Origin of the sequence: Corynebacterium sp. BF-R-2, from assembly GCF_024586525.1 — a bacterium.
In the GTDB taxonomy this organism is placed as follows: domain Bacteria; phylum Actinomycetota; class Actinomycetes; order Mycobacteriales; family Mycobacteriaceae; genus Corynebacterium; species Corynebacterium singulare.
Window position 1 is genome coordinate 1 of sequence record NZ_JAMFTP010000005.1, and the last position, 115,343, is coordinate 115,343.

At 60.7% G+C, this 115,343-nt stretch carries 90 protein-coding genes and 1 tRNA gene (1 of these 91 running past the window's edge); 34 read left to right on the plus strand and 57 right to left on the minus strand.

The window, feature by feature from the left end:
- Positions 1 to 649 (plus strand): ISL3 family transposase (locus M5J09_RS04240; protein ID WP_257157058.1); only part of this gene is annotated, 649 nt, incomplete at its 5' end.
- A gap of 421 nt (positions 650 to 1,070) precedes the next feature.
- Here the strand turns inward: M5J09_RS04240 and M5J09_RS04245 are convergent.
- Positions 1,071 to 2,363, minus strand: a complete 1,293-nt coding sequence (locus M5J09_RS04245) for an adenylosuccinate synthase (RefSeq protein WP_257157059.1) — start codon at positions 2,361 to 2,363, stop codon at positions 1,071 to 1,073.
- A 149-nt stretch (positions 2,364 to 2,512) separates the two neighbouring features.
- Positions 2,513 to 3,589, minus strand: a complete 1,077-nt coding sequence (locus M5J09_RS04250; RefSeq protein ID WP_257157060.1) for a hypothetical protein — start codon at positions 3,587 to 3,589, stop codon at positions 2,513 to 2,515.
- A gap of 202 nt (positions 3,590 to 3,791) precedes the next feature.
- Here M5J09_RS04250 and M5J09_RS04255 point away from each other — a divergent pair, with 202 nt between their 5' ends.
- Positions 3,792 to 4,676: a hypothetical protein gene (locus M5J09_RS04255; protein WP_374982099.1), complete on the plus strand. Its 885-nt coding sequence runs from the start codon at positions 3,792 to 3,794 to the stop codon at positions 4,674 to 4,676.
- A gap of 249 nt (positions 4,677 to 4,925) precedes the next feature.
- On the plus strand, positions 4,926 to 6,017 hold the full coding sequence (locus tag M5J09_RS04260; protein ID WP_257157061.1) for an Abi family protein: 1,092 nt from the start codon (positions 4,926 to 4,928) through the stop codon (positions 6,015 to 6,017).
- A 50-nt stretch (positions 6,018 to 6,067) separates the two neighbouring features.
- Here M5J09_RS04260 and M5J09_RS04265 read toward each other — a convergent pair whose 3' ends face one another.
- From M5J09_RS04265 to M5J09_RS04310, 10 genes are all read right to left on the minus strand, one after another.
- Complete coding sequence (locus M5J09_RS04265; protein ID WP_257157062.1) at positions 6,068 to 7,291, minus strand: aromatic acid exporter family protein; 1,224 nt, start codon at positions 7,289 to 7,291, stop codon at positions 6,068 to 6,070.
- A gap of 188 nt (positions 7,292 to 7,479) precedes the next feature.
- The gene (gene fbaA, locus M5J09_RS04270; protein WP_257157063.1) at positions 7,480 to 8,514 is read right to left on the minus strand and encodes a class II fructose-bisphosphate aldolase; all 1,035 of its coding nucleotides are present in this window, start codon (positions 8,512 to 8,514) and stop codon (positions 7,480 to 7,482) included.
- Positions 8,515 to 8,700: 186 nt separating this feature from the next.
- Positions 8,701 to 9,897, minus strand: a complete 1,197-nt coding sequence (locus M5J09_RS04275) for a glycoside hydrolase family 76 protein (RefSeq protein WP_257157064.1) — start codon at positions 9,895 to 9,897, stop codon at positions 8,701 to 8,703.
- A gap of 63 nt (positions 9,898 to 9,960) precedes the next feature.
- Positions 9,961 to 10,548 (minus strand): TrmH family RNA methyltransferase, encoded by a 588-nt coding sequence (locus M5J09_RS04280; RefSeq protein WP_236684075.1) that lies wholly within the window; start codon positions 10,546 to 10,548, stop codon positions 9,961 to 9,963.
- A gap of 124 nt (positions 10,549 to 10,672) precedes the next feature.
- Positions 10,673 to 11,218, minus strand: coding sequence for an orotate phosphoribosyltransferase (pyrE, locus tag M5J09_RS04285; RefSeq protein ID WP_257157065.1), 546 nt, complete (start codon positions 11,216 to 11,218; stop codon positions 10,673 to 10,675).
- Between the two features lie 143 nt (positions 11,219 to 11,361).
- Positions 11,362 to 12,564 (minus strand): hypothetical protein, encoded by a 1,203-nt coding sequence (locus tag M5J09_RS04290; RefSeq protein WP_257157176.1) that lies wholly within the window; start codon positions 12,562 to 12,564, stop codon positions 11,362 to 11,364.
- A 137-nt stretch (positions 12,565 to 12,701) separates the two neighbouring features.
- Positions 12,702 to 13,553, minus strand: a complete 852-nt coding sequence (locus M5J09_RS04295) for a sulfurtransferase (protein ID WP_070538171.1) — start codon at positions 13,551 to 13,553, stop codon at positions 12,702 to 12,704.
- A 46-nt stretch (positions 13,554 to 13,599) separates the two neighbouring features.
- Positions 13,600 to 16,158 carry an ATP-dependent chaperone ClpB gene (clpB, locus tag M5J09_RS04300; protein ID WP_070538173.1) on the minus strand — a complete coding sequence of 853 codons (2,559 nt, stop codon included), beginning with the start codon at positions 16,156 to 16,158 and terminating at the stop codon, positions 13,600 to 13,602.
- A gap of 291 nt (positions 16,159 to 16,449) precedes the next feature.
- Positions 16,450 to 17,826 carry a TetR/AcrR family transcriptional regulator gene (locus M5J09_RS04305; RefSeq protein WP_257157066.1) on the minus strand — a complete coding sequence of 459 codons (1,377 nt, stop codon included), beginning with the start codon at positions 17,824 to 17,826 and terminating at the stop codon, positions 16,450 to 16,452.
- A 357-nt stretch (positions 17,827 to 18,183) separates the two neighbouring features.
- A complete protein-coding gene (locus M5J09_RS04310) occupies positions 18,184 to 19,554 on the minus strand; it encodes a sodium/glutamate symporter (protein WP_257157067.1) in 1,371 nt (456 codons plus the stop codon).
- A gap of 167 nt (positions 19,555 to 19,721) precedes the next feature.
- Between M5J09_RS04310 and M5J09_RS04315 the strand changes: the two genes are divergently transcribed.
- The gene (locus tag M5J09_RS04315; protein WP_257157068.1) at positions 19,722 to 20,918 is read left to right on the plus strand and encodes an FAD-binding oxidoreductase; all 1,197 of its coding nucleotides are present in this window, start codon (positions 19,722 to 19,724) and stop codon (positions 20,916 to 20,918) included.
- Positions 20,919 to 20,965: 47 nt separating this feature from the next.
- Here M5J09_RS04315 and M5J09_RS04320 read toward each other — a convergent pair whose 3' ends face one another.
- Positions 20,966 to 21,775, minus strand: a complete 810-nt coding sequence (locus M5J09_RS04320) for a carbon-nitrogen hydrolase family protein (RefSeq protein ID WP_257157069.1) — start codon at positions 21,773 to 21,775, stop codon at positions 20,966 to 20,968.
- Positions 21,776 to 21,876: 101 nt separating this feature from the next.
- On the opposite strand from M5J09_RS04320, the gene M5J09_RS04325 reads away from it, so the two are divergent.
- Both M5J09_RS04325 and M5J09_RS04330 read left to right on the plus strand, forming a co-directional pair.
- A complete protein-coding gene (locus tag M5J09_RS04325) occupies positions 21,877 to 22,137 on the plus strand; it encodes a hypothetical protein (protein WP_239181002.1) in 261 nt (86 codons plus the stop codon).
- Entirely contained in the window at positions 22,134 to 23,282 is a 1,149-nt protein-coding gene (locus tag M5J09_RS04330) for an alpha/beta hydrolase family protein (RefSeq protein ID WP_257157070.1), read from the plus strand. The genes M5J09_RS04325 and M5J09_RS04330 overlap by 4 nt, the downstream gene beginning before the upstream one ends.
- A 28-nt stretch (positions 23,283 to 23,310) precedes the next feature.
- Here M5J09_RS04330 and M5J09_RS04335 read toward each other — a convergent pair whose 3' ends face one another.
- The 10 genes from M5J09_RS04335 to M5J09_RS04380 form a co-directional block, all read right to left on the minus strand.
- Complete coding sequence (locus tag M5J09_RS04335) at positions 23,311 to 24,831, minus strand: aldehyde dehydrogenase family protein (protein ID WP_257157071.1); 1,521 nt, start codon at positions 24,829 to 24,831, stop codon at positions 23,311 to 23,313.
- Between the two features lie 369 nt (positions 24,832 to 25,200).
- A complete protein-coding gene (locus tag M5J09_RS04340) occupies positions 25,201 to 25,617 on the minus strand; it encodes a heat shock protein transcriptional repressor HspR (RefSeq protein ID WP_257157072.1) in 417 nt (138 codons plus the stop codon).
- 13 nt (positions 25,618 to 25,630) lie between these two features.
- Positions 25,631 to 26,836 (minus strand): molecular chaperone DnaJ, encoded by a 1,206-nt coding sequence (gene dnaJ / locus M5J09_RS04345; RefSeq protein WP_257157073.1) that lies wholly within the window; start codon positions 26,834 to 26,836, stop codon positions 25,631 to 25,633.
- Between the two features lie 119 nt (positions 26,837 to 26,955).
- A complete protein-coding gene (grpE, locus tag M5J09_RS04350; RefSeq protein WP_257157074.1) occupies positions 26,956 to 27,663 on the minus strand; it encodes a nucleotide exchange factor GrpE in 708 nt (235 codons plus the stop codon).
- A 3-nt stretch (positions 27,664 to 27,666) separates the two neighbouring features.
- On the minus strand, positions 27,667 to 29,511 hold the full coding sequence (gene dnaK, locus M5J09_RS04355) for a molecular chaperone DnaK (RefSeq protein WP_257157075.1): 1,845 nt from the start codon (positions 29,509 to 29,511) through the stop codon (positions 27,667 to 27,669).
- A 499-nt stretch (positions 29,512 to 30,010) separates the two neighbouring features.
- Positions 30,011 to 30,679 (minus strand): hypothetical protein, encoded by a 669-nt coding sequence (locus M5J09_RS04360; RefSeq protein ID WP_042532510.1) that lies wholly within the window; start codon positions 30,677 to 30,679, stop codon positions 30,011 to 30,013.
- A 63-nt stretch (positions 30,680 to 30,742) separates the two neighbouring features.
- Positions 30,743 to 31,783 (minus strand): hypothetical protein, encoded by a 1,041-nt coding sequence (locus M5J09_RS04365; protein WP_257157076.1) that lies wholly within the window; start codon positions 31,781 to 31,783, stop codon positions 30,743 to 30,745.
- A gap of 10 nt (positions 31,784 to 31,793) precedes the next feature.
- Positions 31,794 to 32,843, minus strand: coding sequence for a hypothetical protein (locus tag M5J09_RS04370; protein WP_257157077.1), 1,050 nt, complete (start codon positions 32,841 to 32,843; stop codon positions 31,794 to 31,796).
- Positions 32,840 to 33,583 (minus strand): hypothetical protein, encoded by a 744-nt coding sequence (locus tag M5J09_RS04375; RefSeq protein WP_257157078.1) that lies wholly within the window; start codon positions 33,581 to 33,583, stop codon positions 32,840 to 32,842. The genes M5J09_RS04370 and M5J09_RS04375 overlap by 4 nt, the downstream gene beginning before the upstream one ends.
- Positions 33,584 to 33,612: 29 nt before the next feature.
- Complete coding sequence (locus M5J09_RS04380) at positions 33,613 to 34,338, minus strand: hypothetical protein (RefSeq protein ID WP_257157079.1); 726 nt, start codon at positions 34,336 to 34,338, stop codon at positions 33,613 to 33,615.
- An 848-nt stretch (positions 34,339 to 35,186) separates the two neighbouring features.
- On the opposite strand from M5J09_RS04380, the gene M5J09_RS04385 reads away from it, so the two are divergent.
- A complete protein-coding gene (locus tag M5J09_RS04385) occupies positions 35,187 to 38,630 on the plus strand; it encodes a bifunctional proline dehydrogenase/L-glutamate gamma-semialdehyde dehydrogenase (RefSeq protein WP_257157080.1) in 3,444 nt (1,147 codons plus the stop codon).
- A gap of 51 nt (positions 38,631 to 38,681) precedes the next feature.
- Positions 38,682 to 39,977, plus strand: a complete 1,296-nt coding sequence (locus M5J09_RS04390; protein ID WP_257157081.1) for an AI-2E family transporter — start codon at positions 38,682 to 38,684, stop codon at positions 39,975 to 39,977.
- A gap of 126 nt (positions 39,978 to 40,103) precedes the next feature.
- On the opposite strand, the gene M5J09_RS04395 is transcribed toward M5J09_RS04390, so the two are convergent.
- Complete coding sequence (locus tag M5J09_RS04395) at positions 40,104 to 40,670, minus strand: nucleosidase (RefSeq protein WP_257157082.1); 567 nt, start codon at positions 40,668 to 40,670, stop codon at positions 40,104 to 40,106.
- A 111-nt stretch (positions 40,671 to 40,781) separates the two neighbouring features.
- On the opposite strand from M5J09_RS04395, the gene M5J09_RS04400 reads away from it, so the two are divergent.
- On the plus strand, positions 40,782 to 41,279 hold the full coding sequence (locus tag M5J09_RS04400; RefSeq protein WP_257157083.1) for an LppP/LprE family lipoprotein: 498 nt from the start codon (positions 40,782 to 40,784) through the stop codon (positions 41,277 to 41,279).
- A 59-nt stretch (positions 41,280 to 41,338) separates the two neighbouring features.
- Positions 41,339 to 41,974 carry an LppP/LprE family lipoprotein gene (locus tag M5J09_RS04405; protein WP_257157084.1) on the plus strand — a complete coding sequence of 212 codons (636 nt, stop codon included), beginning with the start codon at positions 41,339 to 41,341 and terminating at the stop codon, positions 41,972 to 41,974.
- Between the two features lie 31 nt (positions 41,975 to 42,005).
- On the opposite strand, the gene M5J09_RS04410 is transcribed toward M5J09_RS04405, so the two are convergent.
- Genes M5J09_RS04410 through M5J09_RS04420 form a run of 3 tightly spaced genes read right to left on the minus strand, consistent with a single transcriptional unit; the run spans position 42,006 to position 44,961 of the window.
- On the minus strand, positions 42,006 to 43,283 hold the full coding sequence (locus M5J09_RS04410) for a sulfate adenylyltransferase subunit 1 (RefSeq protein WP_257157085.1): 1,278 nt from the start codon (positions 43,281 to 43,283) through the stop codon (positions 42,006 to 42,008).
- Positions 43,283 to 44,179 (minus strand): sulfate adenylyltransferase subunit CysD, encoded by an 897-nt coding sequence (gene cysD, locus M5J09_RS04415; protein ID WP_257157086.1) that lies wholly within the window; start codon positions 44,177 to 44,179, stop codon positions 43,283 to 43,285. The genes M5J09_RS04410 and cysD overlap by 1 nt, the downstream gene beginning before the upstream one ends.
- Positions 44,179 to 44,961: a phosphoadenylyl-sulfate reductase gene (locus M5J09_RS04420; protein WP_257157087.1), complete on the minus strand. Its 783-nt coding sequence runs from the start codon at positions 44,959 to 44,961 to the stop codon at positions 44,179 to 44,181. Before M5J09_RS04420 ends, cysD begins: the two co-directional genes overlap by 1 nt.
- A 162-nt stretch (positions 44,962 to 45,123) precedes the next feature.
- On the opposite strand from M5J09_RS04420, the gene M5J09_RS04425 reads away from it, so the two are divergent.
- A complete protein-coding gene (locus M5J09_RS04425; protein WP_257157088.1) occupies positions 45,124 to 45,540 on the plus strand; it encodes a methylenetetrahydrofolate--tRNA-(uracil-5-)-methyltransferase in 417 nt (138 codons plus the stop codon).
- On the opposite strand, the gene M5J09_RS04430 is transcribed toward M5J09_RS04425, so the two are convergent.
- The 3 genes from M5J09_RS04430 to M5J09_RS04440 are packed head-to-tail and all read right to left on the minus strand — an operon-like array spanning position 45,537 to position 48,100.
- Complete coding sequence (locus tag M5J09_RS04430; RefSeq protein ID WP_257157089.1) at positions 45,537 to 46,232, minus strand: hypothetical protein; 696 nt, start codon at positions 46,230 to 46,232, stop codon at positions 45,537 to 45,539. The two genes, M5J09_RS04425 and M5J09_RS04430, sit on opposite strands and share 4 nt — an antisense overlap.
- A gap of 9 nt (positions 46,233 to 46,241) precedes the next feature.
- Positions 46,242 to 47,741: a molybdopterin-dependent oxidoreductase gene (locus tag M5J09_RS04435; protein WP_257157090.1), complete on the minus strand. Its 1,500-nt coding sequence runs from the start codon at positions 47,739 to 47,741 to the stop codon at positions 46,242 to 46,244.
- A 2-nt stretch (positions 47,742 to 47,743) separates the two neighbouring features.
- A complete protein-coding gene (locus M5J09_RS04440; protein ID WP_257157091.1) occupies positions 47,744 to 48,100 on the minus strand; it encodes a hypothetical protein in 357 nt (118 codons plus the stop codon).
- A gap of 588 nt (positions 48,101 to 48,688) precedes the next feature.
- Here M5J09_RS04440 and M5J09_RS04445 point away from each other — a divergent pair.
- From M5J09_RS04445 to M5J09_RS04465, 5 genes are all read left to right on the plus strand, one after another.
- Positions 48,689 to 48,949, plus strand: a complete 261-nt coding sequence (locus M5J09_RS04445) for a transporter (protein WP_144792960.1) — start codon at positions 48,689 to 48,691, stop codon at positions 48,947 to 48,949.
- A gap of 45 nt (positions 48,950 to 48,994) precedes the next feature.
- Positions 48,995 to 49,252 (plus strand): transporter, encoded by a 258-nt coding sequence (locus tag M5J09_RS04450; protein ID WP_144792957.1) that lies wholly within the window; start codon positions 48,995 to 48,997, stop codon positions 49,250 to 49,252.
- 136 nt (positions 49,253 to 49,388) lie between these two features.
- Positions 49,389 to 49,955, plus strand: coding sequence for a TetR/AcrR family transcriptional regulator (locus M5J09_RS04455; protein WP_257157092.1), 567 nt, complete (start codon positions 49,389 to 49,391; stop codon positions 49,953 to 49,955).
- 76 nt (positions 49,956 to 50,031) lie between these two features.
- A complete protein-coding gene (locus M5J09_RS04460; protein ID WP_257157093.1) occupies positions 50,032 to 51,750 on the plus strand; it encodes an ABC transporter ATP-binding protein in 1,719 nt (572 codons plus the stop codon).
- On the plus strand, positions 51,751 to 53,676 hold the full coding sequence (locus M5J09_RS04465) for an ABC transporter ATP-binding protein (RefSeq protein ID WP_257157094.1): 1,926 nt from the start codon (positions 51,751 to 51,753) through the stop codon (positions 53,674 to 53,676).
- Positions 53,677 to 53,756: 80 nt separating this feature from the next.
- On the opposite strand, the gene M5J09_RS04470 is transcribed toward M5J09_RS04465, so the two are convergent.
- Genes M5J09_RS04470 through M5J09_RS04480 form a run of 3 tightly spaced genes read right to left on the minus strand, consistent with a single transcriptional unit; the run spans position 53,757 to position 55,339 of the window.
- Positions 53,757 to 54,365, minus strand: a complete 609-nt coding sequence (locus M5J09_RS04470; protein WP_257157095.1) for a hypothetical protein — start codon at positions 54,363 to 54,365, stop codon at positions 53,757 to 53,759.
- Positions 54,358 to 54,777 (minus strand): DUF6114 domain-containing protein, encoded by a 420-nt coding sequence (locus M5J09_RS04475; protein ID WP_257157096.1) that lies wholly within the window; start codon positions 54,775 to 54,777, stop codon positions 54,358 to 54,360. Before M5J09_RS04475 ends, M5J09_RS04470 begins: the two co-directional genes overlap by 8 nt.
- Entirely contained in the window at positions 54,767 to 55,339 is a 573-nt protein-coding gene (locus tag M5J09_RS04480) for a DUF6230 family protein (protein ID WP_257157097.1), read from the minus strand. The genes M5J09_RS04475 and M5J09_RS04480 overlap by 11 nt, the downstream gene beginning before the upstream one ends.
- Before the next feature lie 115 nt (positions 55,340 to 55,454).
- On the opposite strand from M5J09_RS04480, the gene M5J09_RS04485 reads away from it, so the two are divergent.
- From M5J09_RS04485 to M5J09_RS04500, 4 genes are all read left to right on the plus strand, one after another.
- Positions 55,455 to 58,220 (plus strand): (Fe-S)-binding protein, encoded by a 2,766-nt coding sequence (locus M5J09_RS04485; RefSeq protein ID WP_257157098.1) that lies wholly within the window; start codon positions 55,455 to 55,457, stop codon positions 58,218 to 58,220.
- Positions 58,221 to 58,298: 78 nt separating this feature from the next.
- Entirely contained in the window at positions 58,299 to 59,528 is a 1,230-nt protein-coding gene (locus M5J09_RS04490; RefSeq protein WP_070538217.1) for a cation:proton antiporter, read from the plus strand.
- An 18-nt stretch (positions 59,529 to 59,546) separates the two neighbouring features.
- Positions 59,547 to 60,158, plus strand: a complete 612-nt coding sequence (locus tag M5J09_RS04495) for a DUF1707 domain-containing protein (protein WP_257157099.1) — start codon at positions 59,547 to 59,549, stop codon at positions 60,156 to 60,158.
- 10 nt (positions 60,159 to 60,168) lie between these two features.
- Positions 60,169 to 61,392 carry a pyridoxal phosphate-dependent aminotransferase gene (locus M5J09_RS04500; RefSeq protein WP_257157100.1) on the plus strand — a complete coding sequence of 408 codons (1,224 nt, stop codon included), beginning with the start codon at positions 60,169 to 60,171 and terminating at the stop codon, positions 61,390 to 61,392.
- A gap of 53 nt (positions 61,393 to 61,445) precedes the next feature.
- Here the strand turns inward: M5J09_RS04500 and M5J09_RS04505 are convergent, their stop codons facing one another.
- Entirely contained in the window at positions 61,446 to 62,693 is a 1,248-nt protein-coding gene (locus M5J09_RS04505; protein ID WP_257157101.1) for an HNH endonuclease signature motif containing protein, read from the minus strand.
- Positions 62,694 to 62,814: 121 nt separating this feature from the next.
- Between M5J09_RS04505 and M5J09_RS04510 the strand changes: the two genes are divergently transcribed.
- Positions 62,815 to 64,041 (plus strand): YibE/F family protein, encoded by a 1,227-nt coding sequence (locus M5J09_RS04510; protein ID WP_257157102.1) that lies wholly within the window; start codon positions 62,815 to 62,817, stop codon positions 64,039 to 64,041.
- Here the strand turns inward: M5J09_RS04510 and M5J09_RS04515 are convergent.
- Positions 63,971 to 65,302 (minus strand): UDP-glucose/GDP-mannose dehydrogenase family protein, encoded by a 1,332-nt coding sequence (locus tag M5J09_RS04515; RefSeq protein WP_257157103.1) that lies wholly within the window; start codon positions 65,300 to 65,302, stop codon positions 63,971 to 63,973. The two genes, M5J09_RS04510 and M5J09_RS04515, sit on opposite strands and share 71 nt — an antisense overlap.
- A 53-nt stretch (positions 65,303 to 65,355) precedes the next feature.
- Complete coding sequence (dcd, locus tag M5J09_RS04520) at positions 65,356 to 65,928, minus strand: dCTP deaminase (RefSeq protein ID WP_257157104.1); 573 nt, start codon at positions 65,926 to 65,928, stop codon at positions 65,356 to 65,358.
- A gap of 105 nt (positions 65,929 to 66,033) precedes the next feature.
- On the opposite strand from dcd, the gene M5J09_RS04525 reads away from it, so the two are divergent.
- Positions 66,034 to 66,107: transfer RNA gene (locus M5J09_RS04525), tRNA-Gly, on the plus strand.
- 263 nt (positions 66,108 to 66,370) lie between these two features.
- On the opposite strand, the gene M5J09_RS04530 is transcribed toward M5J09_RS04525, so the two are convergent.
- From M5J09_RS04530 to M5J09_RS04545, 4 genes are all read right to left on the minus strand, one after another.
- Complete coding sequence (locus M5J09_RS04530; protein ID WP_257157105.1) at positions 66,371 to 70,183, minus strand: SpaA isopeptide-forming pilin-related protein; 3,813 nt, start codon at positions 70,181 to 70,183, stop codon at positions 66,371 to 66,373.
- On the minus strand, positions 70,183 to 71,151 hold the full coding sequence (locus tag M5J09_RS04535) for a SpaA isopeptide-forming pilin-related protein (RefSeq protein WP_257157106.1): 969 nt from the start codon (positions 71,149 to 71,151) through the stop codon (positions 70,183 to 70,185). The genes M5J09_RS04530 and M5J09_RS04535 overlap by 1 nt, the downstream gene beginning before the upstream one ends.
- Before the next feature lie 486 nt (positions 71,152 to 71,637).
- The gene (locus M5J09_RS04540; protein ID WP_257157107.1) at positions 71,638 to 75,816 is read right to left on the minus strand and encodes a SpaA isopeptide-forming pilin-related protein; all 4,179 of its coding nucleotides are present in this window, start codon (positions 75,814 to 75,816) and stop codon (positions 71,638 to 71,640) included.
- A 68-nt stretch (positions 75,817 to 75,884) separates the two neighbouring features.
- Positions 75,885 to 76,853, minus strand: coding sequence for a hypothetical protein (locus tag M5J09_RS04545; RefSeq protein ID WP_257157108.1), 969 nt, complete (start codon positions 76,851 to 76,853; stop codon positions 75,885 to 75,887).
- 170 nt (positions 76,854 to 77,023) lie between these two features.
- On the opposite strand from M5J09_RS04545, the gene M5J09_RS04550 reads away from it, so the two are divergent.
- A complete protein-coding gene (locus tag M5J09_RS04550) occupies positions 77,024 to 77,377 on the plus strand; it encodes a hypothetical protein (RefSeq protein ID WP_257157109.1) in 354 nt (117 codons plus the stop codon).
- A 201-nt stretch (positions 77,378 to 77,578) separates the two neighbouring features.
- Here the strand turns inward: M5J09_RS04550 and M5J09_RS04555 are convergent, their stop codons facing one another.
- The 5 genes from M5J09_RS04555 to M5J09_RS04575 form a co-directional block, all read right to left on the minus strand.
- Positions 77,579 to 78,520 carry a class C sortase gene (locus M5J09_RS04555; RefSeq protein ID WP_257157110.1) on the minus strand — a complete coding sequence of 314 codons (942 nt, stop codon included), beginning with the start codon at positions 78,518 to 78,520 and terminating at the stop codon, positions 77,579 to 77,581.
- A gap of 245 nt (positions 78,521 to 78,765) precedes the next feature.
- The gene (locus tag M5J09_RS04560) at positions 78,766 to 80,334 is read right to left on the minus strand and encodes a SpaH/EbpB family LPXTG-anchored major pilin (protein ID WP_144792496.1); all 1,569 of its coding nucleotides are present in this window, start codon (positions 80,332 to 80,334) and stop codon (positions 78,766 to 78,768) included.
- 555 nt (positions 80,335 to 80,889) lie between these two features.
- Positions 80,890 to 82,677 carry an ABC transporter ATP-binding protein gene (locus M5J09_RS04565; RefSeq protein WP_257157111.1) on the minus strand — a complete coding sequence of 596 codons (1,788 nt, stop codon included), beginning with the start codon at positions 82,675 to 82,677 and terminating at the stop codon, positions 80,890 to 80,892.
- 3 nt (positions 82,678 to 82,680) lie between these two features.
- Positions 82,681 to 84,384, minus strand: coding sequence for a VanW family protein (locus M5J09_RS04570; RefSeq protein ID WP_257157112.1), 1,704 nt, complete (start codon positions 84,382 to 84,384; stop codon positions 82,681 to 82,683).
- A gap of 34 nt (positions 84,385 to 84,418) precedes the next feature.
- The gene (locus M5J09_RS04575) at positions 84,419 to 85,516 is read right to left on the minus strand and encodes a glycoside hydrolase family 3 N-terminal domain-containing protein (RefSeq protein WP_257157113.1); all 1,098 of its coding nucleotides are present in this window, start codon (positions 85,514 to 85,516) and stop codon (positions 84,419 to 84,421) included.
- A 59-nt stretch (positions 85,517 to 85,575) separates the two neighbouring features.
- On the opposite strand from M5J09_RS04575, the gene M5J09_RS04580 reads away from it, so the two are divergent.
- From M5J09_RS04580 to M5J09_RS04590, 3 genes are read left to right on the plus strand one after another with little or no spacing between them, the layout of a single operon-like run.
- Complete coding sequence (locus M5J09_RS04580) at positions 85,576 to 86,088, plus strand: universal stress protein (protein ID WP_144792490.1); 513 nt, start codon at positions 85,576 to 85,578, stop codon at positions 86,086 to 86,088.
- Positions 86,089 to 86,131: 43 nt separating this feature from the next.
- Positions 86,132 to 86,329: a DUF2613 domain-containing protein gene (locus tag M5J09_RS04585; protein ID WP_042532598.1), complete on the plus strand. Its 198-nt coding sequence runs from the start codon at positions 86,132 to 86,134 to the stop codon at positions 86,327 to 86,329.
- Positions 86,330 to 86,331: 2 nt separating this feature from the next.
- Positions 86,332 to 89,433 (plus strand): DUF3367 domain-containing protein, encoded by a 3,102-nt coding sequence (locus tag M5J09_RS04590; RefSeq protein WP_257157114.1) that lies wholly within the window; start codon positions 86,332 to 86,334, stop codon positions 89,431 to 89,433.
- Here M5J09_RS04590 and M5J09_RS04595 read toward each other — a convergent pair.
- Entirely contained in the window at positions 89,396 to 90,535 is a 1,140-nt protein-coding gene (locus tag M5J09_RS04595; protein WP_257157115.1) for an acyltransferase, read from the minus strand. The genes M5J09_RS04590 and M5J09_RS04595 overlap by 38 nt on opposite strands.
- Positions 90,536 to 90,589: 54 nt before the next feature.
- On the opposite strand from M5J09_RS04595, the gene M5J09_RS04600 reads away from it, so the two are divergent.
- Complete coding sequence (locus M5J09_RS04600; protein ID WP_257157116.1) at positions 90,590 to 91,561, plus strand: DUF3068 domain-containing protein; 972 nt, start codon at positions 90,590 to 90,592, stop codon at positions 91,559 to 91,561.
- A gap of 13 nt (positions 91,562 to 91,574) precedes the next feature.
- Positions 91,575 to 93,059, plus strand: coding sequence for a hypothetical protein (locus M5J09_RS04605; protein WP_257157117.1), 1,485 nt, complete (start codon positions 91,575 to 91,577; stop codon positions 93,057 to 93,059).
- On the opposite strand, the gene M5J09_RS04610 is transcribed toward M5J09_RS04605, so the two are convergent.
- On the minus strand, positions 92,983 to 94,074 hold the full coding sequence (locus M5J09_RS04610) for a glycosyltransferase family 4 protein (protein ID WP_257157118.1): 1,092 nt from the start codon (positions 94,072 to 94,074) through the stop codon (positions 92,983 to 92,985). The two genes, M5J09_RS04605 and M5J09_RS04610, sit on opposite strands and share 77 nt — an antisense overlap.
- Positions 94,075 to 94,098: 24 nt before the next feature.
- Between M5J09_RS04610 and M5J09_RS04615 the strand changes: the two genes are divergently transcribed.
- The gene (locus tag M5J09_RS04615) at positions 94,099 to 94,854 is read left to right on the plus strand and encodes a class I SAM-dependent methyltransferase (protein ID WP_257157119.1); all 756 of its coding nucleotides are present in this window, start codon (positions 94,099 to 94,101) and stop codon (positions 94,852 to 94,854) included.
- 14 nt (positions 94,855 to 94,868) lie between these two features.
- Here M5J09_RS04615 and M5J09_RS04620 read toward each other — a convergent pair whose 3' ends face one another.
- The 5 genes from M5J09_RS04620 to M5J09_RS04640 form a co-directional block, all read right to left on the minus strand.
- Positions 94,869 to 95,543: a hypothetical protein gene (locus tag M5J09_RS04620; protein ID WP_257157120.1), complete on the minus strand. Its 675-nt coding sequence runs from the start codon at positions 95,541 to 95,543 to the stop codon at positions 94,869 to 94,871.
- 83 nt (positions 95,544 to 95,626) lie between these two features.
- Positions 95,627 to 96,364 (minus strand): ATP-binding cassette domain-containing protein, encoded by a 738-nt coding sequence (locus tag M5J09_RS04625; protein ID WP_257157121.1) that lies wholly within the window; start codon positions 96,362 to 96,364, stop codon positions 95,627 to 95,629.
- 9 nt (positions 96,365 to 96,373) lie between these two features.
- On the minus strand, positions 96,374 to 97,189 hold the full coding sequence (locus M5J09_RS04630; RefSeq protein ID WP_257157122.1) for a hypothetical protein: 816 nt from the start codon (positions 97,187 to 97,189) through the stop codon (positions 96,374 to 96,376).
- A complete protein-coding gene (locus M5J09_RS04635) occupies positions 97,186 to 97,998 on the minus strand; it encodes a class I SAM-dependent methyltransferase (RefSeq protein ID WP_257157123.1) in 813 nt (270 codons plus the stop codon). The genes M5J09_RS04630 and M5J09_RS04635 overlap by 4 nt, the downstream gene beginning before the upstream one ends.
- Before the next feature lie 140 nt (positions 97,999 to 98,138).
- On the minus strand, positions 98,139 to 99,959 hold the full coding sequence (locus M5J09_RS04640; RefSeq protein WP_257157124.1) for a phosphoenolpyruvate carboxykinase (GTP): 1,821 nt from the start codon (positions 99,957 to 99,959) through the stop codon (positions 98,139 to 98,141).
- A 353-nt stretch (positions 99,960 to 100,312) separates the two neighbouring features.
- Between M5J09_RS04640 and trmB the strand changes: the two genes are divergently transcribed.
- From trmB to M5J09_RS04665, 5 genes are read left to right on the plus strand one after another with little or no spacing between them, the layout of a single operon-like run.
- Entirely contained in the window at positions 100,313 to 101,086 is a 774-nt protein-coding gene (gene trmB / locus M5J09_RS04645) for a tRNA (guanosine(46)-N7)-methyltransferase TrmB (protein WP_374982100.1), read from the plus strand.
- Complete coding sequence (locus tag M5J09_RS04650; RefSeq protein WP_257157125.1) at positions 101,086 to 101,694, plus strand: NYN domain-containing protein; 609 nt, start codon at positions 101,086 to 101,088, stop codon at positions 101,692 to 101,694. Before trmB ends, M5J09_RS04650 begins: the two co-directional genes overlap by 1 nt.
- 8 nt (positions 101,695 to 101,702) lie before the next feature.
- Positions 101,703 to 104,042 carry an MMPL family transporter gene (locus M5J09_RS04655; protein WP_257157126.1) on the plus strand — a complete coding sequence of 780 codons (2,340 nt, stop codon included), beginning with the start codon at positions 101,703 to 101,705 and terminating at the stop codon, positions 104,040 to 104,042.
- Positions 104,039 to 105,049, plus strand: coding sequence for a YbhN family protein (locus M5J09_RS04660; RefSeq protein WP_257157127.1), 1,011 nt, complete (start codon positions 104,039 to 104,041; stop codon positions 105,047 to 105,049). Before M5J09_RS04655 ends, M5J09_RS04660 begins: the two co-directional genes overlap by 4 nt.
- Positions 105,050 to 105,397 (plus strand): DUF3054 domain-containing protein, encoded by a 348-nt coding sequence (locus M5J09_RS04665; RefSeq protein ID WP_257157128.1) that lies wholly within the window; start codon positions 105,050 to 105,052, stop codon positions 105,395 to 105,397. It begins immediately after the preceding gene.
- On the opposite strand, the gene M5J09_RS04670 is transcribed toward M5J09_RS04665, so the two are convergent.
- The 5 genes from M5J09_RS04670 to pks13 all read right to left on the minus strand — a co-directional run.
- The gene (locus M5J09_RS04670; RefSeq protein ID WP_257157129.1) at positions 105,394 to 106,521 is read right to left on the minus strand and encodes an ATP-grasp domain-containing protein; all 1,128 of its coding nucleotides are present in this window, start codon (positions 106,519 to 106,521) and stop codon (positions 105,394 to 105,396) included. The two genes, M5J09_RS04665 and M5J09_RS04670, sit on opposite strands and share 4 nt — an antisense overlap.
- On the minus strand, positions 106,514 to 108,874 hold the full coding sequence (locus tag M5J09_RS04675; protein WP_257157130.1) for an ATP-grasp domain-containing protein: 2,361 nt from the start codon (positions 108,872 to 108,874) through the stop codon (positions 106,514 to 106,516). The genes M5J09_RS04670 and M5J09_RS04675 overlap by 8 nt, the downstream gene beginning before the upstream one ends.
- A gap of 57 nt (positions 108,875 to 108,931) precedes the next feature.
- Positions 108,932 to 110,122, minus strand: coding sequence for an MFS transporter (locus M5J09_RS04680; RefSeq protein ID WP_257157131.1), 1,191 nt, complete (start codon positions 110,120 to 110,122; stop codon positions 108,932 to 108,934).
- Positions 110,123 to 110,735: 613 nt separating this feature from the next.
- Positions 110,736 to 112,283 (minus strand): acyl-CoA carboxylase subunit beta, encoded by a 1,548-nt coding sequence (locus tag M5J09_RS04685; protein ID WP_042532625.1) that lies wholly within the window; start codon positions 112,281 to 112,283, stop codon positions 110,736 to 110,738.
- Positions 112,280 to 115,343 carry the 3' portion of a polyketide synthase Pks13 gene (pks13, locus tag M5J09_RS04690; protein ID WP_257157132.1) on the minus strand. It continues 1,772 nt past the right edge of the window, so only the last 3,064 of its 4,836 coding nucleotides appear in the window; its start codon lies beyond the right edge, outside the window; the stop codon is at positions 112,280 to 112,282. The genes M5J09_RS04685 and pks13 overlap by 4 nt, the downstream gene beginning before the upstream one ends.

Genomic DNA, 115,343 nt, shown 5'->3' on the forward strand with positions numbered 1-115,343 from the left:
CCCCAGCTTCCGGGAACAGATACAGGTGGTGACCATGGATGGGTTCACCGGATATGCCACTGCAGTCGAAGAGCAACTACCACAGGCGGACAAAGTCATGGACCCTTTCCATGTGGTGCATCTAGCAGCCGACAAGCTCACTACATGCCGACAACGACTCCAACGTGAGACCACCGGGCGCCGCGGACGCAAAGAGGACCCACTGTACAAGCACCGGCGCACCCTGTTGACCAGGACGAACTATCTCACCGAGCGGCAAAAGCACCGCTTAGAAATGTTGTGGGCCACCGATGACGACTACGTGGCCCTAGAAGTAACGTGGTTGCTCTACCAAGACATGATCGCAGCGTACGCGCATCCGAAGAAATCGGAAGGCAAAAAGCTCATGGAACGCATCATCCACACCCTGCGAAAGGGGTTACCGAAAGGCTTAGAAGAGCTCGCCCAACTGGGACGCACCCTGTGGCGAAGACGCAAAGATGTGCTCGCCTACTTTAATATCGGTGCCTCCAACGGCCCCGTCGAAGCAATCAACGGCAGACTCGAACACCTACGCGGCATCGCCCTAGGATTCAAAAACCTCAACCACTACATCTTGCGATGCCTAATCCACTCCGGACAACTACAGGACAAAATCAACGCACTCTAAAACCGGAAGGGCCAGTTAACTCCCTTAAGATGTTATCGGCTTTTAGACATTTGGAAAACCGCACAGCAACCTTAAAATCCCATAGAAGAAATAGTTTCATAGTTATCGTCATGTAAACACCCGCAACCTGCAGGTATAGCCCCCGCGCATAACACGCCGTCACCTAAGTGTAATATGTCACACTTTCACACCCGTAACATCAGCCACAGAAATTTAACTCAGCTGGGGGTGTTTTGTACGGGACGGGGTAAGGGGGGACGCCGACAAGCAGGGCATTTTCACTGCACACGACTGGACCAATTCATAAGAAAACCGCCCCAGCTCCGGGACATAGCTTCAGCGCTCGAGCACTGACAGCGCTACATCCAGGAAACGGGGCGGTAAATAAATAAGTAGCACTTATGCGGACCACATGTCCGGACTACTGATCCTCCATAACATCATGGCGAACAATGGTCTGGTCACGGCCAGGCCCCACACCGATGTAGGAGATCCGGCAGCCGGAAAGCTCCTCCAGGCGTAGGACGTAATCCTGGGCCTTCTGCGGGAGCTCCTCGAAGGTCTGGCAGCCGGTGATGTCCTCGTCCCACGCGGGCATGGTCTCAAAGATGGGCTCAGCGTGGTGAAACTCCGACTGGGTCAGCGGCATCTCATCGTAGCGCTTGCCGTCGACGTCGTAAGCCACGCAAATCGGAATCTCACCGATACCGGTCAGCACATCCAGCTTGGTGAGGAAGTAATCCGTGAAACCGTTGACACGGGTGGCGTAGCGGGCCACCACGGAGTCATACCAGCCACATCGACGCTTACGGCCGGTGTTCACGCCGATTTCGCCGCCGGTGGTCTGCAGGTACTCGCCCCACTTATCGAAAAGCTCGGTTGGGAAGGGACCTGCACCCACGCGGGTGGTGTAGGCCTTGATAATGCCCAAAGAGGTCGTGATGCGAGTCGGGCCAATGCCGGAACCGACAGAGGCACCGCCGGCGGTGGGGTTCGAGGAGGTCACGAACGGGTAGGTGCCGTGGTCCACGTCCAGCATGGTGGCCTGGCCACCCTCCATGAGGACGTGCTTACCGTTATCGAGGGCTTGATTGAGCTCCAGCTCAGCTTCAATGACCATGGGGCGAAGACGCTCGCGGTAGCCCAGGAAGTAATCCACGATCTGCTCTGGGTCAATGGCCTTGCGGTTGTACATCTTCACCAGCATCTGGTTCTTGATGTCGAGGGCGGACTCGACCTTCTGACGCAGAATGGACTCATCAAAGATGTCCTGCACGCGGATGCTGATGCGGGCTACCTTATCCGCATAGGTCGGGCCGATGCCGCGACCGGTGGTGCCGATGGCGCGCTTGCCTAGGAAGCGCTCCTGAACACGATCCAGCGTCTGGTGATAGGGAGCTACGAGGTGCGCGTTGGCGGAAATGCGCAGACGCGAGGCGTTAGCGCCACGGGCCTCCAAGCCATCAATCTCATCAAAGAGAGCCTCAAGGTTAATCACCACGCCGTTGCCAAGCACCGGGGTGGCGTTTTCGGAGAGAATACCGGCCGGAAGGAGCTTAAGCTCATACTTCTCACCGCCGACCACGACGGTGTGGCCGGCGTTATTGCCGCCGTTGGGCTTGACTACATAATCGACCTTACCGCCGAGAATATCGGTGGCCTTGCCCTTGCCTTCGTCGCCCCACTGGGCGCCGACGATGACGATCGCTGCCATTTTTGGTGTCACTTCCTAGTTATTGAAGTCAAATACGCACCTACTTTACCTGCCTTGCTGGTGTGGTGGTGAGTTTGTGACAAGGTCATCAAGAATTAGCGTGCTTGCAGCACGAAGCACGATCCGCAGCAACTTCAGCAAAGATCCGACTAGACGCTTTCGGTATTTGTCTCGTCACCGTCTGAGTCCTCGTTATCGAAATAGATAGTGTCGTTGGTGAACGTCAGCCTCGACTTGTCTGGGGTACTGACGATGATGCTGTCATCAACAACGGCAATTTGAGCCTCGATGTCACCGATGCCAATTCGGTAGAGTCCGTTGCCCTCAATTTTCTTGCCATTGGCTGGGATTTCGTCGTCATACTGGCTGAACTGGGTGCTGTGCTCCAGTGGAAGGAAGGTCACTAAGTTAAATTCCATACCTTCTGGCATTGGGCTCTTACCGCCCTGAACGCCCCAACCCCCGCCATCGCCATGTGCACAGTCGATAGCGTTATTCTCCTCAGCGATTCCGCAGACCATATTCCAGCCATCGGCAACGAGAGTGAAGAGCTCTTCGCCGCGGAGGTCTTCTTCATCCTTAGCCAAGTCCGCAGACTCGGTGGGCTCAGACTTCACGTCAAGGTAGAAGATGTCAGAGTTCACACCGTCAAAAGAGTCATCCATCATAGGTGCTTCGGTGCCTGGACGCTTATAAACTTTGCCTTCAACACCAACAATGTCACCGTCGGTCTCGGACTCATAGGTGTAGCCCTCGCCATCCTCGCTGACCTCGAACGAGGAGGATGTGATGTAAAGAGCATCCTCGCTATAGATTTTGCCATTGACGAAGAAAGCAGGGACTTTAACGGATTCTCCACCGAACTTGCCCTCCAGCACCACGTAGCTGAGGAACTTGCAGGGGTCATACTCGTCCTCACCGACGCTTACGTCCTCAAATTTCTCGGTGGAGCCCTTCACGTAAGCTTCCTTGTTCTCCAACACGTTGCCGAGTACGGTGTCCTCCAGCTTCGTGCCTTCCCCACAGTTGGCGCTTGTGGTGGATGAAGCCGAACTGCTGGAGGATGCGGTACTCGAGGTCGTGGGTGCTTCCGAACTCGACTCTGCCAGGGTCATCGCCGCCGCGGTGGTAAAAGCGGGTTCTTCGGCTTTGTCACCAGAGCCTCCGCCAAAGGTACAGGCGCTCAGCGCCAGACCCGTAGCGGAGAGGAGTGCGAGAGTAGTCATGCGAGCAGACACAGTGAGAAACCTCCAAGGGGTAGATAGGACTCTGTTAGAACTCTTCGATGTAGGAAACCTTGTGGGGTGTGACTGCCAGACTACCCAGCCCTTGTGATGTGCACTACAACATTGGGCAAGGCTCCCCGTTTCTCGGTTGGCGAACTGCCTGTCATTACAGGTTTGTAGATGGGGCTTCTATGATCCTTATATGTTCTGTGCGCTTTTAGACTGCGGCGGCCAGTTCGCAGTCACCGCTTCCGCTCCCATTGCCCACGTTGAAGAGCAAGGACTTAAGGTGCGGCGACTGCCCGTGAGCAAGATCCCGACACGCGCCGAGCTCAAAGAGCTTGATGCGCTAGCAAAGGAGATTCTGCCGGAGGACCCGACTCCAACGCTCGATGAGATTGCCGCGCAGCCGGATGTAAGCCACCTTGGCCAGCCAAGCTCGGCGCCGCAAGCGCGGTTCCTGCGAGAGCCGTTGCGTGTGGTGGTCGTCGGCAGTGACGCGGCACTCAGTGCGGTACTGACCCGTATGATGCGGGCGGACTATTTATGGACTGAGGTGGGCTTCGTGCCAACGGATGAGACATCGACGGCAGCGATGAATTGGGGACTGCCTACGTCCGCTGAGGACGCGCTCTCGTTTGCGTTGAGTGCACCGGTTAAACCTGTACCTCTCATTCGCAATGACGCAGGGCTTGCCGTAGCGGGTTCGGCCACCATTGCGGAGTGGACAGATGAGGAGATTACGGGCGAGATTATCGTTGATGATGACGTGCTGCTGCGCGCAGACCGCGAGAAGAATGTCTTCGGTGCGCGCCTCGTGCCAATGACTGATGCTCCGGGCATCGTGGCGGCGAGGGCGGTATCGAGCTTTGCGGCAGATGCCTCGCCACGACGAGGGGTGTTCGGCCGGCTGCGCAAGCACGTGCAGCCAGGGCAGCTCGACCCAGCCAGCGTAGTCAGAGGAAGGGCGGTGCAGGCAGGGGGGCCGTCGCTAAGCATCAGCGTCGATGGAGTCCGCGCACCGCGCCCAGTCAAGCGCGTGACGTTCTACCGACACCTGCGCGACCTGCAGATAGTGCGGCCTTAATTATCCTGCTAAATAATCCGATCAATCTGGCTCAGTACTGGGGCCACTAATTTGGGAGGCCAGCACGAAATGTCGTTTAAGCTCAATTCTCGAGCCCGAGTTTGAGGGTAAAACGAAAAGAGGATCCGGCCAGCATTACCTTTACGGTACTAGGCTCGAAACCGAATCCTCACCGCATGCGCATTGTGCAATGCGCCTAGGCGGTATGCGGAAGACTTTACCACTCTCGACTGCCGAAGGAACAAGCCCATGCCACTAACGCGAAAAGTTTCTTGGGTATCCGAGGCCAGATTCGCTCCATACCTCGAAGAATGTGGCACACCGGAGGAAGCATGGAAGCTATATGAACTCAACGCACAAATCGCAGCTGCATTGTCTGAAGTCATTCATCACACTGAGGTCTTGCTGCGGAATGCCATGAGCGATTCACTTGCCGAAGCTCACCCTTTTGACTTCGGCTGGAGCCAAGATTCTTTCGATATTTCCGCACTCTCTACGAAGCTAGCCAAGAAATACAAGCGTCCTGTCACAAAGGACGACATCATCGCGCATCTGAACATGGGGTACTGGGCTTCACTACTTTCCACGAAGTCCGATGCCAATGAGGAAATCTGGAGAAAATACCTTCGAAATGCATTTCCGGGCCAAGGTAGCAGGAAAATAGTTGCAACCCTGTTGACAGACCTCAATGTCCTACGAAATCGGTGTGCTCATCAGGACTCACTTCTCAACGTGGACCCAACGGTAGAGCTAAAGAAAATTTTAAGACTTGCCAGTTGGATAGACCAAGATGCAAGACTATGGTTAGAAAACCTCGAACGCGTCACGGAGCTAGCCACGAATCGCACGCCAAAGCTCAATACCGCGATCTTGGGGCACGCGGACGACTCCCTTTTCACCTTCTATCAAAGGGTAGGTGCCGTGGTTCTGGAAGCCTCCACGCCACTTGCACAAGTAGATTACATAGGTTTCTATTTCAGCCAGAAAATCATCGGAATCTTTCCAAGGGTTTTAGACATCGAAATCGCTTCTAACTGGAACAAGAAGACCTCCAACGAGCTTAAGAACTCATCCAACCCCGAGGATATTCGTCTCGGGAAGATTATGAGCTACGCCCTCTCAGATCAATTCGTTAGAAGCTATCCTCCAGAGAAAACCTATAAGGTTTATCACCTTAGTGAACCCGAGCATCCCTCGACCCTCACTACCGCTGGTGGGCAGGAAATCATGCATGAGGAAAGTGGACGCGGCTCAGCTTTTGTGAAGAGGCATCGGTACTTTCAGAGTAGTTCTCTGTTGGCTGCCAAAGTCACATCTGATTTGCCTTCACCGACCAAGTAGTCCGAATGATTTCCGAATTCGCACTGCTAAAGTTGCGGCCCTAGTCATCCTTAATCTTCGTCCTCCAGCACCTCCGGCGGGTAGGCCGGGTGATTCGACGTGGGCACAAGCTGGGCCACAGCGGACTCGCGGGACATGCCGCAAATCATGAGCAAGTCCACAATGATGGAGCGCGTCTGGGCCAAGACCGAGTACGCGGAGAGCACTGGGTTCTCCCCCGCGATATCCATTGAGGAACGCGCAGCGAGCTGGCGTAGGCGGTGAACGATGTCCGGGATGGCATGGGCCTCATCCACGCGGCGCTCACGTGCGGATTGGTGACTGTAGAGGCCGGACAGTTCCATCATGATGTCCGAGAGGGCGTCGATAAGCTCAATCTGCTCAGTAGTGGCTTTGTCACCGTCCTCAGACAGAACAAGCGCGCGACGCGACAGCACACGGGTGCCACGGACAACGTTATCGACGGGCGTGAGGACGCGCTCGAGAGAGCGGACGTTGCGCTGCGAGCCCCACAGGAAGGGCGAAAGGCGGGCGGTTTCGGCACCGCCCTTTGTGGCGCTCAGCATATTGTTGATATCGCCCTGCGTGCCGCGGACAGCATCACGTGCTTCAAGAATGCGATCCGGATCGTCATCTTCCAAGCCTTTGGACACATCGTTGAGGACCGACGACGTGATGCCCAAGACCTTGGACACCTCCGAGCGGCCCGCGCGAAGGGGTGAGGTAGGGATCAACATAATCATCGTCAAACCAATGACCGCGCCGATGATGGCGTCAATAGCGCGGGAAACGCCACCCATTTCTTCCGGGGGAAGGATGGTCGCGATAAGGATGGCGGCAATGACGATCTGATTGGACACCAGCTGCGAGCCGGTGACGAAAGAGCCAATGATGAGCGCCAGCCCGATAATGATGGTCATGTGAATCGGGCCGGTGCCAAGCGCATCCACGAGCAATGTGCCCACGAGAACGCCGATGACGCCACCGATGGCCATGTCCACCGCGCGATTAATGCGATCACTTCCGGAAAGCCCCAAAATGATGATGACGGCCATCGGTGCGAAGAAGGGCTGCTCGTGACCAAAGAAATCATGCGCGACGTAGAAGGCCAAGCCAGCCCCCAGGGTGCTCTGCAGCATGAAGACTAGACGGTTGCGCACACGCGTGAAGCGCGATTTGAGAGACTTGTCCACTAGCCGCAGCTGCTCGCGGGTAGTCCTGCGAACGCGCGTGACGGTACTCGACGTATTCGACGATGACTCTTGCGTTCCCATGGTTCCCGTATTTTACGCGACCTAGATAAAGGAGTGGCATGGGTGAAGAAAGCGGAATGCAAAAAATAAGCACGATAGCCATTCGAACCTCAAGGGTTCGGCAGCTATCGTGCTCAATTCTTGCGAGGGCGTGAGTGTAGGGCGTGCTCCCTCAACGGGATTCTGCCAGGCACCGAGCCCTTAGGCCGTTACTTGGACACGGTCTTGCCCACAGAGTGCAGGTCGGTGCAGGCCTCAACCACGCGGTCAGCCATAGCCTGCTCGGCCTTCTTCATGTAGGAGCGCGGGTCGTAGACCTTCTTGTTGCCCACCTCGCCGTCGATCTTGAAGACGCCATCGTAGTTGGAGAACATGTGGCGAGCGACCGGGTTAGTGAAGGCGTACTGGGTATCGGTGTCAACGTTCATCTTGACCACGCCGTAGCCCAGAGCTTGCTCAATCTTCTCCTTCTCGGAGCCGGAGCCGCCGTGGAAGACGAAGTCGAACGGCTTAGCGCCGTCCTCAAGGCCGAGCTTCTTGATGGCAACCTTCTGGCCCTCATCCAGAACCTCCGGGCGCAGCTTCACGTTGCCCGGCTTGTACACGCCATGGACGTTGCCGAAGGTGGCGGCCAGCAGGTAGCGACCCTTCTCACCGGTGCCCAGGGCATCGATGGTCTTCTCAAAGTCCTCCGGGGAGGTGTAGAGGTTAGCGCCGGCCTTAGCCTGGACACCGTCCTCCTCGCCGCCGACGACACCAATCTCAACCTCAAGGATGATGTTGGCCTTGTTTGCCTTCTCTAGGAGCTCCTGGGCGATTTCCAGGTTCTCATCGATCGGGATAGCGGAACCATCCCACATGTGGGATTGGAAGAGCGGAAGCTCGCCGCGGTCGACGCGCTCCTGGGAGATGGCCATCAGCGGGCGCACGTAGTCATCCAGAACTTCTTTCTGGCAGTGGTCGGTGTGCAGAGCGATGTTGACGCCGTAGTGCTTAGCCGCCTCGTTAGCGAAGGCAGCGAGGGCCTGAGCACCAGCAACCTTGTTCTTCACGGACAGGCCGGAACCGAACTCGGCGCCGCCGGTGGAGAACTGGATGATGCCGTCGGACTCAGCCTCGGCGAAGCCTCGGAGTGCTGCGTTGATGGTTTCGGAGGAGGTGCAGTTGATGGCCGGGAATGCGAAGCCGCCCTTCTTGGCGGTATCAAGCATCTGGTTATAGACCTCAGGGGTTGCGATTGGCATGTAGATCCATCCTTTGGAGTTGCTGTGCAGTAAGCCGTGTTGCTCCATTGTCGAGCGAAACAACACGTTCCAACACCCAAGTATGCCTACTATTGTTGATTTGCGCCGTGAGATGCACTGTGATCTCACTTAAAGGGGGTGGCGCACGCAGATGAATGTACGCCACAGCCAGGTAGTTTTTCGGACCTACTTGGATTCTGACTTGTGCTTCACAATCCGGGTGCAGGCCTCCAGGAGCATCCACCCGGACAACTGAACGGACAAGTCCCGCTCGGCCACGCGGATAATCCCGACCTTCTGTCCCAAGCTCGACGGCCCGAAACCATAGTTGTGGGGCAGCTTGGCATCAGCGGTCCAGTCGGAGCCGAAAATGGGCAGCCCGTCTACTTCGAGTCGGTGCTCCCACACGGACTCCGCGGAGCACATGACTAGGCGAGCAGCCAGCTTCTTCGTCGCACGGTTGGCAGGTGAATCACCGGGCAGGCGCACGGCAACATCAGCGAGATAGCGCGCGAGGATGCCCTTGAAAAGCCCACCGTCGCCATCGCCAGTATTCCAATCGATGACACCAGTGTGGGTGGCCATACCCGTGGCCACCGCCTGTACGAGGCTGCGGATACGGGTGGTGTAGTCCATCATGTCTTTGGCCAGCTCCGCCTCGTGGATGGTGTCGATGGTCTCCAGGGAGGTCAGCCCAGACTTCTTGCGCAAGGCGAGGACGATTTCCAGGCATGCGCCAAGAACCACACCCTGGCAATAAGGGTGGATGGCACGAACGATCTCGCGGCCATCCATGCGCATGCGGATGCCATCCATGACGAAGCCGTCATCATCAATGAGATGGTCATAGATCCAGTCCACGATATGGCGGGCTTCCTCCAAGCGGCCCATGCGGGCCAACATGATGGCGCCGGGGCCATTGGAGGGCACGTTGAGGAAGGTTTCGCCCTCACGCCACGGCAGCACGCCCTCCTGGGCGTCAAGGCCCGCGTGGATATTGCCCTGCAGAGTGCCGAGCTTTTTGTGCGGACGCAGCTTCTTCAGCTCGCCGGCGCGGGCCATAGCCAGGGCCATCCAGGCCTTGTCATCGTAGTAGCGGTTCTTCGTCAACGCGCGCAGGTTTCGCACATGGATGCCACGAATGGTGTTCGCGATGAGTGTGCGGCGCATCTTGGTGTTCTTGCGCAGTGCGGCGTCGACTTGGCAGTCCAAGTAGTGAGCCTGCCACCAGTAGTGCCAATGGACGAAGAGCGATTCCTTGGTGGTGGGCGGCCAGCTCACCACGGCAAGGTTGGTACGCGGCAGGCCCCATACGGCGTGCGCGTGGCGCTCATTGATGGCTGTCTCCGCGAGGTCAGCGCGGTGGGCCCATTTTTCTAACACGTTTGTCTCATCATCCTAGCGTGTGAATGTGTTACCTCTCATGTAAACATAGTGGGCGGGGTCTCACCATGCTTTTGACAAGTCTGCATGCTGGCGGATCCAGGCATGCATGGCAATCCCCGCGGCCACACCCGCGTTGATGGAGCGTGTAGATCCAAATTGGGCGATTGAACAGGTCATGAGTGCGGCGTCTTGGGCTTCGGGGCTGACCCCGGGGCCTTCCTGCCCGAAGAGGAGAAGGCAGCGCTCCGGAAGCTCTGCGGTTTCCAAGGGCACACACCCGGGGGTGTTATCGATGGCCACGACCGTGAGTTCCTGCTCGGCTGCCCACGCCATGAGCTTGCCGACGTCCCCGTGGTGCATCAGATGCTGGTACCTATCGGTCACCATGGCGCCACGGCGGTTCCAGCGACGGCGGCCAACGATGTGCACCGTGTCGACCGCGAAGGCATTCGCCGTGCGAACCACCGTGCCGATATTGGCATCGTTTTCAAAGTTCTCGATAGCGATGTGCAGCGCATGACGGCGGGTGTCGATATCCTCACGGATGGCCTCGCGCGTCCAGTAACGGTAGGCGTCAACGACGTTGCGGCGGTCACCTTCAGCAAGCAGCTCTGGGTCATACTTCTCTGCTTCGGGACCTTCAGGCAGCGGACCCTCCCAGGGGCCGACACCATGGCGACCTTCGTTCCACTCGGTGGGGCCTTTAGCGTCCGTGACATCGGCCGGGTCTGCCTGGTGCGCAGCCTCGCTGGGATTCGCGGCGTCGCCGGGATTAGGCAAGGTCGAGGTCCTCAAGGCCCAGCAGGTAGCGGTACTCCAGTCCCTCGGCGGCAATCGCGGCACCGGCGTCGGTGTTACGATCCACCACGGTGGCCACGCCGACGACCTCAGCACCGGCAGTGCGCAGAGCCTTAACCGCGGTGAGCGGAGAGTTACCAGTGGTGGTGGTGTCCTCAACGACGAGAACCTTCTGGCCCTCCACGTTGAAACCCTCAATCTGGCGTTGCATGCCGTGCTTCTTGGCTTCCTTGCGCACGACGAAAGCATCGATGTCGCGGCCATCTGCATGCATGATGGACAGCGCAACCGGGTCCGCGCCCATGGTCAGGCCGCCGGCAGCGGCAAAGTCCCAATCGGCGGTGAGCTCGCGCAGCAGGGAGCCAATGAGACGCGAAGCCTCATGCTGCAGAGTGGCGCGGCGCAGGTCAACGTAGTAGTCGGCCTCCTTGCCAGAGGACAGCGTGACCTTGCCGTGAACAACGGCCAGCTCCTTTACCAGTTCTGCTAGGCGTTGCTTCTTCTGCTGATCCAGGCTCATCGCGCGCTCCTTTGGTCCGTGGCTGTCTCTAGCCTTTAAAATCCGCCCTGTAGTCTACCCTCTCCCGCACGCGAGGCCCTCACCAGCCGAGGTAGGCAATCAAAGCTGGCCGCCAGTGCCGGCAGCCGCTGCTGGAGATGCGTCTAGTCAAAAATAGAGGAGCCGCCGTCAAGGCGGCGCGGCAGTCGCGCTTGATTGTGTTCGTGGGTGGGGTGTTCGTGACCATCGGCAATAGCATCGACCTCGTCTGCGCCCAAGCTGGTGTGGTCGATGGTGCCGCGAGCTTCACTTGCCGTGCGGCTTGGCATCACCACAGGCTCGGTAGGGCGCTGGATATTAGGGGCACCAAGGGAAGCATCACGGTCCGGGACCGCCGTGGGGCCGGTGGGCTCAGGTTGCGGGGGTTCCGGGATGTCGCGGCTTGGGTCGAGCTCCTCCACACGCAGGACCTGGGTCGCCTCAGAGCGCGGTGGGAGTACCCGGGCGGAATCCGCGAGGAGGGCGAGCGGTTCAAGAAGCTCCTCCCACTCAGAGCTGCGCGCCTGCTTGGTGGTTTGGGCGAGGACCCACTCCCCTTCCATCCACACGGCCGTCACTGCGGCGGGCAGGGTCTGCAGGGCGTGGATCACGCGGTCATCAATAAGCCGTTGGCCCACGCCGGCCTCGGATGCATAGATATCGAAGCCTTCCTCGGTGCACACGTGCACCAAATCCTCGGAGGGGTTGTCCACGGTCTCCCCAACCCGGCGCATATCCACCACGATGTCGGAAGCCGCGCCGGTGCGCATGGCCATGACCGGAATAGCTCCCATGTCAAAGAGCAGTGTTTCATGGCCGCGGACGGTTCCGGCGACGATGTCCCTGGGCTCCTGGCCACGAGCGGCGGCGCCGCGCGTCCATTCATCAGCCAGGTAGGAATCATGCTTGGCATAGTCCCAGCCGCGCTGCTGACCAAAGGCCTTGCGCTCACGGCGAGCGCTACCAGGCACCAAGTGCTTGGCTCGCTCCGCACGCTCAGCAAAGCGGGGTGCCGGGAGTGGCTCTTCAGTGGCGTCGTCGGTGGCCTCCTCAGCCGGATCTGAGTCCGGGGTGACCGGGGCTGGCTCTGGCGCTAGCTCCGGTTCCGCCTCCAGAGTCGAGACTGGCTCGGGAGCTGCTTCCGGTTCCGGGGTTGGTTCGCACTCGGGCTCTGGCAGAGGTTCCGGCTGGGGCTCTAGCTCGGGCTCGATGGTGGAGTCAGCGGCGTCGACCGTGGGGTGTGTGGTGCGCTGGCGCTGGTCCCACCAGAGCAGCGCTACGCCCGCCGCAAGTGCGGCGATGGCGAGGATTAAGAGTACGAAAGGCATCACTGACCGACTCTAATAGCCCGGCGCGCCCGATCCGTGCTGGCACGCTGGTCACGTGCTGGTTTGGCAGCGCGGAATCGCTGAGGCGAGGGGCCGAGCGGGGCACTGTGGTGGGCGCGGGGCTGAGGGTAGTGCGATTAAACGTGGTCGCGGTCGCCGCGCTCGACGGGGTTCTTCGGGTTCGCAGACCACTGGGACCAGCCGCCCACGAAGTGGCGCAGACCGGTAAAGCCCACGTACTCGAGGAGGGCAATGGCCAGGGAGGAGTGGTTACCGGAGCCGGAATAGATGATGGCTCCGTCGGTGTTCTCCTTGGTCACGCCGTGCTGCCCCAGGATATCGAGGATCTCCTCCGGCGAGCGCCACACGGTCACACCATCCGTGTGGAAGAGGCGCTCCGGCAGGTTCACTGCGCCCGGGATATGGCCGGCCTTAAGGTCGAGGTTCTCGCGGCGGCCGGCGAAGCGGTTGCGCGTGCGGGCGTCGAGAAGCAGGCCCGTATGTTCCTTAACCTCATCGATGGTGACCGTGGGCATGGAGCCTGGCTGAACCGTGATGGTGGAGGTCATGCCGAGGTTGCCCGGGCCGGTCATCGTGGGCAGCCCCTGGGCACGCCAGTTGGACAGGCCGCCGTCAAGGATGCGGACGTTCTGCACGCCCGCCCACCGCAGCGTCCACCAAGCGCGGCCAGCGAAGAGGCCACGGCCCTCGTCGTAGACCACGACTTCGTAATCCTCACGCAAACCCCAGTGGTTAATCCACTCCTGCATCTTTTCCGGCTTCGGGAGGGGGTTGCGTCCCGCCGTGGAGCCGGGCAGGCCCACGAAGGCGGAAGCGGCGTCCGCGTACTGGGCGGTGGGCACGTGGAGGGAGGAGAACTGGTTGAAGGCCTCGCCTTCACCAGGGGCCCAGAGGGAAGAAAGGATAGTTGTCTTGTCGCCGCGGTAAATCTTGTCACGAAGCTCGTGTGGGGAGACCAAAATGCTCATGCCCCTGATGATAAGGGCATGAGCTCAATGGCGCGCGGCGGCGGGTTTAGCGGCGCGCAGCCAGGTCGAGGCGCTCGCCACCATCGGCCACGTCGACGTGCACGGTGTCACCATCCACGATGTCCCCGGCCAGCAACTTCTTCGCCAACTGATCACCGATGGCCTGCTGGATGAGGCGGCGCAGCGGGCGGGCACCGTAAGCAGGGTCATAGCCGCGCTCAGCCAACCACAGCTTGGCGGCATCAGACACCTGAAGCGTCAGGCGGCGACCAGACAAGCGGTCCGTGAGGCCCTTGAGCTGGATGTCCACGATGCCAGAGAGCAGGTCCGCGGTGAGCGGCTCAAACATGACAACATCATCGAGGCGGTTGATGAACTCCGGCTTGAAGTTGCGCTTGACCGCCTCCATGACCTCCTCCTTGGTGCCGCCGGCACCCAGGTTCGAGGTGAGGATGATGACGGTATTGCGGAAGTCCACAGTTCGACCTTGGCCGTCAGTCAGGCGGCCCTCATCAAGGACTTGCAGGAGGACGTCGAAGACATCGGGGTGGGCCTTCTCCACTTCGTCGAAAAGCACCAGCGTGTACGGGCGGCGACGCACCGCCTCCGTGAGCTGACCGCCGGCGTCGTAGCCTACGTATCCCGGAGGGGCACCGACGAGGCGCGCGACGGAGTGCTTCTCACCGAACTCGGACATGTCGATACGGACCATCGCGGACTCATCGTCGAAGAGGAAGTCCGCCAGGGCCTTCGCCAGCTCCGTCTTACCCACACCCGTCGGGCCGAGGAAGAGGAAGGAACCAGTCGGGCGGTTTGGATCCGCCACACCAGCACGGGCGCGGCGCACAGCATCCGAGACCGCAGTTACTGCCTCCTTCTGGCCCACGACGCGGTTGCCCAGGACGGATTCCATGTTGAGCAGCTTCTCAGTCTCTCCCTGCAGCATCTTGCCGGCGGGAATACCGGTCCATGCGGAGACGACCTCCGCGATGGTGTCCGGGGTGACCTCCTCACTCAGCATGGTGTTGCGCTGCGCGGAGGCCTTCTCCTCGGCGGCGGCCAGCTCCTTCTCCAGTGGGGGCATCTTGCCGTAGTTAATCTCAGAGGCGAGGGCTAGGTCGCCATCGCGCTCCGCAATTTCTGCCTGGCGGCGCAGGTCATCGAGCTCTTCCTTGAGATCCTGGACATCATCGATGGCCTTCTTCTCATTGGCCCAGCGGGCCTTAAGCTCACCGAGCTTCTCGCGCTCATCTGCTAGTTCCTGCTGGAGACTGGTCAGACGGTCCTTCGAGGCGGCGTCGGACTCCTTCTTCAGCGCAAGTTCCTCAATTTCGAGGCGGCGGACAATGCGCTCAAGCTCATCGATTTCTTGCGGGGAGGAATCGATTTCCATCCGCAGGCGGGAACCGGCCTCATCAACCAAGTCAATGGCCTTGTCCGGCAGGAAGCGGTTGGTGATGTAGCGGTGCGACAATTCCGCAGCAGAGACCAGGGCGGAGTCCTGGATGCGCACGCCGTGGTGCACCTCGTAGCGCTCCTTGAGGCCACGGAGGATACCGATGGTGTCCTCAACGGAAGGCTCGGCGGCATAGACCTGCTGAAAGCGGCGCTCCAGAGCGGCGTCCTTCTCGATGTATTTGCGGTATTCATCCAGCGTAGTGGCACCGACGAGGCGGAGTTCACCGCGGGCCAGCATAGGCTTAATCATGTTGCCGGCGTCCATCGAGCCATCGCCGGAGGCACCGGCACCAACGATGGTGTGCAGCTCATCGATGAAGGTGATGATCTGGCCCTCGGAGGCCTTGATCTCATCGAGAACAGCCTTGAGGCGCTCCTCAAACTCACCGCGGTACTTCGCGCCCGCAACCATAGAGCCCAGGTCCAGGCTCAGCAGGGTCTTGCCCTTGAGGGACTCCGGCACGTCACCGGCCACGATACGGCGCGCGAGGCCCTCCACAATGGCGGTCTTACCCACACCCGGCTCACCGATGAGGACCGGGTTGTTCTTCGTGCGGCGGCTGAGCACCTGCACCACGCGGCGGATTTCCTGATCACGGCCAATAACCGGGTCAATCTTGCCCTCACGGGCACGGGCGGTCAGGTCGGTCGCGTACTTCTCAAGGGCTTGGAACTGATCCTCGGGGTTTTCCGAGGTCACCTTCGCAGCACCACGCACGGAGGGGAAAGCACCTTTCAGCGCATCATAGGTAGCGCCGCGAGAGGTCAGAAGCTCCGCAGCATCCGACTGCGAACCCGCAATGGCGGCTAGGAGAACCTCGGTGGAGACGTACTCATCACCGAGCTCCCCGGCCAGCTCCTGGGCGCGGGTTAAGACGTTGAGTGCGTCGCGGTTAAAGTTTGGGTTCGCCATGTTGGCGCCCTCTGCCTTGGGCAGGGCATCAACGAGCTGGCGGGCCTCCTTCAGGACGGTCTCCGGATCCACGCCGGTGGCCTTGAGCACCGGGGCGGCAATGCCATCCTTCTGCTCGAGGATTGCTGCTAAAAGGTGTGCCGGACGGATATCCGGGTTGCCGTTGGTGGAGGCTACCTGCAGCGCCTGCTGCAGCGCCTCCTGCGTCTTAGTGGTGGGGTTGAACGAACTCATGATTAGTTTTCTCCTTGTGTTTCTCAGTCCTTCCCCTCCCCTTCCCACAACTCGTACGATGGTGGCCCGTGCAGTGTCGACCCGTGCGGTATGGGGAGGAAAAGGAAGCTTCACCGACTATAACGCCAAAGAACTTGAGTCTGTTCCACTCAAGTAGATCTTTTTTGGAAAACTTTTCAGCGCCTGGTTGATACTAGTGCGCTCAACTTTCTTAGATGCCGCCGGTGGAGGCAGGATGGACATAAAAAATCCGCGTGCCACAGGCACGCGGACATCAGAGTTACGGGGCGTTTAGCTGCGCAGGCTGTACGCAAAGGAAGCGAAGACGATACCCACCACGGCGTAGTAGATGGACCACTTCTCTTCAATATCGATAGTGCGAAACTCGCCCACAGAAGCTAGGTGGCACATGCCATCAGCACCAGCCCACAGGGTGAAGTTCTTGATATAGACCAAGCGATCTTCCGGCTCGTGGCCGGCCTCCCGCAGCGCTTCACGCGTGAAGCGCATGAGCAGAGCAAAGGACTCGCCCATCTGGGTTTGCTCCTCACCATCCTCACTGAGCGGGACAACGGAGCCAGACGCCGCTGCAATACATGCGCTGTAGCGTTCCGGTTCCGAAATCGCGTACGCAAAGTACGCCACCGCAATGCACAGAAGCTTCTCGCGCGCAGGAGCGTCCTCCGGGAGCTGGTCAAGGAGATACAGAATTCGACTCTCAAGCTCACGGTCCGTTTCCTGCTCGACGCGCTCACGCAGAACAAAGTCATTATCTGCAAGGGAGGCCACGAAAACATCGGACACGTTAAAGTACTCAGCAACGTTCTCAATGGTCACAGCGTGCATGCCATTCTTGCCGGCTAGCTGAATAGCGCGTTCCATGATGGCAACGCGAGACTCGTCAGCAGGTAGCGCAGTGAGATCCTCAATGGCAGAAATATCCGGAATATTATCGCGGCCTGAATCATACTGACGCAGGCGCTCACGGTACACCTCCATAGGTGCCCTCATATCCGGCGTCTCGCAGGTTTCCGCAGCTTGAAAGAGGGTGCCGATAAGCGCCTTGCTCACTTCACGCAGGTTGAAACGACGGACTACCGAATGCTGATGGCGCAGAACTCCGAGCACACTGAGGTGGGCCATGCCATGGACAGTGGCCCAGCTGGCTACGCTCAACTTTGCCAACGTCGGCGGACACACATCCGGTCCCACCTCTAGCCCCGCATGCTCGGCGATAGCCACCATGTTCTCGTAGACAAGATCGAGCGCCATATTGTTGGATGGCTTTCCCTCACAGATGGTCCGCCATTCATCCTCCAAAACGCAGGCTTTTTGCTCGAAGAGGTAGCGGAATAGTTCCGGCTCACGCTCGGCATATTCGTAGTACGCCTCAGTAAACGTGGTGAGCTTGGTGAAAAGATCGGCGTAGCCAGGATTAGTTTCAAGGGTTTCCTTGAGAAACGACACCTTGCGCTGGGACAAGTACTCGCAGATAGCGGAAACAATCTCGGCACGATCGGAAAATACAGCAGTAACATCAGAGGGCTGTAGACCGGCATATTTGGCCACCGACTCCACTGTGACAGCGTCATCACCATGAGCAGCAGCAACATGGACCGCCGCCTCGAGGATGGCCTCACGAGGCGAATCCGCAAATAGATACTTCATGCATTTTCCTAAGCTTGAGCCCGATGGGTAAGAGAAGGGATAGGACTAGGTTAACAGCTTCTCAGATTTTAGCCCGAATAATATATAAACAGCAATGTGCAGGCGACAGTTAGTTTCAACATCACACTGCCGCGAGACAGTGACGCCACCACAACATCCTACCCCAAGTCTTCACACCATAAACATCCCCGGAAAAATATAATAACTTCAGCTTTTTCCTCGTCAGAGTTTCGCAGATTCGCCTTTCTACGATCGCATGCACTTAGTTGGCAATACCGCTTCGAAGTCCGCAATCCACCTTAAAAATGTTTAGACAATAAAAGCCCCGGCCGCAGCCGGGGCTAGAATAGCGCGAGATTACTTGCGTTCGCCGACGTGTCCGATGCCCTCCTTGAAGATGGTGCCACGCGGCGGCATCATGCCAGTGAACTTGAACACGAGGTAGATGACCACCGCAACGCCCAAGGAGATCCAACCGAAGCCTGCGGTGAAGCCATACATGACGGCCATCGGGGCGAGGATGGTCCAGGAGATCTCAAAGGGTCCGAAGCCGATGTAGGCCATGCCATACTCCGAAAGAGTGCCGGACTTCAGCTTCGGGTCCACGATCTTGAGGATGGCGATACCGGTGGCCACGGTAGCGGTGGCCCAGCCCCAACCAAAGATGCCGCGCTCGATCCAGCGCTCGCCGAAGAACTCCGCCGGGAACCAGATAAGGAAGAACGCGCAGTAGATGGTGCCCAGAACGAAGAGCAGGAGGAGTGCCTGCCAGTAGGCCGCGACAGCTGCCGGCACGATGGCCGCCACGCCGAAGGCGATGAGGTAGTCGGTAGCAGCGCCGGACACGGAGCTCACGGTGTCCTTGTCCAAGTAGTCCTTGGCGCCCACCATGTTCATGATGGCGCGGAAGATAAGGCCCACGACCATGGACATGGCAAACAGTGGGATAGAGACGTTCTCCCAAAGGGACGCGATGCCTTGGTTGATGCCGTAGGCGGTCATGACAGTCAGCGCAATGAAGCCGACGTGGAGGGTGATGGGCTCAATGGCGGAGGGGTTGGTTGTCGCACGGCCCACGGACGGGCGGTCCTCAAGGCGGGAGATGTATCCGCGGCGCAGTTCCTCCGGAAGCTCCTTCGGCACATGCGACACCTTGCCTTTGCGGATTCCCCAGTTACCAGCCACAATGCCGCCGACAATGGCGGCCAGCGTGCCCACCGTTGCGGACGTAAAGCCCAGGGAGGAAGCGGCATCTGCGCCCACGCCCTCCAGGGCGCCGCCCACGGCTGCTGCGGTACCGAAGCCACCGGTGAAGCCCACGGGCAGCATCATGCCAAACCAGTCCGGGGTATCGAAGGTGGGCTTGAACAGGAGCAGGCCCAGCACAATAAACAAGCCCCACTGGCCAGTGAACATCATGGTGGAATAACCCCACATGTTGCGAGCACCCTTGCCCATGTTGCCGCCCATCTCCATGGAGTAGGCCATAGACGCAAAGACCACCGCGATAAGCAGGGACGTGTAGCTGCCGAGATTATCGGACAGGCCTACCCAGCCCAGGACGTTGGGGCCAAGGATGAGGCCGAGGAGTCCCGCGGTGATGGGGGCAGGCAGGAGCAGATCCTGGAATACGAACTTGATCTTGTGGCGCAGTACGTTGCCGATGACCATGAGCAACGAGATCCAGCCGACATCGACCATGATCGTATACGCAGAGAATTCTTCCATGCGAAATCTTCCTTCCGTGCCGCTCATGGCGGCGTCATAGAGATAAGAGTCACCCTCTTCCGGGAAATGAACCGTAGATTACACTACAACCACATGCCTGCTATGCCACCCCTGCTTATAATCCGTGGGTAATTGATGGCTACCCCCGGCGACTATGATGGGCGGGCATGAGGGAACTGGGTGAGCATCTGCGCAATCACGCCGAGGAGTACCGCGACGCAGTACACGGTCACTTTTTCGCCACCGTGGCGCAGGCCCGCCAGATTTTTGCTCTCTCTATGAAAGACACCCATCCCTCGATGGCGCCGGCCTTGGCGTGGGTGTTGGAGAACCTCGAGGAGGGCAGGATTCCCCCCGATGTGGCCGAACGCCTAGGACGCTTGGGCCGCGAGCACCGCCGGCATGGTTTCCCACCGGAGATCTATCCCCAGTTTGAGGCTTCGCTTATCCACGGCCTCAGCGTGCTGGGGCTCACGCCGCATCAGTACAGCGTGGCCACGCGCACCATTTCTCGTATCTGTTCGCTCATGCAGGAGGCCGCCGCGCTTGCCGACGTCTCCGGTGTTGCTCCTGCCCATAGCGCCCAAGTCGTGGCCGTCGAGAAGCCGAATCGGCGCACGGCCGTAGTGCGGCTCGAGTCAGGTGTGCCAGTGGAGTACCGCGCGGGACAGTCTGTGCCAGTCACGTCGCAGCTCACCCCAGGCACGTGGCGCCTGCTCACCCCTGCCGCTCCGGCCGATCCCTCAGGCCAGCTGATTTTCCACGTGGCCCTGGCGGGTGAGGCCTCATCCATGTTGGCGAAGGCCCAACCGGGCGATTGGTGGACGCTCGGCGCCCCTACGGGTGATCCGGTGCGTCTCGGCCCCTCCACGACCCTCATCGCCTTCGGCACTGGGTGGGCCGGTGCGCGCGCCTTGCTTCTCGACGCCCTCCCCGACCTCCCCTCGGGCCTGCGCGTGGTCGTCGTCGCACCTACCCCGGGCAAGCACTATGACACAGAGTTTCGGGCGAACCTGCAAGCGTTGGTGCCCTCCCTAAAGATTCAGCACATTGTTCGCGATGCGACCGATCCGTGGCTGCTTGGCGCAACCGCTCCGGCAGCGGGTTTCTCCCCCATCGTCGCTGCAGAGCCCATGGACCCGGTCCTAGCCCACGGCACCAACCGCCGCTTCGTGCTCATCGGCGCAGCTGACCGCGTCGAAGTGGCCCAGGCCGCGCTACTCAAGGGCGGGGTAAAGCCGGAATCCATCATCACGGAAGGCTGGCAGCGCGGTAGTGAATGGACGGCGTCGGCAGCCGAGCTCGATGGCTGGGGCGGTGATTGGGAGGCCTGGGCGGCGTGGAAGAAATCCCAGTGGGCCTAAGCGCTCAAAGCGCCTAAGCGCTCAAAGCGCCTAAGCGCTCGAAGCGCTTAGGCGTCGAGCACTGGGAGGGATTCCCGCACCGAGGCCACGGTGTCCGGGTCAACCTCGCCGTAGAGGATTTCAGGCTCATAACCGGCTTCGGCCACGCGGGTGCCGTCGGGGGCCACGAGCACCGAGTGCCCGATACCGGTCGGCCCTGAGTCTTCCCCGGCCTTCGCCTCCCCGCCGGGGCGCGCCTGGCCCGCAGCAAGAATATAGCTGGTGGAATCCAATGCGCGAGCAGCGGTGAGCAGACGCCACTGGTCTAGCTTGCCCTCACCATCCGCCCAGCTCGTGGGCACCACGATGAGTTGCGCACCCTGACGGGCCAGCTCCTTGAACTGCTCGGGGAAGCGAATGTCATAGCAGATAGCAACCCCCACGGTGAGGTCACCGACCGCAAACGTCACGAGGGAATCGCCCGCCCGGACGGTATCGGATTCGCGGTAGTTGAAAGCGTCGTACGTGTGGACCTTTTCGTAGCCTTCGAGCACACCTGGGCCCACAATGAGCGCCACGTTGCTCACGCGGTTGATGGTCTTGTCACCACGCTCGACAGTATCGGCGGGAGCAAACATGCCCAGCACCACATACACACCGAGTTCCTCTGCCAGTGCGCGCACCTTGCTAGCAAACTGTCCGTCCACCCCTTCCGCGTGGGTATCGAGGCGCCCGGAGTCGAAGCTCTGGGAGGTTGCCTCCGGCAAGACGATGAGCTGGGCGCCATTCTCGGCCGCCTCTTGGATTTTCCCCAGCGCTACGCCCAGGTTCTCCTCCACGTCTCCGGTGCTGGTGAACTGTACTGCTGCTACCTTCATGCGGCCCACGGTAGACGAGCCCGGACTAGTTATCCACAGATTTCTTCATTTTCGCCGCGGGCCCCTTTACGCCGGCCGCCGTATCCCGCACTCTTGGCGGCATGAACCATCTCGACATTCACCCGACCGCCCTCACCCAGATCCGCAACCTCTATGACCACCGCCCGCCACCCGGCCCCACAGCTTTAGATGCCCCGCCCCGCACCGCTGCGGCCCTTGCGCGTTTAGCTTCCCAATGGGAATCCTCTCGCCGCTCCAGCGACACCGCGCGCATGGCCCACTTAGAGGACCTTGAGCGTTTCGTGGTGACGGCCAACGATATCGATTCCGAGCTGTCCGCCCGTTTGGAAGGTTTCCGATGAGCACCGCGCAGACCCTCTATGCCACCTCGTCTGAACTCTCCGCTTTATCCCGTGAGCTGGATAATTATATCGATGAGTCCCACCATCATTGGGTGGCTCTAGCTATCTCTGGCGCCGCTGGCGATGCTGCCCGCTCCGCTCTTCGCCGCGGCACGGATAGCCTTCTCAGCCCCGCCCGGCAGATGCGTATGGCCGCCCACATTGTTGCGCTTTACGCTCCCCTCCACGAGAAGATTGAGAGCCTCCAGGCTCGCCTCAGTGCCTCCCCTCTCGCCCATCCACGCAGCGTTCTCATGGGTCACCTCGATACGCTTGCCGACGCCCTCGATTGGGCCTGCGCCCGCCAACTCCACGCCCTGTGCACACCAGAGATGTCCGCTCCCCCAACCCGCCTCGACGATTATGCTGATCTCTCCTTTGCCGAGCTCCATCAGGTGCAACTCACCCTCGCCAGCGACGAGGTCCGCATGCTCGCCGCCGCGAATCCAGATATGACCATTCTGGAAACCAGTCCCGGGCGCCTCGTGGCTCTTATCGACCCCTCCGGACTAGCCACTCAGCCCGCGCAGGTGTTAAACGTCAGCACCTTCGTGGGCGGTGTAGGTTCCTCCGATCCCGCAGGTTGGCCAACCTCGCTTGAGCGTGCCCGCTCCATTGCCCATGCCACCGCTGGGCCCACGGTAGCGTGGCTCGGTTATTCCGCCCCTTCCTCCTTGTCGCGCGCCGTGCACGAGGAGCCGGCCCGGCGCGGGGCGGCGGAGCTCACTCGCTTTCAACGTGCACTCCGCGCTCGCTTCCCTCGGGCGCAGCACATGCTGATCGGTTATTCCTATGGCTCGGTCGTCGTGGGCAAGGCCGCCCACGAGGAGAAGGTTGCTGATGACATCGTGCTCGTCGGCAGCCCTGGCGCTTCCACCACGAGCGCGGACCAGCTCCACGGCCGTGTGTGGAGTGCCACCAATGCCGATGATCCCATTGCTCTGACCACCGGTCCCCTCGGCGGCATCCACGGCCCTAGTCCGTCTTCCCCTCATTTCGGCGCCGCTCCCCTCCCCGGCGCGAATGGCCTGCCGGGCGACCACGGCAGCTACTGGAACGACCCTGCATTTCTGCGGGGTCTAGGCTCTATTGCTCAGCGCCGTTAGGACTTACCTAGCCGCTGCGCAGTGCGTTTTAGAATAGGCCGGCGTGCTCCTCTGAGTACGACACGAGCATATTCTTGGTCTCCTGATAGTGCCCCAGCATCATGAGGTGGTTCTCGCGGCCGATGCCGGACTCCTTGTAGCCGCCGAAGGCACTGTGAGCGGGGTACACGTGGTAGTGGTTAATCCACACGCGGCCGGCCTGAATTTCGCGGCCAGCACGGTAGCAGGTGTTTTGGTGGCGCGACCACACACCGGCACCGAGGCCGAAGTTGGTGTCGTTCGCAATCTGGATAGCTTCCTCGAAGTCCTTGAACGTGGCCACGGAGAGCACTGGGCCAAAGATCTCCTCGCGGAAGATACGCATATCGTTGGTGCCCTTAAACACGGTGGGCTCGATGTAGTAGCCGTTCTCCAGGCCCTCCACCTTGTTCACGTGGCCGCCGACGAGGGTTTCCGCACCTTCCTTCGGGCCCACCTCGAGGTACTCGGTGATTTTATCCATCTGCTCCTGCGAGGCCTGGGCACCCATCATGGTCTCGGTATCGAGCGGATGCCCAATCTTGATCTTCTTTACGCGCTCCACGGCCAGCTCAAGGAACTTGTCCGCGATGTCCTCATGGATAAGCGCACGCGACGGGCAAGTGCAGACCTCGCCCTGGTTGAGGGCGAACATAACAAAGCCTTCGACGCACTTCTCTAGGTAGTCATCGTCCTTGTCCATGATGTCGGCGAAGAAGATGGACGGCGACTTTCCGCCCAGCTCCAGGGTGACCGGAATGACCTTGTCAGCAGCGGTCTTGTTGATGATCTTGCCCACCGGGGTGGAGCCGGTAAAGGCAATCTTGGCAATGCGGTCAGAACCGGACAATGCCGCACCGGCTTCTTCGCCAACACCATTAACGATGTTGAGCACGCCCTTGGGCAGGAGGTCCTCGATAATCTCAATGAGCAGCAGGATGGATGCGGGAGTCTGCTCGGCCGGCTTCATCACGATGGTGTTGCCGGCAGCTAGGGCCGGGGCAATCTTCCATGCGGCCATGAGCAAAGGGAAGTTCCACGGAATGATCTGGCCCACCACGCCCAGTGGCTCGTGGAAGTGATACGCCACGGTGTCTTGGTCGATTTGGGAAAGTCGGCCCTCTTGGGCGCGAATAGCACCAGCGAAATAGCGGAAGTGGTCCACGGCTAGTGGAATGTCAGCGGCGAGGGTCTCACGCACAGCCTTGCCGTTCTCCCAGGTCTCCGCAACAGCAATCTTCTCCAGGTTCTCCTCGATACGGTCTGCAATGCGGTGCAATAGCAGAGCACGTTCTGCCGGGGTGGTCTTGCCGAAGGTCTCGAAGGCCTTCTCGGCGGCATCGATAGCTAGGTTAATATCTGCTTCCTTGCCGCGGGCTACCTGGCAGAAGACCTCACCGGTCACCGGAGTGATGTTGTCCATGTACTCGCCATCGACGGGCGCAACCCACTCGCCGCCGATGTAGTTGTCATAGCGCTCGCGGAAGGAGACGATGGCATTGTCAGTTCCGGGGTTTGCATACAAAGTCATGCGCGTAGTGCCTTTCTTGTAGGTTCTTGGCCAACACGGAGGCCACCCGCACAAAATTCATAGACAGTGACGGGCAACACACCATTGAATGCGAGTGTAGCGATATATTTTGTCAAACTCACGTTTTTCTACAAGAAAGCTTTTGGTTGGTATTGGGAAGTTGCCAAGAAGTTGGCCTAGAAAAAGGGCCCTAACTGACGGGGATCTAGGCCCCAGAGCAATTTTGGGCAGGATCTGCGTCAGTTAGGGCCCCTGGGAGCGCGGCAGGCACGTAGGCCGGGCTCAAGCGGGCGGCCGGGCAGGGCCGGCCGAGACCGGGAAAGACTGAAAACGGAAGAACCCCCTCCATCAAGGAGGGGGTGAAGGCGCCTAGCTGCGGCGGCCGCGGCGCGGCTTCCACATCACCACGGAGGTGGAGCGCGGCACGTGCACGAGCTCGCCACGGGAGGGCCGGGATTGACTGCGCAGGCGCTCAACTTCAGCTTGCAGCTCGTCCCGTTCGGCGGCGAGCCGGTCTCGCTCGGCGGTGAGCTCAATGATGGATTTGATACCGGCCAGGTTCACGCCATCATCCTGCGAGAGGGCCTGAATCTTGCGCAGTAGCTCAATGTCGCTTTCGGAGTAGCGGCGGCCACCACCAGAGGTGCGGGCTGGGGACACCAGCCCCATGCGGTCATAGGTGCGCAGAGTCTGGGCATGCATGCCGGAGAGCTCAGCGGCGACGGAGATGACGTACATGGCCTTGGGCTTTGCGGTATCGCTTCTGCCTGATGCGTCCTTGTTCATCACACACCTCCCTCTAGCGCTTTACCGGGTTTCCGGCCCAACCCTTGCGCGGGTCAAAGCCGGAATCCTTCTCCGCCTGCGCATAGCTGCGCAGCGCCGAAGAGGCAGCGGCATCCAGATTGGTGGGCACAGCGACCTGGACACTCACCATAAGGTCACCAGCCTTACCGGAGCGCTTCGGCACACCGCGGCCCTTGACACGCAAGGTACGGCCGTCGGGGGTACCGGCAGGCACTTTGACGCGCACTGGTGAATCGAGGGTGGGCACCGTAATGGTGTCTCCCAAGGCCAGCTCCGCGAAGGAGACCGGGACGGTCACGTGCAGGTCATCGCCCTCACGGGTGAAGACCTCATCCGGCTTGACGGTCACGGCAACGAAGAGGTCACCAGACGGCGTGCCGTTTGGACCAGCCTCGCCTTGGCCGGCGAGGCGCACCTTCTGGCCATCAATAACGCCGGCGGGGATGCGCACCGTGATGGAGCGGGTTCGGTGCACCGTTCCGGAACCGGAGCAATCCGGGCACGGATCCTCAGCGCGCTGGCCGGTGCCGCCGCAATCGGTACACGGCGCGGACAGTCCGAAGGTGCCGCGTTGTTCAGAGGTGAAGCCGGTGCCATCGCAGGTCTTACACGTCGACAGCTTCCCGGTCTTCGAGCCCGAACCGTGGCAGGTGGTGCACGGCGCCTCGCCGCTGAGCTGCAGCGGGATCGTGGTGCCTTTGGCTGCCTCGCGGAAGGAGAGGGTTATTTGCGTTTCGACGTCGGCCCCCCGCGACGGCCGAGCTGTGTGGCCAGCACTACCGCCGCGGTTGAAAACGCCACCGAAGATATCCCCAAAACCGCCGCCTTGAGACGCTCCTCGAGGGGATCCTCCGAAGATGTCGGAGAGGTCGAATTCTTGCGCACCCGGTCCACCCATGTTCGGGGATCGAAACCCGCCGGGAAATCCGGCGCCTCCTCTCCGCCCAAAGCCACCGCCGCGCATCATGGCCTTGAACTGGTCGTAGTCCTTGCGGTCGGAAGCATCTGACAGCACGTCGTACGCCTCAGCCACCTGCTTGAACTTCTCCGCCGCCTCCGGGTTGTCCGGGTTGGCGTCGGGGTGATTCTCGCGGGCGAGCTTGCGGTAAGCATGCTTAATCTCGTCGGCGGTAGCGGACGAGGAGACCCCCAGATCCGCGTAGTAATCCTTGTCTGCCCATTCTGGCTTAGCATTCACTGGGCATCTCCTCCTTTCAGGAGATCTAAAAAGCTATTTCTAAAAAGTTGTATCTCAAAGGTTCTATCTAAAAGAAGAGTGGCGCCAAGGAAGAAACACCCTGACGCCACCATCTGCCGTTATTCTGCGCTATCCGGGCTGTCCGGAGCAGCGGCAGACTCTGCCTGGCCGGCTGGGTCGGCGATAATCACCATGGCGGTGCGCACAACGCGCTCGCCTACCTTGTAGCCGCGGCGCAGCACGGTACCCACTGCCTGCTCATCACCAGTGGAGAGGTCCTGGACGGCCTCGTGCACTTCGGGGTCGAAGGCCTCGCCTTCCTCACCGAAGGCAACCATCTGGTTGTTGGTGAGCACGCCGTTGAGCTTGTCCGCGATGGCCTTGAGCGGTCCCTCGTTGAGGTCGCCGTGCTGGCGTGCGAGTTCCAGGTCATCAAGGATAGGCAGGAAATCTGCCAGGACCTTGGCCTTAGAAGTCTCAATCACGGCCTGTCGGTCGCGCTCGGTACGACGGCGGTAGTTGGTGTACTCCGCGTTGAGGCGCTGAAGGTCCTCGGTGCGCTCAGCCAGCTGAGCCTCCAGGGAGTTCTCTGCAGCGTCGGCAGCCGGGTCGGCCGCTTCTTCCTCGGCGATGTCGCGTGCGGCATCATCCACGGCGGCCTCAGCCTCAGCGGTGTCTGCGGTCGCGGCGTCAGCCTGGGCCTCAGCAGCCTCGTCAGCAGCACCATCGGCAGCAGCGGCCTCGGCGGCGGCAGCCTCCGCGGCGTCGGCGGAGGTTGCCTCAGGGTCGGTGTTGGCCGGGTTGCCCGGGTCCTGAGGGGAGGTCATGGTTTACTTCTCCTTGTTCTCGTCGTCCTCGTCGACAACCTCGGCGTCGACGACGTTCGGGTCACCCGCAGCGTCACCAGCAGCAGCGCCCTCAGCGCCTGCCTCAGCAGCCTGGGCCTCGTACAGGACCTTGCCCAGCTCCTGGGACTCGGTGCCGAGCTTCTCGACGGCCGACTTAATCGCCTCAATGTCATCGCCCTTGAGGGCCTCGTCGACGGCGTCAGCAGCCTCGGTCACGCGGGTCTTGAGGTCCTCCGGCAGCTTGTCGGAGTTCTCATCCATGAACTTGCGGGTCTGGTAGGAGGTGGACTCTGCCTGGTTGCGGGTCTCCTGCTCCTCGCGGCGCTTCTTGTCTTCCTCAGCGTGTGCCTCGGCGTCCTTGACCATGCGGTCGATCTCTTCCTGGGACAGGCCGGAACCATCCTGAATCTTGATGGTGTTTTCCTTACCGGTGGCCTTGTCCTTGGCGGTCACGTGAACGATACCGTTGGCGTCGATGTCGAAGGTGACCTCAATCTGCGGGATACCGCGCGGTGCCGGGGCAATGCCACCAAGCTCGAAGGAGCCGAGCAGCTTGTTGGCGGAAGCCATCTCGCGCTCACCCTGGAAGACCTGAATCTGCACGGACGGCTGGTTGTCATCAGCGGTGGTGAAGGTCTCAGACTTCTTGGTCGGGATGGTGGTGTTGCGCTCGATGAGCTTGGTCATCACGCCACCCTTGGTCTCGATGCCGAGGGAGAGGGGGGTGACGTCGAGAAGCAGCACGTCCTTAACCTCACCGCGCAGGACACCTGCCTGCAGGGCAGCGCCCACAGCCACGACCTCATCCGGGTTCACGCCCTTGTTCGGCTCCTTGCCGGTGAGTTCCTTCACCAGGTCGGACACGGCCGGCATACGGGTGGAACCACCGACGAGGACCACGTGGTCAACCTCGGACAAGGACAGGCCAGCATCCTTGATGACCTGGTTGAACGGAGCCTTGGTGCGGTCCAGCAGATCCTGGGTGATCTTCTGGAACTCGGTGCGGGACAGGGTCTCATCCAGGAACAGCGGGTTCTTGTCAGAGTCAACCGTGATGTACGGCAGGTTGATGTTGGCGGACTGGGAGGAGGACAGCTCAATCTTGGCCTTCTCCGCAGCCTCACGCAGACGCTGCACGGCGCGCTTATCCTTGGTCAGGTCAACACCCTGGGAAGCCTTGAACTTATCGACGAGCCAATCGACGATGCGCTGGTCCCAGTCGTCACCACCGAGCTGGTTGTCACCGGCGGTAGCCATGACCTCGACCACGCCGTCACCGATCTCCAGCAGGGAGACGTCGAAGGTGCCGCCACCGAGGTCGAAGACCAGGATGGTCTGCTCCTGCTCGCCCTTCTCCAGGCCGTAGGCCAGAGCAGCGGCAGTCGGCTCGTTCACGATACGCAGGACGTTGAGGCCTGCAATCTGGCCGGCCTCCTTGGTGGCCTGGCGCTGGGAATCCTCGAAGTAAGCCGGGACGGTAATGACGGCGTCGGTCACGTCCTCGCCCAGGTAAGCCTCGGCGTCACGCTTCAGCTTCATGAGTGTGCGGGCGGAAATCTCCTGCGGGGTGTACTTCTTGTCATCGATATCGATGGTCCAGTCGGTACCAATGTGGCGCTTGACGGAGCGAATGGTGCGGTCCACGTTGGTAACCGCCTGGTTCTTGGCGGACTGACCAACGAGGATTTCGCCGTTCTTGGCAAAAGCCACGACGGACGGGGTGGTGCGGGAACCCTCGGAGTTAGCAATAACGGTGGCCTCGCCACCTTCGAGCACGGATACAACCGAGTTGGTGGTACCAAGGTCAATTCCTACTGCGCGTCCCATAATCTTTTCTCCTTGCGTGTTGGGGTTTGTTTTAAGTTGATTGTTCGCGACTCAACTTCTGCCGCGTCCAGTCAGCGACTCTAACAGAAGCAGCACTCAAAGTCATCCAAACCTGAGCGCCGGTCACTCAACCCTTACAACGCCAAGTCCCCAAAAGTTGTTCCCGACGCACTCAAGTTTTTTATCCACGCCCACAACATGGCTGGTCAACCTATGAAAAATCTGCACACGCTTCCTCCCCGAAACCCCGATTTCCGCGCCCGAGACACGGCAGGCAATGCATCCTAACTTTCAGTAGCGCGGTGTCCCTGGGTTAGGTTAGGCTGAACGGACTTTCACGGACTAAGACAAATTGTGAAAGTCAGGTGCAACGACTGTAGGCACTTCTTCACCCTGAGAAGCGCCCGACAGATGCGTGCGCGAGCCTTACCACCTTTTAGGAACGTCTCGCCCCGCCCTCCCGACGCAAGTACCCCGCGCACTTCAACGCCAATCTGCATTAATCCCAGCACAGGTTTGCCTGCAGCGCCCCGTTCGGCTCCTCATAGATATCGAACCAATCGGCAACAGCGCTCAAGGCCGCCACAATGTCTTCGCGCTGCCCATCAACGTTGGGGAAACGGACAATCACATTTGGGAGTTCTTGGTCCCCAAGTCCCAGCAATTGCATACCGAAACGAGTATCCAGAGCATCAAACACATGTCCCAGGGCGCCCAGTGGAAGAACATTTGCACAGGCTGTACAGGACATAGCCATCGCCGCCTGCCCCACTGATGCTTCCACTACCGCAAATTGAGAATTGGCAATTTCCTCTTCCCAAATGTCCCCCGAATCAGTCCAGACAGACGGCTCATCAACCTCAGCCTCAGCGCGCACCGAGAGGTCAGGATTCAAGCCAAACGCTGCGAGCGCCTCATACTCGCGCCCGATGAATTCCTTGTACTCCTTCAATCCACCGACCAGAGCAAGGTCCTCTTCTTCGACATCATCGGGATCAATACTCTCGTTCCACATTGCCCACAGGGCACCGTGCAATCCTTGCTCATGCAACTCATCAAGCACTGAATACTCAGGCAATCCCGAATCAAATGTATAGATGGTGTGGCCCCCATGTGCCAGCTCTCCAATCGGATCCGGGAGCCCAAACTGTTTCCAGTCAATAGACATAATGCTTCTCCATTCTCAGAGTCCTATAAAGTCGAGGCGTCCTACTTCGCCACGTCCACGTTGTTACGCCAAGTCAAGACTGCGGCCATCAAGGTGACGGCTCATCAATTTCTGCGCAATCTGTAAACTTTCCAAGAGTTCATTCGTCGCGCGATACATCGCCACCGCCAGTTGCGTTTCATCCCAACCTTCGGTGATATCGAGACTACGCGCAATCCGAAGCTGGTCACCTTCACAATGAAGTTGACTTGCAGGGGCATACTGGGCAAATCGTTCTTCCACTGGGGCGATGTCCTTATCTTTCAGGCGAGCGGAAATCTCATCCGCCGACGCCACAGAACGCCGCGATAGTTTAGATAGCCAACCTCGCCGTGTCGGCTCCGCGAGCGGGCCCGCTGTCGAAATTCGCAGAGTTTCTATCTCACCGTTGCGTGCTGCGAACTTTTCCCAGGAAAAGGTATAGGCATCATCCAATTCTGCGTGCAGCATGGTCTCATTAATCACGCTGACCGCAGCCCCAGCTCCATCCAAGTATTCGCGCAGCCGCGCTATTGTCACTGGAGATGTTGGTTCATGTGAAATTCCGAACGCTGGAGAGCGGAATTCTTCCGGCAGTTTAACGACGGAATTAATCTCCGCTGTCTCCAGATCGAATACATCTTCCGTCAGAGGAGATATCTCCCACGTAGCCTTGCGGAGTTGTGCAAACCTGTGCTCCCCCACTTCGACGAGCATTCGTACGAAAGAAACCACCTGTTCCCAGGTGCACCCCGACTCGAGACGGAGCATGGCTCGCAGCGCTATCTTAACTCCAGCGGGGGTTTGTTCATCCACGAGGAAAAAGACAGCAAAAGGCAGTTCGCGAAGCTGTTGCGCGACACGATCATAGTCCGCTCGCATAGCTGACTCCGGAAATTGAGTCTCTACGATGTCACCCATAATGATGTCGGTGCCCGGTACGTGCCGAATGTACACCGTCGACAAAGGTGTGGGGATTTGGAAATAGGCACCGCCTTCATCATCAACGGGCACGATCATAAATTTATAGCCCAAATAGCTCAGCGCAGCAATAACCGGGCGCGTAGCTGCAAAAGTATCAATCATGGCAGTCCCCCTAGAATTTTCCACGTGAGATGAGGTCATTTACTTTATCCGTATCGATCTTCCACAGAGCGCGAAACTCTTCGATTGGCATTCGAGGACTTGTGATGGCGTCAAGGCTCGATACCTCAGGTTCCACAGCCGCATATACCAATGTCTTACCGGAATAGAACTCCGGATCATCCCAGCGAATCCCATAACCCTCACGCAGCCACCGCGCAACGTGTGCAGTAGAAAAGAACTCATTGAAACGTTCATGCCCACGATAATCGAACGGAACGCGGGCCAATATCTCATCTAGAAGCTTGGTATAGTAGCTATCCTCTTCTCCGTATCCATTCGTTGGATTTCCATCGCTATCAAAAAATACAAACGCCGGTGCCGACCGTCCCGCGACCTCATAGTGGAACATCCTTTCACGCTGCCCTTTAAACTCCTCGGTTATAGCCGGAGGCTTCATCTCCCTATCCATATCCCGCCACACCGGGGAGTCTAAGCCCTCATACTTTTCCATCCCCCACGCTTCAAAAGTCCACCTGGCAACCGTAAGATCATCGTAATAACCAAATGGAGGTGGATCATATCCTTTATCAACCATTCCCGTAACCGTGACAAAAAGTCTGTCGGCCTTATCGAGTCCAAGGAGGGAGCGGTGCCGCCGCGCACCAGGCCAACCTCCGATTTGAATGCCGACCACACCGTCATCCGGAATACCAACTGATCGACTTCTACGAATATCCAAATCGGCTATCTTATAGCCCCAATCCACTGCAAGCGGGAAAGGCTCACATAAAACAACGGCAACCCATCCCGGAAGATCGACATCAATGAACATGACGGAATGCAAAAAATTCTGTGGAAGAAGCAACCTACACCAATCATCCACCGTCGACTCCCCAACATACAACGATTCCCACTCTTTCTTTCCTAACTGAAAGTCATCAGTCATGTGGTGAGTTCCGGCGTAGGGATATTCCATAAATGCTTGCTCGACATTTTCAATAGTCGTTCGCACAAAACAAACATCTTTACCGACTGGGAGTTGCCCAAAATTAAACGTCATTCCACTACCTCATTCAAAGACTTCTTAAAATCCCATCCCCCTACTTGACGGAAGCGACCACAAAACAACTCTTCATCACTGCAATCAATCCCTTGGCGGCCAAGCATGAGCCGAATCTGCTCAATTTTCAACTGAGCAAACCCTCTGCCCTCAAAGCTCATATCGTGGTCCCAATTAATCCATGAGGGCACCCGTCGCCTAGGGTTGTCAACCCAGAGGGACCCTGGAAAATTGTCCACCCCCCTCTGCACCTCGTACGCGCACTGGTCTTCGATCATACCACCTTGAAAAAAGACCTCCCGCCGAAAATCCGTGTAGTTAATCATGATTGAACGTGATTTTCTCGTATCCTCTTCTCGAATATACTGTGCAGTTATATACCTCGCCCAGGGAGTTAGATGGATCCCAGGACTTGGACAACACAGCGAATACCGGTCATACCGAGGAGTAGGCTCCCCCACCACGGCTGGTCTTACAAATGCACACCAACCAGGAGCTGACGTTTCAGTCAAGATTTCCTTTACCCTTTGCTCAGGAGCTTTCTCTAGCTCCTCGCGAGTATCCCTTTTCCACGCTTCAACGCCCCCATCACGCAACGGCAGAGGTTGAGCCAAGATCTCCGGATCGCCGATACACCTCGAAATACAATGCTCCCATGCCTCCTCAATATCACAGTCAACAAAAGTGACATAGTCGTAGATTCCCTTACCACATTCAAATATATACTCTGGTTTCTTCACTGTATTGTCCTTTCCATTTCCAGCTCCACTCATCCTTTCGCTTTGGCCTCCTGCGCTACTCGTTCTGCATAATCTTTCAGTGCCTCCTGCGCCTGCTTTGACAGCATTGAAGAATCTAACTCCACCAGCAAGACCGTTCCGCCAGGATTAGCAAAGAGCGCGCTTCCTCCATGACCAAAAGCTCGATTACTCGAGCGTGAATCAAACTCAGTAAAGATTCCGTTTTTGTAAAGGCCGAGGTTCACATCCCCTGTATCTTCCATTTTTTTAACCCTGAATTGTAAATCGGGGCGCTTTTCGCGAATGCGGCCGTCGATAACATGAGCCCCGGTCTCTGGCGACCAATAAATCGAACCATTTTGAAAATGGTTAAATTTTCCCTCTCGGTTCGGCAGAGACAACTCATCAGTTACCGGATAACCGAGGCGTCCTTTTTCCCACCCCAATTGACCCCATTTCCCCCTAATGGCCCCTCCTATTTGATGCGCAATTCCACTATCTGCATCAGGATGCCAATAGATCGATGTGTCCTTGTGAAACTCTTGAAACTTGCCACCATCAGGAAGCTGAGCTTCATTACGAATAGCATCACCGAAAAATCCATGACCTCCGAGGCGGACGTACGCCTCATAAATAGGTCCGCGAATCCAATAGCGATGAAAGACGTCTGCCTGTGCAGTCGCTACGCAAGCAATAACGAAAAAAATAGCAATGAGAGAGGCAAGATATCCTCGCCTAAGAGAGATATTCAACACGCAGTAATTATTACCCAGTCCACCCTCAACGAGGCGGCAGACCGCAAAGAATCCCCGTCTCCCCCCCCGCATGCGGGGGTAACAAGCCTCATTTTGAGACCTTTCGTCCAATTTCGCCTACCCCCACAGTAGCCATAGACCAAAAATGCACCATCACTTATCGCCTGCGTTCATCCAGACGCTTCCACTTATCCGACTATGCACATATTGGGCAGTCGCCTCCCATATGGCCCAAGCGCCTGTCTGCCAACATCCATGCCAACGCCATAAGGCTCCCCCAACATTTAGACCAATGTGCGCCACAGTGGATCGTGCCCACGCCCGAGGGGGTCCCCCTCCCCGCCCCCATCATGGAAAGATTACTTTTCTGAACTACTTTGACCAGTATCACATTCGATGGCTGCGCGCCATAGGTCGCCCCACCATCGGATAAGAAAGGAAACGGCAGGCAGTGCGCATTTTTCAGACGCGGACTCGTCGTTTAAGCGATCGGCCGCCGGTACAATAAGAAACGGGCTTTCCTCATTCCTTTCTTGATTTTCATACCCCACAGCGCCCACGCACCCGTGGGACCTGGACGCGTATGACCGCTGCGGCGCTTCGTCCCAGCACCCCCGCTCGCATCACAACCCCCGTTCTGGTTTAAGTGATGGGGATTTCATATACTGTCCGCACATTCGATGTGACACACCTTTCGCGCCAGTGTTGTCACACCTCAGCACTCATTGAAAAGGGACACGGATCCGATGATTTCTCCCGTTCTCCGCACACGTCGTGATGGCGACCGCCCGCCGGTCCGCCGGGCTTAATATTCAGCCCTGACCAGCACCGACACACAAGGAATCCCAATGACAAACGCTCACACCCCCGTGCCCGAATCCACCGACATTGACGCCGCGCTTGTCGACGCCTCCGCGGCCCAAGCCCACTCCTGGCTCGCTTCCACCGCTGATGAGCAGGACCCCGCCACCGAGCAGCTCGCTGACCTGCTGCGCAACCCGGATGGCGTGGCCTTCACCATGGACTTCGTCGACCGCGTCATGCGTCCGGAAGATGACAAGGTGGCCGCCCAAGCGCTGAAATCCGTGACCACCTCCTACGACGCGTCCTTCCTCGGCCTCATCAACGGCTCGCTGGTGGGCCTGGGCGGCTTCTTCGGCCCCATCCTGCCCAACTTGGTTATGCCGCTGGCGCGCCTGCGTATGCGTCAGATGGTGGGCCACCTGGTTTTAGACGCCGAGGGCGAGGCCCTCAATAAGACCCTCGACAAGGCGGCCGAGTCCGGCGAGCAGCTCAACCTCAACCTGCTGGGTGAGGCCGTGCTTGGTGATAAGGAAGCCCGCTCCCGTGCCGAGCGCACCCTCAAGCTCATCCAGAACCCGCGCGTAACGTACGTATCCGTCAAGGCCTCCTCCATGGTGGCCCAGCTCAACCCGTGGGACATCGAGGGCTCGCTTGTCCGCCTCAAAGAGCGCCTGCGCCCGCTGTATGAGGCCGCCGTGCGCCGCCCGGACAAGGTCTTCATCAACCTGGACATGGAGGAGTACCACGACCTCCACCTCACCGTGCGCCTGTTCACCGAAATCCTCAGCGAGCCGGAGTTTATGAACCTCGAGGCCGGCATCGTTCTCCAGGCCTACCTGCCGGACACCTTCGAGGCCTTGGCTCACCTGGCCGAGTTTGCGAAGAAGCGCGTGGCCGAGGGCGGTGCGCACATCAAGATTCGCATCGTCAAGGGCGCCAACCTCTCCATGGAGCACGTCCAGGGAGAAATCCACGGCTGGCCCTCCGCGCCGTACTCCACCAAGGATGAGGTGGACGCTAACTACTACCGCCTACTCGACTACATCCTGCGCCCCGAGTTCGCAGATTCCGTGCGCATTGGCGTAGCCACCCACAACCTCTACACCGCGGCCTTCGCCTACCAGCTGGGCACCAAGCGCGGCGTCATGCGCATGATGGACTCCGAGATGCTCCAGGGCATGTCCCCAGCCCAGCAGGCCGCAGTACGCAAGGCCTTCGAGGGCCGCCAGATCCTCTACACCCCGGTGGTCCACAGCGAGGACTTCGACGTTGCCGTCTCCTACCTCGTGCGCCGCCTGGAAGAAAACGCCGCACCGCAGAACTTCCTCTACGCCCTCTTCGCCCCGGAGAAGCAGGCACTCAAGGATCAGGAGGCGGTGTTCCGCAAGGCCGTCGAGAAGCGCTGGGACACCTTCGCCGGCGCTCGCCGAACCCAGAACCGCCTGGAGGAAACCACGCACGCATCCGGCCGCCAGGCTCCGCGCACCGGACGTTTTGCCAACGAGCCGGATACCGACCCAGCCCTCGAGCCCAACCGCGAGTGGGCCATCCAGGCGTTGAACACCGACCCCGGCGCGCATGGGGTGGAGCAGGTGACGGATGCGGGGGACGTCGACAAGCACGTAGCCCGCGCCGCCGAGCTGGGTGCGGAGTGGGGTGCCCGCCCCGCCGAGGACCGCGCCCGCGCGCTCGAGGCCGTGGCCGATGAGCTGGCCAACCGTCGCGGCGAGTTCATCTCCGTGGCTGCTTATGAGGCCAACAAGACCGTCACGCAGACCGACCCGGAGGTTTCCGAGGCCATCGACTTCTGCACCTACTACGCCCAGTCCGCGCGCCTGCTTGAGGGCTACGCCGCCGAGTTCTCCCCGCATCGCGTGACCGTGGTGACCCCGCCGTGGAACTTCCCTGTGGCCATCCCCACCGGCGGTATCGCCGCAGCTCTCGCCGCTGGTTCCGCCGTCATCATCAAGCCCGCGCCACAGGTCGTGCACTGTGCGAAGATCGTCGTCGAGGCCTTCCGCACCGCCCTTGAGTCCCAGGGCCTCGACCCGGACTTGGTGCAGCTCGTCTTCACCGACGAGTCCGACGCCGGCCGCGCGCTCATCTCCCATGCCGACGTCGATGCCGTCATCCTCACCGGTGCCTCCGCTACCGGCCAGCTCTTCCGCTCCTGGGACCCGCAGATGAACATCATGGCGGAGACCTCCGGTAAGAACGCCCTCATCATCACCCCGTCCGCCGACCCGGACCTGGCGATTCAGGATCTCTACCTGTCTGCCTTCGGCCACTCCGGCCAGAAGTGCTCGGCGTCCTCGCTGGTCATCTTCGTCGGTGCGGCGGGCGAATCGGAGCGCCTGCGCTCGCAGCTTATCGACGCCGTCGAGACCCTCATCCCCGGCCCCGGCCACGACATCACCACCACGATGAACGGCCTGGCTGAGGCCCCAGGTGAGAAACTCCTGCGCGGCCTGACCCAGCTGGAGCCGGGTGAAAAGTGGCTCATCAAGCCGAAGAAGCTCAACGAGGAGGGAACGCTGTGGTCTCCGGGTATCCGCGATAACGTGCGCCCGGGCTCCTGGTTCCACGTCAATGAGTGCTTCGGCCCGGTGCTGGGCATTATGCATGCGGAGACCCTCGATGAGGCCATCGAGTGGCAGAACTCCACCGGCTACGGGCTCACCGGCGGTATTCACACGCTGGACAACGATGAGATTGATTACTGGCTCGAGCGCGTCGAGGTGGGCAATGCCTACGTCAACCGCGGCATCACCGGCGCAATTGTGCAGCGCCAGTCCTTCGGCGGCTGGAAGCAGTCCGTCATGGGCCCGGGTGCCAAGGCCGGCGGCCCGAACTACGTGGCGCAGTTCGGCACGTGGGCCGATGGCCCGCTGCGCCCGTTCGACGTGGACATTTCCCAGCCGGTGGCCGCCCAGCTGCGCGCCTTCGATGTCCTGTCGCTTTCTGAGGAGGACACCGCCTGGCTGTGGCGCGCTGCGGAGCTCGACGAGCTGGCTTGGCAGCAGGAGTTCGGCCGCTCCCACGACCGCGCCGGCCTGGTCTGCGAGGCCAACGTCTTCCGCTACCGTCCGGTGCTCACCCCGCTGCAGGTGCGCATTGGTGCGGACGCCACGCTTCGCGACGTCTCCCGTCTCGCCCTCGCCGCCACCCGCACCAACTCCCCGGTTCGCTTCAGCGCCGCCCCGGAGAAGGCTGCGGAGCTGCGCGAGCTGGGCTTCAACGTGGATGGTGTGGCACTAGAAGCCTTCAGCCGCGAGGTTGCGGCGCTGGAGTCCGGCCGCGTGCGCACGGTCGGCTCCGTGGAAGAAGGAGTCTACGAGGCAGCCGTGAAGTCCAACTCCGTGGTGCTGGATCAGCCTGTGCTTGCCGACGGCCGCCGCGAACTCCTCCCCTTCCTCCTCGAGCAGGCAGTGTCTGTGACTATGCATCGCTTCGGCATCATCCGCGAGGTGGGCAGCATCCGCGCATAGTCGTTTCTTCTGCTTATGTGCACAGATATCTTGTGTGCAAAGATATAGCGCATGAGTAAAAACAATGGCGACGGTGCCCTGCCGGGCACTGACTCCCTGGCCGACGAGGCCACCACCGCGCCGCAGCCCCGCACCTCGGGCGCTGCGGCGACACCAGTTAGCGAAGATGCCACCATCCACCCCTCGGAAACCGACGACAAGTCCCGCGTCCTCGGCCGCGATGCCGTGTCGTTGGCCAAGGTCTGCTTGATCTTCATCATCGTGGTCGCCGGAGTGGGCCTGGCCGGCTACCTGCTGAAGTTCATCTGGGTGGGCCTGCTGCCGGTCATTCTAGCCATCCTGGTGTGCACCGTCCTGTACCCGGTCACGGCGTGGCTGCGGAGCAAGAAATTCCCCCGCGCGCTGGCTGCCATCACCACGCTGCTCGGCTTCTTGGCCATCATCGGCGGCGTCTTCGCCGCGATGGCCCCGGTCGTGTCTTCGCAGGGTGCTTCTTTGGTCAACCAGGCCGAAGACGGCCTCAACAAACTGAGCGATATGGCCAATAACCTGCCGTTCGAGATCGATACCGAACAGGTGCAGGAGGTGCTCAATGACGTTGTCACCTTCCTCAAGGGCCAGGCCTCCCAGATTGCCACCGGCGTGATTTCCGGCTTCTCCATCGCCAGCTCCATCGTCATGGCCATCGTCATCATGTTGTTCGTGGCCTTCTTCATCCTAAAGGATGGCGATAAATTCCTGCCGTGGCTGCGCACCTACTCCGGTTACTCCGCCGGCTGGCACGCCACCGAGCTGCTCACCCGCGTGTGGAATACTCTCTCCGGATTCATCCAAGCCCAGGCGGCCGTCGCGGCCGTCGACGGCATCCTCATCGGCCTCGGCCTCTGGGCCCTCCAGGTCCCCCTGGCCCTGGTCATTGCCGTGGTCACCTTCTTCGCCAGCTTCATCCCGGTCATCGGCGCCGTCACCGCCGGCGCTCTCGCGGTCATCATCGCGCTGGTGTCCGACGGCCTCACCAAGGCCCTGCTGGCCTTGGCGCTCATCATCATCGTGCAGCAGGTGGAGGGCAACGTCCTCCAGCCGATGCTCCAGTCCAAGGCCATGGGCCTGCATGCCGCGATGGTGCTGCTGTCCGTGACCGTGGGTTCCGCCCTCGCCGGCATTATCGGCGCCTTCCTCGCAGTACCCGTCGCCGCCACCATCGCCGTAGTCTTCCGCTACCACCAGGAAATGGCCAGCCTGCGCGCCGGCGAGCTCGAGGCAGAACACATCAAGATCTCCACCACCGAGGGCCACGACACCGTCATGGAACTCTACGAGCACCTCGAGGCCAGCCACTCCCGCTAGCCACAGAACCGGCGCATGGCTCGAGCTTTCTCGGCCGTGCAACTGCCCTAGTTGCCAAACTTCTCCCCCTCCACCCGCGACGGGAGCAATGGTTTTGGCAACTAGGGCACTTTCCATATGTAGGGCCTAGTCTGCGGACACCGTATCGAAGGCTTCCGCCAGTTCCTCTGCCGCACGGTCCAGCACCGAGGCCCACGTGCCATAGGACTCCTCATTGGCGGTGTCAGAAACCTGCTTGAGCAGCGTGCACGGCACCCCAAACTTTCGGCACACCGCCGCGATGGCGTAGCCCTCCATGTCGCACAGCTGAGACTCTTCCGCCAGCCGCGTGCGGGTCTTAGTGTCCGAGATAAAAGAATCACCCGTGGCCAGCGTGGCCGTCGGCAGCTTGCCGGAGGTCTCCAACTCGATGACCTCCGGCAGGAGATAACGCGAAACATCACTGAGCACGTCCAGGTGGAAGTCGTGCTTGCAGACGTGGGAGATCTCGAAGACGCCCGAGTGATCGTCGACAAGCGCGCCCGCAGTACCAATGTTGATGACACGCTCCGGCAGTACCTCAGCCGAGGCCAGCGCGTTCGTCAGCTCAATCGCGGCCGGAACCGTACCGATCCCCGTGATGAGCAGCGGCGCGCCGTCCGGGACGTGGGAAGCTTCAGCGTCAACGGCGGCAACAAACAAGACATTCTCCATGCCTGCGAGACTACCCGGTGTACCGAGGAATGTTCTCCGCGGCTCTGGTCTGGGGTCCACGGCCGCTTGTAGGGTCTGGAAACACACCGAGACCTCAGAAAGGAGAACACAATGTTCACACCACGAGCTTTCGCCGGAGCAGCACTACTCTGCCTCCCCCTCATCGCCTGCGGCAGCCCCGAAGAAGTCCAGGCCAGCCCCGTCGCCGAAGTCTGCGGAGCAGGAAACGCCCAGGAGGCTGTCAACGCCAACATCGCGCAGGTTCCGCAGTGGAATGGCCACAACTGGAAGGTTGTCGATAGCTCCCACTTCGACCCGTGCGCGGAGCTGAGCTGGCAGACCATTTCCGTCGAGGGCGGCACTGCCTCCTCGCCACACCACATCATGCTCTTCCACAAGGGCCACTACCTCGGCACCGCGACCGCTGAGCCCTATGGCTTCTTCCCCAGCATCGAGCAGGTCAACGGTAACGAGATTTCCGTGACCTACCACTGGCCGCAGGAAGGCGACGCCAATGCGGCGCCGACGGGCCAGACCCATGCCGGCTTCCGTTGGGACGCCGCCCAGCAGAAGGTCATCATGAACGGCGATGTTCCCCCGAAGGCCTAGATAAGATAGAGCCAGTCGTGCGCCCCACAGGAGGCGCACAATGCGAGGAAGGAACATCAATGTTGAGGCGTAGCTGTGCACTTATGGGCGCTGCCCTTCTCTGCCTCCCGCTCGCCTCCTGCTCCGGCGACGCGGCGCAGGATAATTCGCCAGCGTTCGACACCGTCCGAAACAGCGCGACGGACAACGCTCCGGATGACACGGAGAGCACTGATGACCCTGTGTCGGAACCACCGGCCGCGGGCGCCTCGCCGACGCTTCCTGCTGAATCCCCGGCAGAAGAAGAGGACGCAGAATCCTGCGAGTCTATCGACGCCCACGCGGCCTATGAATCAGGAATCGGCACGATTCCTCCGTGGGAGGGCTACAACTGGACGCTGGTGGATTTTTCACAGTTCGATCCTTGTGCGGAGCTGAGCTGGCAGATCATCACTATCGAGCGCGGAACGGCCTCTTCGCCGTACCACATCATGCTCTTCCACAAGGGCGACTATCTGGGAACCGCCACCGCCGAGCCCTACGGTTTCTTCCCCACCGTCGAGCAGGTCAGCGGCACTGAGATTGCCGTGACCTACCACTGGCCGCGCGAGGGCGAAGCCAATGCAGAACACACCGGAACTACGGAGGCCGGCTTCCGCTGGGACGACGCCCAGCAGAAGGTCATCATGAGCGGTGACGTCCCGCCGGGAAGCTAAGCGCGGCGGTTCGGCCGCCGCAACGCAACCTTTAACGCAGCCGCTGGCCCACAAACCCAGCGGCCAGCGTGTTGCCACTGGAGGCATCGATGAGCAAGAAGTTGCCCACCGCGCCGCGCGCGGCGTAGTCCTCGACGGGCAGCTCCGCCTGAGTTTGGACGGTGATGTAGGCGATGTCGTTGAGCGTGGCCTTCTCCGGGGCCTCGTCATCGGCCAAGCCGTCGAGGTCGAGGATGCGGTCCACCGAGGCCACGCGGGCCTTGACCAGGTCAGAGCCGTAACGCAGCTTGAGCATCTGGCCCGGGGTGAGGTCCTTTTCAGTAAGCACCACGGCGGTGGCGGCAAACTCACGCACGGCCTCGGGGCGCTGCGAGTCGGCGAGGAGATCACCGCGAGCAAGATCGATGTCATCAGCCAACAACAGCACGACGGAATCCCCAGCCGTGGCCTGCTTGCCTTCCGCGAGCGAGCCATCAGCGGTATCAATGCCGGTGACGGTCGTGGTGCGCCCGCCCGGGGCGCTGACGGTATCGCCCACCGAAACCGAACCTGCCTTCACGCGGCCGGCATAGCCGCGGTAATCAGAAGCATGCTCGCGGATGACGTACTGGATGGGGAAACGGAAGTCCAGGTCATCGGCGCGGCCCGTGGCCACGGGCACGGTCTCCAGGACCTCGAGAACTGTCGGGCCCTCGTACCAGTCCATGTTGGTGGAGCGCTCGACCACGTTGTCGCCCTTAAGCGCGGAAATCGGGACGGCCACGGAGTCAGTAATACCCAAGCGCGCGGCAATCTCGTTGAACTCGGACTCGATGGCCCGGAAGGTGGCCTCGTCATAGTCCACCAGGTCAATCTTGTTCACGCCCAGCACCACGTGACGCACGCCGAGAAGCGCTGCGACGTTGAGGTGGCGGCGGGTTTGCTCGACGACGCCATGGCGGGCGTCGATAAGCAGCACCACCACCTGGGAGGTGGACATGCCGGTGACCGTGTTGCGCGTGTACTGCACGTGGCCCGGGGTATCAGCCAGGATGAAGGTACGCTTGTCCGTGGCAAAGTAGCGGTAAGCCACATCAATGGTGATGCCCTGCTCGCGCTCGGCACGGAGGCCGTCAACCAGCAGCGAGAGGTCCATGCCGTCGAAGCCGCGGTCGGCGGAGGAACGCTCCATGGACTCCACCTGGTCCGCGAGCACGGACTTGGTGTCATAGAGCAGGCGGCCAACGAAGGTGGACTTGCCGTCGTCGACGGAGCCGGCGGTGCACAGGCGCAGGGTGTCGCGCTGCTTGAGCGCGGAAACGTTGCTCATCAGAAGTAGCCTTCCTTCTTGCGGTCCTCCATGGCGGACTCGGAGAGTTTGTCGTCGGCGCGGGTGGCGCCGCGTTCGGAGAGGGTGGACACAGAGATTTCGGCGAGAATTTCATCCGTTGTGGAGGCGGTGGACTCCACAGCACCGGTGCAGGACATGTCACCCACGGTGCGGTAGCGCACGGTGCGGGTTTCCAGCTGCTCGCCCTCGCGCGGCCCGCCCCACTCGCCGGGAGTCAGCCACATGCCGTTGCGGTTAAACACCTCGCGTTCGTGCGAGTAGTAGATAGAGGGCAGCTCGAGGTTGCGCGCGCCGATGTACTCCCAAATGTCGGACTCGGTCCAGTTGGAGATGGGGAACACGCGGACGTTCTCGCCTGCCATCTTGCCGCCGTTGTAGAGGTCCCACAGCTCGGGGCGCTGGCGGCGCGGGTCCCAGCCGCCGAAGGAATCGCGGATGGAGAAGATACGTTCCTTGGCGCGGGCCCGCTCCTCATCGCGGCGCGCGCCGCCCAGAACGGCGTCATAGCCGCGGTTGGCAATGGTCTCCACCAGCGGCACGGACTGCAGCGGGTTGCGCGTGCCGTCGGGGCGCTCCTGCAGGTCGCCGCGGTCAATCCAATCCTGGACCAGCGCCACGTGCAGGCGGGCACCAGATTCCTCAACGAGGCGGTCGCGGAACTCGATGACCTCCGGGAAGTTGTGGCCGGTATCGACGTGGATGAGCTCAAACGGCACGGTCGCCGGCGCAAAGGCGCGGCGGGCGAGCTCGAAGACCACAACAGAGTCCTTGCCGCCGGAGAAGAGCAGGCCTACCTTGTCGAATTGCCCGGCCACCTCGCGCAGGATGTGGAGGGATTCATTCTCGAGGTCTTTAAGGTGTGGTGAAAGAGTCATTATTCGTGCAACCCGCATTCTGTCTTGCCGTCAGCGAATACGCGCCCGGAGCGCGCGTCCTCACCCTCGCCCACCGGGAAGGTCAGCGGTGCGCAGCCGATGGAGCGGTAGCCCTGAAGGGTGAGGGGGTGGATGATGAGGTCGTGGTCCTTGATGTACTGATCGGTGCGCTCAAGGTCCCACGTGATAATCGGGGAAATCTTCAGCCGGCCGGTGCGGTCCAGACTCAGCGCCGGGGCGGTGGCGCGGTGCTCGGAATCGGCGCGGCGCAGCCCGGTCACCCAACCGACGTAAGCGTCCATCGCCATGTTGAGCGGCTCCACCTTGCGCATGCGGTTATACGCCGCGGTGTCGCGTGCATACAGGCGAGGGCCATACATCTTGTCCTGTTCTTCGGGGCTGAGAATCGGCAGAACCCTTACAAGAGGCAGGTCCGCATAGCGCTTCTCGACGTCCCCCGCCACCGCCAACGTCTCCTCAAAGTGCCACCCGGTATCGATGAAGAGCAGGTCGGCGTCGAGGTGGGCCTGGTGGGCGAGCTCTGCCAAGACGGTGTTCTCCATGGACATCGTGACGGCTAGGCGGCCGGGCGCGTGCTCGGCGGCCCATTCGGTGATGGTCTCCGCGGAGGCGTCGTACAGCTTGTCGGCCCATTCGTCGACGAGTTCGTGGTTGCGCTCAGCCACGGCAGGATCAAGAGGCGCGGTGTCTCGTGTGCCGTCGGGGCTGATGCTGGGGTCGCGGTAGTTGCCGCCGTCCAGCAGGTTGATCGGTTCGGTCATGGCATTTCACTCTAGGGTGCTTGGGTGCGGCGCGCAGCCCCTCCTGGGGGTCTCAGTGCCGTGAGCTTGGGCACTATGGAGAATAAAAATTGGCCGGAGTGAACAGAGCGGACTAGATTTGCAGACTAGACAGTCTATTTCTTCCGAACTGAAGGGGTTCTCATGCAGCGTGTCGCCATCGTCGGCGATAGCCCGGCGGCGCTCTCCACCGCGGAACGGCTGATTGCAACCGGCTTGTGTGTGGACCTCTACTGCGAGCGCCCCGCGCCCTTCGGTTTGCTGCGCCGCTTCGCCGGGCTATCCGGTGCTGAGTCCGCGGCCTCGCCGTGCCCGAAGGGAACCACACCGCGCCTGCGGCTCATCGGCAACGTCCGCGTCGGAGAAGGCACGGATGCCGATATCAGCCACTCAGACCTCAACCAACTTTCCGCGTCCGGTGACCGCCACCTAGTCCTGCTGGAACTCATGGCGCGCGGCGTGGCCATCACGACGTGGGAAGGCCTGTGCCGCCCCATGTCCACCGTCGAGGACTGGGACACCGTGAACGCCCGCGCCCAGCGCGCCCCGGTCTGCTTCTAACCGTCCTCGCGCTTGGGCTTGTTGAGGTCCTCGAGGGTGGCCAACCCCAGGGAGTGCAGAATCCCCTCGACCGAATTGATGTCTGCTTCCACCGCGCGCAACCTGTCAGCTTGCGGTGCCGACAGCCGCCCGGACTTCTCCAGGTGTTTCAGACGTGGATAGCGCCCTGCCAAGAGCGTTCCCCAATACACGCGCAGGTCCAGAATCTCCTGGTTGCCTGGCACTGGTTCACCGTTGTGAAACGCTACGATATCGCGAAGTTGTTGTTCAACCATGGACAAGTCCATATCGGCACCGGGAGCGCCCGAATCGGAGGAATATGTCTCCTCGCCATGGCGCAGCGGGCGGCGCTCTTTGTCGTAAAAGCGATGCAACGTCATGGCATCTGCTGCCAAAACGGGATCATTGACCGGCAGAATGGGCGCGTCCTCGTGCCCTAGTAGCTGCCCACGCGACATCCTGATAAACGTGCGCTGGTACTCCATCCCCGGCGCGGTGCATTCCAACCCCACGCCATAGGATTCCAAATCTTCTTGTTGGAACATGTACCCCAAGTATCGAGCGTGTTGATTGATGGCAAAGTCTGCGCTGGTAGCCCCTGGCAGGTGAAAGTCCACCAAGCGAATGTAGCTGCACACGCGCGCAATCTGTTCAGGGGTTAAGAAGAGGTCTTCATAGAGTGCTCGTGACATGGCGTACTCCTAAAGCATTTGCAGGCGGTCGTAGCTGTCAGTGTCTTCGAAGAAGCCACCGCGCCCGTTGCCCACTATGTCGAAACGGTTAACAACTTCGATACGGTCGAGCCACTTGGCAGAACGGAAACCAGTCGACGTCTCCAGCCGCAAGCGCATGGGTGCACCGTTCTTGATCGGAATCTCGCCGCCGTCATAGCCGATAGCGATGAGCGTTTCCGGTTGGCGCGCCTCCACCATGGGCATGGACTCGTAGTAGTACGAACCGCTGTAGTTATCGTCGTCGCGGGTCATGTTCTGGAAGCTATGCACGACGACGTCGGAGGCCCCGTCCAGCGGTTTAACTAAATCCAAGAGCTGCGCCAACGGAACACCTTCCCACTTTCCCACAGAAGTAAAACCTTGGACACAATGGTGCACAGTGTTTTGGGAATGCCCGGCCGAAAGTCGGCGCAGGTCCTCCAGGGTCAGGCGCATGGGCTTTTCAACGAACCCACCAATTTCAAGTACGTAGTCCTTCTCAAATCCGTTGCAAAGGAGCGCCATGTATTCCTCGGAACCCGGCGGCATACCCGAGGCCCGATGATGTGGCGCCTTGGTGACCTCTGAATCGCCATACACCCCACGTTGGCGCGAGGGCGCCTTGGCACGCAGAAATCGTGTAAAGGGGCGCACCACAGCGTTGTGTATCGCGGCGACTGCCATCGGGCGTTTAAGCGAAGTCTTCGTGGCCCAGATGTGAACGAAGACGATGAGCATAAGGCCCATGGTGAAAATGATGCCGCCAGCTACCGGCTTATCGGCATGTCCGAAGACCATCTTGGAAACCTCGTGGCCGTAGCCGTGCATGATCACCATACCCACGTGAATGAGAATGAAGACCAGGTAGGCAACAAGTCCCCAAAAATGCAGGGTGCGAATGACCTGGCGGCCGCCCATCGCCTTGGAAATCCAAGGGAAGTGGTTATTAATGGCAGGCGACTGGAACATACCGGTGAGAATCATCCACAACGGCAAGATGAGGACGACAAAGCCGTACGACAGCTGTTGGATGGCATTAAACGGGTAGCCGTCCATCGTGCTGGGGATTTGGAAGCCCAGATAGTGGACGAGATCATCCCAGGCTTGGGGAAAAACTCCCCAGTTTTCGGGCCAGTAACGACGCCACTGGCCCGTCGCTAGCAAGAGTCCCCAGTAGATAACCAGTAGGAGCAACCACCCCATCACCGAGATGAAGTGCCAGTAACGGCCTTGCCCCAAGGCTCCATAGCCCGGAAGGGAAACGATGGGGCTGTAGTTTTCATATTCACCGGAGACCGGGAAGTACTTATGCTTGCGCTTCTGTTTAACAGAAAACTGTGCCCACTGTTTTCCTAGGGGCGTGTGGATCGAACGATGCAGCTTGGGGAACGTTCCTAGGATTTCGATGCCGCTTCGGATGAATAGCGTAACGAAGAGGATGTTGACAAAGTGTTCGATGCGTAGCCATACGGGAAATTCAGTCAGCATGCTTAGTCCTCAAATCCTTGATCATCGGGGTAGGCAACGAGCACGCCATAGTCCAGAGCCCAGTACACAGTGAGGTAGGCGAGGCCACACAGGGCTGTGGTATTCCATGCAGCGGCAAGATATACATCGGCTCCGTTCCATCCCCATGGCGGGGTGCCGGCAAGACCACCGACGAACAGAAGCAACGATCCCACCGCAGGGATGAGCCCGAAGTCCCACACACGCCACGGCGTCACGGCACCGAGAACGGCGACGACAGCGCACAAGGCGACGAGGAAATAAAGGACAATTTCCTGCCCCGGGAAAATCCCGAACTCGGTGCGTGCCACGTACCAAGCAAGACCTCCTTGAAGGGTCACGATAGCCACTATCACGGCTCGGGTTAGCTTTGGCAGGTTGAAGCGAAAATAGCGAAAGAAAGGTGCACGCTCTTTACCCGGTTTGACGTGCAAAGAGATGTCATGAAGGTTCGGGTCAACCGATGTTGGTAAGGCGGACATGAGCTACTTCTCCTATCGCGCCCGCTGAGATCCGCAGGCGTGCTTCGCCCGTGACCATCGCTGGGCACTCGTGTCCAGGTGACTCGCTACCGCCACCTGCTGGCAACACCTGCCTTACCGGAGATTCGCAACGCTGGAGGCAGGCTGGAGCTTTTCTCAGCTCCCTAAACTTCAGTAAACCCCCACCCCATGCCTCAAGCGAATATGGACGACTGTTCAACTCACGCCCGAGCCCGCCAGCTGCAGTTTAGACAAGCGTTCACAAACCGTCCGTTTGTCCCATTTACCGCACGCGACGGCGCGGTGCTTAACTTGGCGATGTCGAGCTCAACGCCACTTTCTGCCCCAATCTTCGCGCTCAATTCGCTACGCGCTTCAAGGGCAGCCACGCTCCGGAGAAGCATCGATGTACCATCCACACCATTCTTGAAAGGACATGCTTCCTCAATGTCTGCCATGGTCATTTTCGGCCTCATCGCCTCTGTAGCGCTGCTTTTTGCATTCGCAATGCTCAACCTTGGGAAATGGACGGTTGACGACTACCCGTACCAAATCCTCAACTTTATTGGTGCTGGCTTCCTCGCCGCTTCGGCCGCCACGCCCTTTAACGCCGGTGTGTTCTTCACTGAGCTCATCTGGTCCCTTTTCGGTCTGTATGGAATTATCCGCATCTACCGAGACCGCAAGAAAGCCATCCCCCAAGGCTAGACCCCGCCCGACCCGCTTCCACTCCAACTGAAAGAAACACCCCCAATGAGCTTCGCTTTCGAAATCGGCATCATCGCCGGCATCCTGTTCGTCGTGGCCTACGGCCTACTCAACTTCCGCGTCGTGACGGCCGATTCGCCGCTATACCAATCCCTCAATTTCCTCGGCGCGTCCGGATTCGTCTACACCGCCATTTCTCCCTTCAACCCGGGACTGTTCATTGTTGAGGCGGTATGGGCCGTCGTTGCTCTGCTTGGCCTCTGGAAGATTTTCATGAAGAAGGAATCAAGCCAGGCCCGATAAAACCTTCGCCGTCCACATGCTGCAAACTTCCTGCCAGCATGGCCCCAAGCCGCAACCGGACTCTGCATCCCTAGCGTTCCCACTTCTCAGTACATGTGAACGCTAGACTGAAGGATCACCATGCACAGGGAGCGAGATGACTAGAGAAGCTACACAGCGCAGAGACCTCATCATAACTGCTGCTCTAAACACCATTGTCCGCGAAGGCGTCGCAGGACTATCCCTGCGTGCGGTCGCTGCAGAGGCGCATGTGGCGCTCGGCTCCATTGCCTATTATTTCTCTGATAAAGACGGCCTCATAAACGCCGCATTCCAGGGTTTCACGCACCGCTCGGTTGCCGAATTCCGAGAATTCTACGAAGGCGTTTCCACTCTCGAGGAGGCCCGAGCCGCCACCGTGGACATGCTCTCAGCTACCGCCAGTTCACGAACCGATCTCATCCTGGGCAGCGAACTCTACTCACTATCGCTTCGCCGTCCGCGCCACCGCATGATCCTTTTGGAATGGACACGTGCATGTCAGGAAATCCTCTCCACCTATTTTGATGAACCCACCACGCTGGTGCTTGACGCGCTCTACGAAGGAGCAATCCTCCATCACGCCATGCGCGTAGGGGAAACGTCGACGCAGCGGATCGCCCTCGCCGTTGAGCGCCTCACCCCGCCGGAGTCATTCATCTTGCACACCACGCGCGCGGGCTAGGTGCGAGCTAGACGCTCGCACGGGCAAAGGGATAAACTTGCGCGGTCACTGCACACTCCGCACGAAACGCTGGCACATGGAACTCGTTCGCATACTGTTATCCCGCTCCAAGCCCTATACCGGCTACGTCATCGCGGTGCTCCTACTGCAGGCGCTCTCCACCACGGCAACGCTCTACCTGCCGTCGCTGAACGCGAAGATCATCGACAAGGGCGTGGCCAAGGTCGACATCGACTACATCTGGCACACGGGCGGCATCATGCTGGGCGTGGCCTTCATCCAGGTCATTGCCGCCATCGCCGCCATCTGGTTCGGCTCGCGCACGGCGATGGGCTTAGGCCGCGATCTACGCTCGGACGTCTTCCGCCGCGTGACCCGCTACTCCGCCGAGGACATGAGCCACTTCGGCACCGCCACCCTCATTACCCGCGGCACCAACGACGTCCAGCAGATCCAGATGGTCTACATGATGATCCTCAACTTCATGGTCACCGCCCCCATCATGTCCATCGGCGGCATCATCATGGCCATGCGCGAGGACGCCGGCATGTCCTGGCTCGTCGTTGTCTCCGTCGTCGTGCTGCTGGCGGCCATCTCGGTGCTCATCGTCAAGCTCATGCCGCTCTTCCGCGCCTGGCAGGGCAAGCTCGACACCATGAACGGCACCCTGCGCGAGCAAATCGCCGGCATCCGCGTCGTGCGCGCCTTTACCCGCGAAGAGCACGAGGCTGAACGTTTCCGCACCGCCAACCGCGACCTCACTGAGCTCTCGCTTAAGGTGGGCCAGCTGTTCATCCTCATGTTCCCCATCATCACCGTCATCCTCAACGTCGCCACCGGCGCGGTGCTGTGGTTCGGCGGCCACCGTGTGGACGAAGGCCTCGTGCAGGTCGGCTCACTGACGGCCTTCCTGCAGTACCTACTGCAAATCCTCGCCGCGGTCATGATGGGTACCTTCATGGCGATGATCCTGCCGCGCTCCATCATCTGCGCGCGCCGCATTACTGATGTCCTCGACCACGCGCCCTCCATCGACGAGCCCGCTAACCCCATCGTCCCGGAGCGCTCCGAGGGCGTGGTCGAGCTGCGCAACGTCACCTTCCAGTACACCGGTGCTGACGAACCTGTGCTTCGTAACATCTCCTTCACCGCCACCCCCGGCACCACCACCGCTCTCATCGGCGCAACCGGATCCGGCAAGACCACGGCACTTTCCCTCATCCCGCGCCTCTACCTCCCCACCGAGGGCCACGTGCTTCTCGACGGCGCGGATATCGCCGAGATGAAACGGGGGGACGTCGTCAAGCGCGTGGGCCTCGTGCCCCAGAAACCGTATCTGTTCAGCGGATCCGTGGCCTCCAACCTGCGCCTTGGCGCACCCGAAGCCACCGATGAGGAACTGTGGCACGCGCTACGCACCGCGCAGGCAGATTTTGTCGAGGACCTGGACATGCACATCGCGCAGGGCGGCACGAACGTCTCCGGTGGTCAGCGTCAGCGCCTGTCCATCGCCCGCATGCTCGTGGCGCGCCCGCTGGTGTACCTGTTCGATGATTCCTTTTCCGCGCTGGACGTGCTGACCGATGCCGCCGTGCGCAAAGCCATGCGCGATTACACCGCCGAGGCCACGACGATTATCGTGGCGCAGCGCGTGAGCTCGATCGTGGACGCGGACCAGATTCTGGTCATGGACGCCGGGCGCATCGTCGCGCGCGGAACGCATGCGCAGCTGCTGGAGAAGTCCGAGACCTACCGCGAAATTGTCGAATCCCAGCAGACCGCGGAGGTGGCATAAATGGCTGAGCACGACGCACAGACTGCGGAGCTGGAGGAGAAGACCGGGGAAAACGCTCCGCGCAAGGCGAAGAACTTTTGGCCTTCTGCGAAACGGCTCTTTGGCCTGCTTGTTCCGTTCAAGGTGCAGCTGTGGGCGATTGCGGCGATGAACATCGTCTGTGTGTTCCTCGCCGTGGCCGCGCCCAAGGTGATGGGTAAAGCCACCGACGTCATTTTTTCCGGCGTTATTTCGCGCCAGATGCCCGCCGGCATCACCAAGGAGCAGGCTATCGCGGCGCTGCGCGCGGGCGGCCAGGACAAATTCGCGGACATGGCCTCCGCCATGGACCTCACCCCGGGCCTCGGCATTAACTTCTCCAAGCTGGGAACCATCATCCTCATCGTCATCGCGATGTACGTGGTCTCCTCGCTGTTCCAGTGGTGGCAGGGCTACCTGCTCAACTCGCTGGTGATGAAGGTGGTTTTCGACCTACGCGAGAGCATCGAGGCCAAGCTCAACGCGCTGCCGCTCAACTATTTCGATACGCAATCGCGCGGTGACCTGCTCTCGCGCACGACCAACGACGCCGACAACATCCAGTCCGCCCTCCAGCAGGCCATCTCGCAGCTGTTTTATAACCTGCTCATGGTTGTGGGCATCACGGTCATGATGTTCACCGTGTCGTGGCAGCTGGCCCTCGTGGCGCTGCTGGCGCTGCCGCTGACCGCCGTGGTTATCGCGGTGATTGGTTCCCGCGCGCAGAAGCAGTTCAAGGCGCAGTGGAAGGCTACCGGTGACCTCAACGGCCAGATTGAGGAGGCCTTTTCCGGTCACGATCTCGCCACCGTCTTCGGCCGCATCGACGCCATGACGGAGGACTTCGATAAGCGCAACGCCGAGCTCTTCCGCTCCGCCTCCCTGGCGCAGTTCCTCGCCGGTATGCTCATGCCCATCATGCAGTTCATCTCCTACCTGTCCTACGTCGTCATCGCGGTGCTCGGCGCGCTCAAGGTGGCTGCCGGCAACCTCACGCTCGGCGACGCGCAGGCCTTTATCCAATACTCCCGCGAGTTCAACCAGCCGCTGGGCCAGCTCGGCGGCATGATGCAACAGGTGCAGTCCGGCGTGGCGTCGGCCGAGCGCGTCTTCGAGTTTCTCGACGCCGAGGAAGAAACCCCCGAGCACACCGTCACTGCCTTGGGCGGCCGCGCGAAGGGCCTCGTGGAGTTTGAGGGCGTCGATTTCTCCTACGACCCAGAAAATCCGCTCATCCAGGACCTCTCCCTGAGCGTGGAGCCTGGCCAGACCGCGGCGATTGTTGGCCCCACCGGTGCGGGTAAAACCACGCTGGTCAACCTCATCATGCGCTTCTACGACATCGACTCGGGCACGATCCGCCTCGATGGCATCGACACCGCCGAGATGTCGCGCCACGAGCTGCGCTCGCAGGTGGGCATGGTGCTCCAGGACGCCATGGTGTTTGAGGGGACCATCATGGATAACATCCGCTACGGCCGCCTCGACGCCACCGACGAGGAGGTCATCGCCGCGGCGAAGGCGACCTACGTCGACAGGTTTGTCCACTCCCTGCCGGAGGGCTACGACACCAAGATTGATCAGGATGGCGGCGCGATTTCCGCCGGCGAACGCCAGCTCATCACCATTGCCCGCGCCTTCCTGTCCCAGCCCGCGCTGCTCATTCTGGATGAGGCCACCTCCTCTGTGGATACCCGCACCGAGATGCTCGTCCAGAAGGCCATGAATGCGCTGCGTGCAGACCGCACGTCCTTCATCATCGCGCACCGCCTGTCCACGATTCGCGATGCCGACGTCATCATCGTCATGGAATCCGGGCGCATCGTGGAGCAGGGCACCCACGCTGAGCTTCTCGACGCCCACGGCGCCTACCACCGCCTCCACCAGTCCCAGTTCCGCGAGTCCTAACGCGCCGCTGTACGCGGCGCACTTCAACGCAGGCTCGCACCGCTGTACGTCCCCCTGTGCGGCGCTTCCTGCGCCGCACGCTAGTCCACGCTTACTGAGATCTCCGGAGCCTCAAAGGAGTCGGCCGTGAGGTTGGCCAGTTCGAGGGTGACGTTGGTGAGCGAGAGGTGGTCCATGAGGACGTCGGGAAGCGCGGCGTCCGGCGCGGGAGGGATGCCGAGCTGGTCGAGGACCTCGTTGATGTCCCCCGTGAGGTCGACCGTGACAGGCACGGTGCGCGCGCCCTCGATGGCGGGCGTGGCGGTCAGGGACGTCGCCACAACGCGCACATTGCCCTCCACCGTAGTGAGCGCGCCGCCGGTGGTGAGAAGGCCATCGCCGGCGCTGCCGGGCAACGTAATGGCCAAATCACGCGCGTCGAGACGGTCTCCGGTCAGTTCCAGGACGCGCGCCTCGCCGTCGCCGGTGGGTGTGGTGCTGATGGTGGCGCCCACGTTGCCCCGCAGCGTCACCTCTGTCGCGGTCACCGTGGAGAAATACGGCTGGGCAGGGGCGACCTGCGCGCTCACCGCGCCTCCTCCCACGACCTTCGCGCTCACCGCGACGACCACCACGGCCGCCGCCACCGCTTTCCGTGAGCGCGAAGGGCGGGCCGCGCGACGCGGGGCGGTCGGGCGCAGCCTAATCATCGCTGGGCTCCCAGGCCAAGGTGAGCGCGCCGCCGACGATGCCGAGCAGCGAGCCGATGAGGAAGCCGCCCAAGTTGGACGTCGGAACGGCGATGACGGCGACGATGATGCCGAGCACGCCGAGGTAGGTCGCGGTGGCCGGCCGGAACCAGGCGCCGAGGCCGAACATGATGAGCAGCGCGCCGATGAGCAGGGTGGACACGCCGGAGACGGTGGAGATCATGACGAGGAGGTCAGAAATCTTGACCGTGAAATAGGCCGGCGTGGCGATGACGATGCCAGACAGGATGAGCAGCAGGCCCGGGATGAAGGGACGCCCGGCGCGCCACTGTGTGAACCGCGCCCTGCGCGTCCGAGTCGTCGCCGCAGTGTCGGTGTCGGTGCCGGTGTCGGTGTCAGTGTCAGCAGACATTGCCGCGTCCTCGCTCCACGGACACGCCCACGTTCTTCGCGGACAGGGTCTTCGCGCCGATGGAGGTGGCGCGGACGTCGTCGGCGGTCAGCGATACGTGCTTGGCGTAGAGGCCCCACGTGCCAGGGTCGGCAGTCTGGGAGAGCTGGCGGGCATCAATGCCCACGTTGGCGTCCTGCATGACCAGCGACCCTTCGATATCTGAGGCGCCGACGAGGAGATCGGTGGCCTCCACGCTGTTGTCGCCCTTGGCCTGAAGCGCCAGCGTGGACTCACCCACCACCGGCAGGTCCGTGGTGACATAGAGGCACAAGTCCGAGGCCACGGCATGCTCCAGCTTCAACCGCGCGGTGGGGACGTCCTCCTCGCCCTTCTTGTCGCTGTCCACGAAGAGCGAAAATCCTTCGCCCTCCAAGTGGCGCATGTTGACGTTGAAGAAGGTACCGGACAGCGCCAGGTTCGCCGTCAGACCGCCCTGCGCCACCGCGAAGCCCGCCACGCCGAATGCGGCGAAGCCCGCCACAAGACCCGCCGCCGCCTTCGGAACACTGATTCTGCCCACAGCGCCTCCTTAAAAAGTTAACCCTAAAAATTGTAGCTGAATCCCGACTCCCGGATTTCAAGCCCGAGGCCTTAAGGTAGGAGGCAGCATTGAGCCAAGCGATAAAGGAGCGCGCATGTACGGCTGGGTTGCCATCGCCGCATCGATCCCGGTGTGGCTGTATTTCTTCTACCGAGTCGGGGTGCTCTTCCGCTTCGTCCGCTCCGGCGGCCCCACGCAGCTCAACCGCTTCGACCGCCCTGCCGCGCGCCTAGGCCGCGTTATCACCGAGGTCTTCGGCCATACCCACTTCAAGGGCCGCCCGCTGGTCAACGCCGCGCACTGGCTGGTCATGGTGGGCTTCCTCTTCGGCATCGTCGTGTGGTTTGAGGCCTATATCCAAACCTTCGCGCCGGGTAAGGGTTGGCCGTGGCTCAGCGACTGGCCGGTGTACCACTTCATCGAGGAAGTCCTCGGCATCGCCACGGTGCTAGGCATCAGTTTCCTCGCCGCGGTGCGCCTCAAGCTCGGCCACACTGAGCGCGGCAGCCGCTTCTACAACTCGCAGGTCTTCCCGGCGCGCTTGGTGGAAGGCATTGTGTTCATCGAGGGCCTCGGCATGCTCCTCGTGAAGGCCTCCACCATCGCGACGTTTGGCGGTGGGTCGCCGTGGACTGATTTCGTGACGATGCATGTGGCGGGGATGATGGGGGCGTCGCCAAGCATGGTGCAGTTCTTTGCCCTAGTGAAACTCCTGTCGGGCCTTGTCTTCATCGCGTGCATCGCGCGGTACTTCCAGTGGGGTGTCATGTGGCACCGTTTCATGGCGTTCTTCAACATCTTCTTCCAGCGCAACGCCGACGGTGCGAAGGCGCTGAAGTCCCTGCCCACCCCGGACCTGGAGGAAGACCTCACGCCGGGCAGTTGGAAAATGCTTCTCGACGCCACCTCCTGCACCGAATGCGGCCGCTGCCAAGACCTGTGCCCCGCGTGGAACACCGAGAAGCCGCTAAGCCCGAAGAAGGTCATGATGGACCTGCGGCAGGGGGCGCTGGATAATTACAACCCGCACGAGGGGCTCAACGTGCTGGCCATGGCCGGCACGATTGATGACGACGTCCTGTGGGCCTGCACCAACTGCGGCGCCTGCGTGGACCAGTGCCCGGTCGATATCGAGCACATCGACCACATTGCGGACCTGCGCCGCTTCAAGGTTCTGGCGGAGTCCGATTTCCCGTCCGAGCTCACCGGCATGTTCAAAAACATCGAGACCAAAGGCAACCCGTGGGGCCGCAACGCCTCGGAGCGCCGCACGTGGATTGATGAGGCCCGCGCCGACGGCATTGAGGTGCCGATTATCGGCGAGGACGCCACGGATTTCTCCGACCTGGAGTACCTGTTCTGGGTTGGGTGCGCGGGTGTGTACGACGACCAGGGCCGCGCCACGACGCGTGCCGTGGTGGACATGCTGCATACCGCCGGCGTGAAATTTGGTGTGCTGGCCACCGGCGAATCCTGCACGGGTGACCCTGCGCGCCGTGCCGGCAACGAGTTCCTCTTCCAGGTGATGGCGGAGCAGAATGTCGCCGCGCTTAACGACGCCTTCGCCGGCGTCCCCTCCGGCCAGCGCAAAATCATCACGACGTGCCCGCACTGCTTCAACACGATTCGCAACGAATACCCCGACTTCGACGGCCACTTTGATGTTCTGCACCACACGCAGCTGCTTAACCGCTTGGTTCGCGAGAAGCTGCTCGTCCCCGTGCCGCGTTCGCCGGAGAACCGCCGCCCCGTCACCTACCACGACCCGTGCTTCCTGGGCCGCCACAACAAGGTCTTCGACCCGCCGCGTGAATTGGTTGAGGCCACCGGCGCTTCCCTGGCGGAAATGGACCACAACCGCGACGAGGCCTTCTGCTGCGGCGCGGGTGGCGCGCGCATGTTCATGGAGGAGCGCACCGGCCAGCGCATCAACGAGTTCCGTTCCGAGCAGGCCGTGGCCACCGGCGCTGCTGAGGTCGCCACCGGTTGCCCGTTCTGTAACGTCATGCTTACCGGCGGCGTGAAGGCCGTCGCCCCGGAAGCACAGCCCAAGGTCAACGACGTCGCGCTCATGCTTCGCGACGCCATCGCCCCCACCGGCGACCTCCCCGCCCCGCGCGAGAAGGCCTTCCTCGATACGCCGCGCCGCCTGCCTCTCTCCCCCGCCGCCTCCGCGACGGAAGCTCCCGCCCCAGCGTCCGAGCCCGCCGCTCCGTCCGCTCCTGCGCCTGCCGCTCCCCACACTCCGTCCGCCCCGGCTACGCCTGCCGCTGCGTCGTCGCCAGCGCCCGCTACCCCCTCCGCTCCCGCTGCGCCGAGTGCACCTGCCGCGCCGTCAGCGCCCAGCGCGCCCACCGCTCCGGCAGCGCCGAGTGCTCCGGTTACGTCTTCTGCTCCTAGCGCCCCGTCAGCATCGAATGCACCCAAGGCGCCTGCCGCGCCGTCAGCACCAAGTGCACCTGCCGCGCCGTCAGCACCAAGTGCGCCTAAGGCACCCGCAGCACCTAGTGCTCCAGCGGCCCCATCTGCGCCTGCTGCTCCTGCAGCACCGGCGGCTCCCCCAGCGCCAAGCGCACCGGCGGAAACGGGTGCTCCACAGGCACCGGACACACCCGCCGCACCCGCAGCACCTAGTGCTCCAGCGGCCCCATCTGCGCCGAAGGCACCCACTGCGCAGGCGGTCCCGGGCGCGCCTGCTGCACCGGCGGTTCCGGCTGCGCCGGGCGCGACTTCTGCGCCGGGAGTTCCGCAAGCGCCTCAGACGCCCAGTGCTCCGGCGGCACCACAAGCACCAGGCGCAGCAGCGTCACGAAACGCCCCAGACGCACCGAAGGCCCCGACGCCACCGACCGAGGACTAGTGCGACGTCGCCCACACTGTTGCGCTGAGCCCTTAAGAAAAGTAGGCGCGGTGAGGACGGCGCGGGTACTCTCTAGTCATGATTTCTGACGTGCCCTACGTCCTCGCCGCGGGCGAAAGCAACTACACCGACTCGTTGGTGTCCTTCGCATGGATTATGGCGGTAGCGCTGCTCGCGCCGCTGGTATCCCACTTGACGGGTAAGAAGATGCCGGCCGTGGCGCTGCTTATTTTCTTCGGCATGATTATCGGCCCTTCGATGCTGGATTTGGCGCACGAAGACCCAGGCATCGGCATGCTCAAGGAGCTGGGCGTCGGCGCGCTGTTCCTGCTTGCTGGCTTCGAGATCGACCTGGCAACGCTGAAGTCCAAGGAAGCCGTCACTGGCTTTTCCACGTGGGCAATCTGCATGGTGGCGTGCGGTATTGGTGCTTACTTCCTCATGGATGACATCCCGGGGGCTATCGTGATGGCGATTGCGCTGACGTCGACAGCGCTCGGCACGATTACGCCGATGCTGAAGCAGGACAAGCTGCTCGGCACGCGGGTGGGAGACTCGGTAATTATTCATGGTGCAATCGGTGAGGTTGCGCCTATCACTGCGATGGCCCTGCTGCTGGGTTCGCGGTCCACGCTGGCGACAATGCTCATCCTGCTCGCGTTCATCGGCATCGCGGTGGCCGTGGCGCTGATGCCATTTGCCATCACAACGCTGATGCCGTGGTTTAAGGACGCCTTCATTTCTGGGGCGGGGTCGACGAACCAGACCATCATGCGCCTCATCATCTTGATTCTGGCGATTCTCATGGCGGTGACGGCGGTGTTCGAGCTCGACATCGTGCTAGGTGCCTTCGCGGCCGGCATCATCCTGAACCGCATCATCCCCGATGAGTTTCACAAGGGTTTGGAGAACCGCCTCGACGTGGTGTTCTACTCCATGCTCATCCCGGTGTTCTTCGTCATTTCCGGCATGGCGATTGACTGGAACGTTATCGTGAGCGAGCCGGTTAAGGTCCTCGGAATCCCGCTGCTTATTCTGGTCACGCGCGGCCTGCCGGTGTTCCTGCGTGAGAACATTCACCACACTGGTTCCGATGTGGAAACCACGCGTGAGCGCATTCAGGTTGCCCTTTACGCGGCAACGGGCCTGCCGATCATTGTGGCTGTGATGTCGCTGGCGGAGTCCTCGGGAATCGTGGACAACGAGATGGCCTCCATCTTCATCGCCGGTGGCGCTCTGACCGTAGCTATTTTCCCGTTCATTGCCAGCCTGGTTCGCGAAAAGGAGCCGGTTAAGTCGGAAGAATAGGCTGCTAGAGTAGGGATTGTGACTAATCCTTTCAGCATGCGGCTTTCCGACGCCGAACGGACCGACGCCGTCAACGACCTCGCCCAGGCTCTGGGGGAAGGCCGTCTCTCGTTGGATGAGTTCGAGGAGCGTACCGACGCGGTGATGCAGGCCTCGACCCGCCGCGAGCTTGCGGATATCTTCATGGATATCCCCACCAAGGCCAGCACGGAGCTCAAGATCTACTCGCAGGGCGAGATGGAGCGCGCCTACCAGGCTACGAAAAAGCCACGGCTGGCCACCGCGATGGTGGGCTCGCTGGGGTTGATCTTTGGCTCGATAGTTTCTTTCAACGCTTTGACTGGACTGACAGCTGCCATGACGGGAACCGGGCTGCTGTTCCTCATTCCGGCGCTGTGGATCATGCTCTACGTGGCCAAGGTGGGTCCGGAGTCGTGGCACCGCCCGTCGCCGCGGCAGGTCGAGCGCCAACGCATGCGCGAACTCAAGGCTGCAGGAGCCCTGGAGCGCGCGCAGATGAAGGCGTTGGAGCAGGCGAAGTGGGAAGAGAGGCGTCGGCAAGCAGGCGAAATTACTGGAGACGCCATGAATCTGGCGAAACGCAAGCTAGAGGAGTGGAACCAGAAGTAACATAGCCCGCATGACTCACAATCGGATTTTTGATCAATCCACGAAACTGCAGGACGTTGCATATGACATTCGCGGCGAGGTGTCCGCGGAGGCCGAGCGCATGGAGTTCGACGGGCATAACATTCTGAAGCTCAACACCGGCAACCCGGCAGTGTTTGGGTTTGATGCGCCGGATGTCATCATGCGCGACATGATTGCGGCTCTGCCGACCTCGCAGGGATACTCGACGTCGAAAGGCATTGTGTCCGCACGTCGAGCGATTGTGACGCGCTATGAGCTGGAGGATTTCCCCGCGTTTGATGTCGATGATGTCTATCTGGGCAACGGTGTCTCTGAGCTTATTTCGATGGTGACGCAGGCGCTGCTTAACGACGGCGACGAGGTCCTCATCCCCGCCCCGGACTACCCCCTGTGGACGGCGGCGACGTCGCTGGCGGGCGGCACGCCGGTGCACTACCTGTGCGATGAGGAGGATGACTGGAATCCGTCGATTGAGGATATTCGGGAAAAGGTGACCGAAAAGTCCAAGGCGATTGTGGTCATTAACCCGAATAACCCGACGGGTGCGGTGTATTCGCGCGAGACGCTGCAGAAGATTGTTCAGGTGGCGCGGGAGAACAATCTGCTGATTTTGGCCGATGAGATTTATGACCGGATTTTGTACGACGGTGCGAAGCACATTTCGATTGCGTCGCTGGCGCCGGACCTGCTGACGATTACGTTCAATGGTTTGTCGAAGGCGTACCGCGTGGCAGGCTACCGTGCCGGGTGGATGGTGCTGACCGGTCCCAAGAATCACGCCCGCGGTTTCATTGAGGGCCTCGACCTGTTGGCGGGCATGCGACTGTGTCCGAATGTGCCGGCGCAGCACGCTATTCAGGTGGCGTTGGGTGGGCGGCAGTCCATCTATGAGCTCACCGGTCAGGGCGGGCGCTTGCTCAAGCAGCGCAACATTGCTTACGAGAAGCTCAACGAGATTCCCGGTGTCTCCGTGGTCAAGCCGATGGGCGCGCTGTATTGCTTCCCGCGCCTCGACCCGGAAGTGTATGACATTCGCGATGACTCGAAGCTCATGCTCGACATCTTGCGCGCCGAGAAAATCCTCATGGTGCAAGGTACCGGCTTTAACTGGCCCACGCCGGACCACTTCCGTGTGGTGACGCTGCCGTGGGCGTCGCAGTTGGGGAATGCGATTGAACGTCTGGGCAATTTCTTGGCCAGCTACCGCCAATAACGCAGGCGTGCCCTCCTCCCTGCTCGCATAACCGAGCGGGGAGGGCGGGGTGGTTAAGGGTCGCCGCGGGGTGGGGCTGGTCCGGCGGGTGATGCCTTCCCCGTGGGGGTGCTGGCTGCCCTCTGGTTCGGTTCGATGTCCCGACGGGCATTGCTCGCAGTGCCGGAAGTGTTTCCGGCGGTGCGGGCGTTGTGCAGGCGCTGGGAGCGGGGAGCGCGGTGCGGGTGAACGGGCTCGCGCGGGTCGCGGGGTCCTGGCGGCTGCCACTTGATTCGGCCATTCTCACGCACGATACGCCCGCGGCCGGGAAGGCCGTTGATGGCGTTGTGGTATGCGCAGAGCGGGGTGAGGTTTTCGGGGTTGGTTTCGCCGCCGTTGCGCCATTCGGTGATGTGGTGAATCTGGGCGTAGTCCGCGCCGCACAGGCAGCTATCCCAGGCGCAGGTGGGCTGCTCACCAATGGCCATGATGCGCTGCTTGTCGGAAGCGAGGCGCTGGGTGCGGTGCAAATCGACGGGGCCGTGAACGCGGTCAACGAGCATGACGAGGCCTTCCTCGGCGAGCTCACGCTCGATGAGTTCCGCACCGGTGATTCTCGCACCGTTAGAAAGCTGAACGACAATGTCACCCAGGTCAGGACCAGTGGAATCAGAGCCAGACGCTGCAGAAGGAACGGGATGGGAATCAGGGCGCGGGGTGGAAGGGTCTCCGAGGCGGCCGAGGATCTGGGCATATTCGGGAAGCTCCATGACGGCGAAGGTCTGAGCAACGGGACGGGCAAGGCGGCCCTCACGAAACGCGGCGGTGAACGAACCCACGGGGTCATCCTCGTCAATGTTGTAGCGCAAGTCCTCGATCACGGCTGGTGGTGCCGTCACCGTGAGCTTCGACATCTCCTTGCCCCTGCGGATGTTCACACCAGGCTTCGGGGCGGACGGAGGGGCGAGCTCGCGGAGCCGGGTGCGGGCATGCCGAGCGACGACCTTCTCATCACCGCTGATACTGCACAGCTCGATGCGCAAGTCCCAGGCCTCACGCTGTTTCGTGAGGCGACGGGCAAAACGCTCGATCAGCTTGAGAGTAGGCAGATCATGACTATTGGCGCGAGCGGCCTCGACAGCGCGGGCCTGTTTGCGGGAGAAGGAGGTGGGGGAAAAGTAGACGTCGAAAAGCGCCAGCAGGGACAGGGCTGCTGACTCCGGACCCCACGCCCGGAGCTGATCGAGACTGAGCCCCGCAACGCCGGCGACGAGCTCAATGCCCGCCGCCTGGCTGCGAAGATGCGCTTCAACTAGATTCATGCCAGCGACGCTATTGGGCACAGACGGCCTGCACAACAGTTCGGGACGAAGCCTGTGGACAACTTGTTGAAGGCATCAGCATAAGTTTGCATACTCGTGAAAATCGTTCACAATAGTAGGCATGACTCACCTAAGCCCATGGCGGACGGGACTTCTCGGATTCTTGGCAGCAGCAGCGCTCGCAACGTTGGCTGGCCTACTTATACTCCGCCCCACCAGTGCACTAATGGAGCACACCAGCCCTGAATTCGCGTCGACGTATGCCCTCAACCAGCCGCAAGTCGAAGGTACGGTCACGACTGTGGATAACCACTTGTGCAACGACCCGCACACAGGGAAAGCATTCGATGAGCAACCACTCATTCCAGCTTCTGGTGATGACACCTCCTGTACCCGCGTACTCCTTGACCTTACGTCCGGCGAAGACAAAGGCCGCTTAACGCAGCTTGTGTTTTATGGGGTGGCGGGTGAACCGTCGCTCACTACCGGCGACGAGGTCATGCTCTCACGCTCAGCGGACGGAACCTATGCCTTCGCAGACTACCGACGCGGTGGAAACCTAGCGTTGTGGGCGATCATCGCGGCGGTCATCATCGTGGGCTTTGCCGCGTGGCATGGCCTGCGCGCGCTGCTAGGTTTGGGGATTAGCCTCGCCATCGTCCTGTTTTATCTCGTGCCTTCGCTGGTGGAAGGGCACGCGCCGCTGCCGCTGGCTATGGTGGCCTGCGCGGCGATCATTTTCCTCGTCGTACCACTCGTCCACGGAGTGAATTGGAAGTCCGCCTCGGCGCTGGGTGGCGCATTGGTGGCGTTGGGGATTGCGGGGGCGCTGGGGTGGGCGTCGATAAGCAGCACGGCGTTGACCGGAGCCAGCTCGGAAGACAACCTCAAGTTACTGCTCTACATGCCCGGGGTGCCCATCGTGGGTGTGCTGTTGTGCGGGTTCATCGTGGGCGCGCTCGGCAGCCTCAACGACATCGCGGTGGCACAGGCCTCTACCGTGCGGGAGTTGCACGCAGCTGATCCTGCGGCGGGGCCCGGAAAGCTGTTTGCGTCCGCAATGAAGGTGGGCCGCGACCACATCGCGTCCGTGGTGTATACCATCGTGCTGACCTATACCGGCGCGGCGCTGCCGCTGCTCATCCTCATCACGGCGGCGCAGCGCCCGGCGGGTCAGATTCTGTCCAGTGACCTCGTGGCTACGGAGGTCATGCGCTCGCTGCTCGGCGCCATGGCCTTGACCCTCGCGGTGCCACTGACCACGGCAATTGCGGCGTTTACGATGCCGGAAGGACGCGGCCCAAGGCGTCAACAGTCCAGCCGGCCGCGCGCCAAGCATCGACGTTGAGCACGTTACGGCCATCGATGATGTGGCGGCGCGCGACGAGCTCACCTGCGGCTTCGGGGTCAAGGTCGCGGAACTCCTGCCACTCGGTGGCGAGGATGACGAGCTCGGAGTCCTTGAGGGAGGCGTCGGCAGTCGGCGCGTAGTTGAGGGTGGGGAAAACCTTCTTGGCGTTCTCCATGCCCTCCGGGTCGAAGACCGTCACAGCGGCGCCGGCCAGCGAAAGCGAACCGGCGACAGACAGGGCCGGGGAATCGCGGACGTCATCGGAGTTCGGCTTGAAGGCGCAGCCCAGCACGGTGACGCGGTGGCCGAGGAGAGAGCCGTCGAAGGCATTCTTGGCCAAGTCGACAACGCGGTCACGGCGGCGCATGTTGATGGCGTCGACCTCGCGGAGGAAGGTCAGAGCCTGGTCGGCGCCGAGCTCACCAGCGCGGGCCATGAAGGCGCGGATGTCCTTAGGCAGGCAGCCGCCACCAAAGCCCAGGCCAGCGCCGAGGAACTTGCGGCCGATGCGCTCGTCGTGACCAATGGCGTCGGCAAGCTTGACCACGTCAGCACCGGCAATCTCGCAGATTTCGGACACGGCGTTGATGAAGGAAATCTTGGTGGCGAGGAAAGCATTGGCGGAGACCTTGACCAACTCGGCAGTCTGCAGATCCGTCACGATGAACGGGGTGTTCTGCACGAGCGGCTGGGCATAGACCTCGCGGGCAAGCTCTTCGGCTCGGCTTTCACCCGCGCGGACGCCCAAGACGATACGGTCCGGGGTAATGGTGTCCTTGACGGCGTAGCCCTCGCGGAGGAACTCCGGGTTCCACGCGATTTCCACGCTGGTGCCCTCCGGGGCGAGGTCATTAGCCATCTGCTGCAGCTCCGCCGCAGTGCCCACCGGGACGGTGGACTTACCGAAGATGACGTGCTCGCCCTTGAGACGCGGAACCAGCTCGGTGATGACCGACTTAACATAAGTCAGGTCCGCTGCATAAGAGCCGTGGGCCTGCGGGGTACCCACACCGAGGAAGTGCAGGTTGGCAAACTCTGCGGCGTCGTCATAGCTGGTGGAAAAATCCAAGCGACCGGACTCGATGTTGCGCTCGAGAACCTCCGGCAGGCCAGGCTCGTAGAACGGCACGCGGCCGTTCTTCAACGCCTCAATCTTCTTTTCATCTACATCTACACCGAGTACCTCGTGGCCGAGCTCCGCCATACAGGCGGCGTGCGTCGCACCCAGGTAGCCGGTACCAATAACAGTCATACGCATAACCGGCTATTTTAGGCGCTACGCAGACGGCATGCGCGACGGGGCTGAAAAGTTTAACGGAAGTTCAGATAGGACTTCGACGGCGTCGGCCCGCGCTGGCCCTGGTACTTCGATCCCAGTGCGCCAGAGCCATACGGTGCTTCCGCCGGCGACGACATCTGGAAAATGGCCAACTGGCCCACCTTCATGTTCGGCCACAGGGTAATAGGCAGGTTCGCCGTGTTCGAGAGCTCCAGCGTGATGTGACCGGAGAACCCCGGATCGATGAAGCCCGCCGTGGAGTGCGTCAGCAGACCCAAACGTCCCAGGGAAGACTTGCCCTCCAAACGCCCCGCGAGGTTCGCCGGGAGCGTGAACTTCTCCAACGTTGCGCCCAGCACGAACTCGCCCGGATGCAGGACGAAGGCATCGCCGTCCGCGACCTCGACCTCACTGGTGAGGTCCGGCATCTCCTCTTTGGGGTCAATGTGCGTGTAGCGCGAGTTATTAAACACGCGGAAGAACTTGTCCAAGCGCACGTCGATAGAAGAGGGCTGAACCATCTCAGCGTCATAAGGCTCGATGCTCAGACGCTCGGGGCCATCTGCTGCGATGGCGGCACGGATGTCACGATCAGAAAGAAGCACGGCTTATAGTCTACGCGGCCCTAGGCCTACTCCCCTCCTACAGGGCCATTTGCGGACCTTCCCAGTGGCGGTGCTAAGCTTTTATCCGTGCATAACGTGCACCGTGCCGACGTAGTTTAATGGTAGAACTGCAGCTTCCCAAGCTGCTGGCGCGGGTTCGATTCCCGTCGTCGGCTCCACCGTCGTCGGCTCCACCGTCGTCGGCTCCACTGTCATGAGTCGCGACATACTTGACAGGTGAGTCGCGACATCGTTGACAAACCGGCTTCTCAGTTTGTTTTGTTCTGGGGTGCCGGTTTTCCAATTCTGGTGCTAGGGGCGCACCCCTTCACTCACCAGAAGCAGAAAAAGCCTGTGGCCCCCAGCTCCATCAGGAACCAGGGGCCACAGGCAGCACACCGCATGCACTAGCAGCTCACGCTGCCAGCCACCGGGCTAGCAGCTATGCACGACGACGGTTACCCATCAGCGCACCAGCCGCCATAATCAGACCACCCAACAGCAGCCACGGCGCAATACCGTTGCCACCAGTCTTAGGCAGGTCACCGATCCAGACGTTGGCGATATTCGCTGTGGCATAAATCTTGCCAGTCGTCTCATCGGTCGTCGACTTCGGGTCGACGAATGGGAAGGCATCACCCGTAGTCCACTCGCCGGCGGACCAGAACTTCAGCTTCCCATCGGTGTCAATCTTGAAGCTAATCGGCTCCGGCAGGAGCTGGTAATTCTTGCCTGACGTACTTGGTGCCTTGGTCTCAGCAAGCCAGTACGGCTGGCCAATTTCAAGATCTTTTACGGTGAAGGTGGCCGAACCTTTCTCGACCGGAAAGACCGGCTGAGCACCATCCATCTCCTTGTTATTGGCGATTACGAAGGAAGCATCCGTCAGCTTGTCTTCATGGTTGTCTGCAGAAACCTTGGTGAAGGTGAAGTTGGCGCCCTTAGACTCTTCAATCCAGAAACTCTGAGCCAAGTCATCCTTATTCGCGTGCTGCAATACTGTCTTGCCTCCGGACTCAATGGTCTCGAAGAATACATACCGCCCAACGCTCAATTTATCCTTGATGCTGGTCAGGTCCACAGCTACGTCTTTATAACCGTTACGGATGTCATCTTGGGTCAGCGGATTTTCGGAATTGATTCCATACTGGTATACCGGCTTGTCAGCCCTTTCGCCGCTTTCGCTCACAGCGTAGACCTCAGTCTTCAGTACATACTTAGTTTGAGGATCAAGTCCTTCAAAATCGACTCGGTCATAGGCCTTGTCGACTTCGTTCAAATCCACCGTCTGCAAGCGAAAGTCGTCGAAGCGTTTTTCTTCAAGGGAAGCGGTCGTTGTCATCATGAGATCACTGCCGCCTGGAACGATTACAGTTTGCCAAGGAAGCCACTTTCCATTACCAGTGCCATTAGGATCAAAGTACTGGCTTCCTTTAGGCTGAAGGACTTGGTAATTGACATCCACAGTACTCAAGTCAACATTTTCGAGAACCCATGCAGCAATGATCTTTCCCCGATCCATCGCTTCGTCCCGCGCTGTGCTTCCTTTCGGCTGCTGTTCCTTGAAGGCTTCTTGCAAGCTTGCCTTATCCCAGCCAACAAGGTTCAACACTGCACCATATACAGCCGTAAACGCGTACTCCTTTTGGAGTTCACCCAACCCGGCCTGCTTGGCGATATCAGTAGTGGCCCGTACGATATGCGCCTGAGCCTTAGCACCGTCCGCACCGTTATAATAAAGCTTTTCCAAAAGGTAGCTGACAGCACGCTGGTTTTCAAGAGGCAGTGGTTCACCCGTCGCAGGATTGAAATCGGTCTGACGCTGCACCCAGTCTGCTGGGTTCAAACTAGGTTCTTTCCCAGGGTAACCGTAGAAGGGTTGAATACATAGTCCACCAATGGTTACGTTGCCATTTACGTCTTTGAGCTTAAACGGTCCGGAGGGACCGTTAAAGCCATAGAGGTCATCGGTTTGGTAGGTCGGAATGATTTTATGCGACGTCGCTCCCACCGGGAACTTCTGAATATCTCCGAGCCCATGCACCAACGAATTATCCGCGGCTTTGGCGATCTCTTTGCCCTCCACCTCAACGGTAGTTTTCACGCCACTGGGCTCGCTGGCAAAAAGCGACTTTACGGAGAGCTGAGTACCAGCTTCGACCAACGCGGAGTCAACAGGCTTATCATCCTCGGTAGCTACGCCTACCGAGTAGGTAACAATTCCTGCTGCTCGATCGACCTTGGAGTCTTTGATGACTAGCTTATAGCCTTTTTCAATTCCGGTTTTCCCGTCAGGTTTGCCACCAGGATAGTAAATTTCGAATCCGTAACCCTCAGCAAATCCAGGGAATAGAGACTTCGGGTCGGCCTTTACGGTCACCGTAGCGCCTTCAAACTTCGAACGCGACGTAATCTTAATGCGATCCTCGTATGGATTATCTCGAGAAATCACACGGGCCGTAGCATCGATATCGCCGACAGTCTTCAGCTCGAAGTGCTCATCAGAGCTAGCCAAGTCCACATTCAGCGAACCTGGCCCCAGTGGCTGCATATTCAAATGGTCCTCGACACGAGCACCCGACTTCTTGCGGAAGCCCATCTCTACAACGATCTTGCCACCATTAGGAACCGTGATACCCTCAACGTCCTGCGAGAAGGTAACACCACCCCAATGGTTGCCACTCAGGTCATCCAGAACGCCGACGCCTTCGTCAGCCTTACCCTCAATTTCCTTGATGACAGAGCCATCGGCATTCAACACCGTCAGCTTCGGCAACATCGCGTTGTTATCCAAGAAAGCACCATTGATGTGCTTAACCTGGGCAGACACCGCGCTGTCGATATCGCCACCTTTATCAAACTCACGGGTCATCGTGACCTTAAAGTCACCGCGAGTGCGCAAGGCCTCAGTTTTAGTGGTCAGCTTGCCGTTGTCGACATCTTTGGTCCACTCGTCTTCATCAGGAATTCCACCAGGAATCCGGACGTCGCCAGCCTTCTCGTTCTGATTAGCTGAGGCAAACAGATACACATCGAAATCATCAGCACTACTGTTGCTAGAAGCACGCAGCTGAATAGAAATGACGTTCTTAGGGTTCTGGCCTTCCCAGATATCCAGCTTCCTATCGTTGGCGCCGGTATTGCAGCCCGAGGTATCAATGGCGATCAGGCTTGCCTTACCACCAGTCTTCTCAAGAACTTCCACATTCCTGGAATTCAAACGGCAGGTGTGCGTCTGCTTCTTCAAAATGATATCGCCATTCTCAGCAAGACCCTGGATAAGCGAACCACGCTTATCGCGTACAACAATCTTATTGACAAACATGGTCGTCGTGTACGAACCACCAATGGCAGAGTTCAAGATCGGATAGTTAGTACTACCCCGCTCTACGGTTGGGGCATCAGTGTCAAGACGACGCGTACCAGACTGGGTGTCGGCTGCGCGGTTTTCTTTTTTGGCCTTGTCAATCTTCTCCTGCTTTTCAGCAGAAGGATCCGGCAAGAAACCAGCATCCTGCACCTTAGCCTTAGCCGGAATATCACCCTTATCCAGGATGGAGTACTCACCCTCCTTGGAAGACTTAACCTTCAAGGTCAAAGTCTCCGGCGGAGTAGTCTTCAAGCCGTAGTAATCGATAACGATCTTATCCAGCTTGTCCTCATCGTCATAGATGAAGCCATAAGCATCCTCATCAACGACGACGCCGTCAGCCTCAACCTCAACAATCTCATCAATCCCGGCATCGGACTCACGAGAAATACCATAGAGAGCATCATCAGAGACCTTCTCCTTGCCAGTTTCACTATCACGCCATGCCTTAGCATCCCGGTCATCAATCGTCACAGTGTCAATATCACCATCACGAACAACACTCACCGGATCCTTGGAATCCTCCGGCTTCTCAACAGCTTCGGACGCTTCAGAAGCTTCCTCACCAGAAGCAGACGCAGAAGCAGGCGCCGAATCAGATGCAGAAGCAGGCGCATCATCGATAGCCGTTTCCACCGACGTACTCTCCTCAGCCAGCCCATCGACATCGGATGCCTCGTCATAAGCAACCAAAGCCTCGTCAGCCTCGGGATCCTCCTGGGCAAAACCAGCAGGAGCAAACAGCATCATCGCACCAACCAAAGCAACAACGACACCAACAATAAACACAGCCATAGAGCCACGCGAAGCGCTCACAGCGAAATTCTTAAGATGAGACACAGTAGCTCCAAAAGGAAATAGAGAGAAAAAAGAACGCTTCTTCACTAGCTTTCACCCTTCCGACGACGCGAAAGCCACAAACCAGCGAAAATCAACACAGCACCGACACCCACAAGACCCAGCACACTAGCACCAGTAGACGCCAACACATTCACCGAACGAGAACCAGACTCAGAACCAGAACCACCCTCCGGCGGCTCCTCACCCAGAACCTGAACGCCACGCTCAGTCGTTACACCAGGCCCATCAGGATGAGTCGTACGCTCCCTTGGAGGAAAACCCTCACGCGGCGGACGATCACGATCATCAGTAGTCGACTCACCCGGCCTCTCCCGAGTCGTCGTCTCCGGAGGAACCTTCGGCGACGTCGTCTTCGCAGTAGTCGTCTTCGGAGTAGTCGTCTCCGGGGGAACCGGAGGAGTAGTCGTCTTCGGAGGAACCGGCGGAATGGTAGTCTCCGGCGGAGTCGAAGGACGCCCCTTCATCACCGCAACAGAGTCATACTCAAACTCCGTACCAGCCGGATTACCCAGAGGAAGAATAATCAGACGCGGATCCGACAAACGATAATCATGCTGGGTATCTGGCGCAGACTCCTCCACCAAATACAAACCAGGATGAAGGCCAGTAAACAAAGCCTTACCCTCAGCATTCGTCAGCTCAGACGCAACCTTGTCCACACCAGCCTCACGCGCCTTAGCCACAGTCATCTTCTTAGCAGCAGCACGACCAGCCTCAGTCGTGACATCAACACCACGAACCTTAAAAAGCGTGAAAGAAAGACCCGCAACCCCACCATCAGGCAAAGCACCAGGCTCACGATCATCAAAAGGATTCAACGGAATCTTACGAAACGTCACATCAATCAAACGCGACGAATCCACCGCAGAAGCACTAACACCCCGGTCATTACCGGAAATCACACGCTCATCCGCAGCAGCCACAGGACCAGCAAGACCAGCACACAACGCAACCACGAACACCGAGGAAGAAAGGGAATAATGTTTTTTCATAAACTTTTTCTTTGTTAAGAGATAGTCTGCTCACATCGGTTAGCAGTAACGGGCTAGCAAGTGGCCAAGAACCACGGATCCATAAGGGACTTAGGCATGATTCTTAACAATTTGCCCATAACCTATGCGACTCCTTCAAATATTATCTAAGTTTCTTTCAGGACTCAACTTAGACGCCAGCATTTTTTAAGGTTGTTTCAAGCAAAAGTCTTGAAAATTTGCTCTTCGCGCAATTAGTGCTTGGCGGGAACGCGGTACTCACGTTCTTTGGCCAAGAAAATGCTGAGTTGATATCTCTCTGAGCAGGTGCGTCGTCAGTCCCCCATCAATGCGCTGCGCTTTCCGACGCCCATCCCCAATCCCCGCACCCCTTCACTCACCAGAAGCAGAAAAAGCCTGTGGCCCCCAGCTCCATCAGGAACCAGGGGCCACAGGCAGCACACCGCATGCACTAGCAGCTCACGCTGCCAGCCACCGGCCTAGCAACTATGCGCGACGACGATTACCCATCAACGCACCAGCCGCCATAATCAGACCACCCAACAGCAGCCACGGCGCAATACCGTTACCACCAGTCTTAGGCAGGTCACCAATCCAGACGTTAGCGATATTCGCGGTGGCATGAATCTTGCCGGTCGTCTTATCGGTCGTTGACTTCGGGTCGACGAATGGGAAGGCATCACCTTCGGTCCACTGGTTAGCAGACCAGAACTTCAGCTTCCCATCATTGTCGATCTTGAAGCTAATCGGCTCTGGCAATAGCTGGTAATTCTTACCTGCATCGCCCTGCGGAGCCTTGGTTTCTGCAATCCAGTACTGCTTGCCTACTTCAAGGTTCTCCACAGTGAAGGTGGTCGAATCGTTTTCTGCCTTATCAACCGCCTTGGCGTTAGCCATTTCCTCATTATCAGCGATAACGAAGGAAGCGTTCTTCAGCTTATCCTCGTGGTCATCAGCAGAGACCTTGGTGAACTGGAAGCGAGCACCCTTTAGCTGCGGCTTGTCATCAATCCAGAAGCTCTGTGCCTCATCGTTAGCATCGATGTGCTTGACGATATCGACACCGTTGGAGTCCGTTACGCTCTCCTTGAATACGTAGCGGGAGCCAGCCTTCAGATCCTTCTCGTTCACATCATTGTTCAAGTCGACCTTGACGAACCAGGAGCTTTGAGCAGAGGACTCAGCCTTGACAGCAGACTCGTTGGAATAGATGACGTGCTCGGACTTGTCCGCATCAACACGAACCAGCTCAGTCTTGAGCTTGTAGTCACCAGCAGTCAGACCAACGTAATCGATACGGTCGTAGGCCTTATCTACGTTTTCAATATTGACGCGAGTACTTCGCCACTCGCCGTAGTCAACCTTTGCAGGGTCCTTGTCACCATCAAGAGCGGCGGTAGTACTCATGCGGGAGTTACCGTTTCCTCCGCCACCTGGGACAAGCACCATCTGCCACGGTTGAGCATTAGCGCTCTTAAATCGCACAATTTGGTAGTCCGTAGACTTCTCCAGATCATCATTGCTCAGGACGTACTTAGCAATGACTGCACCCTTGTCAATGATCTCGCGGCGCTTAGGGTTTCCCGCAGAGGTGTACTTGCTGAAGATCTCATCCAAGTTGTCGTTGTTGTAACCAAGGAGGTTCAGAACCGCACCATATACAACGGCGTACGCTTCAGCGCCCGTGTAGTAACGCCCAGCTGAATCCTTGACACCTGCCTCTCGAGCAATACGCTCTGCATTATTGATGATTTCCTGACGAGCTTGGCTAGCCTTGCCACCACCGGCAGAGTTCAGCTGCTTAACCAAGTAACCGAGTGCCCCCTGGTTCTCCATGGAAATTGGGGTTTCGCTTACTGGGCTGTAGTCCGACGGGAAAAGCTCCCAATTGTCACGTACGGGCTCAGAGGTATCCGGATACCCCAAATTTGGCTGGATACACAGACCACCGTAGGAAACGACCTGACCATTTTCGTCCTTCAAGACGAATGGACCTGGAGAGCCGTTGAAACCGTGCTGGGCCGAGTTGGTCATAATCAAAGGGTGAAGACGGAATACTGGGTAAAGATTAATGTCTCCACCAGTTCCCTCAGTCCAAGTCTTTTCGGCAGCCTTCTTGAGCTTCTTTCCGGACAGCTCAACAGTGGTCTTAACCGTCTCCGGAGTGCGGCTGAACGCAGACGAAACGGTAAACTTGGTTCCTGCCTCTACGAGTGCAGTTGCGCGTTCTCCAGCTCCATCAACAGGGTAAACCTCGTAAACGACCTCATTCTTATCCGCCGAGATAACGGTCTTCTTCAGGGAGTATCCCTGCTCAAGACCGGTATTGTTGTCGCCACCAATCTGGAACGAGTAGGACTCCCCAGTCAAGATGCTATTTGGGGCATCGACTGTAACCTTCGCACCACTAAACTTGGAGCGAGAGTCGATGGTAATGACATCCTCGAAGGCTTTATCATCACGCTTAGTTGCTTCGGCGCGAGCTGCAATAGCGTCCTCGCCTTCGCCTTTAACTAGCTCGAAACGGTCGTCAGTCTTTGCCAAGTCAACGACTACTTCACCTGGTCCCAGAGGAAGGCGGTGTTCGCGGTCCTTAATAGGGGATCCCGGCTTTTGACGGAAGCCCATTTCCACGACAATCTTTCCGCCGCTTGGAACCTTAACGCCTTCGAGGCCGTCGAAGGTCATGCCGCCCCAGTCATTATTGTCTTTATCGGTTGCAAGACGGTAGCGGTCGTATGCTTTGCCTTCCAGCTTCTCAACGGGATTTCCCTCGGCGTCCAGAACCTTCAGGGTCGGCACCATGACGTCATTATCCAGGTACGTGCCATTGACGTGGTCAACCCGTGCAGTTACTTCATTGCCCAGAGTGCCGCCTACCGGGAAATCACGCGTCAGGGTGACATAGAAATCACGACCATTGGTTCCCTCTTTCGGCTTTACATTGGTCTTCAGGTTCTCACCAGTAGTCTCTTGCTCTTCTACCTCTGCAAACGGAGATGCCTTGAGATCGATAACGCCAGGCTGTTGACCTTGAACTGGGGACGCGTATACGCGCATGTCCAGCCTCGATGGATCGACCGCACCGACGTTCTTAAAGTGAGCGATAACACGGTTACGGGATCCTTCCCATACTGCCGCCTTGTTACCCAACTTGGTGGTGTCAATCTCAATATAATCAGACTTGTCCCCACTCATACGCGTAGCACGGACAGAACCAAGCTCCGTAGGGCCCTTTTGAAGGAATACGTCATTCAGACCGTTATCCAGCTGGTTATCTGGGTCATAAATGAAGATACGGTTGATGTACAGATCTCGATATGGGCGATTAGGGCCCAGGACCTCAGTCTGTAGGGCAACTTCGTAACCAGACTTTGCAGTGGGAGTGTCGACGAACTCAGTGGTCTCGATGAGCTTAGTTTCATTCTGGTGGTCGAAGATTGAATCCCCCTTTTCGGTCGAAGCCCACAGGCGACCACTGTATTTATTGATATCGCCACGGAAGTTAGAGCTCAACGTAACCTTAATCTGGTCAGAGCCCTCTTCCCAGAAGTCAATGGCCTTCTTGGGGGAACCATCGCCACCATTACACTTACTCAAATCCAGCTCAAGATAATTCGTGCTGGTATTAGTAGTTTCCCTGTAGAAAGCACCGTCGGGCTCATTCAGAGTACACGTGGTCCGACCCTTGGAAATTTTGACGGTCTTATTGCGATCCGCGAAGCCTTTTGGCTGCTCGGCATTGCTCCTGTCGATATCACCGTCGTACTGCAGCACAATCTTGTTTGCATAAAGAGTGGTGTGCTTTTCCTTTGGCTCCCCACCGACGCTAAATACAAAGGTAGGGTTATTGGTGTTCGCGTTTTCGACGTCAAAGCTCTTCAGTTCAACCTCACGGCTACCGGTTTGGTTTTCCGCGGCGCGGTTTTCTTTTTTGGCCTTGTCAATCTTCTCCTGCTTCTCGGCAGAAGGATCCGGCAAGAAACCAGCATCCTGCACCTCAGCCTTAGCCGGAATATCATCCTCATCCAGGATGGAGTACTCACCCTCCTTGGAAGACTTAACCTTCAAGGTCAGCATCTCCGGCGGAGTAGTCTTCAAACCGTAGTAATCGATAACGATCTTATCCAGCTTGTCCTCATCGTCATAGATGAAGCCATAAGCATCCTCATCAACGACGACGCCGTCAGCTTCTACCTCGACGATTTCATCAATACCGGCATCGGACTCACGAGAAATACCATAGAGAGCATCATCAGAGACCTTCTCCTTGCCAGTTTCACTATCACGCCATGCCTTAGCATCCCGGTCATCAATCGTCACAGTGTCAATATCACCATCACGCTCGACACTCACCAGGTCCTCAACAACCTCCGGCTGCTCAACAGCTTCGAACGCTTCAGAAGCTTCCTCACCAGAAGCAGAATCAGACGCAGACGCAGGCGCCGAATCAGATGCAGGAGCATCATCGATAGGTGTTTCCACCGACGCGATCTCCTCAGCCAGACCATCGACATCGGATGCCTCGTCATAAGCAACCAAAGCCTCGTCAGCCTCGGGATCCTCCTGGGCAAAACCAGCAGGAGCAAACAGCATCATCGCACCAACCAAAGCAACAACGACACCAACAATAAACACAGCCATAGAGCCACGCGAAGCGCTCACAGCGAAATTCTTAAGATGAGACACAGTAGCTCCAAAAGGAAATAGAGAGAAAAAAGAATTCTTCTTCACTAGCTTTCACCCTTCCGACGACGAGAAAGCCACAAACCAGCGAAAATCAACACAGCACCGACACCCACAAGACCCAGCACACTAGCACCAGTAGACGCCAACACATTCACCGAACGAGAACCAGACTCAGAACCAGAACCACCCTCCGGCGGCTCCTCACCCAGAACCTGAACACCACGCTCAGTCGTTACACCAGGCCTATCAGGATGAGTCGTACGACGTCCTGGAGGAAAACCCTCACGCGGCGGACGATCACGATCATCAGTAGTCGACTCACCCGGCCTCTCCCGAGTCGTCGTCTCCGGAGGAACCTTCGGCGACGTCGTCTTCACAGTAGTCGTCTTCGGAGTAGTCGTCTCCGGGGGAACCGGAGGCGTCGTCGTCCTCGGAGGAACCGGCGGAATGGTAGTCTCCGGCGGAGTCGAAGGACGCCCCTTCATCACCGCAACAGAGTCATACTCAAACTCCGTACCAGCCGGATTACCCAACGGAAGAATAATCAGACGCGGATCCGACAAACGATAATCATGCTGGGTATCCGGCGCAGACTCCTCCACCAGATAAAGACCTGGGCCAAGACCAGTAAACAAAGCCTTGCCCTCAGCATTCGTCAGCTCAGAAGCAACCTTGACAACACCAGCCTCACGCGACTTAGCCACAGTCATCTTCTTAGCAGCAGCACGACCAGCCTCAGTCGTGACATCAACACCACGAACCTTAAAAAGCGTGAAAGAAAGACCCGCAACCCCACCATCAGGCAAAGCACCAGGCTCACGATCATCAAAAGGATTCAACGGAATCTTACGAAACGTCACATCAATCAAACGCGACGAATCCACCGCAGAAGCACTAACACCCCGGTCATTACCGGAAATCACACGCTCATCCGCAGCAGCCACAGGACCAGCAAGCCCCGCACACAACGCAACCACGAACACCGAGGAAGAAAGGGAAAAATAATTCTTCATAGACATCATCTCTTATCGAGGGGCAGCTCGCGCTACAGCCTTAACTAGGGGAGGCTGCAACAACTTTTAAACATCTGCCTAGCAAATTTTAGGATTACTCAAAATAATACTCAACATTTTTCAGCTGCACAAGCTGAGACGAAGCCTTTTGACAGTTGGATTTAAGGTGGATGGCAGGGGCGTCGTCAAGCAGCGAACGCCGCGCCAAAGGCCACCAGGTGTTCATCTCACTCGCCGACACTATTCTAAGAATCTGCTGGCAAAAAGTCGCACAGTGGGTCATGACGGCTGGCGCAGCAACGGTGACGGTTGTGCGCGGCGGACACCCCATGAAGCAGCCCAATGACCGTCGCACTCACCACAACCGCGAGGTGCAGGAGGGTCCCAACTCTTGTACGCCCCAACTCACACCATCTCCTACGCTGCCCACGCTCACAGCAACCCCAAGCATGCACCACGCGCAGCTGAAATCGACAGCGAAACCGCCGGCGATACCGCAGCACCTGGTGGCCATCGCACAGTGATAACAGCGCTCACAGCATACAACGTCCCGCGATGCCGGCTCCATGAACAGCATGCCCAGGCGCAGTACACCATCGGGGTCCTGGCCCATCTATCGATCGGCTTCAGCATGAAAGGTATTCGTCCGTGCATTCCTCTCTAACGCAGCAAAATCCCCACCCGTTTCCCGGGAGGAAACGAATGGGGATTGGGGTACGGGGAGATTAGTCCTCGTCCTCACTTACTGGGTGGGCGCTGCCAGCTTCCGCCTCAGCTTCGTCGCTTTCCGACGTCCCCCCTGCGCTAGCTTTCCTCATATTCCGTAGCCACCACACCATGGCGGCGATAATAACCAAGGCAAGGGCGATAAGCAGCCACATCCACCACTGCATGAAGCTAGCCTTGTCCTCAAAGACGTGGGACTCTTCTGCATCCATCGGCACGCGGTGCGCATGCACGAGCAGTCGGTGGGTATTGATGCCGTATGGCGTACAGGTAATCAGGGTGAGAAGGTCCTCGCCTTCCTTCGGCTGCAGCGAATCGGTTTCCTCCGGCAGCACAACCTCAATATCGTGCACCTCATATTTCAGCTGCTCACCAAAGGTAGAAATGTAGATGCCATCACCTTCTTCTACATCCACCAGGTTGTCCCAGAGTGTTGCATTGGACAGTCCGGTGTGACCGGTAATCACGGAGTGGTGACCCTCACCACCCACCGGAAGTGCCGAACCAAAGAGGTGGCCCAAGCCCTTTTGCAGGGTCTTATCATCCGTGCCGTGGTAGACCGGCAGCTTCGAGTCAATAGACGGGATAACCACCTGGCTCATCGCGGAGCTACCACTCAATTGCTTCAAGTATTCCTGGTACGCAACATTGTCTTCACTCACGCGGGCAAGCCACGGGTCCAGAATCGGCGCATCCCCGTGCTCGTCGTTATAGCGACGAGCCTCCTCGACGGCCTGGTTCTTTTCCTCAGGCGACATTTCTTTAACGTCTTGCTCGTAGAGCGCGGCGACTTTCTGCTGCTGCACGTTATTCCACTGGGTGGCATATACCGGGTACAGCATGACAAGAAGACCCACGATGACCAGGAGTATCGGCAGGAATACGCGCTTAAGCATAGACTGTTTTTCCGTCTTGCGGGGTTTGGCAATCTGTTCGGTCATTGAGGGTCCTCTAAATCTATGTATTTAGTTGGATATAGGGAGAGAAAGTGAAGATAGGAAGCAGCCGAGCTTAAGAGAGCGCCCAGCACACGTTATTCGATATGGAATTGTACAACGCCCCGGAAAAATCAGGGCACTAAAAGCGGCGGGGATTTTTGTACCACCCTCCCCGCGGGGGCGGCGCAAGCCAAAAGGCCCGGAAATGATTTCCGAGCCTAGTGGTTTAGCAGGCTAGCACCTAGTGCTTAGGCCTTAACGGAGTTGCGGCGTGCTGCGAAGAAACCGCCACCGATGATTGCCAGACCAGCCATGACGATGGCGATGAAGCCAGCGCCACCGGTGTTAGGCAAGTGGTTCTCATCGGAGTAGTTGTCGACGGTTGCGGTGTTCTTAATCTCGGTGATGTTACCGTTAGCGTCGGTAGTAGCGTGCTCGCCCTTCTTCAGCTTGAACGGGATGAGAGCATCGTACTTGACGTAGCCGGCAGGAGCCTTGGTCTCCTTCAGGCAGTAGTCGTTAGCCTTGTCCTCGTTATCGGCGAAGTCGGTGACGTGAATGCCCTTGATGGTGACGGTGCCGTTCTCGTCGGTGGTCCACGAGGTCTCGCCCTTGACCTCCTCTGCGGAGGTGTTAGGAGTCTGCTTCCAAGCATCACCGTCAGCCTGGCACTGGACGAGCTGGAACTCGGCGCCCTTCAGCTTCTTGTCGGTGTTGTTGCCGTCCTGCTTGACGATCTTCAGGTCACCCCAGTAGGTGTCAACCTCGTTGGACGTAACGGTGGTGTCGTACTCACCCTTCGGGTTGTGGCTGACGGTCAGCTTTGCGTCGTTAGGAACGTGGTAGACAGTCGCGTCGCCCTTGGTCTTGGTCTGAATCGTGGTGAAGACCTTGTCGGAGGTGGACTTCAGCTTCTTGAGGCCTTCCTCGGTGAAGACAACCTTCTTGATCTGGTCATTGCCATCGACAGCCTCGACATCGTAGTCGGTGCCAGCCTTCAGCTCGGTAGCCGCGTCCTCGGAGGCGCCAAGAGCAACCTTGGTGACCTTGGAGTTTGCACCATCCAGCTTGGAATCAAGTTCATCGGTGACGATGTACTTGGTAAGGGTCTCACCCTCCTTCTTCAGCGGAATGCTGGAGGTAATGGTGTAGGTGTAGTCCTCGCCGTTGTTGGCGAACTGGTCCTTTACCTTCTTTTCAACCTTGACCTCGGTGTTCTTCGGGTAAGCGTGAACGTCCTTGAGCCAGCCGTCCTTCGCGTCCGGGTTGGTCATCGGAACATAGACCAGGAACGGCTTAGCAATCACAAGGCCGGAGTCGTCCGGAACCTTGGTCTCGGTGACCTTGTAGAGGCCCGCCTTCAGGCCAGTCAGCTTGATTTCGCCCTTGTCGTCGGTCGTGCGGGACACAGAGTAAGCACCCTCGCCCGTGAAAGCCTTTGCTTCGTCAGCATTTTTGATGCCAGCAGCGGTCTTCCAGTCCTTAGGGGTGTTCAGGGGCTGAACCAGTTCAATCGTGTAGTCAACACCCTTCGCAGGGTCATTAGGAAGGTTCTGCTCAGTACCGTTGCCCTGCTCACCGCTCTCAGTACCCTTGAGCTTGTGGATGGTCAGGGACAGGCCGTCTTTAGGGGCGTTTTCCGGGTTAGAGTTACCCTGCTGCTGATCTGCATCTGCAGTGGTGGAAGCAGTAGCTGCAGGAGCCTCGGACTGTGCGTGAGCAACGTTAGCGTCAGCACCAACAACGCCAGCGGACAGAGCGATTGCAAAAGCGGCGGAGAAAGCAGCAGCCTTCTTGCCAGCGATAGCCTTGGACATGAGTTCTCTCTTTCGAAATCTTAGGATAGGGAACTTTCCCTAGAGACAGAGTGGATTTGGTTTTGGGGGTGCCTCGCGCTTAGTGCAAGGACTTGGACGGTGTAGCGCGGCTAGCAGGTCCTGCACGGCACCGAAATTTTTCTTGAGGGAGAGTAGTCACAGTTTCCTTAACGTTGTTGGCTGGGATGCCACATGGGGGAATAGCTCGCCGAATTCTAAGACCCTCTTACGGGACTAGCCTTAACTTTTGCGGCGGGCCGTTTAATCTTTCTCGTGTAGATTAGCATCGAATCCACAGTTTGCCAACTGCATTCTAAGCTTCTTCTAACTTTGCTTGCAGTTTACGTCGCTGAACTGCAGCTATAGAAAATAAATTAATCTTGAGATAGGCCGGACGAATGTTAAAAATCGTCAGTCTGAGTGCTTTTGTAACGCGCCTCCGAGCATAATCGAAGTCCACTGGCAGCAAGACTTAAGGTTTCTGGAAATTTCCTAGCTTGCGCCTATCTAGCGCCCTGAGGGGACGCAACGCGCACTCAGCCTTCGCTGGCGGCGTCAAAGCCCGTTCAGCCCGTCATCGGCGGCAGCGCGGATAAGAGCGGCGTAGGCGCCGTTGCGGGCGAGCAGCTCGGCGTGGGTACCGCGTTCTATGATGCGGCCGTGGTCGAGGACGATGATCTGGTCGGCGTCGTAAATCGTGGACAGGCGGTGGGCAATGACCAAGCGGGTGGCCTGTGCACCGAACACGGCCTCCTGAATGGCGCGCTCAGTTTCGTTATCCAGGGCGGAGGTGGCCTCATCGAGGATGAGGACCTCAGGGCGGCGCAGGAGCGTGCGGGCCAGGGAGATGCGCTGCTGCTCACCGCCGGAGAAGCGGTAGCCGCGCGAGCCCACGAGGGTGTCCAAGCCGTCGGGAAGGGAACGGACCACCTCAGCCACGTTGGCGGCGTTCAAAGCTTGCCACATGTCCTCCTCCGTAGCGTCTGGTTGGGCAAAGAGGAGATTCTCGCGCACCGAGCCGTGGATGAGGTAGGTCTCCTGAGAAACCACACCGATGACTTCAGCGCGCTGCTCGGCGGGGATATCGCGCAGGTCCACCCCACCCAGCCGTACCGAGCCGTCGGTTGGATCGGCCAGGCGCGCCAGGAGCGCAGCGATGGTGGATTTGCCGGAGCCGGTGTGCCCCACCAGGGCGGTGGTGGTGTGGGAGGGGATGTGAAGGGAGACGTCGGCAAGCGCGTCGGTGTCCGTGCCGGGGTAGCGGTAAGAGACGTGGGTGAGGGTGAGGGAGGCATCGGCAAGCAGGGCGGGCTCAGTGGCCTCAGTAAGCTCGGGCTGCAGGTCGAGGTATTCGAAGATACGGCTAAACAGCGCCATGGAGGCTACCCACTGCGCGCCCACATTGAGCAGGCCGGTAATAGGGCGGAAAATCTGGGTCTGCAGGGTGGAAAAGGCGATGAGGGTGCCGATGGTAATGCCCGGGCGCAGGCCCGCTACGAGGTAAATGAGCGCCGGCATGACACCGAAGATGATTTGGGTCAGCGCCATGCGCCAGCGCCCGGCCAGTTGGGATTCGAGCTCCAGGCGAATAAGCGAGCGCGAGGTCTTCTCAAACCCGGAGAAGACGCGGTCCTGCGCGCCCAAGGTGGTGGCTAGCCGCATGCCGGAGACGGAGAGGTTCTCTGAAATGGTCTGTTGGAGCTCGGCCTGGGCCCGGCTGTTTTTCTCCATGAGGCTGCGGCGCAGGATGGCCGCGCGGCGCGTCAGCCAGACCGCGGGTGGCAGAACGATGAGGGAGAGTAAGGACAACGTAGGTGACAGCGCCACCATGGCCACCAGCGTGGCCACGGTCATGGTGAGGTTGCTGGCCACAGACGTCGCGGTGGTGGTGACCATGCCGCGCATGGCCGCGATGTCATTGGTCAGGCGGGACTGAATCTCCCCGCCGCGGTTATTGGTAAAGAACTGCAGGGACTGGTGCTGCAGGTTGGCAAAGACCTGCGTGCGCAGCTCATGCATGATGGTGTGGCCCACGCGTGCGGACAGAAAGGACTGGATAACACCGATGGCTTGAGACACCACGGTGACCGCCAGCATGCCGCCGACAAGCCACAGAAGCAGCGTGGTGTCGTGGTGAGGAATGGCGTCATCCACCGTGCGGCGCACAAGGAAGGGCTGCACCACGGTCAGCCCCGAGGTGGCCAGGATGAGGGCCAGAACCACCAGCAGGGTGCCGCGGTGGGCGGCAAAAAGGCCGGCGACGCGGCCGAACTTTACGGGATGCTCCGCTAGCTGATCGACGTCCGCGGGGTCCTTCACCGCGGTGTGCATCGGCCGCGTCATGGATTAACCGCAGGTGACGATGGGCTGCGGGTCATAGACCGTGGTGGTGGTCTCCCGGGAGAGCTCCTTGCCGGAGAGGTCCTTAATCACGCGGGTATCGGAGGTGGTGAAGCCCGGCGCGCCGCCCGAGGGCGAGCAGTCCTCCCCCACCGACATGCGCTGCGGCTCAGTCTTGGCCCAGCGGCCATTGTTAATGGACTCCACCTCGACGGTCTTCACGCCCTTGAAGCGCACGGTGATGTCCTTGCCAAAGCTGGTCTCAATGCGCACCGGGTGCTTCGAGGTGTTGGTGAACTGAAGGTCAATCGCGCCTTCGTAGACGGTGGCCTCACGGCCTGCCGGGTAGCGCGAGATGTAGTAGGAGTGCGGGGTGTGGGCGGTGTCCTCCATGCCGGCGAAGTACGCGGCATTGTAGAGGGTGGTGGCGAACTGGGAGATGCCGCCGCCAACGGCCGTGCCGGCGTGGCCGTCAATAATAATGCCGGATTCCACGTAGCCCTGCGCGGTACCGCGGGGGCCGGTGTAGCCGTTGAGGGAGAAAGTCTCACCCGGGTTGACCACGGCGCCGTTGACCTGCTGGGCAACAAGGCGGATGTTGGTGCCGGATGCACCGGAGAAGCCGCCGGTAGAGAACTCAGAGATGGTGTCATCGAAGGTGGCTTTTTCTGCCATCTCGGTGGTGAACTCGGCTGGGTCCGGCTTGTAATCGGCGTCCCACTCGCGCTCATCCTCGCTGCTCACGCGATCCTCGAAACCATCGAGGGTCTTCTCCCAGTCGATGATGGAACCGTCAACGGAGGGCGTGATCTGCTTGTCACTGCCGCTGAAGGAAATCTTGGCGTTGGTGCCGGGAACCTCGGAGCCCTGCATGCGCTCCTCAAACAGTTCGCGGGCACGGTTCTTGTCCACCTTGAGGCGCAGCTCGCCCTCCTCGGCGGCGATGGAGACAAACTGGGCAATCTCCGGCTTGCGCAGGGTACCGGAGGTGTTGTTCTCACCGTTGAGCGTCAGCGGGTTGTCGAGCGCGCGGGCAGCATCACCGGTGCGCATGGCCTCGATCGCCGCGTCATTGATCCGTGGTTCCACCACCATGGGCGTGACCTCCACGCCTTGGGGGTCGAGCCAGTGCTTCTCGACGTCCCCCCGCAACGCTTCCTTCTCCACTGCCTGACCCAATTCGGGTGAGGTTTCCTTGAGGGAGCCATCGATAAGCTCCAAGTTTCCATCCTTCGGCTCAACCTTGAGCTCCTCGCTGACGCGATCAAGTTCGCCGGAGAGCTGATCCTCATCGATGTCGACCGCCACCGGGATCTCCTCGGTGGGTTTGATGAAGCTGTAGAGGCGGGCGAAGGGATTGAGCGAAGCGTCCGGAATACCGTCGACGGCCTTCTGGTAGTTGAGGCTCAAGCCCGAATCCTGCGGGATGAGCTGGGAGGTTTTCTCGCCCGCACGCACAATAACGGGGCGGGTGGTGACATCCCCGAGTTCCTTTTCGAGCTTGCCCACGGCGGCGGTGCGCTCCATGCGGGAGATGTCCACGCCGCCTACCGACGTCGCGCGCGGCACCTTGTGCTGGTTGGCCATGACGTCCCACGCGTAGGCGATGCCGGCGATGAGCACGAGGCCGACGAGCACGCCGAGGAAGACCTTGAGTCCCCTGCGGTTGCGGTCTCGCCGGTGCTGGCTGTGTCCGATTGCCTTCTTCACGTGTATGAGACTATCGTCTGCCAGCTAGTTTTTCCTAGTCGGCTGCGCGATCGGATTCCTGGTGGGCCACAACCTCCGCCGCCGCATCAATCACCGCGTTAATGTCGTCGTCGGTAGACCACAGTGGCATATCGGCTCCCGCGGCCAACGCTGCAGATACCGCCTCCGGCACGCTGAAGTTCTCCGAGATGGAGGCCATTCCCCCCAGGTCATCGGTGTAAATCGTGCCCTCAAACCCCAGCTCCTCACGGGCCAGCTGGTAGGCGCGCGGGTTAAGGGACGCCGGTTCCTCGCCCAAGCCGGGAACCACGAGATGCCCCATCATGAGCGCCGCCTCGGGCGCTTTCGGGAGGGCTGTGTGAAATGGCACGAACTCGTGACCATAGAGCTCTTCCAACGGCGGGGTGACGGCCTCACCCTGGTGGGTATCCCCCGAGGCGCGCCCGTGTCCCGGAAAGTGCTTGAACACGGCCTTGACCCCGGCTGCCTGCAGCCCGCGGGCAAAGGCCGCGCCATACTCACCGGCGGTCTCCGGGTCGGTAGAAAAAGCGCGGTCCCCGACAACCTCCAGGTCTCCCCCGTCAACGTCCAGCACCGGGGCAAAGTCCACCGTCACGCCGTGTGCGCGCAGGCTGTGCCCGATCTCGGTGGCCATGGCCTCGACCTCCTCCGGGCTGTGACCTTGAGCCATGGCCTGCGGTGAGGGATACTCGCCCAGAATCTCAGAAAAGCGCTGAACGCGGCCTCCTTCGAAGTCGATGGAGACCTCGAAGTCGCGGCCCATCTCCGCGCGCAGGGCGTTGAGACCGCGGGGCCCATCACTGAGCAGTTCGGGGTCTGCCCAGCTCGGAATGAAAAGCCCGCCCACGCCCGCGTCCAGCTTGGCGCGGGCGTCCTCATAGTTCAGGGCCGGTGGCATGAGTTTCGCGGCCGCTTGGGCGCGAATATCTTCGGGCGCGGCTTTTTCGGTTTCGGGGGACTCGCCTGCGGCTGCGGCACTGGATGCCGCGCTGCTCGGCGCGGTGCTGTGAGGCGCGGTGCTGGGTGGGACGTCGGAAAGCACAGGCTCCGAACCGCACGCGCTTACGGCGCAAGCGATGCTGACTAGAAGGGCGGGCATTGCTTTTCTCATGCCTACCAGTGTGCCGCAAAGGGCCCGCGCGAGCGATACGGGGTTGTTAGGATGGTCACATGAGTAACGGAGAGACCCTGCTGATCGCCTACGACGGCTCCGCCCGCGCCGACCGCGCCCTCGAATACGCCGCGCATCTTCTGCGCCCCACCGACGTGAAAATTCTCACCGCATGGGAGACCTCCGCGCGCCAGGCTGCGCGTGCCGTGAGCCGCAGCGGACTGCACCAATCCGCAGTGTCTTCTGAGCACGTCGAGGACGACCCCGCATACGAGGAGGCGCTGGCGATTTGCCGCCGGGGCATCACCAAGGCGGAGTCCCTGGGCCTGCGCGGGCATGCCCACCTGGTGGAATCTGTGTCGTCGATTCAAAGCGCGATTGTGGACGCCGCTCAGGAACTTGACGTCGATGTCATCGTCACCGGAACCCGCGCGCTGACCGGCTTCCGCTCGCTGTGGAATAACTCGACCGCGGAGTACATCGTGCGCAATGCGGGCCTGCCGGTGTTCATCGTTCCGCCAGAGAATGACGATGATTCCGATGACTCCGACGCATCCGGCGACGACGCCTAAGAAAAGGCCATAACGCGCTAGCGACCTGCTAGGATCTGCGGACATGGCATTCGATAGCGATTCCCTCAACAAGCGCACCCTGGGTCCGGCCCTGGGCAGCGCGGTTGTTGGCGTGGCTTTAGGGGTCGTGACCATCCTGGGGATTGCCCAATTCTCGCAGGCAGACGCCGTGCCGAGCACTAGCTCCGTCAAAGCCTCCGACGCCGTGATGGGCGGGCCGGAGTACGGCTCCCGCGAGTAACAGTGCGCGCGCGCATCGGGGGGCTTGTGTGTCTAGCCCTCGTGGTCGTGGTGCAGCCGTGGGGGCTGACCGCCGCCGACACCAAACATGACCTCGTGGCCAACCCCTCCGGGTTCTTGGCCGGTGCCCTGCATGCCTATACGGACACCTTCACTCTGGGACAGCTACAGAACCAAGCCTATGGATACCTCTTCCCGCAGGGCTTGTTTTTCCTGCTGACGGACCCGCTTCCGGATTGGATAGCCCAGCGCCTGTGGTGGTTTCTGGTGCTGGCCGTGGGCTTTGGGGGTTTCTTCCGGTTGGTTCGCGCGGCGCTTCCCGCGGCACCTGCCCACGCGGCTCTTGCGGGTGGGTTGCTCTATGCGCTCTCTCCCCGCGTGCTCACGACGCTCGGCGCGATTTCCTCAGAGACGTGGCCGGTCATGTTAGCGCCCTGGGTGGTGCTGCCTTTTCTTCGGGCCGGGCGGCTGACCTGGCGGGATGCCGCGCCCTCAGTCGCGGCGGTGGCCTGCATGGGCGCGGTCAACGCCACGGCCACGATGGCCGCCTGCCTGCCCGCAGGTTTGGTTCTGGTGTGGCGTCGCGCGGGCCGAGCTGGGCTGGCCTGGTTGGCTGGCTGCGCTGCTGTCTCCGCGTGGTGGATTGTTCCGCTGCTCATTCTGGGCCGCTATGCCCCGCCATTTACGGAGTTCATCGAGTCCGCTGGGGTAACCACCCGCTGGCTCAACCTGGCGGAGATCCTGCGCGGCACGACAAGCTGGGCACCCTTTGTGGATACCGAGCGCGTCGCCGGCACGGCGTTGGCCACCGAGCCCGTCTTTGTGCTGTTCACGGTTGGCGTGGCCGCGCTCGGGCTGGTGGGCCTGGCGCGCCTGCCGCGCATGTGGAGTGTCATGCTGCTGATCGGCGTAGCCGTGTTAGGCACGCATGCCGCGTGGTACCTCGATGCGTTGGATGGGCCGCTAGCCGCGTTGCGCAACGTGCACAAATTCGACCCACTGGTGCGCATACCGCTTCTGCTCGGCGTTGCTGCGGTGGTGTCACGGATAGGTCTGCCACACAGTGTGCATCCCACGCGCCGCCAAGCGGCAGGCCTTCTCGTGGGCCTGATCATGGTAGGTGTTACTGCCCCCGCCTGGTCTGGGCGGCTGCTGCCAAAAGGCGCGTATGAGGAGGTGCCCGCCTACTGGCATGAGGCGGCCGACTTCATGAACAGCTTGAATACGCGCGTGCTCATCTACCCGCCCGCTTCCTTTGCCCGGCAGGACTGGGGCTGGACGCGCGATGAGCCTGCGCAGCCACTTCTCCGCGTGCCCTGGGCCGTGCGCGACGCCATCCCCCTCATCCCGCCTGAAGCCATTCGTGGTCTCGACGGCGCGATGGCGCAGATTTCACGCGATCCCGCGACTGCCCCGGACGTCCTCCAGCGCTTGGGCATCGGCGCAGTGGCGGTGCGCCACGACCTTATCTCCGGTTCCTCGGCCCGAATTCCCGGCGAGGTCCACACGTTTGGTGAGGTTGACGTCGTCGTCTTCGACTCCGATCTCTCTATGAACCTGGCGCCTGCGGATCTGCCGCGCGTGGCCGGTGGCGGTGAAGCGCTGGCGCTCCTGCAGGGACCTCATGAGCTCGTGCCTTCCGACGCCTCCATCGTCACCGACTCGCCCTCCCTGCGTGACCGCAACTACGGCACGCTCGACGGCCCAGTCTCCGCGCCGCTGGCGCCGACCGATCCGTCGACTGTGCGCAATCGCCTGCGCGACTACCCCTCCGCTGGCCCGCTCACGCAGGTGGTGGAGCACGATGGCCGCGTGACTGCGTCGTCGTCAGCCGCGGATGCGTCTGCTTTCGGCGGTGCGAACCCGGCGCGCTCAATGACCGCGGCCGTCGACGGCGAGAACTCCACCGCCTGGTGGCCAGCCCCCGGTGATACCGGCTGGCTGGAACTGCACTCTGAGTCCACGTGGACCTCCCCCACGTTGCGGCTCATGACCACCGGCACGACTGAGGTGACCATCCACAATGGTGACTCCTCCGTCACCGTCACCACGGAGGCCTTCCGCGCCCGCGATATCCGTGTGCCCGGGGCCCGGGCCTCCACCATTCGCATCGAGCCCCAGCGCCGCACAGGCATTGCGGAGGCGTCCATCGTTGATCAGCCAACGCCGCGCCGCCTGGTCACGGTGCCTGATACCTCGCCCAATGCGGAGCAATTCCTCTTCCAGCAGGATAATGAAGGTGTTCTCATCCGCTCTTTCACCGCGCCGCGTTCTATGACCGTGCGCGTGTCCGGTGAGAACACTGTGCTTATCGACGACCAACCCCACGCCCCCGGCGCCACCATCCCCCTCTCCGCGGGACAGCACCTCGTGCGCACCACCGGCGCGTGGGCCGCGCTCACCGACACCGCCTCCACGCTTCCCGCTCCCCTGCCCGCTTCGTCCCGCGCGCTGTCCGTTTCTGACCGTGGCTATACTCCACTCGCCCCCGACGAAGCCATCGAACCCGCTCATCACGACCGCCTCCTCATCACCGGCCGCGCCTTCAACGAGGGCTTGCGCGGCGAACTCCGCTCTCCTGGCTCCGAGCCGCTTCACCTCGAACCGCGCTCCGTCGATGCGGACACGCAAGCCTTCCTCATTCCTGCCGGTGCCGCCGGCCGCGTCCACCTCTCTTTTGTTGCTGACCGCGCCTACCGCGTGAGCCTCGGCCTCGGCGGCGCTCTCGCCGCGCTCACCACAGCTTTCTGCTTGTTGGCCCTCTCCCGCCGACCCCGGCGGGCCGTTGCTGCGGCCCTGCCCGCGGCACACCACTCAGTCCCGTCTCACCCCACTAGTGTCATAATCGCCCTGATGATCGCGGCAACGATGACGCTCGTGGCTGGCCTGCCCGGCCTTGCCACCGCTGCTGCAGCATGGGCCGTCACGCGTTGGACCACGCTGCGCGCTGACTACCTCGCGGGCGCGCTTGCCCTCGCCGCCGGCGCGATGCTCGCCCGCGCGCCCTGGCCCTCCGATGGCTATGCTGGCGACTCGCTCCTTGTGCAACTACTCTGCGTCGCGGCGATTACCTGTGCGTGCCTCCCGCCTCACCGGATCCACTAGGCCGGCTGCCTGCAGCTTGACGGGGCAGAGAGCGCGGAACAAAGATGCGGCCGCGGGAGGCGGCAAGGGAGCGGAGCAAGTCGCGGCCCGGGACCTCCACCAGCACATAAGTCGCGGCAGACAGCGCGCAGCTCACCACCACCGTAAAGACCAGCACTACCGCGAAGTCCCAGGCAGAACCAGAAAAAGCCGAAACGCCTAAGAGCGGGAAGGCGATGGCCAGCACCGCCACGTGCCACAGGAAAACCCCGTAAGACCAGCGGCCCAGCGCCCGCATCCACTCGGAAGACAGCCAGCTCTCACGCGGCGCGAGCGCCACCGGCACCACGATGCAGGCCCCGCACACAGCCCCCACCGCGATGCGACGCGCGAACTCATCCGGGGCCGGGTGAACTAGGCCCTGCGGGCCAAACCATTCGCGGCTCGCCAGCCACACGCAGCCCAAAGCCACCGCCCAGCAGGCAGGACGTACGATGCGCCCTGCGCGCACGCGCACCCCGGACGCTTCAGCCTCCGCCGCCAGCATGCCCACCGCGAACCACGAGAAGTACGCCGGCGGCCAAATCTGCGTGTTGACCTGGCCTGATTCATACGAGGCCACAAAGGGCAGGAAGCCCCACCCGAGGCTCAGCAGACCGGCAACAGCAATAAACGCCACCCGCCCACGCGCTGACAACTTATCCAACCCCCACGCCAGCAGCGGCAACACCGCGTAAAAAGCGAACTCCACGCTCAATGACCACAACTGCGTGAGCCCCGGAACCAGCCCATCGGCGATATACAGCTGCATCCCGGTCAGATTGGTGAGGAGTTGAGGGAGGGAGAGGGGGGAGGCGTCGGGAAGCAAGGCGAGTACCGCCACCACGCACACCACATACAACGGCGCCAAACGTGCCACACGGGAAAGAAAATACTGCCCCACCGTGTGCGCATGCCGCCGGCGCCACAGCAAAAAACCGCTGAGCACGAAGAAAACCGCCACCCCGTAGTCCAAGCGCTCGGCCCAGGCCCAGCCGGTGGCCGTCTGGAAGGACACGTGCGTGACCACGACCGCCAGGGCCGCCAGCGCACGCACGCCTTCGAGCTCGGGGAGAAAGCGCATGACCCACTACGATACTATTTCTGCAGTGATTCTCTTCGACCGATCGGAGCTGACGTGTTCCTTCGCTCCCGCCTAGCGCAGGTGACCATTGCCGCTGCGGTCTTCCTCATTCTCGGATCTGTTCTGCCGCCGCTCTACAACAATCAGGCACGCCCCCTGGCCACGAACCTCAACCTCGAGGTCCGCGTGGAGCAGGACGGAGTCGAGTTCACCCGCCACACCACCACCTCCCCGGCAGAGAAGGATTCGGTGACCCGCGCGCAGTCCACCACGGATCTCGTCGCGGATGGCGAGACCATCGCGCACATCACCGAGGATTCCCTGCTCAACCGCGAATCCACCTACCCGGTAGCCGGCCCGAACACGACGCAGCACATCGAGCTTCCCGCCTTCGACGTCCAGGTAGAGGACCGCATTGAGCGCGATGGCATGAGCTATTTCTTCCCCGCCGGCGCAGAGCAGCGTTCCTATCCTATCTTCGACCCGCTGGCCCAAGCCTCCACTCCCATCGACTTTCTGCGTGATGAGAAACTCGACGGCATCCCCACCTACGTCTTTTACCAAGACGTCGCCCCGGTCTCTCTTCTTGAGGTCTTTTCCTTCGATGCCCACCAAGCCGGCCCTGCCAGCGATTTCTATTCCCCGTCGTCGCTCGAGCGCTATAACCTCAAGCCAACGTCCCATGTCATCCTCGAGCCTTTTTACGCCGTGAGCCGCACCGTGTGGGTGGAGCCGACCACCGGAACCATTGTCAATGAGGAGGAGCATCCGCGCATCTTCTGGGCCACGGATTCCCACCAGGCCCAGGCCATGGTTGAGGCCGATGACACCAAGGAGCGTGCGCTTCTCGACGTCCCCCTCACCTGGCCCGACTCCACCCGCACCGAGCGCCTTGATGCGGTGCGCCGCGTCATCGAGACGGTCAAAGTGTTAAGTATTGTCGGCTGGCTGGGCAAGACCAGTGGCGTGGTGTTGTTGGCGATTGCGGCCGCGATGTTTATGCGCCGCCGTGCCCAGAGCACTTAAGGTGGCGCGGGACGTGTCCGCCAGCAGCGCAGTGCGCTGGGCCCTTCGGGTCTGGGGTGTGGTGCTCGTTCTCGCGGTGTGCTGGCCTTTTCTGCTGCCCGGTGAGTTTGTGTGGCGCGATATGGTGCTGCTGGACCAGCCGGCGTTGACCGCCTCCGCCTTCGGTTCCGGTGATCTGCCCGCGCGCAATGCCCCGCAGGATGGCGTGCTGGCCCTTGTCGGTGGGGCGTGGATGGCGCGGGTCTTCGTTCTTGGTGCAGCCAGTGCTGCCGCGTGGTCAGCGTGCCGTTGGTCCCTGGGCCGCGCCCACCCCAGCCCCTGGGCGGCTGGCGCCGCGATGGCCTGTGCGGTGGCCAATCCTTTCGTCATTGAGCGGCTCCTGCAGGGCCAGTGGTCGCTGGTGGTGGCGGCGTGGTTGGCGCCGGTGATCGCGTGGGGGTGCCTGCGCGGTCATCCGCGTACGGCATGGCTGGCGCTGTGGGCCTCGTCCTTGACGCCCACCGGCGGAGTCTTCGGGGCGCTGAGTGCGGTTCTCTGTGAGCGCGAAGGGCGGCGGCGGTGGCTCTTCGCCGGCGGGTCAGTTCTCCTGTGGCTGCCGTGGGCGGTCCCCAGCCTCCTCAGTGGCAGCTCCCGCGCCGCGGGCGATCCGGCGTCCCAGGCCGCGGCCTTTGCTCCACGCGCGGAGGCTTACGCGGGGACGGTCGGCTCGCTGCTCGGCTTTGGCGGCATCTGGAATGCGGCGGCGGTGCCGGCCTCCCGCGAGGCAGGCTTCGCGCTGGTCGGATTGGTGGTCGCCGTGCTGGCAGTCCTGGGTGCTTCCAGCCTTGATCGCGGTGAATTGCGCCCACTCGCGGTGCTTGCGGCGGTGGGCATGGGCCTGGCCATCCTCGGCGGGATTGCACCTGGGGTCACCGCCTTCGCCGTGGAACATATCCCCGGCGCGGGCCTTCTTCGTGATTCCTCCAAGCTCACCCTGCTCGCCCTTCCGCTGGCGGTGGCGGGCATCGGGGCGCTGCGCCGCCTGCCGGCAGCGATAGCCCTCTGCGCGTGCCTGCTCCAGGCCCCCGATGCGCCGCGGGAGCTCGCCGTGCTTCGGCCCCACGACACCGGTGTGGACCGCCAGCTCATCGACGAGCTCGATGGGCGCCTGACCTTCTTCGCGGACCGCCCCGCCATGGTGGAAGTCCCCGGTGGCATCGCCCTCGACCCCTACGCCAAGGCGGCAAACAAGCTGGATTCCGGCGCACTCACCGTGGATGGCGTCATGGTGGATGAACCCTCACCGCGCTATATGGCGGCCGCAGCGGCCTGGAAGGAGCGCGACCTGGAGAAGCTCGAAGAGCTCGGCGTGGGCGCGGTCGTCGTCGACGGCCACATCGCCGCCACCACCGATGCCGCACCGCAGCCCTTGCCGTGGGGGCTTAGCGTCCTCTGGTGCGCACTTCCGCTTCTAGCAACTCTGCGAAGCGCGCACCGGTCGTCTCCCACGAAAACCTAGCCGCCAACTCCCGCGCGGCAGCACCCAACTGGGCTCGGCGCGCCGAATCTTCCACAAGGTCGCGCACCGCTGGCGCGAACTCCGCCTCGCGCTGCACCAGCACCCCGGTCTGCCCGTCAATGACGCTGTCTTGCAGGCCGAAGGCATACCCCACTGTGGCAACCCCATGTTGGGCCGCCTCCATGACTGCCAGACCCCAGCCTTCTTTGCGAGACGGCATGAGGTGGACATCAGCGCGGGCGAGCAGTGCATGTTTGTAGTCCTCGGTGACCTGTCCGCGAAAGCGGACGCGGTCCTCCACGCCGCGGGTCCGGGCGTACTCGCGCAGGTGGGATTCCCACCAGCCGGAACCGATGACGTCGAGAAGCGCGCCCGGAATCCTGGCCACGGTGTCCATGGCATGCTCGATCTGCTTGTGCGGCACCAGGCGTGACAAGGTCACCAGGTGGATGTCAGCCTCGCGCTCCAGGGTTGGCACGTGTTCCGGCAGGGGGTCCACACCATTCTCAATGATGTGCGCGCCGTGAATCCCCAGCTTTTCCAGGTCCCGCTTGGAGGCCTCCGAGACCGTCACCCACGTGTTGTGGCGGTACAGCGCAGGCACCACACGGGATTCCAGGAACCAGCCCAACCGCGCCAGGATGGGCCCAGCCACCGGCCACTGCTCGCGGTGGCAGTGGTGCGTCAGGATGACGACGGGCGCGCGGGTGGCCAGGCGCGCGAAGAAGGGGATGCCGTTGTGGGTATCCACTACGACGTCGACTCCGCGCATATCGCGCGCACCCACCAGCAGCGCTAGCAGCGCACGCGGGTACACGCTGAACTTGGCGCCGGCACGCGAGTAGATAACGCCGTTACGGCGCTCGCGCTTGGCGGCGTTCATGTGGCGCGCGGTGCGAAAGACCACCTCGTGGCCTTGGGCAGCGAGGTATTCGCCCACGCGCTCGAGGTAGCGCTCGGAGCCACCGCCTTGCGGGTGGGTGGAATCGCGCCAACAGAGTAGAAGGATTTTCATGTCGAGGAACTAGCCTAGTGGGTTATGAAACGCACCCGTGCCTTGGCCACCCTGCGCCGCTCGTGGCGGCTGCTGCGCTCCTTCCGCTTCGAACAGACTGCGCCCGCGGTATTCTATGGCGGTCTGGCTGAGGACACCGCCGCGCTTGTCGACGCCCTCTGCCACGACCACTCCCTCTCCCTTCACGGTGCGCGCGTGCTCGACGTCGGCGGCGGGCCCGGCTATTTCGCTTCAGCTTTTGCCCAGCGCGGGGCCAGTTACGTGGGGCTGGAGCCGGACTCGGGCGAGATGTCCGCCGCCGGCATCGAGGTAGCCCATGCCGTGCGCGGCGATGGCACCTGCCTGCCCTTCGCGGATAACACCTTCGACATCACGTATTCCTCCAACGTGGCCGAGCACATCCCTCACCCGTGGGACATGGGTGAGGAGATGCTGCGCGTGACCAAGCCCGGCGGTCTGGTGATCTTGAGCTACACGGTGTGGCTGGGCCCCTTCGGCGGGCACGAGACCGGCCTGTGGGAGCACTACGTGGGCGGCGCTTTTGCCCGCGACCGCTATACCCGCCGCCACGGCCACCCGCCGAAGAATGTCTTCGGCTCCTCGCTCTTTGTGCTCTCCGCCCGCGAGGGCCTGGATTGGGCGCGACGTGAATCGTTGCGTGGTTCGGAGCTCGTCGCCGCCTTTCCGCGCTACCACCCGTGGTGGGCATGGTGGGTGACAAAGGTGCCGGTGCTGCGCGAGTTCCTCACCTCCAACCTGGTCCTCGTCCTGCGCGCCTGATGGCTGAGTCAGACTTAGTCGAGGCGCCTGCGCAGAGAAGCCAGCCAGAGCGCCACGCCCACGGCCGCGAAGTACACCAGCGCCCCGTCACGGCCCCAAGGCGGGAATAGCGCCACGTCCTGGCCGGTAGCGAAGACGCCGTTGAGGAAGGGCAGCCAGCCGGTGAGGCGCGCGCCGCCGGGGATGAGCCACAGCGCGTTTTCTACCAAGAGCGCCCAGACCGTCAGCGCCGCGATGCTCAACGCCGGGGAGCGCAGCAGCCGGCCCAGCGCCACACCGTAGCCCACCGCCAGCCACGCGTACACCGGGCCGAGAGCCACCATGCGCAGGCCCGCGAAGAAGTTCACCTGCCCATAGAGCACCGGGAAGAACGTGGGCAGGAGCAGCAGGCACAGGCTGACGCTGAGCAGTGTCGCGGCCGCCGCGAGCGCGCCCAGGAAGCACCAGCGGGCCAGCTGATCCAGCCCTGACCACGGCGCCGCCGCACGCAAGGCCCGCGATCCGGCGGTGGCCTGCGCCCACGCCCCCAATGCCGCAAACACGATGCTGCCCAGGTAGATGGGCCAATACGCCGCATTAGTAGTGTCCACGGACTGCGCCTGAAGGATGCCTCCCGCGGACTGGACGTGCTCCGCCACCGCTGCCACCCCGAAGGTCACCGCCAGCGGCAGCGCAAACCCCAGCGGCACGGCGACCCGCACCAGCGGGCCGCGCGCCCCGCCCAGGCGCACGGACTCGGCGCGCAGGCTTATCCGCCAGCGTTGCCACGCCTTCATGCCCGTGCCCCTAGCTCCGGGATCAGCGCCGCCACGGCGGATTCGAGGTCGGGGGCGCCGGTGGAGGCGATGACGTCCTCAAGGGAGCCGTGGGCAAGAGCCGTGCCCTGGCTGAGGATGGTTACCGAGGCGTCGGCAACCTCGGTCGTGGCCTCCACCTCGCGCAGGTGATGCGAGGCCACGATCACGCAGCGACCCTCCTCCGCCCACGCGGCAAGCAACTCACGCAGCCACCACACGCCCTGGATATCTAGGCCGTTGAGCGGCTCATCCAGCACAATGCTGCGCGGGTTTCCCGCCAAGACGCTGGCGATCCCCAGGCGCTGGCGCATGCCCAACGAGTAACCTCCGATGGGGCGCCGCGAGGCCTCCTCGAGCCCGACGGCCCGCACCAGCGCCTCCGCCTTTTCCACCGGCGCGCCTGCGAGGGCGCACATCCACTGCAGGTGGCGCAGGCCGGTGTGCTGCGGTGAGAAATCTTCTGCGCTCAAGTAGCTGCCCACGTGGCGCAACGGATAGTCGGTACCGCGCAGCTCCCGCCCGTCCACCAGGACCCTGCCGCCGCGCGGGCGCAAGCTTCCGGAAAGGCAGCCGAGGAGCGTCGACTTTCCGGTGCCGTTAAGCCCCACGACGTAATTGATGCGGCCATCAGCGAAGGTGCAAGAAAGGTCGCGCACAGGCGCGGCTGTGCGGCGCGAGCCATACCAGTGGCTCAGGTTGTCAACGTCAATCACGCCGCCGCCTTAAAACGCGCCCGCGATGGGCAGGCCCACCGCATCGATGCCGTTGCGCAGCGAGTTCGTGGCCAGCTTCCAGCGCCCGTCGAGGTAGCGGAACTCCACCCGCAACGAGATCGTGGGACGCCCGGCCGAGCTCGCGTTGAGCGTGGCACTCGCGGTGTTCCCCTCCACCGTCAGTGGCCCGCTAATCCGCTTCCAGCCCAGCGGCGGACGGAATATCCCCAGGTTGTAAATGGTTCTCGGCACCACCGTCCCCGGCAGCCCAGCCTCGAGGTTGTGTGCCTTGTCCGCATCGGATCCCGGCGTGGCCACGAGCGCGTGCAGGACGCCGTTAAGGTCATCGAGCGTCGGCTCCGGGTTAGTAGCCGCAAAGCTCGCGCTGAAATCCCCACTGGGGTACCAGCCGGTGTTGGGGTCCTCCACCGTCTCATCCACCGCCTGCTCTGGCGCTGGGTCTGCCGCTTGATTCTCCTGCGGTGCCGGTTCCAACGCCACAGCGGGGGCGTCCTGCGCAACGCTTGGCGACGCCGCGGACGCCGCCGTTGTTGGCGCCGTTGTTGCCGCAGCCGCCGGCGCTGTGGAGTTGCTGCTCGCGGGCACGCTCGGTTCGGCTGTCTGCGTCATCGCGGCCCCCTGGGCTGCCGCCTGTTCCCACTTGCCTTGGCTGAGCTGCACGCCGAAACCCAAGACCAGCGCAGCGGCGACGCAACTGCTCACCACAGATACGCCAACCGTGGGCCAGCTGATCCCACGTGGGCGGGCCTCCATCACGCCGTCCGGCACGCCGCCGGCAACGTCACCGCTCTCACCGAAACTCATTGAGCAGCCGCGGCCGGCTTGGTCAGCACCACGCCGATGGCCTGCAGGTTGTCGCTGTACTTGTTGAACACCGAACGCATCGCGAAAACGCGGCGGCGGGCGTCGGGCATGCGCAAGACGTTAAAGGCGATACGCGCCACGCCCAGCACACCCTCGTCCTGGAAGTTTCGCTTGGCGCGCAGCAGCGCCATATCTGCATAGTGGCGCTCAGTCACCTCGAAGCCAGCCTCCCGTGCCACGCCGTCCCATTCCTTTGTGGTCAGCGGGCGGGCGTTGACGCGGATGGACGTGGCCAGCGCGCGGCGGATCTCGAGCTTCTGGGCGTCGTCAAGCGTGTCCGGCTCCAGGCACAGCTCATGGATGACATACCTGCCGCCCGGGCGCAGGATACGGAACGCCTCCGCCATGATCGCGGCCTTCCCCTTCTCGCCGTGCATGGTGAGCATGGCTTCGCCAAAGACGACATCCGTACTGTTATCCGGCAAACCCGTGGCCTTGGCGTCATTGACCACCACGGTAGCCGAGGAAGCGCCGGCGAGGCTGGCCTTCGTGCGCGCCACGGCATCAGGATCCTCGTCCACACCGGTGTAGCTGCGCGGGCCTTCCGCCACGATCTGGCGGGCAGTGAGCCCGAGTCCAGGGGCCAGCTCCACCACGTCCTTGTCTTTCAGCTCGGCGGTGTCGATTAGCGTGGTGGTCATCTCCAGCCCGCCGGGGCGCAACACCTTCTTTCCCAGGCGGGCGAGGAGCCAGTGTCCACCAACCTCGGAGTCGGGACGATCGTGCATGGGCAAAGAAGAAGTTGTCATACACCCAGAATATGCGAGACTTTCTCCATTTAAAAGGTCACCCTAACCTTATTGTGGCTAACCTAACATGCCAGAACGCGGCGACGCCCCGCCACCGCTGGGTGGAGGGGCGTCGGAAAGCAGCGGCGCGGAAAGCGGCGTTAGGAGGCAGACTCAACGCGCTCCTTGAGGGCCTTGAACTGATCCCAGACCTCAGACGGAACACGGGAGCCCAAGAAGTGCAGGTACTCCTTGTTGTCTTCCATGTCGCCGGCCCAGTCGGCCGGGTTCACGGCCAAGGCCTCGCGGACGTCTTCGATGTCGAAGTCCAGTCCGGTGAGGTCGATGTCCTCCGGGCGGGCGGTGTGGCCCACGACGGTCTCCACGGCCTCGACATTGCCCTCGATGCGGTCAATGATCCACTTGAGAACGCGAGAGTTCTCACCGAAGCCCGGCCACAGGAAGCGGCGGTCCTCACCGCGGCGGAACCAGTTGACCAGGAAGATCTCCGGCATGCGGTCGCCGCCTTCCTTGCCCATGTCGATCCAGTGCTGCAGGTAGTCACCGGCGTTGTAGCCCATGAACGGCAGCATGGCCATCGGGTCGTGGCGGAGAGCGCCGACCTTACCCTCAGCAGCCGCGGTCTGACCGGAGGAGAGCAGGGAGCCGATCATGGTGCCGTGGTTCCAGTCGAAAGCCTGGGTCACCAGCGGAACGGTGTCCGCGCGGCGGCCACCAAACAGGATGGCGTCAATCTTGACGCCCTTCCAGTCATCAAACTCCGGAGCAGCGGACGGGCACTGGGTAATCGGCACGCAGTAGCGGGAGTTCGGGTGGGCAGCCTTGGTGGTGGAAGACGGAGTCCAGTCATTACCGTGCCAGTCGATGAGGTGCTCTGGGGCCTCGCCCATGTCCTCCCACCAGACATCGCCGTCGTCGGTCAGCGCGACGTTGGTGAACAGAGTGTTGCCCGGTTCCATGGACTTCATAGCAATGGGGTTGGACTCATAGTTGGTGCCAGGTGCCACACCGAAGAAGCCGTTCTCCGGGTTGACGGCGTAGAGACCGTCCTCACGCAGGTGCATCCAGGCAATGTCGTCACCGACAACCTCAGCCTTCCAGCCCGGAATGGTCGGGGTGATCATGGCGAGGTTGGTCTTACCACAGGCAGACGGGAAGGCGGCCGCGATGTGGTACTTCTTGCCCTCCGGGTTGGTGAGCTTCAGGATGAGCATGTGCTCAGCCATCCAGCCCTCTTCCTTCGCCATGACGGAAGCGATACGCAGCGCGAAGCACTTCTTGGCCAGGATGGCGTTTCCACCGTAGCCGGAGCCGTAGGACCAGATTTCCTTGGTCTTCGGGAACTGGGTGATGTACTTCTTGTCATTGCACGGCCAAGCGACGTCCTCCTGGCCCGGCTCCAGCGGAGCGCCCACGGAGTGCAGGGCGTGAACGAACTCGCCGTTCTCACCAATCTTGTCCAGCGCCTGCTGGCCCATGCGGGTCATGATGCGCATGGAGAGCACGACGTAGGGCGAATCGGTGAGCTGCACGCCCAGCTTGGGGTCCGGGTCGCTAATGGGGCCCATGCAGAACGGGACGACGAACATGGTGCGGCCCTTCATAGAGCCGCGGAAGGCCTCCGTCATCTCTTCCTTCATCGCTGCCGGCGGGGCCCAGTTGTTGGTGGGGCCTGCGTCCTCAGCGGTTTCGGTACAGATGAAGGTGCGGGACTCCACGCGGGCGACGTCCGACGGGTTGGAGCGCGCGAGGTAGGAGTTCGGGCGCTTCTCCTCGTTAAGCTTGATGAGGGTGCCCTTCTCTACGAGCTCGGCAGCGAGGCGGTCAGCCTCCTCCTGCGAGCCATCAACGAACACGACCTCATCCGGCTGGAAGAGCTCAACGTTCTCACTGATCCACGAGATGAGCTTCTCATTCTTCGTGGGCAGTTCACCTACAAGGCCTGGAATAGTTGCGGTCATTTCAGATTCTCCTGTGTTCGGTAGGCCGGGGCACTTCTTGGCGCCGGTGGAGAACGCTCCTCCATCGACGTCTCACCAACCAGAGTACGGACACAGGTGCTACCAGGATGTGTAACAAAGGCCACGCTGGTTATATCCACCCAGCTCAGACCGCTTTAGCCGAGGATAAAGGACTGTGGAATAGGGTATAACACTGCGGGAAATCCCCCTTCATGGGGGTAAAAATTCCCACACGAGCACATCCCGTACGGGCGTACTTTTACCCCCGGCGCGTCCGATCGGGCATCATCGGACTTTTCTGCACGGCGCGGCACGTTGCCTCAAACACCTGCTTAAGGGAAAGATATAAGCCGATGAATAGCGCAGACTCTTCCCCGAATCCCGCCGCCGAGATGCCCCACGGCCGCGGCTTCCAGACGGACTTCAACACCGAGTTCGACAACGATCTGGACTACCCACGCCTAGGCAACGTCACCTTTCGTCGTGGCACCCTCACGGACAACCAGAATGCCCTCTTTGAGGAACACTGGCCGCAGCTTGGGCAGATGCTTTCCGACGTTCCCCTCGACATCCCCTCCTGGTTCGGCCGCGACGGCGCGAAGACCATCGTGGAGATCGGCTCTGGCACCGGCACCTCCACCGCGGCCATGGCGCCGCTGGAGAAGGACACCAACATCATCGCGGTGGAGCTTTACAAGCCGGGCCTGGCCAAGCTGTTGGGCTCCATCGTGCGCAATGACATTGACAACATCCGTATGGTGCGCGGCGATGGCATCGAGGTACTCATGCGCATGATTGCCCCGGAGTCCCTCGACGGCATCCGCATCTTCTTCCCGGATCCGTGGCCGAAGGCCCGCCATCACAAGCGCCGCATCATCCAGTCCGGCACGCTCAACCTCTTTGCCTCCCGCTTGAAGAAGGGCGGCGTGCTCCACGTGGCCACCGACCACGCTGGCTATGCCAAGTGGATTGATGAGCTCGTCGAGGTCGAGCCCTCCCTGGATTACAAGGGCTGGCCCTGGTCGGAGTGCCCCATCCTCACCGACCGCCAGGTCATCACCAAGTTTGAGGGCAAGGGTCTAGACAAGGAACACGTCATCACCGAGTACCTGTGGGAGAAGAAGTAATGGCCGGAACCTATCTCCTGGTATGGGATGCCCCCAACATGGACATGGGGCTTGGCGCCATCCTGGGCGGGCGCCCCACCTCCGCACACCGTCCGCGCTTTGATGCGATTGGCCGCTGGCTCGCCAAGCTAGCCCGAGACAATGACGCCACCCCGGAAGCCGCGGTCTTCACCAACGTCAGCCCCGGCGGCGCTGACGCCATCCGCCCGTGGGTGGAGGCCATCCGCAACGTTGGCTTCGCCGTCTTTGCCAAACCCAAGCTCTCCGAGGACGATGACGTCGATCCCGACATGGTGGAGCACATCAAGGCCAACCGCGCGGACCTCTCCGGTGTCATCGTGGCGTCTGCCGACGGCCAGAATTTTCAGCACCTGCTGGAACAGCTCGCGGAATCCGGCCTGCCCACCTGCGTGCTGGGCTTCCACGAACACGCCTCCTGGGCCGTGACCCACCCGGAGATTGAATTTGTTGACCTCGAAGACATCGACGGTGTCTTCCGCGAGCCGCTGCCGCGCGTCAACCTGGACAACCTGCCCCCAGGCGGTGCCTGGCTGCAGCCCTTCCGCCCGCTGTCCGCGCTGCTGCAGCGCGGGCCCGAGCACAGTTAGGAGCCACAGTGTTTTATTCCTGGGGGCGCTTCTCCTACGCGCACCGCAAAGCCATTCCCTTAGTTCTCGTCGGCCTTATCCTGGTGCTCTTCTTCGGCTTCGGCACCCGCTTGAGCGACCGGATGAGCCAGGAGGGCTGGGAGGATCCGGGGGCGGCGTCGACAAGCGCGGCACAAATCGAGCTCGACACCTTCGGCCGCGATAATTCCGGCGACGTCATCCTCCTCTTCGAGGACCCCGATGCCCACGCCGCCGAGGCCACCGCCTTCCTGGAGGACCTCAAATCCCAGCACCCGGAGCAGATTGACTCCGTGACCAGCTACTTCGATTCACGCAACCCCAATCTCATCACGCGGGACCACTCCACAGCCTTCGCCGCCATCGGGCTCAAAGGCGACGGTGAGCAGACCCTCAAGGACTTCCGCACCATCGAGGACTCGCTCCACGCCAGCGACCTGCCCGTGCAGGTAGCGGGTGCCACTGCCGTGGCTGACGCGCTGGATGAGGGCATGGCCCAGGACATCTCCCGCGCGGAGAAGGCCGCCCTGCCGCTCGTGGGCCTGCTGCTGCTTGTGGTTTTCGGCTCCGTTGTCGCGGCGTTTATGCCGCTCGTCGTGGGCGGGCTGTCCATTCTGGGGTCCCTCGGTATTCTCTCCGTGCTGGCCGGCTTCCTGCAGGTCAACGTCTTCGCCCAGGCAGTCGTCACGCTGTTGGGCCTGGGCTTGGCCATCGACTACGGCCTCTTCATGGTTTCGCGCTTCCGCGAGGAGCTGGATAAGGGCCGCGACACCAAGGAGGCCGTGGCCATCACCACCGCCACCGCGGGCCAAACCGTGGTCTTCTCCGCCGCCATGGTGGCCGTGTCCCTGTCGGGGCTTTTCCTCTTCCCGCAGGCATTCCTCAAGTCCGTGGCCTATGGCTCCATTTCCGCCGTAGGCCTGGCCGCGCTGCTCTCCGTTATGGTGCTGCCGTCGCTGTTCGGCATGCTGGGCCACAACATTGACAAGTGGACCGTGCGCAAGACTTCACGCCGCGGGCGCCGCATCGAGGACACGTGGTGGTACAAGCTGCCGCGCTGGGCCATGCGCCGCGCGGGGCTGATGACCGCGGCCATCTGCGCCCTGCTCATCGCGCTGACGCTGCCGGTACTGGGCGTGAAATTTGGCGGCATCAACGAGACCTACCTGCCGCCGGATAACGATGTGCGCGTGGCCCAGGACCAGTTCAACGAGGACTTCCCCTCCTTCCGCACCGAACCGGTCAAGCTCGTGGTGAAGAATGCGACGAATGAGCAGCTTGTGGACGTCGTCATGCAAGCCCGCTCCATCCAGGGCCTCACCGAACCGATGGGCCCGAAGACCGCGACTGTCGACGGCACCACCGTCCTCGGCGCCGGCATCCAGGACCGCGAGGACTACGGGCGTATCGTCCACGAGCTCGAGAACATCGAGGCTCCCGAGGGCGTCGAACTTTACGTCGGCGGCACCCCGGCCATGGAGGTCGAGTCCCTCGACGCGCTCTTTGACACCCTCCCCTGGATGGCCCTCTACGTGGTGCTGGCCACCTTCATCCTCATGGCGCTGGTCTTTGGCAGCTTCATCCTGCCGCTCAAGGCCATCATCATGACGCTGCTCTCCCTGGGCGCAACACTGGGCATCTTGACGCTCATGTTCGTCGACGGCGTGGGGTCTGGGGCACTCAATTACACCGCCGGACCGCTCATGAGCCCGATCCTGGTGCTCATCATCGCCATCGTCTTTGGCCTGTCCACGGACTACGAGGTCTTCCTGGTCTCTCGCATGGTGGAGGCTCGCCGGAAAGGTGCCTCCACGGACGAGGCCATCGCCGCCGGAACCGCGCACACCGGCGGCATCATTACCGCAGCCGCGCTTATCATGATTGTCGTCGCCGGGGCCTTCGGTTTCTCCGACATCGTCATGATGAAGTACATCGCCTTCGGCATGATTTTCGCGCTGCTTATCGACGCCACCATCGTCCGCATGCTCCTCGTCCCCGCCGTCATGCACCTGCTGCGCGAGGACAACTGGTGGGCCCCGCGCTTCCTCACCGGCCTGACCCATCGCCTTGGCGGCGACAGCGCCCCAGCTGCCGCACCGGCACCTGCCGCCCCGGCGCTGCACAACGAGGAACCCGCCACCGCCACATCCGCTGGGGCCGCTGCCCCTACCCCAGCGCCCGCGTCCAGCCAGGTACTCGCGGAGGAGGGGGCGTCGGCAAGCACCGCGGACGATGCGGCCGTGCGAGGTGACCGCAGCGCCGACACGGACGAGAACCTCATCCCCTTCACCGAACTGATGCGGCGCCTAAACTCCACGGATAAACGATGAACAAGAAGTGGCTCACCTGGATAATCTCCCTGGTTATCCTGGCCGCGCTGGCGTGGTTCTTCCGCGACCAGCTCGACTTCATCACCGAAGGCCTGCGCCGCCTGCGCCACGCGGAGCCTTTCCCGGTGGTGCTCGTCGTGGTCTTTGCGCTGCTCTCCATCGCCGGCATGGCCGAGGTGATGAAGCGTCTCATTGGCGCCGGCGGCGTCAACGTTCCGCTGCGCGAGACCTACGCCATCACCCTGGCCTCCAACGCATGGTCCACGACCCTTCCGGCAGGCCCCGCTTTCTCCGCAGTGCTGACCTTCCAGGTGCAGCGCCGCTGGGGCGCGTCGGTGGCGCTGTGCAGTTATTTCCTGTTCTTGTCCTCGGTCATTAGCTCAATGTTCCTCGCGCTCATCGGACTCGGCGGGGTCTTTTTCCTCAACGCGGATATGGCTCTAGGTTCGCTGATTACCACGGTCATCCTGATGCTTGCGGCACTCGGTGGCATCTTCTGGCTGACCTCCCACCCGGTGACCCTCGAGCGCTGGCTGCGCAAGCTTCGCCCGGGGGCTACCCGGGATCGAGTCATCCAGGAAGTTCGCAACTTGGGCGAGGTCCACCTTTCGCGTGGCCCCTTTTCCGTTGTTGCCGGGGCGTCGCTGGTGCACCGTCTGGCCGATATGGCCGCGCTGTGGGCCTCGGTGTGGGCGGTGACCGGGGAGATTCCGTGGCTACGTGCCGGCGCGGACGACACCACCATTGCCGGTGTTGCCCTGGCTTTCCTCGCCGCAAAACTGGCCGGCTCCGCACAGGTCACGCCAGGCGGTTTGGGCACGGTTGAGGCCGCACTTATTGCTCCGCTGGTTGCGACGGGTCTGACCGTGGTGCATGCCACCTCCGCGGCCATCATCTACCGGCTTATTTCCTTTGCGCTCATCACTATCATTGGATGGGTCATCTACTTCGCCCACTACGCCCGCGATGGCTTCTCCTACGCGGCGCTGAACCAGAAGGAATCCTAAATGCGCGTTGCCCCGCTTATCGACGTCCTCGCCCTCGCCCTCTTCGCCATCCTCGCCCGCCTGGCGCACGGCGGTCTGAGCGTGAGCACATGGTTCGATGCCTTCTGGCCGTGGACTGCGGGAGCGATTGTGGGCTGGCTTATCATCATGGCCACGAAGCTTGGCGGCCTGTGGAAGCAGGGTGCGGTGGTGTGGGTCAGCGCCATCCTTGGCGGCATGGCCCTGTGGGTGCTGGTCAACGGCCGCCTGCCGCACTGGTCCTTCCTCATCGTGGCCACCGTGATGTCCGCGCTGCTGCTCTTTGGCTGGCGCGCCATCGCGGCCTTTGCTACCCGCTCGCGTGCCTAATTGCTCACGGTAATCCGCAACTTACCCATTGCGCGATCCAGAATATCTTCCGGATCTGCCCCACCGCAGGCATGCGCTACGAGGCAACCAAGTCGCTCTGTTGAAGAGCTCGCAGTGTCCACCCTTAACCCAGGTTCCGCTGTGCAATAGCCGGCAAGGATCCCTGGCTCCGATAGCGCCTCCTCGACCCCACTAACGGCTGTGATAGTTCCGGGAGGGACTTGGATATAGCGAACAGCGCTACTGTGACCATCGCGCCGTTGAGGAAAGACAAATCCATCGTTAAGAGCGTTTTTTCTACTGTGCTGGCGCAAAGCATCTGCAATGAGAGGATCAAAAATGTTTGCACCGTGCACAGAACTGACAAGTAGGTGAATGAAGTCGCCGCCTGGGCGCACATGCCCTTCACCTAAAACCACCCCCTGGCCGTCCACCCACCAGCCCTCGACATGAAAGAGCCCCGCACTTAATCCCCATGCGTTAAGGGCAGAAATGACAGATGCGGCTATCTCTTCTTCATGATCCGCAAGAAGGACGCTAGGGTAACGGTGTCCGATTTCCACCACACCCTCAAGCCGCTTATCAGTGATACCGACTACGACAGGTTCGGAGGCGTAGAAGTATCCCTCCGCCGAAAACTCAGTTCCTTGGACGAATGCTTCGACGAAGCCGTCCGACAGCGTTTGGAGCGCCTCCCTCGCACTCTCGAGATCAGTGTGAACACTCACTCCAGCACTACCTGATCCGCTGCGGGGCTTCACGACCCAAGGACCTGGAATGTCCCTCGGATCCTCTGCCGTCGCCGGCTGTTCGAAACCAGCATCGCGCAAACATTGACGGGCCTCATCCTTCCGCTTCAATCTAGCTACGTACTCCGGAGCGTTACCACAATCGTCGAGAAGCGCAGTCTGATATGTGTAGTCTTCGCGGAAGCATACGTAGCCTTCACAGTCACTGTATCCAGTTGATTCCTTCCGAGCGAGCGCTTCGTCGAGGTTCTTCCCGTCTAATTCGATGAGCTCTACGCCTTGGCGAGCAGCGGCATCTCGAAGCATGCCTAGCTGATGATGACCGTGCGGCATCCGAGGAAATGCCCCTACCAAGCCGATTCGCTGCTTACTCAACGACTACCTCCACTTCCCGAAGTCTCGATTCAAAAGCTTCAATCTCTCTTCGGGACGACGCCACCACTACAACTTCCGCAAGGACTGAACTCAATGTGTCGGCAGGGGGTTGCGTAATCACATCGCCGACATGCACGTGTTGTTGGGATTCTACGACGATAGGAGCTGTAGGAAGCTGACCCATAGATTTAAGTATTCCCTCTTTTTCAGTATGTAGCTTGAGTGTTGCCGCCACATAGCCATCGCGTGGCACCGCAAATGAAGGTCTTTGCCCCGTTGCAATGCGTACCAAATCGCGAGCGAAGGATACACCGGTTACCTGCGGTACCAAGTGGGAGGCAATGTAGTCTCCACCTGGTCGAGCAGCAATCTCGACCAACTTAACTGTTGACGTTCTAGCGTCAAAGAAGAATTCCATGTGGAAGGCACAATTATTGATTCCAAGGGCTTTGATTGTCGCTTGCAGAAGCGGCTTCACCGCATCCTGAATTCCCTCTACGGCCGATGGAAACACCTGTCCAATTTCCAAACGATGCTTAGAAGTAGTTGTCTTATCTGTCACGCCTATGAGATGAATTTCCCCTTCGTATACATATCCCTCGGCGCTATGTTCGCTTCCGGTCAGTAACTCCTCCACTACCATCGGGCCGCCCCATCGGGACACCGCAGCCATGACTTCCTCCGCCGTATGGCACAACGAAAACCCTCGAGACCCAGACGCATCCACTGGCTTGACCACACACGGGACCGTGATTCCTGCACTCTCCATAACCGTTAGTGCACTATCGCCCGGCGCAATCAACGAAAACGAAGGAACCATCTGCGGGGCGATACTTTGCACGGCCTTTCGCATCTCAAATTTGTTCCGTGCCTTCAGAGCAGCGTCCTGCGATGGTGCAGGAAGGCCGAGTTTATCGGCAAGCAAAGACACCGTCTCTACATCACGGTCGCTGAAAGTGACAACTCCACGGATGTCGTAGCGGGATGACAACTCATCCACTGCTGCAGTGACAGCATCTTGGTCATTGGTATCAAGCTGCACTGTCTCTACGATGCCGGCAGGTCGAACTTCCTTGTCAGTGAGAAGCACCGCACCATCAGATGCTTCGAAGGCTGGTGTCCATTCCGCGGCAGTTCTCCGGTGATTGAGATAGAGGACTACATCGTTGGCCATCTTGAAACGAACCTGCGATGCGCGGCGAACTGCATCCGCGTGCGTACCAGCTTCTACGAAACCTACTCTGTCCCACGAGCATGCTAGTTCGGAGACCCAAGTATTCGGTTCAGCTGTAATAACGCAGTGTCCCGTAGGGTCTTCAATGCTCCGTACCAAACCCCGCGGCGCATGAATGAAGCGAATCGCTGCTGAAGAACTAGGTTGTTGTGGCACTGAGACCGCATATTGGCACATTGCACGCGCCCACTGCTCATAGAGATTTACTCCCCACGCCCGATCAATGAGAAGCATGATTCGGTCGCCTGGTGGGCGGCCAGCGCATTCGATGGGCGTGGTGCCCTTGAATTCGGCATGAAGTAGAGCGGTCTGCACCCCCAACTGCGACACCAAGTTCCGCATGGCCTCTTCTACCCCAGGATTGTGCTGTCCTACTTCGTGTCCTAATTCCACAGCACCGCTAGTCTCTTTGCTCGTAATGTTCAAGAACACCACATCACCATCGACTACGAGGCATTCGGCCGACGTCTCATCTCCCTCTATCAAGCTCTCGCAAATGTAGCGAGTATCCCATGGTCGGCCCGCTTCCTGGCGAGGTTCGCGTGCGGTCGACGTATGAGTCCACGCCTTCGAAACCTCTTCAGATGAACGAATGATTGAGACACCAAGTGAGGCCTGACGGTTCGCCGGCTTAATCACACATGGCGGCTCTAAAATGTCACTTTCGCTCTTAACCTCAGTCCATTGAACTCCGCCCACACAACGGCGGAACGCAATTTTATCTCGCAAGGGAGCATCTTCCCCTGCATGCGGCAGTCCGACGGCGCGAGCTGCAGCATTAGCGGCGCCCACGGCATACTCCAAGCCCGGCACGATGCCATCGACATGCGTACCCTTTAGAATCTCACGGATACACTCGACGGCTGCAGGAGAATTGTTCTGGTATTCGCACCACTCCCACCGCGAAAGAACAGATCGAATTCGAGGGTCAGCAGATCGCTTTTCGAGTCCCTTCTTTTCATACAGTGAACGCTCCTCCACCACTATGACACAGAATTTGGTGTCTGCCTCAGCAAGAGCGCAAAGGGCCTCGTGATTATAGCCAAACATCACTAGCGTCAGCGTTCGAGGAGAACTGCCGGAACCATCTGCAGAGCGGTCGTTCAATTTCATATTCATCGCCTTTTCATTGATCTGTTTGTTGGCTTGTCAGTTTCAGTGTCAAAAGCCGCGCTCTCAATGCTTAGCCGAGGATGGAACCTTGTCGCATTGTTTAGCGTCACGTCCATTACTCATTAAGCGAACAACAAAGCAGCAGACAATAAGCACGGCAGCAGACAACGCGATCCATTGAGGAGCAACGATGACACCGAGCCCGAGACCGATTCCTTCCCCAGTGGCAACCACTAACTGTCGCGCCTGAACCGCTTCTAAAGAACCAGCCATTGGTAACGAAAGAAGCGCTGCATCCACTAGCGGAATAAAAAGAGTCTCCGCGAAAGAAAAAATGATGATCCCAAGAAATGGATTAATTTTCACCGCGACTAGGGCAATTACAAAAACTAAAGGAGAAACCAGCACCAACGTCTGATTCGATAGTCCGCTGTCTCGTGCTTTCTTAATCAATCGCGTGCCCAGAGGCTGAAGCAGTACCACCGAAAGGGCATTTACCGCAAATACCGCTCCTCGGATGACCGGCGACGTGTAATGCGCACTGACTGCTACCGCTATGGAAGAAAAGAGCTGACTATAAAGCATGTACCCAACCACCACGCCGAGAACAACCCATCGCACAGTTGCCTTGCCTAGGGGCTGAATTACCCTACGAGCAAAGGAACCCCGGACATCAGCTTTCCGAGGTCTTAGCTTGTATGACAACGTCAACGCCGGTACAACTGCAGCGGCCAAGTAGCATGCAGCGGTATAAAAAAAGATCACATTCGACGTCGATGAGAACAGGACATTGCCGATGACTGGCCCGACCGCTGCCGAGACGTTCACCGCAATATTGATCGATCCAAAAATCTCTAACTTAGTCGTCTCAGATGTTTCGGATTCAACAAGGTAGTGCCGAATACTCGATCCATTCATGTTTATTCCTGCTCCAGCCAAGAGCAAGGCAACGATGAGTATCGCCACATTAGGCTGCAATCCGATAACAAAGAAAGAAACTGCCGCGGCAACTAGACCGATCTGCATGGCCGCAGCGAAGGGTAGCAATCGTAGGATTCTCCCCATCACCAAGGTTGATGCTCTTACCGAAATGCCGAAGGCAGCCATCGCACAACCAGCGATGAACGGAGAAACCTTATCGGGAAGCCAGAGCGCCAGAATCGGCATCACAGCGAAGTAGCCGAGATGCGACAGAAAATAGTCAAACACAAAACTGTACCGCGCCAGCCGCGTCACGCGTGCGTCAACAACCATTTGCTATCCCATCGCCCAGGGATTCAGGTAGCCGACAGCTACCAGCGGAGAGCCCAGCCACAGATGATTGCTCCAACAGCGCGCTGATTTTTAATGCTAACGCCATAGGGCGATCTCCCTGTCTCTCCCAACAAAATACTGATAGTGAGCCACCTTACATCGAGCTTCGTATAGTGTCTTCGACTACGCGAGATTTTCTTTATTTAATTTGAGCAAGCCATCGATTGAGATCGTCCAAAAGACCAAACAGTGGCACCTCCGAATTGTCTTGAGTTCGCCCTACACAAACCCGATGCCGTCGTGTTCACCAGAAACCGCCCATTTAGCGCAATAACGAAGCACCCCTCCGCAGGGCCCTAAGGAGCCGTGCGGAGGGGTGCTATTAGCGTGGGACTTACTTCGAGCTCAGAGAGGAACCGGAGACCGAGACACCGGCGCGGTTGAGCAGCATGATGACGAGGTTGATGATGTCGCCACCGAGGTCAATAACGCTAGAGAGCATGATATTTCTCCTTTATTCGATTACCTAGACTTTATGTCTATCGTGCGAGGATGCCCTCGACGTTACGCCCCTGCAAGAAAACCGGCATACAGTCGGGGAGCGCAACCGGCGCTAGAGCGGGGAGATGGTGTGTTTCTTCGGCAGGTCCTTCTCCTGCTTATCGGCCAGCTGGCGCAGCGCACGGCGCAGGGCTAGACGCGACTCAGAGGGCTTAATCATGCCGTCGAGGTAGCCGCGCTCCGCGGCGACATAGGGCGCGGTCATGGTTTCGTCGTAGAAATCCATGAACATCTTCTTCGTCATGGCGCGCTGCTCCGGGGTTTCGGCGGCCTCGAGCTGTTTGCCGGCAATCATGACTACGGCTGCGGCCGAGCCCATGACGGCAATCTGGGCCGTCGGCCACGCCAGGTTGATGTCACCGGTCAGGTTCTTCGAACCCATCACGGCATACGCGCCGCCGTAGGCCTTGCGCACGATGAGCGACACCTTCGGCACGGTGGCCTCCACCACGGCGAACGCAAACTTCGCGCCGCGGTGAATCAGACCAGCCTTCTCCTGGTCCACGCCCGGCAGGTACCCCGGCGTATCCACCACGAAGACCAGCGGGATGTTGTAGGCATCGCAGATGCGGATAAAGCGCCCGCCTTTATCGGCGGCGTCTGCGTCAATGCAGCCCGCCGAATGCATCGGGTTGTTCGCCACAAAGCCCACGGCCTTGCCGTCGATGCGGCCAAAGGCGGTGATGACGTTGGGGGCGTAGTTTTCTTGGATTTCGATGAGCTCGTCATCGTCGCCAAGCTGCGTGAGCAAATCCATCATGTCATAGCCGGCGTTCGTGTCATCCGGCATGAAGGAATCCAGCTCGGTGTCCTGGGCCACCTCCTCATCAGAGGGCGCGTCAAAGACAGGCGCCTCATCGAAGCAGGTCAGCGGCAGGTGGTCGAGCAGATCGCGCACCAGGTCGAAGGCATCATCCTCCGAGGGCACCACGACGGAGACGTTACCGTTGAGCTCCTGCTGACGCGCGGAACCGAGATCGTGCGAGGAAATCTCCTCACCCGTGACCTCTTTAATCACGTTCGGTCCCGTCACGTACATCTCCGCCTCGCCGTCGACGGCGATGATGAAGTCCGTGGTCACCGGCGCATACACCGCACCACCGGCCGACTTGCCCATCATGATGGAAATCTGCGGGCTGCGGCCAGACAGCGGGAGCTGGCGGCGGGCAATCTCGGAGTACATGGCAAGCGAGGTCACCGCATCCTGGATGCGGGCACCACCGGAATCCTGAATACCGATGACCGGGCAGCCAATCTTGATGGCTAGGTCCATGATGTCGGTGACCTTCTTACCAAAGGTCACGCCCACGGAACCGCCGTAGACGGTCTTGTCGTGCGCATAGATGCACACCGGGCGGCCGTTGATGCGGCCGTGGCCGGTGACCACGCCATCGGAGTAAATCGCGTCCGGGTCGCCGGGGGTTTTGCCTAGGGCACCGGTTTCGACGAAGGAGCCTTCGTCGAGAAGCGCGGCGATGCGTTGGCGCGGCGTGGAGCGGCCGGCCTCGTCGCGGCGGGCACGGGAGCGCTCGCTACCAGGGTCTTGGGCGCGCTCGAGGCGCTCGCGCAGGTCTGCCAGCTTGTCGGCGGTGCTAGTCACTTGCGAATCTTCTCCTCGATCCATTCCTCCATGTGCTTGCCCACGATACCGATTGCCGGCTCGTCAGGAACCGCCAGGTGGTCGCCGGGCAGCTGCACAATCTCCAGATCCTTCACGATAATGCCCCAGCCGCCGTCCGGGTTAATCTCCGCGTACGCCGGCTCGAGCTCGATGGCGCCGTCATGCATGCGCTCGGAGCGGAATAACAGAACTGGCACGCTTACCGACGCCCACCTTCCCATATCCAGCTTCCCCAGAATCTGGTTGTCCACGAAGGACGCACGCTGGTGCTCGAGTACGCCGGCGGACAGGCCGTGCTCGGAAGCGTCGGTAGAGGTGAGGAACTCGGCGAGCATGGCCATAAGCGCATCTTCGCCGACGGTTTCCAGCATCTCGTAGGGCGGCTCGAAGTCGAGGCCGTAGGTCTTCTTGGCAAAGGCAGCGTAGCGGCCCCAGCGGGCCTTGGTTTCCTCGAGGGTATCGGGCGCCGGGTGGGCGGGCTGGGTGGTGTCCAGCAGTGCGATGAAGGCGACCTCGGCCGACTCCTCGCCGCGAGAGCTACGCTCCTGCAGCTGGTAGGCCACCTCGTAGGCTAGTGCTCCACCGAAGGACCAGCCGCCGAGCACGACCTTGCGCCCGCGCGCGTAGCGCAGGATGTCTTCGATGTAGGCCGCGGCGCGATCCTCCAGGCTGCCCTCGATGCGCTCGACGCCGTACACTGCGACGTCGGCAGGCAGGCGGCGGGTCAGCGGCTGGTAGACCACGGTGGTGCCGCCGGCCGGGTGGAACATGAAGACGGCGGGACCGTCGGCCTCGCGCAGGACGCGGATGTTGCCCTCGACCTCGGTTTCCAGGCCCTCGCGCACGAGGTCTGCCAAGTTCTCCAAGGCCTCGGCCTCGTGGACCTGCTGTGCGGTGACCTCAATCCCGGCGCGCTCGGTGAGGCGCTCGGCAATCTGGGCGGCCACCTCGTCGCTCACCTCCGGCAGCGCAGAGGTCACGCCGGCCGCGGCCTTACCCGTGAAGGTGGCCCAGGTGCCAAAGACCATGCGCTCGGAGGCATCGCGCGGGGCCACGCCCACGCCCTCAACCTCGCCGTTGCTTTCAACGCGTGCCTCGTCCGCGCCGCCCTTCGCGCTCACGGTGGCGGCTTCTCCGGCAGAGTCGTCGCCCTCGGTGAGCGCGAAGGGTGCGGTGGTGGTGGCTTCAGCGGCTGGGGCGGTGGCGTCGTCGGCATCAGCAGCGGGCGCGGCAGGGGTCTGCTCGGCAACGGCCTGCTCGACCATGGTGATGACGTCGGCGAGGGAGGCGTCGCGAAGCGCCTGCACCTGCAGCGGCGGGATCTGGAAGTCATTCTCCACGCGGTTCTTGATGCGCATGCCCATGAGCGAATCCAGTCCCAGGTCAATGAGCGGCAGCTCGCGCGGCAGGTCTGAGACGTCATAGCCCATGGACTCCGAGACGATGAGGGACAGGCGCTCCTCCACCGTTTCCTTCGCAGGGTCCCAGCGCACGGCGTCGACGCCCACCTCAGGATCAGCGAACTGCGGCGCAGTCACGGCCTGTGCAAGAGTCGGCTCCGGAGTGGCAGCGGGCGCTGGGAGGTTGAGGGTCGAGGCAAAGCCTTCCGCAATGAGCTTGGTCGACGCACCGTCGACAAAGTGCACCGCTACGGACAAACCGCCCAACGTGCGGCGGACGATGGTGGTGACCTCACCCTTCGCGGGAAGATCGAGGTGTTCCTCGCTGGCGGCAATCTGCGCACCCGGGGTCACGGCCTCAGCGGCGGCCTCCAGCAGCGCCAGTGCACTCGGTGCCTGGTCCGCATTCGTGGAGAAGGCCACGGCCCCTTCCGGCAGGGTGACGCGCGCACCAGGCAGGCCGGACACACCGGAGGACGGGCGGGCGTTGGTCCAGAAGCGCTGGCGGCGGAAGCGGGTGGAGGGGGCGTCGATAAGCGCGCCGGATCCGAAGACCTTCGTGTACTCCACCGGGGCGCCCGCGGCGTAGAGCTTGGACAACAGATCCAGCAGGGACTCGTTGGGATCGACCTTGCGCTTCAAGCTGTAAAGCAGCTGCGCATCCGCCTTGCCCGCGGCAAAAGTGGTGGACATGAGGCCCATGAGTGCAATCGGATTCGGGGAGATCTCCACAATCTGCGTGTGGCCCGCATCAAAGGCCGACTCGGTCGCATCCTGCAAGTAGACGGAGTGGCGCGTCATGCGGATCCAGTAGTCCTCATCGTGCACGACGGCCCCCGGGCGGTAGGCCTTTCCGCGGTCCACGGAGGAAAACAGCGTGGTGTGCAGCGGGCGGGCCTCAATGCCGGCGATTTCGGCGTAGAGCTCACCCAGCAGCGGGTCCACGGCGGAGGTGTGGCCGGCGGCCTTGACGTTGAGCGCGCGGGCGAACTTGCCCTCGCCGTCGAGCTTCTCCACCAGCGCGAGGACCTCCTCGCGCGGGCCGCCCACGGTGGTCATGCCGGGGCCGGTGTAGACGGCGGGCTCGATATGTCCAGGCAGGGCGTCGATCTCCTCGGCGGAGAGTTCGACAACGGCCATGGCGCCCTGTTGGTCGTCGGCAAGCGAGGCCTCGCCCTCGCCCATGAGGCGCGCGCGGTGGCAGGCAATGAGCATGGCATCCTCGGCGGTGATGCCGCCGGAGGCGTAGGCCGCACCGATTTCACCCATGGACATGCCGATGACACCAGCCGGGCGGACGCCGAACGCGGCGAGCAGGTCCGTCAGCGCAATCTGGATGGCGGTAATCGCCACCTGCGCGGTCTCGGTGTTGTAGGTCTGGGAATCATCGTGAACGAGTTCCAGGATGGACCAGCCGGACTCATAGGCCACGATGGCGTCGAGCTCCTCCAGGCGCTGTTTAAACAGCGGGGAAATCTCGATCATGTCCTTGGCCATCTTGCGGTGCTGCGAGCCGAAACCGGAGTACATGAAGACTGGGCCGTGCACCGTCGGGGAATCCGCCGCGGCGATGCCCACGGAGACGGTTCCCTCAGACACCTGACGCAGGCGTTTGATGGCCTCTTCGCTTGACGACGCC

Excerpts from the sequence above, each read along its gene's own strand:
- M5J09_RS04315 (WP_257157068.1), top strand. The coding sequence starts at position 19,722 with ATGAGGGAACTGGGTGAGCATCTGCGCAATCACGCCGAGGAGTACCGC.
- M5J09_RS04490 (WP_070538217.1), top strand. The coding sequence starts at position 58,299 with ATGATTTCTGACGTGCCCTACGTCCTCGCCGCGGGCGAAAGCAACTAC.
- M5J09_RS04295 (WP_070538171.1), bottom strand. The coding sequence starts at position 13,553 with ATGAGCATTTTGGTCTCCCCACACGAGCTTCGTGACAAGATTTACCGC.
- M5J09_RS04335 (WP_257157071.1), bottom strand. The coding sequence starts at position 24,831 with ATGACTTTGTATGCAAACCCCGGAACTGACAATGCCATCGTCTCCTTC.
- M5J09_RS04635 (WP_257157123.1), bottom strand. The coding sequence starts at position 97,998 with ATGACAACTTCTTCTTTGCCCATGCACGATCGTCCCGACTCCGAGGTT.
- trmB (WP_374982100.1), top strand. The coding sequence starts at position 100,313 with ATGAATAGCGCAGACTCTTCCCCGAATCCCGCCGCCGAGATGCCCCAC.
- M5J09_RS04455 (WP_257157092.1), top strand. The coding sequence starts at position 49,389 with ATGACTAGAGAAGCTACACAGCGCAGAGACCTCATCATAACTGCTGCT.
- M5J09_RS04665 (WP_257157128.1), top strand. The coding sequence starts at position 105,050 with ATGCGCGTTGCCCCGCTTATCGACGTCCTCGCCCTCGCCCTCTTCGCC.
- M5J09_RS04365 (WP_257157076.1), bottom strand. The coding sequence starts at position 31,783 with ATGATTGATACTTTTGCAGCTACGCGCCCGGTTATTGCTGCGCTGAGC.
- M5J09_RS04500 (WP_257157100.1), top strand. The coding sequence starts at position 60,169 with ATGACTCACAATCGGATTTTTGATCAATCCACGAAACTGCAGGACGTT.
- M5J09_RS04325 (WP_239181002.1), top strand. The coding sequence starts at position 21,877 with ATGAACCATCTCGACATTCACCCGACCGCCCTCACCCAGATCCGCAAC.
- M5J09_RS04485 (WP_257157098.1), top strand. The coding sequence starts at position 55,455 with ATGTACGGCTGGGTTGCCATCGCCGCATCGATCCCGGTGTGGCTGTAT.
- M5J09_RS04310 (WP_257157067.1), bottom strand. The coding sequence starts at position 19,554 with ATGGAAGAATTCTCTGCGTATACGATCATGGTCGATGTCGGCTGGATC.
- M5J09_RS04580 (WP_144792490.1), top strand. The coding sequence starts at position 85,576 with ATGAGTAACGGAGAGACCCTGCTGATCGCCTACGACGGCTCCGCCCGC.
- M5J09_RS04535 (WP_257157106.1), bottom strand. The coding sequence starts at position 71,151 with ATGAAAAAACATTATTCCCTTTCTTCCTCGGTGTTCGTGGTTGCGTTG.
- M5J09_RS04265 (WP_257157062.1), bottom strand. The coding sequence starts at position 7,291 with ATGGGAACGCAAGAGTCATCGTCGAATACGTCGAGTACCGTCACGCGC.
- M5J09_RS04290 (WP_257157176.1), bottom strand. The coding sequence starts at position 12,564 with ATGCCTTTCGTACTCTTAATCCTCGCCATCGCCGCACTTGCGGCGGGC.
- M5J09_RS04330 (WP_257157070.1), top strand. The coding sequence starts at position 22,134 with ATGAGCACCGCGCAGACCCTCTATGCCACCTCGTCTGAACTCTCCGCT.
- M5J09_RS04595 (WP_257157115.1), bottom strand. The coding sequence starts at position 90,535 with ATGCGCTTTCTCCCCGAGCTCGAAGGCGTGCGTGCGCTGGCGGCCCTG.
- fbaA (WP_257157063.1), bottom strand. The coding sequence starts at position 8,514 with ATGCCAATCGCAACCCCTGAGGTCTATAACCAGATGCTTGATACCGCC.
- M5J09_RS04305 (WP_257157066.1), bottom strand. The coding sequence starts at position 17,826 with ATGAAGTATCTATTTGCGGATTCGCCTCGTGAGGCCATCCTCGAGGCG.
- M5J09_RS04340 (WP_257157072.1), bottom strand. The coding sequence starts at position 25,617 with ATGAACAAGGACGCATCAGGCAGAAGCGATACCGCAAAGCCCAAGGCC.
- M5J09_RS04610 (WP_257157118.1), bottom strand. The coding sequence starts at position 94,074 with ATGAAAATCCTTCTACTCTGTTGGCGCGATTCCACCCACCCGCAAGGC.
- M5J09_RS04405 (WP_257157084.1), top strand. The coding sequence starts at position 41,339 with ATGTTGAGGCGTAGCTGTGCACTTATGGGCGCTGCCCTTCTCTGCCTC.
- M5J09_RS04630 (WP_257157122.1), bottom strand. The coding sequence starts at position 97,189 with ATGAGTTTCGGTGAGAGCGGTGACGTTGCCGGCGGCGTGCCGGACGGC.
- M5J09_RS04675 (WP_257157130.1), bottom strand. The coding sequence starts at position 108,874 with ATGAATATGAAATTGAACGACCGCTCTGCAGATGGTTCCGGCAGTTCT.
- M5J09_RS04510 (WP_257157102.1), top strand. The coding sequence starts at position 62,815 with ATGACTCACCTAAGCCCATGGCGGACGGGACTTCTCGGATTCTTGGCA.
- M5J09_RS04390 (WP_257157081.1), top strand. The coding sequence starts at position 38,682 with ATGAGTAAAAACAATGGCGACGGTGCCCTGCCGGGCACTGACTCCCTG.
- M5J09_RS04385 (WP_257157080.1), top strand. The coding sequence starts at position 35,187 with ATGACAAACGCTCACACCCCCGTGCCCGAATCCACCGACATTGACGCC.
- M5J09_RS04460 (WP_257157093.1), top strand. The coding sequence starts at position 50,032 with ATGGAACTCGTTCGCATACTGTTATCCCGCTCCAAGCCCTATACCGGC.
- M5J09_RS04660 (WP_257157127.1), top strand. The coding sequence starts at position 104,039 with ATGAACAAGAAGTGGCTCACCTGGATAATCTCCCTGGTTATCCTGGCC.
- M5J09_RS04360 (WP_042532510.1), bottom strand. The coding sequence starts at position 30,679 with ATGTCTATTGACTGGAAACAGTTTGGGCTCCCGGATCCGATTGGAGAG.
- M5J09_RS04395 (WP_257157082.1), bottom strand. The coding sequence starts at position 40,670 with ATGGAGAATGTCTTGTTTGTTGCCGCCGTTGACGCTGAAGCTTCCCAC.
- cysD (WP_257157086.1), bottom strand. The coding sequence starts at position 44,179 with ATGACTCTTTCACCACACCTTAAAGACCTCGAGAATGAATCCCTCCAC.
- M5J09_RS04575 (WP_257157113.1), bottom strand. The coding sequence starts at position 85,516 with ATGAGAAAAGCAATGCCCGCCCTTCTAGTCAGCATCGCTTGCGCCGTA.
- M5J09_RS04545 (WP_257157108.1), bottom strand. The coding sequence starts at position 76,853 with ATGAAGAATTATTTTTCCCTTTCTTCCTCGGTGTTCGTGGTTGCGTTG.
- dnaK (WP_257157075.1), bottom strand. The coding sequence starts at position 29,511 with ATGGGACGCGCAGTAGGAATTGACCTTGGTACCACCAACTCGGTTGTA.
- M5J09_RS04255 (WP_374982099.1), top strand. The coding sequence starts at position 3,792 with ATGTTCTGTGCGCTTTTAGACTGCGGCGGCCAGTTCGCAGTCACCGCT.
- M5J09_RS04245 (WP_257157059.1), bottom strand. The coding sequence starts at position 2,363 with ATGGCAGCGATCGTCATCGTCGGCGCCCAGTGGGGCGACGAAGGCAAG.
- M5J09_RS04640 (WP_257157124.1), bottom strand. The coding sequence starts at position 99,959 with ATGACCGCAACTATTCCAGGCCTTGTAGGTGAACTGCCCACGAAGAAT.
- M5J09_RS04430 (WP_257157089.1), bottom strand. The coding sequence starts at position 46,232 with ATGTCACGAGCACTCTATGAAGACCTCTTCTTAACCCCTGAACAGATT.
- M5J09_RS04420 (WP_257157087.1), bottom strand. The coding sequence starts at position 44,961 with ATGACCGAACCGATCAACCTGCTGGACGGCGGCAACTACCGCGACCCC.
- M5J09_RS04505 (WP_257157101.1), bottom strand. The coding sequence starts at position 62,693 with ATGAATCTAGTTGAAGCGCATCTTCGCAGCCAGGCGGCGGGCATTGAG.
- M5J09_RS04475 (WP_257157096.1), bottom strand. The coding sequence starts at position 54,777 with ATGTCTGCTGACACTGACACCGACACCGGCACCGACACCGACACTGCG.
- M5J09_RS04615 (WP_257157119.1), top strand. The coding sequence starts at position 94,099 with ATGAAACGCACCCGTGCCTTGGCCACCCTGCGCCGCTCGTGGCGGCTG.
- M5J09_RS04465 (WP_257157094.1), top strand. The coding sequence starts at position 51,751 with ATGGCTGAGCACGACGCACAGACTGCGGAGCTGGAGGAGAAGACCGGG.
- M5J09_RS04260 (WP_257157061.1), top strand. The coding sequence starts at position 4,926 with ATGCCACTAACGCGAAAAGTTTCTTGGGTATCCGAGGCCAGATTCGCT.
- M5J09_RS04370 (WP_257157077.1), bottom strand. The coding sequence starts at position 32,843 with ATGACGTTTAATTTTGGGCAACTCCCAGTCGGTAAAGATGTTTGTTTT.
- clpB (WP_070538173.1), bottom strand. The coding sequence starts at position 16,158 with ATGAGTTCGTTCAACCCCACCACTAAGACGCAGGAGGCGCTGCAGCAG.
- M5J09_RS04250 (WP_257157060.1), bottom strand. The coding sequence starts at position 3,589 with ATGACTACTCTCGCACTCCTCTCCGCTACGGGTCTGGCGCTGAGCGCC.
- M5J09_RS04550 (WP_257157109.1), top strand. The coding sequence starts at position 77,024 with ATGGCAGGGGCGTCGTCAAGCAGCGAACGCCGCGCCAAAGGCCACCAG.
- pyrE (WP_257157065.1), bottom strand. The coding sequence starts at position 11,218 with ATGAGCCTGGATCAGCAGAAGAAGCAACGCCTAGCAGAACTGGTAAAG.
- M5J09_RS04650 (WP_257157125.1), top strand. The coding sequence starts at position 101,086 with ATGGCCGGAACCTATCTCCTGGTATGGGATGCCCCCAACATGGACATG.
- M5J09_RS04565 (WP_257157111.1), bottom strand. The coding sequence starts at position 82,677 with ATGACGCGGCCGATGCACACCGCGGTGAAGGACCCCGCGGACGTCGAT.
- M5J09_RS04560 (WP_144792496.1), bottom strand. The coding sequence starts at position 80,334 with ATGTCCAAGGCTATCGCTGGCAAGAAGGCTGCTGCTTTCTCCGCCGCT.
- M5J09_RS04680 (WP_257157131.1), bottom strand. The coding sequence starts at position 110,122 with ATGGTTGTTGACGCACGCGTGACGCGGCTGGCGCGGTACAGTTTTGTG.
- M5J09_RS04425 (WP_257157088.1), top strand. The coding sequence starts at position 45,124 with ATGCAGCGTGTCGCCATCGTCGGCGATAGCCCGGCGGCGCTCTCCACC.
- M5J09_RS04400 (WP_257157083.1), top strand. The coding sequence starts at position 40,782 with ATGTTCACACCACGAGCTTTCGCCGGAGCAGCACTACTCTGCCTCCCC.
- M5J09_RS04555 (WP_257157110.1), bottom strand. The coding sequence starts at position 78,520 with ATGACCGAACAGATTGCCAAACCCCGCAAGACGGAAAAACAGTCTATG.
- M5J09_RS04470 (WP_257157095.1), bottom strand. The coding sequence starts at position 54,365 with ATGATTAGGCTGCGCCCGACCGCCCCGCGTCGCGCGGCCCGCCCTTCG.
- M5J09_RS04450 (WP_144792957.1), top strand. The coding sequence starts at position 48,995 with ATGAGCTTCGCTTTCGAAATCGGCATCATCGCCGGCATCCTGTTCGTC.
- M5J09_RS04435 (WP_257157090.1), bottom strand. The coding sequence starts at position 47,741 with ATGCTGACTGAATTTCCCGTATGGCTACGCATCGAACACTTTGTCAAC.
- M5J09_RS04445 (WP_144792960.1), top strand. The coding sequence starts at position 48,689 with ATGTCTGCCATGGTCATTTTCGGCCTCATCGCCTCTGTAGCGCTGCTT.
- grpE (WP_257157074.1), bottom strand. The coding sequence starts at position 27,663 with ATGACCTCCCCTCAGGACCCGGGCAACCCGGCCAACACCGACCCTGAG.
- M5J09_RS04410 (WP_257157085.1), bottom strand. The coding sequence starts at position 43,283 with ATGAGCAACGTTTCCGCGCTCAAGCAGCGCGACACCCTGCGCCTGTGC.
- M5J09_RS04585 (WP_042532598.1), top strand. The coding sequence starts at position 86,132 with ATGGCATTCGATAGCGATTCCCTCAACAAGCGCACCCTGGGTCCGGCC.
- M5J09_RS04320 (WP_257157069.1), bottom strand. The coding sequence starts at position 21,775 with ATGAAGGTAGCAGCAGTACAGTTCACCAGCACCGGAGACGTGGAGGAG.
- M5J09_RS04515 (WP_257157103.1), bottom strand. The coding sequence starts at position 65,302 with ATGCGTATGACTGTTATTGGTACCGGCTACCTGGGTGCGACGCACGCC.